This window comes from Reyranella humidisoli (genome assembly GCF_019039055.1).
Classification (GTDB): domain Bacteria; phylum Pseudomonadota; class Alphaproteobacteria; order Reyranellales; family Reyranellaceae; genus Reyranella; species Reyranella humidisoli.
Window position 1 is genome coordinate 1,063,071 of record NZ_JAHOPB010000001.1, and the last position, 112,198, is coordinate 1,175,268.

Below are 112,198 nucleotides of genomic sequence, written 5' to 3' on the forward strand. Positions count from 1 at the left end.
AGGCCGCGTCGGACCGCACCAGCGCGAAAGTCGAGGTGCGGGCGAAACCGTGCTGGCCCATGTCGTAGGACCGCCCCGCGACCGTGATGCGGTCGCCGCGAGCGCGGCCGACCATGGGAAACAGCAACGGCGAGCGGCCGGTCCAGAAGGCGGGATCGCCGTCCCACAGGAGATCGGCGCCAGTGCGATCCCGCAGACGCACCAGTTCGGCACCGGTCGCGGAAATTTCAGCGCCGAGCGCAGAGGTGCAGATCGAGACGGTGGCGGCCATGCGCCATTCTACAGCAGATGCGCCTCGCGGACGGCATCGTCGATCGACGGCAGGTAGCGGACCTGCGGCCGTCCGGCACCGGCCCGCAGCAGCGCGTGGCGGACCGACGGCGTGGCGCCCGTGACGTAGACCCTGACGCCATGCCGCGCCGCCTTGCGGCCTGCGCCCGCGATGACGTTGGCCGCGGTCGAATCGACGAAGGGCACGGCACTGAAGTCGATGACGAAGGCCTTGTGCTGGTCGGCGATGTTGTCGAGCACGGCGCCCACGGTCGAGGCCGTGCCGAAGAAGAAGGCGCCGGACAGGCGGTAGACGATCACCCGCGGATCGGTGACGAGATCGGCGGCAAAGGGCGCGCGGGCCGGTTGCGCCACGATGCCGGCCGTGGCGGTCAGGCGCTGGATGAGCAGGATGACGCCCAGGGCGGTGCCGACCACGATGCCTTCCATCAGGTCGCGGAACACGGTGAGAAGGAAGGTCGACAGCAGCACGACCGCATCGCCGCGCGAGGAGCGCAGCAGGGTCATGAATTCATGCTTCTCGGCCATGTTCCAGGCGACCACCGCCAGCACGCCGGCGAGGGCCGCCAGCGGGATGTAGGCGGCGAGCGGCGCGGCCAGCAGCATGAACCCCAGCAGGAACACCGAGTGGAGCATGCCGGCGACCGGTCCGCGCGCCCCGGCGCGCACGTTGGTGGCGGTGCGGGCGATCGTGCCGGTGGCGCAGATGCCGCCGAACAGCGCCGAAGCGATATTCGCCACGCCCTGGGCCACCAGCTCGCAGTTAGAGCGATGGCGGCGCCCCGTCATGCCGTCGGCCACCACCGCGGACAGCAGCGACTCGATGGCGCCCAGCAGCGCGAAGGAGAGCGCATCCGGCAGCACGGCCAGCATCTTCGCCAACGACATGTCGGGCAGGCTGGGCGCGGGCAGCATGGACGGGATCCCGCCGAAACGGCTGCCGATCGTCTCGATCGGCAGGCCCAGCGCAAAGGTCGCGACCGAGGTGGCCACCACGGCCACCAGCATGCCCGGCCAGTGCGGCCGCAGCTTCCGGAGGCCGAGAATAATGCCGATGGTCACGACGGCCAGGGCGACGGCGGCCGCGTTCACCGTGCCGGCCGCGCCCGCCAGCACTTCCAGCTTGGCGGCGAACTCTCCCGGCTCCCTGCCCTGCAGGGTGAGGCCGAACAGGTCCTTGATCTGGCTGGCGAAGATGATGACGGCAATGCCGGTCGTGAACCCGACCGTGACCGGATAGGGGATGAACTTGACGAAGGTGCCGAGCCGGAGCGCGCCGGCCGCCACCAGGAATACGCCAGCCATCAGCGTGGCCAGCAGCATCCCCTCGATCCCGTGGCGCGCGACAGTCGCGGCGACCAGCACGATGAAGGCGCCCGCCGGACCACCGACCTGGAAGCGGCTGCCGCCCAGCGCCGAGATCAGGAAGCCGCCGACGATCGCCGTGAAGAGCCCGCGCTCGGGTGTCGTCCCCGAGGCGATGGCGATCGCCATGGAGAGCGGCAAGGCCACGATCGCCACGGTGAGCCCGGCGACCGCATCGGCCCGCAGGGATGCCAACCCGTAGCCCTCGCGCAGCACCGAAACGAGCTTCGGGACAAAGGGTCCATCGAAACTCGCGGAAAGGCGCGGGGAAGGAATACCGGTCGACATTTTACTAAATATTTGTGTTATTATAGTAACGAATAACCGCGGCGAACACAACCCGCCGCAAGTTCCGGGCCGGAATCCGTCACCGGCATGTTGTCTGACAACTCTGTCGCCTCTCGCGCGATTTCCCTTCATAGTCCGCGCAGGGCCGCGGTTGCAGAACCACAACAGGCCTCCGGAGGATACGATATGAGACGCAGACTGCTGATCGGCGGCATGGCCGCCTCGACTCTCGCGGCGCCGTTCGTCCTGAACGCGCAGGCGCCGCTGACGCTGAACGGCGCCGTCCAGTTCAACGACGACCACGCCTTCAACAAGACGCTGCTGAAGTTCGAAGAGCTGGTGAAGCAGTATTACGGCAAGCCGATCAACTTCGTGCTCCACCGCAATTCGTCGCTGGGGCTCGAGAAGCAGTATTTCGAGTACATGGCGCAGGGCAAGGCGGTGGACTACGCCATCGTCTCGCCGGCCCACATGTCGACCTTCTCGAAGGCCGCGCCATTCATCGACGCACCGTTCCTGTTCCGCGACCTCGCGCAATGGAACAAGGTGCTAGAACTGGATCTTCTGAAGCCTGTGGCGGCCGAGATCGCGCAGAAGGCCGACGTGATGCTGGTCGGATATGCCGGCGGCGGCGTGCGCAACATCTTCGTGAACAAGCCGGTGAGCAACCTCGCCGAGATCAAGGGCCTCAAGGTCCGCGTGCAAGGTGCGCCGATCTGGTCCAAGACCTTCGCGGCGGCCGGCATGTCGCCGACCGTGATCGCCTACAACGAGGTCTACAACGCCATCCAGAACAACGTCATCTCGGCCGGCGAGAACGAGGCCGCCGGCGTCGAATCGATGAAGTTCTACGAAGTGGCGCCCAACCTCGCGATGACCGAGCACGCCATCACCATCCGGCCGGTCTGCTTCTCGGGCAAGACCTTCAAGTCGCTGCCGAAGGACCTGCAGGACGCGGTCGTCAAGGCGGGCAAGGAAGCCGGCGCCTATGGCCGCAAGGTCGAGAGTTCGGAGGACGAGCAGAAGCTCGTCGCGCTGGAAAAGGCCGGCAAGCTGAAGCGCATCCCGTTCAAGGATCGCGCCGAGATGAAGAAGCTGGTCGATCCGGTCATGGCGGCCTACGCCAAGGAGATCGGCGCCGACGGCATCTTCACGCAGATCGTCGCCACCAACTGACCCGTGCGCGCAGCGGGGCCCGGGCTCCGCTGCGCTTTTTTCCGGCCGCCCAGCCGGATGCGTTCCCAGACAACGGTTCCCCAATGCCCTCCCCTGCCTCGACGCCCGGCCCCTGGCGCCGGTTCACGGCTGCCTATGCCCGGTTCCTGACCGGCCTCCTCGCCTTCTCCGTCGCCATCATCGTCATCCCGGTCACGCTGCAGATGATCTCGCGCTACACCGCGCTGATCCCGGCCTACATCTGGACGGAGGAAATGGCGCGCTTCCTGTTCATCTGGATGATCATGATTGGCGCCATGATCGGCGTGCGCGAGGCCTCGCACTTCGAGGTCGACGTGTGGCCCGCCCTCCCGCGACGCGGCGAGGCCGCGGTCCGCATCGCCTCCCGGCTCGGCATCCTCGCTTTCGCCCTGGTCTTCGTGGTGGGCGGCATCGAGTTCACGCGATTTGCCTGGTATCGCACTTCCGAGCTGGCCGACCTGCCGCTCTGGATGATCCACATCGCCTGGCCCGTCGCGGCCGTCACCTGGATCATCTTCCTGGGCGAGCAGTTCTACGACGAATTCCGCATCCTCTTCGGCTGGAGCCCGACATGACCGGCGCGCTCTTCTCCGCCGGCGAGGCAGCCTCGATCCTGTTCGGCTGCTTCTTCGTGCTGCTGGTACTGCGCGTGCCGGTGGCCTTCGCGCTCGGACTGGCCTGCCTGCCACTGTTCTATCTCGAGCCGCGACTGGGCACGATGATGCTCGCGCAGGAAACCTTCAATGCCTACAACTCCTTCATCCTGCTCGCCGTGCCGTTCTTCCTGCTGACGGCGAACCTGATGAGCGTGGGCGGTATCACCGATCGGCTGGTGGCGCTGTCGCGTGCCATCGTCGGCAGCTTCCCAGGCTCGCTGGCCCAGATCAACGTCGTGCTGTCGGTCTTCTTCGCCGGTATCTCGGGCTCCTCGACCGCCGACGCCGCCAGCCAGAGCAAGATCTTCATCGATGCCCAGACGCGGGAGGGTTACGATCTCTCCTTCTCCGTCGCCATCACCGCGGTCTCCGCCGTACTCGCGGTCGTCATCCCGCCCTCGATCCTGATGATCGTGTGGGGAGGCCTGATCTCGACCTCGATCGGCGCGCTCTATCTCGCCGGAGTGGTCCCGGGCCTGCTGATCGCGGGCGCCCAGATGGCCACGGTGCATGTCTATGCCGTGAAGCGCGGCTATCCGACCTATCCGCGGGGAACCTTCCGCCAGCTCCTCTGCTCGATCTGGGTCGCCATCCCCGCGCTGATGACGCCCGTGATCATCGTCGGCGGCATCCTGGCGGGCTGGTTCACCGCAACCGAATCGGCCTGCGTGGCCGTGCTCTATTCGGCCGTCCTGTCGATCGTGGTCTATCGCGAGATGGGGGCGAAGGAGCTCTACAAGGCGCTGGTCGATACCGGCAAGCTCGCCTCGGTGGCGCTGTTCTGCATCGGCACCGCCTCGGCCTTCGGCTGGCTGCTGGCCTACTACAAGATCCCGCAGGAACTTCTGGCCAATGTCGCGACCTGGGGCATGGGTCCGATCGGTGTCGGCTTCTTCATCGCCTTCGTGTTCCTGGTCGTAGGCTGCTTCCTCGACGCCATCCCGGCGATCATCATCGTCGGCACGGTGCTGGAGCCGCTCGCCAAGTCGGTGAGCATGGACCCGGTCCACTTCGCGATCGTGTCGATCGTGTCGCTGGCCTTCGGCCTGGTGACCCCGCCCTACGGGCTCTGCCTCATGATCTCCTGCGCCGTCGCGGGCGTGCCGCTGCGCTATGCGCTGAAGGACACGCTCATCATGCTGGTGCCGATGATCGTGGTGCTGGCGGCGATGATCGTATGGCCTGACATCGCCCTCTTCCTGCCCCGGCTCATCGCGCCGGAACTGCTGAAGTAGGACGGACTCAGAAACCGCCGGCCAGGGACCTTTCGCCCTGCTGGCGGCGGATGGCGTGGAAGCCCTCCACGGTGGTCCGGATGATCTCGGCCACCGGAAGAACCTCGTGGATCAGGCCGACCGTTTGGCCGGCCAGCGCCAGCGAGGCCTCCATGTCGCCACCGAAATAGACGTCCTTCACCGAACCGAAGACCGAGCGGTCGAACGATCCCTCGCGTTCGATCTCCGCGGTCCGTTCCGTCTTGAGCGCCCGCACGCAGGGCGTTGACTTGCGGTTCAGCATCACCGTGCCGGTATCGTCGGCGTCCACGATCGCCTGCTTGTAATTGTGGTGCACCGGACTCTCGGCCGAACTCACGAAGCGCGTGCCCATCTGGATGGCCTCGGCGCCGAGTGCGAACGCCGCCGCCATGCCGCGCCCGTCGCAGATGCCCCCGGCTGCGATCAGAGGCACGTCCGTCCTCTCCCGCACCGCCTGCAGCAGCACCAGGGTCGAGACGTCGTCCGGGTTCTTGAAGCCGCCGCCCTCGCCGCCCTCCACGACCAGCCCGTCCACGCCCGCCTCGACCGCCTTCAGCGCCGAGGAGAGATTGGGCACCACGTGATAGACGATGAGCCCCGCCGCCTTGAGCGTCGGCAGCAGCTTGGCCGGCGAGCCCGCCGAGGTGGTGACGAACTTCACGCCGGACTTCGCCACCAGGTCGACGACCCGCGGCTCGCGGATGAAAAGCAGCGGCAGGTTCACGCCGAACGGCTTGTCGGTCAGCGTCTTCATCTTCGCGATCTCGGCCAGGCAGGCATCGACTTCGCCGCTCGACGTCTCGATGATGCCGAGGCCGCCGGCATTGGACACTGCCGAAGCGAGCTGGCTGCGCGCGATGTAGCCCATCGGCGCCTGCACGATCGGATATTGGACGCCCGTATGGGCCAGTACGCGGTTCATTGAGTCATCTCCCTTTGGACCACTTCAAGGATCCCTCACTGCGTTCGGGATGACACCGTTTTCCGCATCGGCACGCTGCGTCCATCGAAACAGCAGTGTCATCCCGAACGCAGTGAGGGATCCTTCGCTTCACTCGGATCACGGCATGTTGCGCGCGCGTTCCCAGGCGGCGGTGAAGTTCGGCGCCGTGTCGGGACGGCAGGGCAGCGCGCGCTTGGGATTGGGGTCCTCGATGAAGACGTCGCGCAGGCGGGCGGCACAGGCATCCTGCACGACGACGCCATGGCCTTGGGCGCGGAAGACGACGTTACGCGAGGCGGATAGTGTCCTGGCGGCTTCCCGCGCCCACGCGGGCGGGGTCAGCCAGTCGTAGCCGCCGCTCAGCAGCAGGGTCGGCACCTCGGACTTCACCGGCTGGCGTTCCGCCGCCGGCGCGGCCGCGACCCGCCACACCGGACAGAAGGTCGGCGACTTGCTCGCTTTAGCATTGAGCCCATAGATGCCGTTGTTCTCGATCGCCCTGCGCCGCGCGGCGCGGTCGACCATCGGCCAGGTCTCGCGGCATTCGATGCTGTTGTAGAGCCCGTCGAACTGCTGGGCGTTCTGCTCCATCAGGCCGCCGTCGTTGGTCTCGAGATCCTCGGCGTAGAGCTTGAGCAGCCGCATGTCGCCCTTGCGGGCCGCCGTCACCATCTCCGGGATCGACGCCACCTCGCCCTCGCGCATCATGTTGAGCATGACCATCAGCACCTGCGTGCCGTCGAGCCGCACCGCGTGCGGCCCATCCTCCAGGGTGATGGAGAGATCGAGCGGCGTGCGCTCCGCGCCGGTGATCAGGCCCTCGACCTCGCCGCGCAGGTTGGGCTGGCGCTCGCGGCACACGGCATCGGCATTGCAGTCCTTGTAGAGTTGCTCGAAGGCGCGGCGCACGATCTCGGGCTCGTTCTGCTCGCCGTTGACCTGGGGTGGGTAGACGCCATCCAGCACCGCCGACCGCACCAGGTCGGGATGGCGGCGCATCACTTCGAGCGCCCAGCGCGTGCCGTAGGACACGCCGTAGAGGTTGATCTTGCTCTGGCCCAGCGCCGCGGCGAGATCGGCCACGTCATCGGCCAGGGCCGGGGTCGTGTACATGGCGAGGTCGATCTTCCGCCGGTCCAGTCCCGCCCGGCAGCGCACCAGGATGTCGCGCTCCTGCTGCTCGGTGACGGACCGGCGCCGGGCCTTGGCGGGATCGGAGGTTCGGGTGTCGAAGCAGTCGAGGTTGGGCGACGAGCCGCCCGCGCCGCGCTGGCTCAGGATGACGACGTCGCGGCGGCGGCGAATGGCGGCCGTCTCGTTCCACCAGTCGCCCTCGCTCAGCGCGTCGGCTCCCGGCGCCGAGGCCACCAGAGGCGCATCGCCGGGGCCGCCGGACAGATAGACGAGCGGCTCGACCCCGGCCGTGCGCTTGGCCTTGAGGATGGCGACCTTCAGCTTGATCTCGCGGCCCTGCGGCTGCTCGCGGTTCTCGGGCACGATCAGGACGAAGCATTCGACCCGGTCGCCCTTGGGCGGCTTGAAGGCGCAACGCTCGCGCTCCAGCCGCGGCGCGGCCGCCGCGCTTCCTGCCAGAACCAGCAGGAAAGCTGCCAAGCCGCACAGGAACCGCAGTCGCACCATGGATATGTTCTGCCACATCGCAGCTTGTGACGGCATGAAGTAATTCTATGGAAACACTGTGGCCCAACATCTTGCCAGTGGAGACCGGTCGCCTCAGGTTGCGGCCATGACCCAACGTTCCTACTGGACCGCCGTCTGGTGCGGCTTCCTCGTTCTCACCATCGGCCTCGGCGTCCGCCAGAGCTTCGGCATCTTCCTGAAGCCGATCTCCGCCGAACTCAACGTCGGCCGCGAACTCTTCTCGTTCGGCACGGCGCTGTCGATGCTGCTGATGGGCGTCATCGCGCCCTTCTCGGGACGCCTCGCCGACCGCTTCGGCTCCGCGCCGACCATCGCCGGCGGCGGTGCCGTCTACGTCCTGGGCATGATCGTGACGGCCACGATGCACGACGGCTTCATGCTGATCCTGGGCAACCTGCTGGTCGGCATCGGCCTGTCGGCGGCGACTTTCGGGCCGGTGCTCGGCGTCATCCTGCGCGTGGCCCCACCGGCCAAGCAGGCACTGGCCGTGGGCATCTGCTCCGCCGGCGGCTCGTTCGGCCAGTTCTTCATCGTGCCGCTGGCGGCCGTGCTGCAGAACTATTTCGGCGACTGGCGCCCGACCATGTGGGCGCTGACCATCCTCGCCCTGATCATGATCGTCCTGCCGCTCGGCCTCAACGACCGCAAGGAGATCGCGGCCTCCAAGCGCGGCAGCGGCGGCAGCCAGACGACCGGCGCGGCGCTGTCCGAGGCCTTCGCGCAGCGCAGCTTCGTGCTGCTGGTGATCGGCTACTTCGTCTGCGGCTTCCACGTCGCCTTCGTCGGCGGCCACCTGCCGGCCTACATCTCCGACAAGGGGATCGGCCTGTCGCTGTTCGGCGTCAACCTCTCGCCGGCCGAACTCGGCGGCTGGGCGATCGGCATGGTCGGTCTCTTCAATATCGCCGGCGCCATCCTGTGGAGCTCGATGGGCAACCGCTTCAAGCGCAAGAACCTGCTGTCGACGCTCTACCTGCTGCGCTCGCTGGTCTTCCTGGGCTTCGTGATCGCGCCCCTGTCGGCCGCCTCGGTGCTGATCTTCGCGGCCGCGCTCGGCTTCCTGTGGCTGGGCACCGTGCCGCTCACGACCTCGCTGGTCGGCTACATCTTCGGGCCGGTCCACGTCACCATGCTGAACGGCATCGTCTTCATGGGCCACCAGATCGGCAGCTTCTTCGGCGGCTGGGGTGGCGGACGCCTGTTCGACCTGCAGGGCAACTACGACATGATGTGGTGGATCTCGATCGCGCTCGGCCTGGTCTCCGCCGCGCTGCACTACCCCATCGTCGAGGAGCGGCTGTCGCGCCCGGCGGCGATGCCGCAACCGGCATGACCCCCGGCACGACCATCGGCTGGCGCCCCGTGCTGCTGTGGGGACTGGCCAGCCTGGTCGTGGCCGCGACGGTCGTGTCCTTCATCCTGTGGGGCCTGAACGGCCCGGCCTATCTCGTGGACCTGATCGCGGCGTACTGCCTTTAGCTACGCCGAAGAGGTGACCCCGCCGGCCCTGCGGGCCACCTCCCCATCTGAATGGGGAGGCAGGTCTGACAGGCGATAGCTTTCCTCCCCCTTCAAAGGGGGAGGTGTCGTCGTTTTACGACGACGGAGGGGTCATCGCTCAGGTTCTACAGAACGAACTTCGACAGGTCGGCGTTCTTCGCGAGTTCGCTCACATGCGCGCGGACGTAGGCGGCGTCGATCTCGATCTTCGTGTTGGGCTTGTCCGAGGCGGTGAAGCTGACTTCCTCCAGCAGCTTCTCCATCACGGTGTGCAGCCGGCGCGCGCCGATATTCTCAACCGTCTCATTGATGTCGGCAGACAGGCGCGCCAGCTCGTCGATCGCATCCGACGTGAAGTCGAGCTCGACCTTCTCGGTAGCCATCAGCGCCTTGTACTGCTTGACCAGGCTGGCTTCCGGCTCGGTCAGGATGCGGCGGAAATCCTCCTGGCTGAGCGAGGCCAGGCTGACGCGGATGGGCAGGCGGCCCTGCAGCTCCGGCAGCATGTCCGACGGCTTGGCGAGGTGGAAGGCACCGGAGCAGATGAACAGCACATGGTCGGTCTTCACCGGCCCGTGCTTGGTGTTCACGGTCGTGCCCTCGATCAGCGGCAGCAGATCGCGCTGCACGCCCTCGCGGCTCACGTCGCCACCGCCGCGGTACTCGCTGCGCGCGGTGATCTTGTCGATCTCGTCGATGAAGACGATGCCGTTCTGCTCGACCATGTCGCGCGCCTCGCGCACGACCCGCTCCTGGTCGAGCAGCTTGTCGCTCTCCTCGCGCATCAAGGTCTTGTGGCTCTCGGCCACCGTCATCTTGCGCTTTTTCGTCCGTCCGCCGAACGCCTTGCCCAGCATGTCGCCGATGTTGATCATGCCGACCGACGCGCCGGGCTGGCCCGGCACCTCGAACTGCATGGGCGAGCCGGAATCGGCGACCTCGATCTCGATCTCGCGGTCGTCCAGCTCGCCGGCGCGCAGCTTGTGGCGGAAACGCAGCTTCGTCTCCTCGCTGGCATTGGCGCCGCACAGCGCGTCGATCACGCGGTCCTCGGCAGCCAGCTCGGCCTTGGCCTTCACGTCCTTGCGCAGGCTCTCGCGCGCCATCTCGATGGCGGCTTCCATCAGGTCGCGCGCAATCTGCTCGACGTCGCGGCCGACATAGCCGACCTCGGTGAACTTGGTCGCCTCGACCTTGAGGAACGGCGCGTTGGTGAGCTTCGCCAGACGGCGCGCGATCTCGGTCTTGCCGACGCCGGTCGGCCCGATCATCAGGATGTTCTTGGGCAGCACCTCGTCGCGCAGCGAATCGGAAAGCTGCAGGCGGCGCCAGCGGTTGCGCAACGCGATGGCCACGGCGCGCTTGGCCTCCTGCTGGCCGATGATGTGCTTGTCGAGCTCGGAGACGATCTCGCGCGGGGAAAAGTCGTTACTCATGGGACTGTCAGAGCTTCTCGAGGACGAGGTTGTGATTGGTGTAGACGCAGATGTCGCCGGCGATCTTCATCGCCTTGCGCGCGATCGCTTCGGCATCGAGCCCGTCCACGTCGATCAGCGCGCGCGCCGCGGAAAGCGCATAGTTGCCGCCCGAGCCGATGGCGATGATGCCGCCCTCGGGCTCCAGCACGTCGCCGGTTCCCGACAGCAGCAGCGACACGTCCTTGTCGGCCACCGCCATCATCGCCTCGAGCCGACGCAGGTAGCGGTCGGTGCGCCAGTCCTTGGCGAGTTCGATCGCGGCGCGCAGGAGCTGGCCGGGATGGCGCTCCAGCTTGGCTTCGAGGCGCTCGAACAGGGTGAAGGCGTCGGCCGTGGCGCCGGCGAAGCCCGCGATGATCTGGCCGTTGCCGATCCGGCGGACCTTCCGGGCGTTGCCCTTGACGATGGTCTGGCCCATCGAGACCTGGCCGTCGCCCGCCATGACGACCTGGCCGTCCTTGCGAACCGAGAGGATGGTCGTGGCATGCCAGCCGGGACCGGGGGAGCTGTCTGATTGTGCGGAAGACATGCGCCCTAAATAGGGATTCACAGCCACAAATCAATCGCCGCCTCGGGCTCCCGCAGCCGCCGTGCTAACCTCGGACCATGAGCGAATCAGTCACCAGCGACCCCGTCATCGTCATCGGCGCCGGAATCGTCGGCGCGGCCACCGCCCGCGCCCTGCAGCGCAACGGCCACAAGGTCATCCTGCTCGACAGCGCCGAGCCCGGCAATGCCACCTCCTTCGGCAATGCGGGCTTCCTGTCGGTCGACAGCCTGATCCCCCTCGCCCGGCCGGCGACCCTGAAGAAGGTGCCGCAGATGCTGATGGACCGGGACGGTCCGCTTACCGTCCATCCGCCCAGCCTGCCGTGGCTGCTGCCGTGGATGGCGCGCTTTGCCCTCGCGGCCATGAGCCAGAAAGAGGTCCAGAAGGGCAAGGAGATGTTCAAGCCGCTGATGCTCGAGGCGGACATCGCGTGGAAGGCCGAGATCCAGGCGTCGGGCCTCGGCGAACTGTTCCGCACGCGCGGCGCGCTCTACGTGTATGAGAGCGAAGCCTCGTTCCAGGGCACCGACGAGATGCGCGGCCTGCAGTCAGGCAAGGGCACCGAGTTCGAGATCGTCGACGGCAACCGCGCGCGAGAGCTGGCGCCGGGCCTCAGCCCGACCATCGTGCGCGGCATCCACTATCCCAACGGCACGCACACGATCAATCCGCACAAGGTGGTGGCGACACTGGTCGAGCGCTTCACCGCCGAGGGCGGCACCGTGATGCGCGGCCGCGTGCGCGGCTTCCGACGCGACGGCAGTCGCGTGACGGCGGTGCAGCTCACCGACTCCGAGATTCCCGCCAGCGCCGTGATGATCGCAGCGGGCCGCGCCTCGGGCGAGCTGACGCGCCTGCTGGGCTTCAACGCGCCCCTGGTCGCGGAGCGCGGCTATCACGTGATGGTCGCGCCGGACAACGTACGGTTCGACCTGCCGGTGAGCCCACCCGATCGTGGCCTGTTCTTCACGCCGATGGCCGAAGGATTGCGCATCGCGGGCACGGTCGAACTGGCGGCGCCGCACCAGCCGCCCTCCTGGCATCGCGCCGACCTGCTGAAGAAGCACCTCAAGGACATCTTCCCCGGCGTCGGCGGCGCCGAGCAGAGCCGCTGGATCGGCGAGCGCCCGACCCTCCCCGACTACCGCCCCGCCATCGGCCGCGCGCCGCGCCTCGCCAACGTCTATTGCGGCTACGGCCACCAGCATCTCGGCCTGACGCTCGCCACGGCCACCGGCCGCATGATCGCGCGCCTGATGGAAGGTGAGGAACTGCCGAGCGCCCTGCAGGCCTGCGACCCCGGCCGATTCGGGTAACGGCGACGGCGGCATTGTGCCGTACGAATTGAAGGATCCTTCGCTACGCTCAGGATGACACGTGTTTTTGAATGAGCCCACCGCGCGAGTTTTCAACACCGGTGTCATCCTGAGCGTAGCGAAGGATCCTTGATTCTGCCTCTCAGAAAGTCTTGCCCAATACGGTGACAGGCTTCGCCGACTTCAGCCGCTCCTCGACGAAAGGCCAGTCGCGGACGAAGAACTCGTTGGAGCGGGTCCACTTGCCGTCCGAGAAAGCGAGCGTGTTGGGCTCGCGCTGCAGGATGCGCGTGAAGGGATCGTAGAAGGCGCGCTCGAAGCCGAGATCGGCAAAGAGCTTGAGCGACCAGTCGGACGTGGCTTCGAGGGCTACCACCTTGAGGCTGGGCTTCTTCAGGACCTCGATCGATCCCTGCAGCACCTGGTCTTCGTATTTCTCGACGTCGAGCTTCAGCAGCGCCGGCTGGGCATCGCCCACCACGTGGTCGAGGGTCTTCTGCGGAACGATGCGTATGCCCGCGCGGTGCTCCGTCACGACCTGGTTCATGGCGCCGAGGCCGGTGGTGAACATCACCTTGCCATCGCTCGGGCCCAGCGCCAGTTCCCGGATCGTCACCAGCGCCTGCAGACCGTTGATCTCGACGTTGCGCGCGAGGTCGCGGGCGGTCTCGGGATCGGCCTCGATCGCGACGGTCCTCGCGCGGCAAACGCCGGAGGCCAGCACCGTGTAGGTGCCGACATTGGCGCCGGCATCGAGGAACAGGTCACTCTCGCGCAGGAAATGCAGCACGAGCCCCATGCTCATGAACTCGTGCAGGCCGAAATAGAGATTGCCGGTCGCACCGGTCATGCCGCGGCGGACGACCAGCCGCTGGCCGCCGATCCAGGGTGCCACGACCTCGGAGCTGAGACGGCTCTTGAGATGCCAGCCGGCGAACCGCGTCCAGGCAGCGAGCTGGTTGTCGCGCGTCATCGGATGGGCGGCGAACGTGCGGCCAACCGTGAGTAGAGATCTCAGCACTTTTGAACCGTCGACCTTCCCTGCCCTGCCCTGCGGGCCGAGTGTACCGCCCCGCACCGGGCCGGGCCACCGGTCAGGATCCGTACTGCAGCAAGGTCTCGCCGTTCCTCTTGAGCCAGGCCTGCGGCCCTTCGATCGGCCCGTCGCAGAGCGCGCGAGCCAATGCCCAGAAGCGCGGCCCGTGATTGAGATGGACGAGATGGGCGGCCTCGTGCGCCGCCAGATAGTCGAGCACTTCGGGCGGCGCGAAGACCAGCCGCCACGAGAAGGACATCGCGGCATCGGGCCCGCAGCTTCCCCAGCGCGAGCGGGTGTCGCGCACCGTGATGCGCTTCACCGGCCGTTCCGCGCGCGCGGCCTTGGCGTGGACCAGAGGCACCAGCTGCTCGCGCAGCTCGGCCGTCAGCCAGTCCTTCAGACGGCGCGGCAGATGCTCGGCCCGGCCTGCCACGTGGATCTCGCCGTTCTCGCGCCAGACCGTGCCGCGGGCGCCGGGATGATGGCGCACGCGATGCGGCACGCCGAACAGCGGGATCTCGGCGCCGTCGACGAAGGGCCGCCGCTCGGGCAGGCGGCCGAGCCGCGCGGCGATCCACCCGGCCTGCGCCTCGGCGAAGTTGACGGCCGTGCCGCGCGCCATGCGCAGCGGCGCGGTCAGCACGATGCGCCGGTTGGCCGGATCGACGCGCAGCGAGGCGCGGCGGGCGCGGGCGTTGCGGACGAAGGTGACGGGCAGCGTATCGCCTGCATGAGCAATGGTCAGTTGCTCGGGCTCCGGCGTCGCTTTAGGCAGGAAACGACTGAACCAGGAGGAAGGCGACATGTCCGAAGAACAGGCTCACAAGACGCTCAGCGATGCAGGACGGAAGGTCCTGTCCGAGGTTCTGGGCGAATCCTATCTCGCCCGGCGTGACGCGACCAACAACGATTTCTGGGGTCCGGTCCGCGCCTTCTCCGAGGAATTCGCCTATGCCTCGCTGTGGACCCGCGACGGGCTCGACCGCAAGCAGCGCAGCATGATCACCATCGCCATGCTCTGCGCCCTGAACCGCCCGCACGAGCTCAAGATCCACCTGGTCGGCGCGCTGAACAACGGCTGCACCAAGGTCGAGCTGCGCGAGATCTTCACCCACGCCATCGCCTATTGCGGCTTCCCCGCCGCCATCGACGCGCTACGCGTCGCCGAGGAAGTGCTGAAGGAACAGGGGAAGTTCTGACATGGCCCTCGATTTCGACCGCATCCGCGCCGAGACGCCCGGCTGCGCGCACGTGCTGCATCTCAACGCGGCCGGCTCCTCGCTGCCCAGCCGCCGCACTCTCGACGCCACGCTCGATCACCTCAAGCTGGAAGCCGAGATCGGCGGCTACGAGGCGGCGGACCGGGCGCGGCCCGTGCTCGACGGCCTCTACCCATCGATCGCCACACTGATCGGCGCGGAAGCGGACGAGATCGCCTATGTCGAGAACGCGACGCGCGCCTGGGACCTCGCCTTCTACTCGCTCGACTTCAAGCCGGGCGACCGCATCCTGACCTGCGTCAGCGAATATTCGTCGAACTACATCTCCTACCTGCAGGTGGCGAAGAAGACCGGCGCGGAGATCGTCGTCATCCCCGACGACAGGCACGGCCAGATCGACCTCGGAGCCCTCGAACAAGCCATCGACAAGCGCACGAAGCTGGTCTCGATCTCACACATCCCGACCCAGGGCGGGCTCGTCCAGCCGGCCGAAGCGGTCGGCAAGATCGTCAACGATGCCGGCATCCTCTACCTGCTCGATGCCTGCCAGTCGGTCGGCATGATGCCGGTCGACGTGAAGAAGATCGGCTGCGATTTCCTGTCGGCCACGGGGCGCAAATACATGCGCGGGCCGCGCGGCACGGGCTTCCTCTACGCCCGCACGCGCAGCACCTCCCACATCGAGCCGATCTTCCTCGACAACCACGCCGCCCGCTGGTCCGGCGACAACGACTACACGGTGATGCCGGACGCCAAGCGCTTCGAGAACTGGGAGCGCTACTTCGCCGGCGTGATCGGCCTCAAGGTCGCCGCCGACCAGGCGAACGAACTCGGCATGCCGGCCATCTGGGCGCGCCTGCGCCACCTGGCCGATGGCCTGCGCGAGCGGCTGGCGACGGTGAAGGGCGTGACCCTGACCGACCTCGGCGTCACCAAGGGAGCCATCGTCACCTTCGCCGTCGCCGGCAAGGAGCACGTGGCGCTGAAGCAGCTGCTCCGCGACCAGGGGATCAACGTCTCGGTCTCGACGCAGTTCTCGTCCCGTCTCGATCTCAAGGGACGCGGCCTGAAGGACGTGATGCGCGCCTCGGTGCACGTCTACAACACCGAGGCCGAGCTTGACCGGTTCGTCGGAGCGCTCGACGCTGCCATCCGCCGCTGACGTGGCATGGCGCTTGCTGCCCGGGCCACGCTGACTGGCCCGGGAGTCCGGAGGGGAGAGAGATGATGATCCGTCGTTCATGGAAACTGGCCGCGGTGGCTGCCGCCGCTTTGCTCGGGCCGGTGTCGGTACAGGCGCAATCGACCCTCAAGGTGGCGCCGGAGACGCTGAGCCGCGTCCTCGATCCGCACTTCACCACCTCCTTCACCACGCGCGACCTGGGATACCTGATCTACGACACGCTGTTCGCGGTCGACGACAAGTTCGAGCCGAAGCCGCAGATGGTCGAAAGCTATGCGATCAGCGGCGACAAGCTCACCTACTCGTTCGTGCTACGGCCTGGCCTGAAATGGCATGACGGCCAGCCGGTCACGGCGGCGGACTGCGTCGCCTCGATCCAGCGCTGGGCCTCGCGCGACAGCATGGGCCAGACCCTGACCAGGTTCACCGCCTCGCTGGAGGCGACCGACGCCAACACGATCAAGCTGGTGCTGAAGGAGCCCTACGGCCTGGTGCTCGACAGCCTCGCCAAGATCGGTGCGCCCGTGCCGTTCATGATGCCGGAGCGGATCGCGAAGACGCCGGGCAGCGAGCAGGTAAAGGAGATCGTGGGCTCCGGCCCCTACAGGTTCCGCGCCGACCTGCATGAGCCGGGCGTAAAGATCGTCCTCGACAAGTTCGCCGACTACAAGCCGCGCAGCGAGCCGCCCAACTGGGCCTCCGGCGGCAAGATCGCGAAGATGGACAGGGTCGAGATGCTGGGCATGCCCGACGCGCAGACGCAGGTGAGCGCGCTGATCCGTGGCGAGGTCGACTATCTCGAACGCGTGCCGGCCGACCTGCTGCCGCTGTTCGACGCGAAGTCCGGCGCCAAGGCCGAGGTCGTGAGCAAGTTCGGCTTCCAGGCGATCATGCGCATGAACCACCTGCAGCCGCCGTTCGACAATCTGAAGGTGCGGCAGGCGATCGCCCGCGCGGTCGACCGCTCGATGTACGCCGCCGTCGTCGCCGGCGACCCGAAGTTCGCCACCGACTGCGCCGCCATGTTCGGCTGCGGCATGCCTTACGAGAGCAAGGACGGCATCCCCTCTTTCGACATGGCGGCCGCCAAGGCCATGCTGAAGGAAGCCAATGTCGACATGTCCAAGCCGCTGGTGATGCTGCACGTCGCCAACGCGCCGGGTATCGCCGCGCTGGGCAACGTCACGCGGCAGGTGCTGGTCGATCTCGGCTTCAAGGTCGACATGGTGTCGATGGACTTCCAGACCTTCGCCACGCGTCGGCTCAACACCGGCGCCGTCGACAAGGGCGGCTGGAACCTCGCCCATACGACGAACTCCGTGCCCGACCAGGGCAACCCCCTCAGCAACCCCTTCCTGGTCGCGTCGGGACCGCCCGCTTCCGCCTGGGGCTGGCCGACCGATCCGAAGACCGACGAGCTGCGCCTCAAGTTCGCCACCGCCCCCGGCGAAGCCACCCGCAAGACCATCGCCAACGAGATCCAGGCCCGCGCCTACGAGCAGGTCCTCTACCTGCCGCTGGCGCAGTTCACGACGCCGTCGGCCTGGCGCAACAATCTCGAAGGCGTGCTGAAGTCGCCGGTGATGCTGCTCTACAACATCGAGAAGAAGTGAGGAGCGCCACCATGGCGAAGGCCGTTGCCGAAGATTACCTGCGGCGCATCCCCAAGGCCGAGTTGCACTGCCACATCGCCGGCACGTTGCGCGCGACCACGGTCGCCGAGCTGGCGAAGAAGTACGGCCTGCCGCTGCCGCGGCCGGCGGAGCAGCTCTACCAGTGGCCCAACTTCGACGGCTTCCTCGAGATCCTGCGGCTCTCGGCACTGGTGCTGCGCACGCAGGAGGATTTCAGCCGCGCCGTCTATGAATACTGCGAGGACGCGCAGCGTGACGGCAACCTGCGGCACGTCGAGTTCTTCTTCAATCCCGACTACTTCTATCCCAACGGCATCGACTATCCGTCGATGGTGGCCGGCATGGCCGACGGCGTGGAGCGGGTGGGACGCGCCTTCGGCATCTCGGCCCGGCTGATCTGCTGCATCGACCGCTCGATCAACTCGCCAGCCCAGGCCGTCGAGATCGTCGAGACCGCGCTCGCAAATCCGCACGAACTGGTCATCGGCATCGGGCTCGACGGCAACGAGAGCGTCGGCCCGCCGGCCCTCTTCGCCGAGGCCTATGCGCGCGCCCGCAAGGGTGGCCTGCGCTGCACCGCGCATTGCTGCGAGGATTACCTCACGCCGCTGGAAGCGCCGCCGACCAACTACCTGATCTGCCGCGACGTGCTGCGCTGCGACCGCATCGATCATGGCTACAACATGCTGGCCTCGGACTATGTGATGGCCGAGGCGCGCAAGGACGGGCTCTACTTCACGCCCTGCGCCTGGACCAGCCTGCTGCACAATCGCCCGCACCGGCCGCAGCGCATCCGGCGCATGGTCGAGGCCGGATTGAACGTCACGATCAACACCGACGACCCGGCGATGTTCGGCACCAATCTCGGCCACGGCTTCATCACGTTGTTCGAGACGATCGGCTGGGGCCCCGACAAGGCCCGGATGTTCAGCCTGAATTCGGTCGAGGGCTCGTGGCTCGACGAGAGCGACAAGGCGAGGCTGCGGATCGACTTCCGCCGCCAGATCGCCGCGCTGGACAAGGAGTTCGGCTACGAGAACAAGCCGATGCCGGTCTGAGTCTCAAGTCGCCTCCCCATTCAGATGGGGAGGTGGCGCGCTCATAGCGCGACGGAGGGGTCATACTGTGCGGCGGCCGGGGAATTTGACCCCTCCGCCGCTGTAAGACAGCGGCACCTCCTCATCTGAATGGGGAGGCAAATCTCACTCCTATTCCGCCGCGACGCCCAGCCCGATGGGGCACGACACGCCGGTGCCGCCGAGGCCGCAATAGCCGCCGGGGTTCTTGGCGAGATACTGCTGGTGATAGTCCTCGGCGTAGAAGAACGGCGGAGCATCGACGATCTCGGTCGTGATCTTGCCGTAGCCCTTGCGGGCGAGCTCCCGCTGGAAGACGGCGCGCGAAGCGACCGCCTGCTGCTTCTGCGTCTCCGAGAAGGTGTAGATGCCCGAGCGATACTGGGTGCCGACATCGTTGCCCTGGCGCATGCCCTGGGTCGGATCGTGACTCTCCCAGAACAGGCGCAGCAGCGCCTCGTAGGAGGTCTTCGCCGGGTCGAACCAGACCGTCACCACCTCGTTATGTCCGGTGTAGCCCGAGCAGACTTCCTCGTAGGTCGGGTTGGGCGTCAGGCCCGCGGCGTAGCCCACCGCGGTCGCATAAACGCCCGGCGCTTCCCAGAACACGCGCTCGGCGCCCCAGAAGCAGCCCAGGCCGAACATCGCCTGCTCAAGCCCGGCGGGAAACGGCGGCTGGATGCGGGTGCCGGTGACGTAGTGCATCACGGGAATCTCGAAGTCCGGCGACGGGCGGCCCGGCAGCGCCCGGTCGGCGGTCGGCAACTCGGTCTTCTTGCGCAGAATTCGCCACATGGCGCGGCTCCTGGTGCTTTCGACGGCTGGTGCCCGGCCAATATGGCCATACAATGCCGCCGAATCGAGAGGCCATCCGGGGGAAGCCGCCAATGCCCGTATTCTTCGTCTGTGCCGGGTTGCTCGGCCTCCTGGCCGCAGCACTCACGGTGAATGTCGGCCTGATGCGCGGCCGCAAGCGGATCAACCTGGGCGACAATGGCGATGCCGAGATGCAGGCGGCGGTGCGCGCGCACGGCAACCTGATGGAGTTCGCACCGCTCTGCCTGCTGATGATCTACATGGCGAGCGACTTCTACAGCTTCCGCATGGTGGCGGGACTTTCGGTGGTCCTTCTGGTCGCCCGCATCCTGCACGCGGGCGGCATGCTGGGTTTCATCCCGAAGGGCCGCCTGCTGGGCACCCTGGCGACCGTCCTGGTCCTCGGCGTATCCGCCATTCTGCTCGCCATCGCCGGCCTGGGCCTCAAGCAGTACTGACGCGGGAACGGCGGGGAAGCCGGACATGGGCGAGCCCGTCACCATTCCGCTCTGGCTGTTCGTCGCGATCATGGCGTTCGCGCTCTGGTCGCTGCTCGACCGGCTGCTGATCCCGAGCGGCCGCTGGTTCCTGAGGCGCCGGCTCAACCGGCTGATCGACCGCGTGAACCGCCGGCTCGCCGTCGAGATCAAGCCGTTCCAGCTCACCAAGCGCCAGGTGCTGATCGACCGGCTGATCTACGATCCGCAGGTGGTGGCCGCGGCCAACGAGCACGCGCGCACCCACAACGTGCCGCGCGAAGTCGCGATGACGGAAGTCCATCGCTACGCGCGCGAGATCGTGCCGACCTTCAACGCCTACGTCTATTTCCGCGTCGGCTACTCGATCGCCCGCGCCGTCGCGCGCTTCCTCTATCGCGTGCGCCTGGGTTACGCCGACGAACGCACGCTGGCCGGCGTGTCGCCCGACACGACCGTGGTCTTCGTGATGAACCACCGCAGCAACATGGACTACGTGCTGGTGGCCTTCCTGGCCGCCGAGCGCACCGCGCTCTCCTATGCCGTCGGCGAATGGGCGCGCATCTGGCCGCTGCAGCAGCTCATCCGTTCGATGGGCGCCTATTTCGTGCGCCGCAACTCCGACAGCCCGATCTACCGGCGCGTGCTCGAACGCTACGTCCACATGGCGACCGAGGCCGGTGTCGCGCAGGCAATGTATCCCGAAGGCGGCCTGTCGCGCGACGGCCGCCTGCGCGAGCCCAAGCTCGGCCTGTTCGACTACATGCTGAAGTCGTTCGATCCCACGGGCACGCACGACATCGTCTTCGTGCCGGTGGCGCTGAACTACGACCGCGTTCTGGAGGACCGCACCTTGCTGCGCTCGCTCGACCGGGAAGCGCCCCGGCGCGGGGTCTGGTACGCGACGCGCACGGCGATGGGTTTCTGGGCAAGCCAGGTCTGGCTGATGCTGCGGGGAGATTGGTTCCGCTTCGGCTATGCCTGCGTGAATTTCGGCGCACCGATCTCGGCGCGCGACTGGCTCGCGACAAATGGTGGCGACCTGCGCGCCCTCGACAAGGACCAGCGCTTCGAGGCGATCGGTCGGCTGGCGAACGATGTGATGGGGGAGATCGCCCGTCTCGTGCCGGTCCTGCCCGTATCGCTGATCGCGACGGTGCTGCTCGAAGCCGAGCGGCCGCTCGACGAACTCGAACTCAAGGTCAGGGCCTCGGAGCTGGTCGCGCATTTCGAAGGCCGCGGGGCCAAGCTCTATCTGCCGCGCGGCGATCGCGACTACGCCTTCCATGTCGGGCTGCGCATGCTGTCGCTGCGTCATCTCGTCGAGGAGAGCGGCGAGGGGCTTTTTTCGGTGGTGGCAACCGAACGGCCTGTTCTTGCTTATTATGCCAACGCCATTGCTCACCTGCGTTGAACATGATCACCACGCTCTGGCGTATCGCCTACGAGGCCGGCTACGGCTATTTCACGAACCGGCTGTCGACCTCGGCCGCGGCGATGGCGTTCTATACGATGTTCGCGCTGGGCCCGATCATGATCTTCACCATCGCCATCGCCGAGCCGTTCGTCGGCCGGATGATGGCGCAGGAGGCGATCTTCGACGCGCTGGGCACGCTGGTGGCGCAGGACCAGCTGCGCACCATCCGGCGCTTCGCCTCGGAGGACCTGTTCCGCGGCGGCGGCATCGCGGCCCTCGCCGGCGCGGCCGTGCTGCTCTACACGGGCACGCGCGTCTTCGTCGAACTGGACGACGGCATCGATGCGATCTGGCGCGACCACAAGAGCCCGGTCGTGCACCCGGTGCTGGCCAGCCTGAAGTCGCGGATGCTCGCCATCCTGCTGATGATCGTGCTGGGCGTCCTGCTGATCGTCGTGATCCTGGCGAGTGTCCTCGTCTCGGCCTATGCCGGCGTGCTCGAAAGGTTTCCGGTGCTCGGCGTCTGGATCGGCCCCGCGATCTCGACCTCGGTGCACTACGGCCTGCTCTCCGGCTTCTTCACGCTCATCTACAGGTGGCTGCCGACCGGGGGCGTACCCTGGCGCTACGCGTTGATCGGCGGCGCGGTGAACGCGCTGCTGTTCGCCGCCGGCAACCGCGCACTGGTCTTCTACTTCGAGGTGACGCAGCTCACCTCGGCATTCGGCGCCACGGCGGGCTTCGCCGCCATCATGGTCTGGATGTACTGGACCTCGCTCACCATACTGATCGGCGCCCAGGTCGGCCGCGCGACGCGCGACGTGCTGATCGACAATCGCGCGAGAGAGATGGTGGAGGGGGATCTTTAGTGTGTTCCAGTCGCAATGCCGCTGGCGGCATTGCGACTGGAACACGCTGGCGGGCGGCAGGCGCTGCAGCGTAGCGAAGCGCCGAGAGCCCGCGCGGTCCCGCTTGCGCACCATTGTCTTTTCTGCCCGGTGCGGGCTCCCGCGCCTGTGAAGGCGCTGCCGCCCGCCAGCGCTTCATGGCAATGCCGCCTGCGGCATTGCCATGAAGCGCTAGAACATAGTAGCCAGCACGCGGTCCGGCGGCTTGTGGCCGTCGGCGAAGGTCTTGATGTTGATCAGGACCTTCTCGCCCATCTCGATGCGGCCTTCGAGCGTGGCCGAGCCCATGTGCGGCAGCAGCACGACGCGATCGAGTTCGAGCAGCTTCGGATTCACCTGCGGCTCGTTCTCGTAGACGTCGAGGCCGGCGCCGGCCATCTCGCCGACCTTCAGCATGCGGACCATCGCGTTCTCGTCGATCACCTCGCCGCGCGCGGTGTTCACGAGAATGGCCGACGGCTTCATCAGCTTGAGGCGGCGCGCCGACAGGAGATGGAATGTGGCGGGCGTGTGCGGGCAGTTGACCGACACGATGTCCATGCGCGCCAGCATCTGGTCGAGGCTCTCCCAGTAGGTCGCCTCGAGCTCGCGCTCGATGTCGCCGTGGACGCGCTTGCGATTGTGATAGTGGATGGCGAGGCCGAAGCCGCGCGCGCGACGCGCCAGCGCCTGGCCGATGCGGCCCATGCCGACGATGCCCATGCGCTTGCCCTGCAACCGCGCGCCCAGCATCGAGGTCGGGCTCCAGCCGGACCACTTGCCGCTGCGCACCAGCCGCTCGCCCTCGCCCATGCGCCGGGCCGTCGCCAGCACCAGCGCCATCGACATGTCGGCGGTGTCTTCGGTGAGCACACCCGGTGTGTTGGTGACGATGATTCCGCGCTGGCGGGCCGTATCCAGGTCGATGTGGTCGACGCCCGTCCCGAACGAGGCGATCAGCTTCAGCTTGGACCCGGCCTGCGACAGCAAGCGGCTGTCGATCCGGTCGGTGACGGTCGGCACCAGCACGTCGGCGGCTTTCACCGCCTCGACGAGCTGCGGGCCGGTCATCGGCTTGTCGTCGGCGTTGAGGCGGGTGTCGAACAGCTCCATGAGACGCGTCTCGATCGCGTCGGGAAGCTTTCGGGTGACGATCACCAGCGGCTTTTTCTTCGGGGTGGACGGCATGTGAAAATGGGACCGGCGCTGGCTCGAGACAGTGACAAAGCCCGATTACCAAGTCCGCGCGCGTTTTGTCCAGCAACCGGGTCCATGGAAGCGCGCGCCGGAAAGTCGCGCCATTTCAAAGACTTGTCGCTGAATATGAAGATTTCAGGTATATAACGGCCGATGGGAATTCGATCGTCGGCCCTGGTTTGCGGCTTCTCCGTTGCTCTGGCGGCGTTTTTATTGCCCCAGGCAGGCGGAAAACCTGCCCTCGCCGCGCCCGACAAGCCGACCGCCCAGCGCAAAGGCTCCGGCCTGCCGATCCCCCGCTTCGCGTCGCTCCGCTCGGACGAGGTCAATGTCAGGACCGGGCCGGGCTCCCGTTACCCCATCGACTGGATGTTCAAGCGCAAGGCAATGCCCGTGGAAATCGTCGCCGAGTACGAGAACTGGCGCAAAATTCGCGACTGGCAGGGCGCCAGTGGCTGGGTCCACCAGAGCCTGCTGAGCGGCAAGCGCTCATTCATCATCTCCGCCAAGACCACCAGCCTCTACAAGACTCCGGCCTCGTCCGCCGAAGTCGTTGCCAAGCTCGAACCGGAGGTCCTGGGCGAGATCCGCTCCTGCGCCGGCGACTGGTGCCGTGTGAAGGTCTCCGGCGTCAGCGGCTGGATCGAGCGCAGCGGCATGTGGGGCGTCTATAAGTCCGAGCCGATCAACTAGCGGCCGACCGGATCGCCTCGTAAAACGGGGTCACCGTGGCTCACGACGTCAGTCTCACCTACGCGCGCTTCGATCATATGCCGCCGGCAGCCCTGGCGCTGACGGCATTGCTACATGTCGCGGTGGGCCTGGCGCTGTACTGGATCTCGCCGCTGCGGCCCGTCGAATCGTTCGAGAATGCCATCGAAGTCTCGATGGAGGCTCCGGCGCCGCTGCCGCCGATCCCGGAAGCCAAGCCCGAGGCGCCACCCACCCCACCGCCGGCCGCCAGCGCTCCGCCCAGCCCGCCGCCGAGCCCACCACCGCCCCAGGCTGCGCCCCCGACTCCCACGCCGGCGCCCACCCGCCCGGCGCCACCGATGCGCCTCGGCCTGCCGCCGCCCGCAGCCGAACCCAGCAAGGATTCGCGCGACGTCGCCGGCGCCGAAAAACCGGCCACGCAGGCAACAGACATCCCGACGCCCGACAAGACGGCCCAGGAAGGCTCCCGTGAGGAGGCCGGCAAGGAAGAACCTCGCCCGGAGGCCAAGGAGGAGCCGAAGCCAGAACCGAAGCCGGAACCACCGGCCGAAGCCAGGCGCCCCGAGCCTGAGCCGCCGCCGCAGCAGCAGCAGGCGCTGGCCCAGCCCGAGCCCACACCACCCCCGCCTCCGCCGCCCCCGTCCCTGGAACAGGCCCTGCCACCGCTCGAGGCGCCGCCGCCGCCCGTGACCGAGCGCGACGTGCCCAAGCCGTTGCCGGTCCCACGTCCGGCCCCGCCGCAGCAGGCGGTCCGGCCGCCGCCGCCTCCCCCACCGCCGGCCCCGCGCCCGGCGCCGCAGCCGCCTGCCCACACCCAGCCGGCGCCGCGGCCCTCGCCCCTCGGTGCGCCGCCGGCTCGCGGAGCCGAATCCCAGTCGGCCGCCCGGCCATCCTCCCCGACGTTCCAGAATCCCGCCGACAGGTACGGCCAGAAGCAGGCGCAGGAACAGTATCTCTGGCAGGTGATGCGCCGAATCTCGCAGTTTCCCTACGTTCCGAAGGACACGGGCCCGGTTCGAACGACCGGCACGGTATTGACGCGGGTGACGATCGCGCGCGACGGGCGGTTGCTGGACGTGGCCATCGAGCGCTCGAGTGGCCTTCCCTCGCTCGACAGCGGCGTGATCGAGACGATCCGGCGCGCCAGCCCTTATCCGCCGCTGCCGGCCGACATCACCGGCGACCGCCATACGTTCCAGCTTCCCGTCAGCTTCAACTTCCACCAGCAGCGCTGACGGCGTTCGGGGCTGCGGCGATGCGGCTGGCCGAGACGGCGGCCCGGACGTAAAACTCGGGGGCCGTGACCCACGACAGTTTCATCCGGTCGCAATCCGGGCGCATGTCGCCGGCAGCTCTTGCCCTGGCGATCGGCCTGCATGCGCTCGTCGCCGCGGGACTGTGGTGGGCCCAGCCATTGCGTCGCCTGGACCATTTCGAGACACCGATCATGATCTCGATGGAGCCGGCGCCGTTGTCGATCGGCGCCACCGAGACGCTGGCGAGCGCGTCCTCCTCGGTCGAACCTGCCCAAAATCAACCAGCAGCCGCGGAGGGAGCGCCGCCTGAAGCGCCACCCGAGCCCCGCCAGCAGGCTGCCCTCGCGCCCGCCGAACCGACACCGGCTCCACCACCCGAACCGGCCCCCGAGGCAACACCGCCGCCTCCACCGCTCGCGGCTTCCAGTGTGCCTCCTGCCCCGCCAGAGCCGGCACCGGCACGGACCGAGATGGCGACGCCGCTTCCCGCGCCGGCCGAGACGCAGACGGCGACGACAACGGTAACGGCGGCACCCGAGAGGCCGAGCGAGGCCGAAACGGCAGCCACCTGGCAGACCGACGCCTCGTCGTGGAAACCGCAGGTCACGCTGGAGCCCCAGGCGGAGATGCCGCCGCGACGGACACAGGTCCGCCCGGCCTCACCCCCGCCGACGGCGCCGCGCCTGGCCCAGACACCGGGCAAACGGCTGGAGGATTACCCGCCGCAAACCTCCAGCCTCGGCCCGCCGTCGAGCGGCTCGATGGAGGGTGCAATGGCCGACGGCGGCGCACGCAACGATTATCTGTCGCGCGTCTATCGCCACATCGAGCCCTATCGCCGCTATCCGGCGGCCGCGCGCGCGAGCGGACAGCATGGCCGCGTCGTCACGCGCGTGACCATCGGTCGCGACGGCGCACTCATCGACTTGCGGATCGACAATTCGAGCGGCTGGCCGCTGATCGACGAGGCCGAGATGGCGGCGATCCGGCGTGCCATGCCGCTGCCACCTGTTCCCGCCGGCATGCGCGGCGATCCGGTCGTGCTCGTCCTGCCGATGAATTACTGAAGAGGGGTATCGCTCTTCAGGCGAAGTCGCCTGAGAGCGACTGGCGCACGGCAGGCGACATCACGGCCATGTGGCCGTAGTTGGCGTGGTCGAAACCCACGACGACGTCGCCGCTGCCGCTCTTGAACGCCTGGACCTGCCCGGCGGTGAAGGGAAAGCGGATGAACTGCACCGAAGAGGCCTTGCCGTCGTCGCGCGACCGTTCCTGGTCGTCTTCCGGCACGCCGCGGACGGTCTCGCCGCCAACCCGGATGAAGGCCTTGTGCTCGACACCCCCCAGCATGCCCAGCACGCGCGCGCGCCGCAGCGGATCGTCGATCTCGAACATCACGGTCGCCACCAGCTCGCTGCCCGTGGGGATCAGCGGATTGTAAGCCGCGAGCTCGTCGGGGAGCTGTTCGGCGCCGCCCTTCTCGATGAAGAGCATCTCGTGGACCTGGTGCAGCATCGTGTCGAACGATTCGAAATAGAACGTCGCGAACGGCCCGACCTCCAGCCGGCGGTTCTTCTTGATCTCCGAGATCTGGCGACGCCGATCGGCCCTGAGCTTCGCGTAATCCGCCATCGCGATGATGTCGGAGGCCTCGATCTTGCGGACGCTCATCGGTCGGCCTTTCCCAGCCCGTAGGCCTGCGCGAGGAGTTCGATGGGATGGCTGCCGCGCGACGGCTTCGGCGCGGTGTCGCCCGCGGTCATCTCCATGACCTGCATCAGATGATCGGCCGCCAGCGGGCATTCCGACGCGACGAAGCTGGTGTCGTTCTTGAGCGCAGCCTGCGCGGCCGGCTTGCCGACTTTCACCGCCGTCTCGAAATTCTCGGTGCGGGCGCCCCAGATGCCGCCATGGCCGCTGCAGCGCTCGATCACCGAGACCTTCGTCTGCGGCACCAGGCGCAGCATCTCGGCAGCCTTCGCCCCCATGTTCTGCGCCCGCGCATGGCAGGCGAGATGGATGCTGACGCCGCCTTCCAGCGGCTCCAGGCCCGGCGCCAGACCGTGCTTCTTGGCGATGTCGACGACATACTCGGAGAGGTCGAACGTGGCGTTGGACAGGCGCTCGATCGCCGGATCCTGCGGGCAGATCAGCTTCCATTCGAACTTCAGCATCAGGGCGCAGGACGGGGTCAGCGCGATGATGTCGTAGCCCTTGTCGACCCACGGCAGCAGGGCGGCCGAGACTTCCTTCGCCGCGTTGGCGACGGATTCGATGTCGCCCAGCTCCAGTTTCGGCATGCCGCAGCACGCCGGATGCACGACCTCTGTCTCAACGCCGTTCCTGGCCAGCACCGCCCGAGCGGCGGCGCCGATGTCGGTGTTGTTGAAGTTCACGAAGCAGGTGGCATAGAGCACCGCCTTGCGCTTGCCGAAGGCCGGCGCGGCTTCGTTCAGGACAGTGCCTTCGCGGCGCGCACGGATTTCGAAGGTTTCGGCGGCATAGCGCGGCAGGCGGGCGCCGTGATGGATCCCGGCCAGGCGTTCCATGCTCTGGCGGGCCGTCGTGTTGTGCTCGTCGGTCGCCCAGTTGACGGCAGCCGAGAGGAAATTGCCGAGACGGCCGCTGCGGTCGGTGTCGGCGAGCTGCTTGTCGACGAAGTTGATGCCCTTCTTGCGCGCCTGCACCGCGCGATGGCGCAGCATCAGGTGCGGGAAATCCAGCGCCCATTCGTGCGGCGGCACATAGGGGCACTTGGTCATGAAGCACATGTCGCAGAGCGTGCAGGCTTCCTCGACGGCCGCGTAATCTTCCTTCTTCACGCCGTCGAGCTCGCCGGTCGGACCGTTGTCGATCAGGTCGAACAGGCGGGGGAACGAGTCGCAGAGATTGAAGCAGCGGCGACAGCCGTGACAGATGTCGAAGACGCGCTCCATTTCCTTCTCGAGGGCAGCCTCGTCCCAGAACCAGGGATTCTGCCAGTCGAGGGCGTGACGGATCGGAGCTTCGAGGCTGCCTTCGCGCATGGTCGTTCTGCTTTGCTGCCGGCGGGTGGCGTTAGCGGGTGGACAGAAGAAAAAGGGGACCCGCGCGGGGTCCCCTTCGATAAGCCCGGAAGGCTTACGCCATCGTGTCGAGGGCCTTCTGGAAGCGGCCGGCGTGGCTCTTCTCAGCCTTGGCCAGCGTCTCGAACCAGTCGGCGATCTCGGCAAAGCCTTCCTCGCGCGCGGTGCGCGCCATGCCCGGGTACATGTCGGTGTACTCGTGCGTCTCGCCGGCGATCGCGGCCTTGAGGTTGCTGTCCGTCGGGCCGATCGGCAGGCCGGTGGCCGGGTCGCCGCTCACCTCGAGGAACTCGAGATGGCCGTGCGCATGGCCGGTCTCGCCTTCGGCGGTCGAACGGAAAACGACGGCGACGTCGTTGTAGCCTTCGACGTCGGCCTTCTGAGCGAAATACAGGTAGCGGCGATTGGCCTGGCTCTCGCCGGCGAATGCAGCCTTCAGATTGTCTTCGGTCTTGGATCCCTTAAGGTTCGCCATGGTCCTTCTCCCTTTACGATCGGCCCATCCGCCAATCTCGCCCGGGGATTTAGGAGACACCATGCGACAACGTCAAGAATCTTAGAAACGTTCTAAACGTTGCAAACGATTCTCAAGCGGCGCCGATTCAGCGGCGGACGCGCACGATGACGTCGATGCGGGACAGGTGGGTGCCCTCGGGCGGCGCGGGCAGGCCCGCGATCGTCACCTCGTCCGAGGGGAAGTCGAGCAATTCACCGTCCGTTTCGACGAAGAAATGGTGATGATGGCCGGTATTGGTGTCGAAATACGACCGGCCCGGCGCCACGACCACTTCCCGCAGGAGACCGGCATCGCGGAACTGGTTCAGCGTGTTGTAGACCGTGGCGAGCGATACCGGCATGCGGTTCGCCTTCGCTTCGGCATGCAGGCTCTCTGCCGTGACATGGCGGTGTTCGCCTTCGAACAGCACGCGCGCGAGCGCGACCCGCTGCCGCGTGGGGCGAAGGCCGGCCTGTCGGAGGCTGGCGGTAAAATCGGGCCTGTTGCCTGGCATGATTGCAGTCTTATGTAAGCGGGAGGAAAAGACAAGAAAAGGCCCTCCCCGACAGGCTGGGCTGGTTTGCGCCGGGCGTCCGGCATCCTTATTCTGGCCGCGAAGCCCTTTCCGGGCGGCCTGCGGGACGGTGAATGTGAGCGAGCAGAAGCACAGTTATACTTTTGAAGACCTGATCGAATGCGCCAAGGGGAACCTGTTCGGTCCCGGGAACGCCCAGCTGCCGCTGCCGCCGATGCTGATGTTCGACCGAATCGTCAAGATCGACTCCACCGGGGGCAAGTACGGCAAGGGCGAGATCATCGCCGAGCTGGATGTGAAACCCGACCTCTGGTTCTTCGCCTGCCATTTCCAGGGCGATCCCGTGATGCCGGGCTGCCTGGGCCTCGACGCGCTGTGGCAGATGCTGGGCTTCTTCCTCGGCTGGATGAAGGCGCCGGGCCGCGGCCGGGCGATCGGCGTGGGCGAGGTCAAGCTGACCGGCATGATCGTGCCGACGGTCAAGAAACTGACCTATCACGTCCATCCCAAGCGGGTGATCCTGCGCCGCCTCGTCATGGGCGTGGGCGACGGGTTCGTGACGGCGGACGGCAATCCGGTTTACGAGGCGATCGACATGAAGGTCGGCCTGATCAAGGACGGCGCCACTCCCGCCGCGGCGGCAGTCTGATGAAGCGCGTCGTCGTCACGGGTCTCGGGATCGTTTCCCCGATCGGCAACAACGCCGCCGAGGTCACGCAGTCGCTGAAGGAAGGCAAGTCCGGCATCGAGTTCGTGCAGGAGTATCGCGACCTCGGCTTCCGCAGCCAGGTCGCCGGCACGCTGAAGCTCAATGTCGAGGAGCTGATCGATCGCCGTCTCATGCGCTTCATGGGCAACGGTTCGGCCTACGCCTACCTTTCCATGAAGGAAGCGATCGCGGACGCCGGCCTCGGCGAGGCCGAGATCTCCAACGAGCGCACAGGCCTGGTGGCTGGCTCGGGCGGCCCGACAACCGGCGCCATCGTGCAGGCGGCCCTCACCGCCAAGGAAAAGGGGCCCAAGCGCGTCGGCCCGTTCCAGGTGCCGCGCGCCATGTCGAGCACCGTCTCGGCCAACCTCGCGACTGCCTACAAGATCAAGGGCCCGAGCTATTCGATCAGTTCGGCCTGCTCGACCTCGGCGCACTGCATCGGCAACGCCGTCGAGACCATCCAGCTCGGCAAGGCCGACCGCATGTTCGCGGGCGGCGGCGAGGAGCTCGAATGGACGCTGTCGGTGCTGTTCGACGCCATGGGCGCGATGTCGTCCAAGTTTAACGACACGCCGCAGCGCGCGAGCCGCGCCTACGACAAGGACCGCGACGGCTTCGTCATCGCCGGCGGCGGCGGCATCGTGGTGCTCGAGGAACTCGAAACTGCCCTGGCACGCGGCGCGAAGATCTACGCCGAAGTGATAGGCTACGGCGCCACATCGGACGGCGCCGACATGGTGGCACCCTCCGGCGAAGGCGCGCTTCGCTGCATGAAGCTTGCCCTCGCGGGCTTTCCGGGCGCCCCGCCCCGCAACACGCCGGTCGACTACATCAACACCCACGGCACCGCGACGCCGGTGGGCGACATCACCGAACTCGACGCCATCCGCGCCGTGTTCGGCGAGAAGCAGCCGGACAAGCTGCCGACCGTCAGTTCGACCAAGTCGCTGACCGGTCACAGCCAGGGCGCGACCGGCGCGCACGAGGCGATCTACTCGCTGCTGATGATGAAGGAAGACTTCATCGCGGCCTCGGCCAACATCGAGAACCTCGATCCCGGCGCCGAGGGCTATCCCATCGCCCGCCAGCGCATCGACAAGGCCGGCCTTCAGACCGTGATGTCGAACAGCTTCGGCTTCGGCGGCACCAACGCCTGCCTGCTCTTCTCCCGCTACGATCACTGAGGGGATCGATGCCAGACGATCGCAACGACGGCTCGGGCTTTCCCAAAGTCTCCGGGCTGATGGCTGGCAAGCGCGGCCTGATCATGGGCGTCGCCAACGACCGCTCGATCGCCTGGGGCATCACCCAGGCGCTGCATGCGGCCGGCGCCGAGATGGCCTTCACCTACCAGGGCTCGGCCTTCGGGAAGCGCGTGCTGCCGATGGTGGAGAAGCTCGGCTCCAAGGTGGTCGTCGAGGCGGACGTCGAGGACGAGGCGAGCCTCGACCGGCTGTTCGAGACCCTGAAGAAGGAATGGGGCCGGCTCGATTTCGTGGTCCACGCCATCGCCTTCTCCGACAAGGAGGAGCTGAAGGGTCGCTACGTCGACACCAGCAAGGCCAACTTCCAGCGCAGCCTGACGATCTCCTGTTACTCCTTCACCGAGATCGCGCGGCGCGCTCTGCCTTTGATGACCGAGGGCGGCAGCCTGATCACGCTGACCTACGAAGGCTCGACGCGCGTGATGCCGTCCTACAACGTCATGGGCGTCGCCAAGGCGGCGCTCGAGGCGAGCGTGCGCTATCTCGCGGCCGATCTCGGCCCGCAGGGCGTGCGCGTGAACGCCATCTCGCCCGGCCCGATGCGTACCCTCGCCGGCGCCGTGATCGGCGGCGCCCGCTACGTCTATCGCGTCTCGCGCGAAGCGGCGCCGCTGCGCCGCAACGTCGAGCTGTCCGATGTCGGCGGCGCGGCGCTCTACTACCTGTCGGACCTCAGCGCCGGTGTGACCGGCACGGTGCACTTCGTCGACTCGGGCTATCACGCCATCGGCCTGCCGCATGACGGCAGCGCCGTGCCGAGCGCCAGCGGCGAGCAGTAGGCCGCCGCTTCAGCCGATCACGATATCCATCGTGGTTGCCATCGCGCCAGGCTCCAGGCCCGACGCCGGTTCCAGCCTCATCTCGATGCGCTCGCGCTGTCCGGGCGTGCGGATCGCGCTCCTGAAAATGCCGTCGCGTTCGTTCTGCGGGTCGCCCGCGACATAGAACTGGCTGGTCAGCATCCGCCCGTCGGCGGTCGCCACCTTGAGATGAATGTGCGGCGTGCGGCCGGGATAGGCGACCGGCTTCAGGGTGCGGAAGCTGTAGCGGCCGCCGGCATCGACCAGCATGCGGCCGTAGCCCTGGAACGCCGCGTCGCGCTTGTCGCGACCGGACTGGCGCGGATGGTCGTAAATGCCCTGCGCGTCGCATTGCCAGATCTCGACCATCGCGCCCCCGCGCGCGGCGCCGGCCAGGTCGATCACGCGGCCCTGCAGATGCAGCACCTGCCCCATCGCCTGGGCCGCCTGCCCGCGCACCTGCACGAGATCGCCGTCCATGTCGGCGGGAAAACCCGCCGGATAGAACGGCCCTTCGGTCTGGGCGGGCGTCGCGACGAGGCCGGCGGCAAACGACGGTGCCAGCGGCAACAGGGCCAGTCCCGCACCGGCGAGGACGGTGCGGCGGGCGAGGAGCGGAAAGCGGGTCATGCCGACAGGTACGCAAACATAAAGGCGGCCCGAAGGCCGCCGCTAACCATAGCTCCTCATCCTGAGGAGGCTGCGCAGCAGCCGTCTCGAAGGATGGGCAACAGACTTGGTGCTCGTGCCCACCCTTCGAGACGCTCACCAGGTTCGCTCCTCAGGGTGAGGTCTTTGTTGGAAAGGCTCGATGCCTACTGATCCAGCTGGAGATTGTTTTCCTTGATGAGCTGCGCCCAGCGTGCGGTTTCATCGACGATACGCGCCTGGAACTGCGCCATCGTGTTGGGCAGGTAGATCAGGCCGTTATCCGTCAGCATCTTCTGAACGTCGGGCGTGCCGGCGGCGGCGGTGTATTCCTTGTACAGCCGGTCGATGATCGGCTGCGGCGTGCCGGCGGGCGCGATCACGGCGTACCATGTCACCACCTCGTCTTCGACGAGCCCCAGCTCCTTCAGCGTCGGCACGTCGGGAAGCTGCGGCACGCGCTGCAAGGTCGTCACCGCGAGCGCGCGCAGCTTGCCCGCCTTTATGTGCGGCAAAGCCAGCGGCAGCGTGTCGAACATCGCGTGGATGTCGCCCGCGAACATCGCCGGCAGAGATTCGTTGGTCCCCTTGAAGGGAACATGCAGGAGGTCGATGGCGGTTCGCTTCTTCAGGATCTCGAAGGAGAGGTGTGCCGGGCTGCCCGGCCCGACCGAGGCGTAATTGAGAACGCCGGGCCTGGCCTTCGCCGCATCGATCAGGTCCTTCACCGTCTTGATGGCCGAGTCTCCCGAGACGACCAGCACCAGCGGCGAGGCCGCGAACATGGTGATCGGGATCAGGTCGTCCTTCACGCTGTACGGCATCTGCTTGTACAGCGACGGGAAGATCGTGAGGGGCCCGAGATTGCCCATCCCGATCGTGTAGCCGTCGGGCTTGGCCTTGGCGATCTCGGTGACGCCGATGCGGCCGGCCGCCCCCGCCTTGAAGTCGGTGATCACCGTCTTGCCCAGCGCCGCCGACACCTTGTCGTTGAACGACCGGGCGATCACGTCGTTCAGGCCGCCCGCCGGCCAGGGTACGAGGAACCGCACCGGCCTGGACGGCCAGTCGCCTGGTGACTGGGCATGCGCTCGAAACCCAGCCGTCAGGGGTGCCGCGCAGAGAAGGTTGGTCAACAGACGTCGCGAGATCTTCATGGCCCCACCAAAAGCAATAGTCGGGCCGCACGCTAGACGAGGCGCCCTGACGAAGTCGACTCCCGTGGGGGACGCGGTGCCTGTCGTTCGAACGCGCCCGCGCGCCTCCTCACGGCTGCAGGACGATGTCGTCCGGTCGCCACTCCTGCTTGAACCAGGGCTCCAGCGGGCCATACAGGCGCAGGATGGTGAACCACGACTTGCCGGGAACCGTCTGGATCCAGTTGCTCTCGCGGCCCTGTGGCGCCTTGGGGCCGAAATACACATCCACGGAGCCGTCGGGGTTGGATTGCACCGCCTTGTTCTGGCTGCTCACGCTCGGGAACTGCGCATCGGTCTGCAGCATCGAGCGGGTCTGGGCGTCGTATACGATCACCGACCAGAATGTCTTGACCGGCACGCGTGGCGGAAGGCGCAGCCTGTAGCTCTTGCCGCCGTCGAGCGGGTTGTTGTCCGAGTCGGTCGCCGTCCACGGATAGGTCGAGCCCTCGCCCACGACCTGCGTGTCCATCGCCGGCGTGACGCCGGTGGCCGCGAAGAAATACATCGCGCTGCCGGTGAGGTTGGCCACGCCGGGTTGCCACTCGAACTTGTAGCCGCCGATGAACGGGCGCTTCCATTTCCGGTTGTCGAAGAACAACGCCTCCTTCTCGCGGTTCCGGTAGAAGATCGTCCGGCCCGTCGCATCGCCCACGGCGGCCGCTTCGGCGAGGATCTTCTTCATCCGCTCGTCGGGCGCGAAGGGCTTGCCCTTCTGGATGCCGATCGACGCCCAGAATCCGAGCGTCGTGAGATCGAGCGATTCGGTCGGTTCGTTCTGCACGGCCGCGTTCAGCAGCTCCCAGAAGCGGAAGTCCCCGGGGCCCACCATGTTGAAGGGCTTGCCCGACATGTCGACGAAGTTCATCGCCGGCGGCGTGGCGGACTGTCCGAGCGGATAGACCTTCGTCACCTTCTTCACGAGTTCCACGCCCGGCGCCGGACTGCCGTCGACGACGAAGCTGCGCCAGACGATCCAGACGCTGAGGCTGCCCGGACGGATCACGTGATATCCCGGCGGCACGTCGCCCGTGTAGCCGGGCGGCAGGACGATGTACTTGCCACCCTCGCCACGGTCCGGCCCGGTGAAGCCGATATCGCCGGCCCAGCGGTACCAGATGTCGTTGACCGTGCCGAGAACCTTGGGCGGCGCCTCGACCACCAGCGGACCCTTGCGCAGGTCGATCCAGAACCACGTGTAGGGCGTGTTGTCGTTGGCCGTCAGTTCGACGGTGCGGGAGTCGACCAGCTGCTCCCAGATCGGCACGGTGGTATTCGCCGGGCCCATCGCGAGGATGGCTGCGCGGTTGGCCATCTGGTTGACCACCGGAAGGGCGAGCAGATAGGCCTGCACCGCGCGCTGGAAGTCGAGATTGTCGTAGATCCTGTCGGTGCTGGCCTGGTCCGGCACGCCGCCCTGAAAGCGCAACGTCCCGAGGCGCGTATCGACGCTGTCGGGCACGACCACGCCGGGCGGCATCGGCGTAGTGAACTTGAAGGCCGGGGGCGCCGGCGTCCCGGTCAGGGGCTGGGCCTGACTTTGAAACGCGCTCGACAGGAAAATCACGCACAGGAGGTTCGTCAGCAAACGTCGCGAGATCTTCATGGCCCCATCCAAGAAATAGTCGGGCCGCACACCAGACGAAGCAAGCTGCCGCCATCGAGATTGACGGGTGATCTACCGCTTCGCGCCATCCAGGAAAAGCATGAAGCGTGCGAGAGGCCACTTGAACAGCAGCAGATAGGCAACGTGTAGGGAAACGAGACCTGCCAGGAGGTTCGCGAGGAACTCGTGCACCTCCGACAGGGGGCCTTCCGACTCTTCGTGCTTCCTGTTGTCCTTCGGCGAGGTCGCGGCTTCGACCTGCTTTTCCGTCGGCCCTTTGGCGCCAGGCACCGCAACGGCGCTTTCAGCGCCCAAGCCCACCGACCGGCCACGATCTAGGGCGATGCCTGTTGCGGACACCCCGATCAGGGACATGCCGATGCCGAGAAGAAGCGTCCGACTGATGGCTGGATGGGTCATGGCGCTGCCGAGTTTCAGACCGGCGAACTGAGGATAGAACCGCATCAATCCCAGTTGAGGCGCGCCCGTCAGGGACCACAGCACCCGCCCGATCAGCACCGCGGAAACCACATAGCCCAGCCACGCATGAACAAGGCCCGTTTCGCCCGTGGCATAAGCGGCGACGGCAAGAACGACCAATAGAGCGTGGTAAGCGCGAAGGCGATGCATGACCGACACAGGACGCACTCCGTGGCATTGCGAGACAAGCCTTGGGTGCTTCGCGCCGCCGGAGGCGTAGAGCTTGGATGGGCTTCGCCGGTCGACGAATGCCAATCGCCTATGACGTCCGACAACGAACGGACACGGATCAGGTTCCACCCTCAGGCAGTTTGGGCCAGACCCCGAGCCCGTTGGATGACGCTTGAGACCGCGACAAACAAAAACGGCGGCCCGTGGGCCGCCGTTTCCGTTATCGATCGAGTGACGACTACGCGCCGGCAGCGGGAGCTTCGTCGACCGGCTTGTTCGAGATGTCCTCGCCCGTCTCCTGGTCGACCGCCTTCATCGAGAGGCGGACCTTGCCGCGGTCGTCGACGCCCAGGACCTTGACCTTCACCTGGTCGCCTTCCTTCACCACGTCGTTCACCTTGGCGACGCGGCGCGGCGCCAGTTCCGAGATGTGCACGAGGCCGTCGCGCGCACCGAGGAAGTTCACGAAGGCGCCGAACTCGACGGTCTTCACGACCTTGCCGGTGTAGATCACGCCGACTTCCGGCTCGGCCACGATGCCCTTGATCCAGTCGATGGCGCGCTGGCCGGCCGTGGCATCCACCGCCGCGACCTTGATCGTGCCGTCGTCCTCGATGTCGATCTTGGTGCCGGTCTGCTCGGTGATCTCGCGGATCACCTTGCCGCCCGTGCCGATCACTTCGCGGATCTTGTCCTTGGGGATCGTGAACTGCGTGATGCGCGGCGCGGTCGCCGCGACGCCGTCACGCGCACCGCCCAGACCCTTGGCCATTTCGCCGAGGATGTGGATGCGGCCGTCCTTCGCCTGGCCCAGAGCGACCTTCATGATCTCCTCGGTGATCGAGGTGATCTTGATGTCCATCTGCAGCGAGGTGATGCCCTTCTCGGTACCGGCCACCTTGAAGTCCATGTCGCCGAGGTGATCCTCGTCGCCCAGGATGTCCGACAGGACGGCGAAGCGCTCGCCTTCCTTGATCAGGCCCATGGCGATACCGGCCACCGGACGTTCCATCGGCACGCCGGCGTCCATCAGCGACAGCGAGCCGCCGCAGACCGAGGCCATCGACGAGGAACCGTTCGACTCGGTGATCTCCGACACGATGCGGATCGTGTACGGGAACTTCTCCTTGGACGGCAGCATCGGACGCAGCGCGCGGAAGGCGAGCTTGCCGTGGCCGATCTCGCGGCGGCCGGGCGAGCCCATGCGCCGGACTTCACCCACCGAGTACGGAGGGAAGTTGTAGTGCAGCATGAAGTGCTCGCGGTACTCGCCCTCGAGCGCGTCGATGATCTGCTCGTCCTGGCCGGTGCCGAGCGTGGCCACGACCAGCGCCTGCGTTTCGCCGCGGGTGAACAGCGACGAGCCGTGGGCGCGCGGCAGGATGCCGACCTCGGCCACGATCGGACGGACGGTCTTGGTGTCGCGGCCGTCGATGCGCTTGCCGGTGTCGAGGATGGCTGTACGCACCACGTCGGCCTCGAGGTTGCCGAACTGCTCGCCGAACGCGGCCAGTGCGGCCTCGTCGCCCTCGAACAGCTTCTTGGCCTCGGCCTTCACCGCGCCGATCTTGGCCTGGCGGGCCTGCTTCTGGGTCTCGGCGAACGCCTCGACCAGCTTAGCCCGCATTTCCGCCGTGAGCTTGGCAGCCACCGTCTTCGACGCTTCCGACGGATCGGTGAGCGGCAGCGGCTCCTTGGCGCAATGCTCGGCGAGCTGGATGATCGCGTCGATCACCGGCTGGAACGAGCGATGGGCCTCCATGACGGCACCCAGCATCACGTCCTCGGAAAGCTCCTTGGCTTCCGACTCGACCATCAGCACGCCTTCCTTGGTGCCGGCGACGACGAGGTCGAGCGTGCTCTTCTCGAGCTGCACCTTGGTCGGGTTGACGACGTACTGGCCGTCGACATAGCCGACGCGCGCCGCGCCGATCGGGCCCATGAAGGGCACGCCGGAGATCGTGAGCGCGGCCGACGTGGCCACCATCGCCAGGATGTCGGGATCGTTCTCGAGATCGTGGGCGAGCGTCGTGACGACGACCAGCGTCTCGTTGCGATAGCTCTCGTGGAACAGCGGGCGGATCGGGCGGTCGATCAGGCGCGAGGTGAGGATTTCCTTCTCGCTGGGACGGCCCTCACGCTTGAAGAAGCCGCCGGGGATCTTGCCCGCTGCGAAAGCCTTCTCCTGGTAGTTCACGGTCAGCGGGAAGAAATCGAGGCCGGGCTTCGGCTTCTTCTCGAACACGACGGCAGCCAGCACCGTGGTGCCGCCGTAGCTCGCCATGACGGCGCCGTCGGCCTGGCGCGCGATCTTGCCGGTCTCCAGCACGAGCTTGCGCCCGGCCCAGTCGATTTCCTTGCGAAAAACTTCAAACATCTCATTCATCCTTTCCATCACGGTCGACTGCCCCCGTTTGGCGGCGACCGCCCACCGGCGCCCTTGCGCCGGCAGGACCGGGACAGGCGTTTGCTCTCGCCCCTGCCTTCCCGGTTACTGCGATGTCGCGTCAGGCGGCCGAACTCACGGGGACCGCACGACGCGACGCGAAAAGGCCCCATCGCAAGGATGGGGCCGAAGGGTCAGCGACGCAGACCCAGACGCTCGATCAACGTGGCGTAGCGCTTGGTGTCTCGCGACTTGAGGTAGTCGAGCAGGCGGCGGCGCTGGCCAACCATCTTCAGCAGACCGCGGCGCGAATGGTGGTCCTTCGCGTGGCCCTTGAAGTGCTCGGTGAGGTTGGAAATACGCTCGCTGAGGATCGCGACCTGGACTTCCGGCGAACCCGTGTCGCCTTCGATCTGGGCATACGCCTTGATCAGCTCCGCCTTGCGGTCGGCTGTAATCGACATCGGTCATCTCCTGAAACTAAAGGTTGAACACGCGCACCGGCTGGAGAGCGACGCCGTCCGAACGGACCAGCGCCACGAGCCTGCTGCCGACCTCGGCGCGAACAAGTGCGCCGGACGGAGGTGCGTCCCGGGTCAAGAGAACAGGCTGGCCTTGGCGCAACCGGTCCGCTTGTGCCTCCGTCATGGCCAGCGCCGGGATGTCGTCCAGCGCGGTCGCAACGGGAGCCAAGGCCCCGAAGAGCGCGGGAATATGCCCGAGGGCCTCCAGTTTGGAAAGCGAAATGGCCCCCTCCTCGCGGAAGGGTCCCACGACCGTCCGGCGCAGCGCCGACAGGTGTCCGACGGTCCCCACCGCCTTTGCCAGATCGCGGCCGAGAGACCGGATATAGGTGCCCTTGCCGCAGCCGACCACAAAATCTGCGTGGTCCCTGTCAGGCCGGCCGACCATCTCCAGCCGCTCGATCAGGACCTGGCGCGGCTTCAGTTGGACTGTCTCACCGGCTCGGGCGAGGTCGTAGGCACGCTTTCCATCGATTTTCAGCGCCGAGAAGGCCGGCGGCATCTGCTCGATCTCGCCCACGAAGGCCGGGAGTGCCGCGCGAAGTGCATCGTCGGTCGGCCGGGCGTCGCTGGTCGCCGTTACCTCGCCCTCGGCATCTTCGGTCGAGCGGGCTTCACCGAACCGCAGGGTGAAGCGGTATTCCTTCCGCCCGTCCATGATGAACGGCACCGTCTTGGTCGCCTCGCCGAGCGCGATCGGCAGGATGCCGCTGGCCAGTGGATCCAGCGTGCCGCCATGCCCGGCCTTCTGGGCGCCGAACAGCCGCCGCACGCGGCTCACCGCCGGTGTCGAACCGAGACCGACAGGCTTGTCGAGCACGATCCACCCGTCGACCTTCTCGCCCTTTTTTCTTCGCGCCATGGCGGAGGGGTTTAAGCCCGCAAGTTGTTGCGCGCCAGCCATTGGTTCAGGCAGGCTGCAAGCATGAATTTGAGGCGGCAGTCGGATCACATCCGGCAAACGATACTTTTCGGATTGTTCTTTCTGTCGGGCGCTGCAGCCCTCATCTACCAGACGGCCTGGCACAGGCTGCTCGGCCTGTTCGCCGGCGCCGACACGATCGCCGCCGCCCTGGTCGTCGGGGCCTTCCTGCTGGGTCTCGGCATCGGCAGCCTCGCCGCCGGTCTCTACGCCGACCGCCTGTCGCGCCGCGCGGCGCTGATCGCCTTCGCGATCTGCGAGGTCGGCATCGCAGTCTTCGCGGTGCTGAGCCCATGGCTCTACTATGACGTGATCTATCGCGGCCTGCTGCCACTTGCTGAGTCGCGCGGCGTGATCTTCGCCATCGTGTTCGCAGGCCTGCTATGGCCGACCTTCCTGATGGGCTGCTCGCTGCCGTTCCTGTCCAAGGCGGTCGTGAGCCAGATCGCGGGCTCCGCGCAACTCATCGGATGGCTCTACGGCCTCAACACGCTGGGGGCGGGCGTCGGCGCCTTCTTCGGCGGCTGGTACCTGATCGGCACGGTCGGCTTCGACAAGGCCGTCTATCTCGGGGCGTTGATCAATCTCATCGTCGCGGGTGGCGGCCTGCTGCTGGCGCGCGGCCTCGACATGGAAGCGGCCCGCCCCGCGCAGAAGACGATGGCCTCCGAAACGGCGGACGGCGTGGTCTGGCGCTGGGCGCTGCTGGTGTTCGTCAGCGGCTTCCTGATCGTGGCGCTGCAGATCGTCTGGTACCGGCTGATCGGCGTTCTGCTGCAATCGAACGGCTACAGCTTCTCGCTGGTGCTGACCGTGTTCCTGCTGGGCGACGCGGCCGGTCTCCTCGTGGGCGCGCGCGTCATCGACCGCATCGCCGATCCGCGCCGCTTCTTCTTCCTGATGCAGGGCATCGCAACGGCGCTGGCACTGGCCGGCGCCTGGTTCGTCTATTTCGGTATCGGCGCCGGGATCCTGCCCGCGACGTTCGTCGATCACGACATCATGGGGCCGAACACCGCCAACCCGGCGTTGATCCTGCTGCTGCTCGCGATCGTCGTACTGCCGGCCTCGTTCATCATGGGCTTCTCGTTCCCGGTGGTGCAGAAGGCCGTGCAGCGCGACCTCGACCGGCTGGGCAGCCGCGTCGGCCTGGTGCAGCTCGCCAACATCGTCGGCAACAGCATGGGAAGCCTGGTGGCCGGCCTGCTGCTGCTCGACCTCGCGGGGACGGCTGGCACGCTGAAGCTGCTGGTCGCGATCGGCCTCGCCTTTTCCCTCCTGCAGTTTGCGGGACCACGCGCCACGCGCTGGGCCTATGTCCCCGCCGCCGTGCTTGTCGCGGGACTGGCGCTGTTTCCCGGCGGCGAGGCCTTCTGGCGGCGCCTGCACGGTCTCACCGACGAGAAGGCCATCGTCGCCGAAGACAAGACCGGCCTCAGCCTGCTCAAGATGTCGGGCAAGGACGATGGCCGCCTGTACATCCAGGGCCATTCGCAGAGCCGCCTGCCCTTCGACACGGTCCACGCCTATCTGGGCGCCATCGGCCCGCTGACCCACGACGCGCCCAAGCGCGTGCTGGTGATCGGCTCCGGCACCGGCGGCACGCCCTACGCAGCGGGACTCAATCCCGCGACCGAAAAAGTGAAGGTGATCGAGATCGTGGCGCCGGTGATCGAGACGCTGAAGACCTACACCGCTTCTGACGGCAAGTCGGGCGTCGACGAGCTGCTGTCGGGCAAGCGCTTCGACGTGACGGTCGCCGACGGCCGCCATTCGCTGGCGCTCGATCCGGTGCGCTACGACGTGATCGAGGCGGATGCCATCCTGCCCAAGACCGCCCTGTCGGGGCTGCTGAACAGCCGCGAGTTCTTCGAGCAGGTGAGGACGAAGCTGGCGCCCGGCGGCATCTACGTGCAATGGGCGCCGACGGAACGCTCCGTCGAGACGTTCCGCTCGGTCTTTCCCTACGTCACCATGGTCCACCCGGCGCTGCTGGGCAGCGACCGGCCCATCCCCTACAGGCGGGAGAAGATCGCGGCGCTACTGGCGCAGCCCGACGTCTCGGCCCATTTCGCGAAGGCACGCATCGACAAGGCCGAACTGGCGAAGTGGTTCGCGGACAAGAAGATCGAGGTCCTGAACGACGGCAGGACCGTTCCGGCGCCGTCGCCCAATACGGATTTCTTTCCGCGCGACGAGTACTACCTCAATCGTCGTCCTTGATGTCGCGCGCGACGTCGGGCCGGCGCAGGAGCGCGCCGATCTTGTCGGCCTCGTCGAAGGTGCGATCGATCGCGAAACGGATGTCGGGAGCGCTGCGCAGGCCCGCTTTCTCGCTGACCCGGCCGCGGAACCACGGCGCCGCCCGGCGCAGCGCACCGAGCAGCCGTTCCTGGTCGCCGCCGCCCAGCGGCATCACGTAGGCCGTGGCGTTGCGCAGGTCGGGGCTGACGTCGACCGACGTCACGGTGATCGTGGCGTCGCGCAGATCGGGATCGCGCATGTTGCCGCGCTCGAGGAGATCGGCCAGCAGATGGCGGATCTCTTCGCCGACGCGCAGCTGGCGCTGGCCGGGGGCGCGATGTTCCTTGTCGGACGAGCGACGCCGCGACATGTGTTCCTCTTAATCTTTGCCTCCCCATTCAAATGGGGAGGTGCCTGCGGAGCGGGCGGAGGGGTCCTGACCCCTCCGTCGCCTCGCGGCTTGGTTACAAGCCGCCAGGCGCCGCCTCCCCCGCGGACGGGGGAGGAAATTTACTACAGGGTCGCCTGAACCTGCTCGACGTCGAAGCATTCGACGACGTCGCCGACCTTCATGTCCTCGTAGTTCTCGAAGGCCATGCCGCATTCGAAACCATGCTGCACTTCCTTCACTTCGTCCTTGAAGCGGCGCAGGCTCTTCAGCGTGCCCTCGTGGATCACGATGTTGTCGCGCAACAGGCGAACCTTGTTGCCACGCGTGACCTTGCCGTCGGTGACCATACAGCCGGCGACGTTGCCGGACTTGGTGACCTTGAAGACCTCGCGGATCTGCGCGTTGCCGACCAGCGTTTCCTTGTAGGTCGGGTCGAGAAGGCCGACCATCAGGGCCTGCATGTCCTCGGTCACCTTGTAGATGATCGAGTAGTAGCGGATGTCGACCTTGTCGCGCTTGGCGATCTCGCGCGCCTGCGGGTTCGCACGCACGTTGAAGCCGATGATCAGCGCGCCCGACGCCTTGGCCAGCGTCATGTCGGCTTCGCTGATGCCACCGACGCCGCTGTAGACGACGCGCGTGATGACCTTCTCGGTGCCGAGCCGCGACAGCGCGCCGGCCAGCGCTTCCGCCGAGCCCTGCACGTCCGCCTTGATGAGCACCGGCAGTTCCTTGGCGGTGCCCTCGCGGATGCCCTTGATCATCTCCTCGAGCGTGCCGCGACCGCCCGCGGCGCGGGCCAGTTCGAGCTGGCGATCGCGACGGGCGCGGAAGTCGGAGATCTCGCGCGCACGCGCCTCGCTCTCGACCACATGGAACTCGTCGCCCGCCTGCGGCGTGCCGGAAAGACCCAGGACCTCGACCGGGAAGGCCGGGCCCGCATCTTCTACCGCCTGTCCGCGATCGTCGACGAGGCGACGCACGCGGCCCCACACCGAGCCGGCGACGAGGATGTCGCCGACCATCAGCGTGCCACGCTGGACCAGCACCGTCGCGACCGAGCCACGGCCCGGATCGAGCTTGGCTTCGATCACGACGCCATCGGCGTCACGGTCGGGATTGGCCTTGAGTTCGAGAACCTCGGCCTGCAGCAGGATGGCTTCCTCGAGCTTGTCGAGGTTCATCCGCTTGGTGGCCGAGACCTCGATCGACTGGACGTCGCCGCCCAGCGCCTCGACCTGGATCTCCTCGCGCAGCAGTTCGTTCTGCACCCGGCTCGCATCCGAGCCCGGCTTGTCCATCTTGTTGATGGCCACGATCAGCGGCACGCCGGCCGCCTTGGCATGGGCGATCGCTTCCTTGGTCTGCGGCATGACGCCGTCGTCGCCGGCGACCACCAGCACGACGATGTCCGTCACCTTGGCGCCGCGGGCGCGCATGGCGGTGAACGCCTCGTGGCCCGGCGTGTCGAGGAAGGTGATCTTCTGCTTGGACGGCAGGGTCACCTGGTAGGCGCCGATATGCTGGGTGATGCCGCCGGCCTCGTGCGCCGCCACGTCGGTGGCGCGCAAGGCGTCGAGCAGCGAGGTCTTGCCGTGGTCGACGTGACCCATGATCGTGACGACGGGCGGACGCGGAAACAGCTCATCGTCGGTATCGGGAATATCGGCCAGGCCGGTCTCGACGTCGCCTTCGGCGACGCGCTTGTAGCGGTGACCCATTTCCGTCACGACGAGCTCGGCCGTGTCGGCGTCGATCGCCTGGTTGATGGTCGCCATCACGCCCATGCGCATCAGCGTCTTGATGACGTCGGCGCCGCGCTCGGACATGCGCACCGCGAGATCCTGGACGGTGATCGACTCAGGGATTGTGACTTCGCGATAGACCTTCTGCTGCGGCTCGCTGCCGAACTGCTGGCGGCGCTCGCGCTCCAGGCGGCGGCGCTGCTGCGCCACCGACCGGCTGCGGAAATCGTTCTCGCCCTCGACCGCACGGCCGACGTCGACCTTGTCGTTGCGGCGCTTGGGCGCCTCGCGCCGCGCACCCGTCGGCTGCGGCAGGCGCTTGGCAATCGTCGACCGCATCGGCGGCAGCGGACGGCGCACCGCGTCGCTGGTGGAGGGAGCGGCCGGGCGGCGGATCGGCGCGCCCGGGGCCGTTGCGCCAGGAGCCGGAGCGGCGGGCGCCGGCGCCGGACGTGGCACGATCTCACTGGCCTGCCGCGCGATCGTGGTCTGCGGCGCGGCCGTGGAGGCCTGATCGAGGCGCTTCTGCACCAACGCGTCGGCCTTGCGCTTGACCTCTTCCTCGATCTTCTTGCGCGCATCTTCCTCGGCGAGGCGCTTGCGATGCTCCTCGTCGGCCTTCTGGCGCGCCTCGTCCTCGATGGCGCGACGGGCAGCTTCCTCGGCGGCGCGCTTGCGCGCGACTTCGGCATCGCGGTTGGCGTCGACCAGAGCGCGCGCGCGCGCTTCCTTCTCTTCCTCGGTGAGGGTGCGCAGCACGATGCCCCGACCGCCCTGCGATCCGGCCGGCCGGATCGGTCCGGCGCCACGATTGCCGGAAGGAGCCGGCGCGCTGCTGCCACCAAGCTTCATCGTCCGCCCGGCAGGCGCCGCGGCAGGCTTGGGAGGCTCGGGAGCCGGTGCCGGCGCCACAGGAGCAGGCGCAGCCGTTGGAGCCGCCGCCACTCCGGCGCGCTTCACCGGCTTCTTGACCTCGACCGTGACCGCGCGCGTACGCCCGTGCGAGAATTTCTGCCGCACCTGCGTCGCGTCAGCCTTCGACGCCGCGCCCGTGCGCGTCGTCGAGAGGGTCAGCGGCTTGGTCGTCTTGTTCTGTTCGTTCTGTTCCGTCATGTCGGCTGTTGTCCTTGGTCCGCCCCGGCCCGTCAACCGGCGCCGTTCAGCCGGAAGCCGCGCCATCGCGACGCTCCGACAGAAATTCGTTCAATGAAGGCGCCGCCCGCATCATCGCGGGCGATCGCCACGTAAACCGCCTGTTCGCGGCCGAAAATTCCGCCGAGCGCGACCGCGTCGCCCAGCTTCTCCAGCGGCAGGCCCGTCGCCTGCAGCTTGTGCAATCCGTCTCCATCGGCCTCGTCGGCGACGACGAGGAGCCCCGCCTGCCCGCGACCGATCATCTGCTCGACCTTGACGAAGCCCGCCACCGCGCGGCCCGCGCGGCGCGCCCGTCCCAGATCGGCCAGGACCCTTTCGAGCAACAATCGCTCGACCCGCTCCACCAGCTCGGCGGATGCCTTCACCGGCGCCCGCGCGGCCTTCGAGAACAGCTTCTTCTCGACCGCCCGCTCGAGCGCCGCACGCTCGGCCCGCACCCACATCCCGCGTCCCGGAAGCTGTCGCGCCAGGTCGGGCACGACATCGCCCTCGGGACCCACGACGAACCGGATCATCTTCTCCGGCGCGCCTTCCTCGCCAGTCACGATGCAGGTGCGCATCGGGCCGGCGGGGAGCACCGTGAGATGGGGTTCCGTCATGGCAAGGGCAAGAGTCAAAGGCGCCGTTCCTCCGCTCAGACCTTCGCTTCGTCGGCCGGAGCGGCCTCGTCGGCGAACCAGTGCTCGCGCGCCTTCATGATGATGGCGTTGGCGGCGTCGTTGTCGATCGTGCTTTCCCCGACGATCTCGCGCAGCTCGTCCGAAGCGAGGTCAGCCAGGTCGTCGAGCGTCTTCACGCCCGCCTCGCCCAGCGCCACCACCATCGCCAGGGTCAGACCCTCGGCATTGACCACGTCCTCGGCGACGCCCAGCGACGCCAGGCGCTCGGCCAGCTCGGCATCGCGCTTCTCGAGATACTCGCGGCCGCGCCGCTGCAGCTCGGTGGCGATCTCCTCGTCGAAGCCCTCGACGCCGGCCAGATCCTCGACCGCCGAGTCGGAGATGTCCTCGACCGTGGCATAACCCTCGGCGACCAGCAGATGGGCGATGACATCGTCGACGTCGAGCGTGGCCTTGAACAGCTCGGTGCGCTCGCGCGTGTCCTTCTGGCGGCGCTCGCTCTCCTCGGTCTCGGTCATGATGTCGATTTCCCAGCCGGTGAGCTGGGAGGCCAGCTTCACGTTCTGGCCGCGACGGCCGATCGCGAGGCTGAGCTGGTCGTCGGGAACCACGACCTCGGTCTTGTTCTTCTCCTCGTCCATCAGCACCTTGCTGACCTCGGCCGGCGCCAGCGCGTTGACGATGAAGTTCGCGGTGTCGTTCGACCACGGGATGATGTCGACCTTCTCACCCTGCAGCTCCTGCACGACGGCCTGGACGCGGCTGCCGCGCATGCCGACGCAGGCGCCGATCGGATCGATCGAGCTGTCGTGGCTCAGCACCGCGATCTTGGCGCGGCTGCCCGGGTCGCGGGCGACCGCCTTGATCTCGATGATGTTGTCGTAGATCTCGGGCACTTCCTGCGTGAACAGCTTGGCCATGAACTGCGGATGGCTGCGCGAGAGGAAGATCTGCGGGCCGCGCGGCTCCTCGCGCACGTCGAAGATGTAGGCGCGCACGCGGTCGTTTACGCGCAGCGATTCGCGCGGGATCGTCTCGTCGCGACGGATCACGCCCTCGGCGCGCTGCAGGTCGACGGTGATGTTGCCGTAGTCGACGCGCTTGACCACGCCCGACACGATCTCGCCGATACGATCCTTGAATTCCTCGTACTGGCGCTTGCGCTCGCTCTCGCGCATGCGCTGCGTGATTACCTGCTTGGCGGTCTGCGCGGCGACGCGACCGAAGTCGATCGGCGGCAGCTCGTCGGTCAGGAAGTCGCCGACCTGGGCCTCGGGATTGCGGCGCTGGGCCTCGACCACCGAGACCTGGATGTTCTCGTTCTCGATCGGATCGGCGACCTGCATGTAGCGCAGCAGCTTGATCTCGCCGGTCTTGCGGTCGATCTCGGCGCGGATGTCGTGCTCCAGCCCGTACTTGGCGCGACCGGACTTCTGGATGGCCTGCTCCATCGCCTCGAGCACTTCCTCGCGTTCGATGCCCTTCTCGCGGGCGACCATGTCGGCCACCTGAAGCATCTCAAGGCGCGGGATATCGGCTGTCGTCGCCATGTTTCTTCCCTCTTCTCTAGCCAGTCCGTTCAGTGGGTCTGCCCGGCCGCGCCCTCGGCGGCCAGACGGTGTTCTTCGATCAGACGGTCCGTCAGTTCGAGCTTGGCGCGCGTCACCGCCTCGAGCGGCACCGCGGCTTCCTTGCCGTCGTCGAGCTTCAGGCGCACCAGGTCGCCGTCGAGCCCGAGCAGCGTTCCCTTGAAGCGCCGCCGTCCCTCGACCGGTAGCGCGGTCTCGATGCGGGCGAGATGTCCCGCCCAGCGTGCATAATCCTTCGGCCGGGTGAGCGGCCGGTCGATCCCGGGCGAACTCACCTCCAGCGTGTAGGCCCCCGCGATGGGGTCCTCGACGTCCAGCACCGCCGACACCGCACGCGACACGGTCGCGCAATCCTCGACGTCGAGCGTTCGGCCATCGGCAGGTTCGATCATGATCTGCAGGGTCCCGCCCTTGCTCAAGGCAACGCGAACGACCTCGAACCCCATGCCGACGATGGTCGGGGCGATGATGTCTTCGATGCGACGCAGCAGATCGGTCACGCGGGCTTTGCTTCTCGACGTCTTGGGCCGTTGGGGTGTAGCCAAATGAAAAGAGCGGGTTTGCGGCCCACTCTTTTTCTTTGGTTCATCCCGTGAACCCGATGAGGATGGCGCGGATATAGGCTTCCGCCCCTCAACTGGCAAGGGATTCCGCACCCCCTATGGCGGGACCTGACCTACCCTCTATATATAGTGTAGGATGAAGCGCTACTGCTCCTCCCCATTCAAATGGGGAGGTGCCCCGCAGGGGCGGAGGGGTCAAAACTCCGATCAAGCGCCGCATATATCGTATCGAGCACCCCTTCGATGCTCCCCAACACGTCGTTGTTCCAGAAACGCAGCACCTCGAATCCCGCCGATCTCAAAAGCCGGTCACGACGCTGGTCGTACTCCAGATTCTCCGCATGCTGGCTGCCATCGAGCTCCACCACGAGCATCCGATCGAGACAGGCGAAGTCGCAGATGTAGAGTCCCACCTGATGCTGCCGCCGGAACTTGAAGCCTGCGATCTGGCGGCGGCGTAGGCGGCTCCAGAGGACGCGTTCGGCGTCAGTTGCGTTTACTCGCAGGCTTCGGGCGTATCGGCGCATGCCGAAATATTGGCGCTCTATTTGGGATAAAATATGTCCGACAATACTACTTTGGAGAGTACTCTCTGACCCCTCCGCCCCAGCGGGGCACCTCCCCATTTGAATGGGGAGGAAGCATGAGGAGAAGCCCAGCTAGCGCCGCCTCAGCCGCAGGAAGACCGGCTTGTGGCCGGCGAGCATCTTCTTTTCGTAGCGGGTCTCGGGCCAGTCTTCGGGGCGCCCGCGCCAGTCGGCGGGGGTTTCGGCCAGCCATTCGAACGCGGGATGGCGGCAGGCGTGCTCGACCATCCAGGGGAGGTAGCTGGGATCGTCGGTCGCCACCCGCAGTTCCGCGCCCGGCTTCATGAGGCGGGCCAGGATGTCGAGGTTGGAGCGTTGCACGAAGCGGCGCTTGTGGTGGCGTGTCTTGGGCCACGGATCGGGAAACAGCACGAAGGCGCGCGACAGCGACTGCGGCGGCAGCGCCTGCATCACGAACCGGGCGTCGTCGGTGAACAGCCGCACGTTCGGCACGCCGGTCCGTTCGATGTGCGCCAGGCACTTGGCGACGCCGTTGATGTAGGGCTCGCAGCCGATCAGCCCGACACTGGGGTGCTGCTCGGCCTGCCAGACGAGATGCTCGCCCGCACCGAAGCCCACTTCCAGCCACACGCCATCGGCCGGCAACGTCCCGCCGAACAGGCGCGCGAGATCGATTTTCGCGGCGCTCTCGGCCACCTCGTTGTCGGGCGTGACGATCGGTTCGGCCGGCAGGGCGACTTCGAGGCGAGGCAGCAGCGTGTCGAGCAGCGACTGCTGCCCGGCCCGCAGTTTCTTGCCCCGTCGACGGCCATGCAGCGTGCGTCGGCGGGCTTCTTCCATGATGCTTTCCGTGTGAACCCCGAAGGAGGCCCTACATGATCACGTCGATGAGGTACGGACCCTTGTGCGACATGGCGTAGGTGAGCTGCTTGGTCAGCTCCTCCAGATTGGTCGCCTTGCCGGCGGCCACGCCCATGCCCTTGGCCAGATCCGTGAACTGCAGCGTCGGCCGGTCCAGGGTCAGCATGTCGATGGCGCGCGGGCCGGGATTGGCCGCGCCGACATCGGCGAGCTGGCTGTAGAGGATGTTGTAGGAGCGGTTCGAGAAGATCATCACGCAGACGTCGAGATTCTCGCGCGCCATCGTCCAGAGCGACTGGATCGTGTACATCGACGAGCCGTCGCCGATCATGCAGATGACCTTGCGATCCGGGCAGGCGACGGCGGCGCCGACCGCGACGGGCGCACCGAAGCCGATCGAGCCACCCATGTTGTTCAGCCAGTCGTGCGGCGGGGCGCCGGCGCTGAACGGGAAGAAGCCACGGCCCGTCGTCACCGATTCGTCGACCACGATGGCGCCTTCCGGCATCGTCGCGCCGAGCGCCTGGCCGAGGCCGTCGAGCGTGAACTTGCCGGTCGGACGCTCCGGACGGCTCGGCTGGGCAACGCCCGCGGCCTTCTCGTTCATCGCGTCCAGTTCCATCGCCAGCGCTTCGAGCGAGCCCAGGATATCGCCTTCGACGGGGCACAGGACGGTCGTCTCGCAGCCATCCGGCGTCAGCACCGACGGCTTGCCCGGATAGGCGAAGAAGGCGAACGGCGCCTTGGCGCCGCACAGCACCATCTGCTGCGTGCCCTTGAGCTGGGCCTGCGCCTGCTCGATCACGAAATGCAGGCGCAGCACCGGAATGCGGCCGGCGCCGCGCTCGATGCGCGCCGTGCCGCCGGCGCCCTGCACCTTGCAGCCGGTCTTGGCGGCGATCTTGCCAGCGAGTTCGAGGCCGCGCGCGCGCAGCGCCCGGCCGCCGATGAACAGCATGGAGTTCGGCTTCTTCAGCGCCTTGGCGGCGGCAACGACCGCCTCCTTGCTGGGCTTCTCCGCCGCCGGCGCCGCCGGTGTGTCGGCCACGCCCTCGGCTTCGCCCCATGCGGTGTCGGCCGGCAGGATCAGCGTCGCGATCTGGCCCGGCGCCACGTTGGCGGCCTGGATCGCCAGCGCGCCGTCGCCCGCCACCGTCTTGGAGGTCGGCGAGGTCTTCACCCAATGAGAGAAGGGACGCGCGATGCCTTCGATGTCGGCGGTGAGCGGCGTGTCGTACTTGATGTGATAGAGCGCGTGCTCGCCCACGATGTTGACGACACCCGAGCCCGCCTTCTTGGCGTTGTGCAGGTTGGCCGCCGCATTGGCGAGACCGGGACCCAGATGCAGCAGGGTCGAGGCCGGCTTGTCGGTCATGCGGTAGTAGCCATCGGCCGCACCGGAGCAGACGCCCTCGAACAGGCCGAGCACGCAGCGCATGCCCTCGACGCGATCCAGCGCGCCGACGAAGTGCATCTCCGACGTGCCGGGGTTGGCGAAACAGACCTCGACGCCGCCCTTCACCAAGGTGCGGACCAGACTTTCAGCTCCGTTCATCGACTCCCCCAAAACCCGAAATAATGAATCGGCCGGCACCCTAGGCCAGTCGCACCGTTTACCCAAGCCTTCGCGAACGAAGGAGAATTCCGTCAATCGAACGTTCTTGCTTTATTCTCAGCGTTCTATCGGCTACATTTGAAGCATTATTTGAATTCTTTGGTACGAAAGACTTTCCCATGAGCCATTCGGAGCCTTCCGACAGCTCGGCCGACGCAATTTTCGTCGTCGGCACCGACCTCGTCGAATTCGACCGCAGCGACCTGCCGATCTATGCGACGCCCGCCTCGCGCTGGGCGGAAGCCGGTGCCGAACCGGTTTCCTACGGCGCGCCGCTCGACCGCCTTTTCGGCGAGCCAGGCGCGGTCTTCGTCGATGGGGTGCCGGGCGCCGCTGCGGAAACCCTGCCACCGATCGGTGAAGACGCCCTGGTCGTGCTCAGCGACCTGTCGGACGGTGTGATGCTACCCGCGACGGACGAGTCCGTCGCGATACGGGAGAGTGCCGCCGTTTATGATTTCGGCACCGATAGCCATGTCGTCCTGCACGTCCAGGACGGACTGACCTGGGATCAGACCGATGCCGGGTGGTCGTTCGACCACCACGGCTGATCCGGTCTTTAGGCCGCGTCGCCCAGTTCGAGCTGGACGAGGTTCATCCAGTAGGCCGCGCCGGTCGTCAGGATCCGGTCGTTGAAGTCGTAGAGCGGTGAATGCACGTTCTGGCAGCCGCCCTCGCCCGTGCCGCCGTTGCCGATCATGATGTAGGCGCCCGGCTTCTTCTCCAGCATGAAGGCGAAGTCCTCCGCGCCGGCCAGCGGCGAGGTGTTGGCCTCGACATTCTCGCGACCGACCGTCAGCGCCGCCGCCTCGACGGCGACCGACGTCTGCTCGGCGGCATTGACCAGCGCCGGGTAGCGGCGATGGTACTTCGAGACGGCCTCGCAGCCGCCGGCCTGCGCGATACCGGCCGCGACCTCGGCCAGGCGCCTCTCAAGGAGATTGCGCACGTCGGCCGAGAAGCTGCGGGCGGTGCCGCGGATCAGCACTTCCGACGGGATCACGTTGGGCGAGCCCGGCGTGCCGGCGGCGATATGGCCGACGCTCAACACGGCCGCCTGGCTGGACGGCACGTTGCGGCCGACGATGCCCTGCACCGCCACGATGAACTGTGCGGCCACGAAGGTCGGGTCGGTGCCGCGGTCGGGCATGGCGCCGTGGCCGCCCGTACCCTTGAAGACGACTTCCCAGCTGTCGGACGAGGCGAGCATCGGGCCGGTGCGGATGGCGAAGTGACCGACCGGGAAGCCCGGCATGTTGTGCATGCCGTAAACCACATCGCACGGGAACTTCTCGAACAGGCCTTCCTCGATCATCACGCGCGCGCCACCGAGGCCTTCCTCGGCGGGCTGGAAGATGAAGTGGACGGTGCCGCCGAAGTCGGGCGCCGCCGCGAGCTGCCGGGCCGCGCCCAGCAGCATCGTGGTGTGCCCGTCGTGGCCGCAGGCATGCATCTTGTTGGGAACCTGCGAAGCGTAGTCGAAGTCGTTCTTCTCCTGCAGATGCAGAGCGTCCATGTCGGCGCGCAGGCCGATCGTCTTCTGCCCGGGGCGATTGCCCTTCAGCGTGCCGACGACGCCGGTGGTGGCCAGGCCGCGATGCACCTCGATGCCCCAGGAGGTGAGCTTGTCCGCCACGATCTGGGCGGTCCGCACTTCCTCGAAGGCAGTCTCGGGATGGCGGTGGATGTCGCGACGGATGGCGGTGAGATCGGCCAGGTCGGCGGCGAGCAGATCGGGGGTGTAACGGGTCATGCCGCGAGATTAGCGTCGGCCAGCTCAAAAGGACAACGGCTCGCCGCGCGGTTGTGCACGCAGCAGGCCTCCTGCACATTCGGCGCTCCCCCTCATTCCGGAGAACGGTCATGACCCAGACTGCCAGGCTCTCCGGAGCAAAGCCCCGCCTCTACCAGACGCCGTCATCCTACTATTCGATGATCGCGCGCCTCGCGCTCGCCGAAGGCGGCATCGACCACGAGCGCGTGTTCGTCGACATCCATTTCCGCCTGAGCCAGCAGCGGCCGGACTATGTGCGGCTCAATCCGGGCATGACCGTGCCGACTCTCGTGCTGGCGGATCGCATTCTCGTCGAGAGCCGCGACATCGCCGAGTATGCGCTCGGCTCGGCGCCCAACCCCGAGACGAAGAGCTGGGTCGACCTCCACTACGGCTATCCGATCGAGGAGCTGACCTTCGGGGGGATTCTCGCGCGCAATCCCCTGGCGCGGATCATGATCCCGAAGCGGCTCGAGGCGGCCCGACGCCAACTCCTGGCGCACGCCGCGGCAAATCCCGATCTCGCGTCCGTCTATCAGGCGCGCGCCGAAGTCTTCGCCCGGCGCATCGCCACCTTCGAGCCGGACGCCGTCGTGAAGCTATCGGAGCGACGCCGCGCCGAAGCCATCGGCTTCATGGACCGGCTCGAGCAGACGCTGGGCGACGGCCGCGGGGTCCTGGTACCGCCCGCCTACGGCGTCGCCGATGTCGTCTGGACCGTGTTTCTGGGACGGATGGAATTCGCCGGTCTCGGGCAGGAGATCCCGAAGCGGCCGGCGCTCGCGCGCTATTGGGCAGCCATGCAGGCGCGTCCCAGCTTTTCCGCTGCGGACATCTGGACGAAGTTTCACCTCGGCCGCCTGATCGGGGGGATCATCGGCATAAGCCGAAGCTGACGGCGACCGATCGGGGTGGCGCCCCGGGCCCCCCCGCGCTAAACCCCCGCCGCCATGATCCTTTTCCCCGCGATCGACCTCAAGGACGGCAAGTGCGTGCGCCTTCTCCGCGGCGACATGCAGCGTGCCACCGTGTTCAACGACAGCCCGGCCGCCCAGGCCAAGGCCTTTGCCAATGCCGGCTGCGAGTGGCTGCATCTGGTCGACCTGAACGGTGCGGTCGAGGGCCATCCGGTCAACCGCGCGGCGGTCGAGAGCATCCTGAAGGACGTCGAGGTGCCGACCCAGCTCGGCGGCGGCATCCGCACCATCGAGAGCATCGCGCAGTGGTTCGAGGCGGGCGTGAAGCGGGTGATCCTGGGCACCATCGCAGTCAAGGAGCCGGGCCTCGTGAAAGCCGCCTGCAAGCAGTGGCCCGGCCAGATCGCGGTCGGCATCGACGCCCGCGAGGGCATCGTCGCAGTCGACGGCTGGACCAAGCAGAGCACGGTGCGGGCGCTCGATCTCGCCCTGCGCTTCGAGGATGCCGGAGTCTCGGCCATCATCTACACCGACATCGACCGCGACGGCGCGATGGGCGGCGTCAACGTCGATGCCACGGTCACGCTGGCGCAACATCTCACCACGCCGGTCATCGCCTCGGGCGGCGTCAGCTCGCTCGACGATCTGCGCGAACTGAAGCCCACCGAGGAGTTCGGCATCGTCGGCGCCATCGTCGGCCGCGCGCTCTATGACGGTCGCGTGACGGTGCCCGACGCGATCCGCGTGCTGAAGGGCGAGTAGCGGCGCCATGCTCAAGGTCCGCATCATCCCCTGCCTCGACGTGAAGGATGGCCGCGTCGTGAAGGGCGTGCAGTTCGTGGGCCTGCGCGATGCCGGCGATCCCGTGGAGCAGGCGCGCATCTACGACGCCGCCGGCGCCGACGAGCTCACCTTCCTCGACATCACGGCCAGCCACGAGAACCGCGACACCATCCTCGACGTCGTCGGTCGCACGGCGGAGCAGTGCTTCATGCCGCTGACCGTGGGCGGTGGCGTGCGCCAGGTCGAAGACATCCGCCGGCTGCTGCTGGCCGGCGCCGACAAGGTCTCGATCAACTCCGCGGCGGTGGCGCGGCCGGAATTCGTGCGCGAAGCCGCCCGGAAGTACGGCGACCAGTGCATCGTCGTGGCGATCGACGCGCGCAGCACCGCGCCCGGCAAGTGGGAAGTCTTCACCCATGGCGGCCGCAAGGGCACCGGCCTCGATGCGATCGAGTGGGCGTGCCGCATGGCGGAGTCGGGCGCGGGCGAGATCCTGCTCACCTCGATGGATCGGGACGGCACCAAGTCGGGTTTCGATCTCGAACTGACCCGGGCCGTGTCGGATGCGGTGCCGGTGCCGGTCGTCGCATCTGGCGGAGTCGGCACGCTCGATCATCTGGTCGACGGCGTGACGAAGGGCGGTGCCTCGGCCGTTCTCGCCGCATCGATCTTCCACTTCGGCGAATTCACCATCTCGCAGGCGAAGGAACATCTCGCGCAAGCCGGCGTGCCGGTGCGACAAATCTCGCGCGCGACATGATTTTGGCGTAGAATCAGCACGGCGCCCGTCGAAGAGGCGTAGTGAAGTTTCTATCGCCCGTCCCCCTGGGCGCCGGAGTTCCCCGCGGATGGCGAAGAAGAAAAAAGCCAGGAAGGCTCGAAGCAAGCCCGGCATCGTCACGATCGACGAACATACGCTCGATCGCCTGTATCTCGTGATCGACAGCCGCAAGGGCGCCGATCCCGAAACGTCCTACACCGCGCGCCTGTTCAGCCGAGGCCGCCAGCAGATCGCCAAGAAACTGGGCGAGGAAGCCGTCGAGGCGCTGATCGAGGGCATCCGTGGCGACAAGCCCAAGCTCGTCGCCGAAAGCGCCGACATGCTCTACCACCTGCTCACGCTATGGGCCGCCGTCGGCGTGAAGCCGAAGGCGGTCTGGGACGAACTGGCCCGCCGCGAAGGCCTGTCCGGCATCGCCGAGAAGGCCAGCCGGAAGCGTTCATAATTGTCGTCCTGAGTGAAGCGAAGGACCTGGCAGAACGACCGGCGGACTCCTTGGCGGACGCCCGCTCAGTGCGGCGGCATCGGGATGAAGAGCGGCGGCGTGCGGGTCGACTTGCTGCGCGCCTTGATGTCCTCGTCGTTGGCGCCGTGCGGCTTCAGGTAGACATAATAGGGCGTGCGGCGCTCCACGACGTCGTTGCCGGGCTGCGCCTTCTCGCTCACCAGCAGGTCCGACTGGATGCGGACATGCATGTAGCCCGGAATCAGTTCGGCCCAGTTGGCGACGTCGGGCGTGAACACGACGTCATAAGTGTAGCCGTCCACCACCTTCACGACGCCCCAGCTCACGCCGGGCGCCGGACGTGACGGGACCTGCTGCCAGACCATGCCCGACTGAACAAAGACGGAGACCGCGTTCAGCATGACGTAGAGCGGACCGTTCGGGCTGACGTTCTGCAACGACAGCGTCATGCGGTACGACTTGCCGTCGGGTTCGTAGGCGATGCCTTTCAGCTCGACATAGAGCGAGCGCATCGCGGCGTTCTCGAGCAGCAGCCGCGCCTGGCGGGCTTCGCGCAGCGACCGCGCCTGGTAGAGGCCGACGGCGGCATCGATCGCGAAGGCCGTCAGCACCACCATGACGACGCCGATCGCGACCGGCGAGCGCCACAGATCGAAGCGGCGGCCGAGCTTCACGGCGACGGTGGCAGGCGCATCGACCTTGCGCGGCGCCGCCTCGCGCAGCTCATTCAGCAGGCCCGGCGCGGACGGCGCCCCGCCCGGCATCACCGTCGCACCCAGCCGCCGCCGCAGCACGCGCACCTCGGACTGGGCGGCGCTCAGCTCGCGCCGCAGCCCGGCGATCACCGCGTCTTTGTCGGGCTCGGCCGGTGGCTCGCTCATGCGACGATCGTCCCGTGGGCGATGTGCACGATCTGCTCGGCCTGCCGGGCCAGCGCCAGATTGTGGGTGACGAGGATCAGCGTCGTGCCGCGCTCGCGGTTGACGGCCAGAAGCTCGTCCATGATCTCGATCTCGGTCTGCTCGTCGAGATCGGAGGTCGGCTCGTCGGCCAGGATCAGCGCCGGCTCGTTGATCAGCGCGCGGGCGATCACCGCGCGCCGCTGCTCGCCGGCCGAGACCTCGCCCGGATAGGCGTCGAGATGATCGCCCAGTCCCATCTGGCCCAGCAGCGCGGCCGCGCGGGCATAGGTGGCGGACTGAGTGCCACGTCGACCCAACATCGCCGGCAAGGCGACATTGTCGACGAGGCGCAGGGTCGGCAGCAGGCTGGCGAACTGGAAGACGTAGCCGATGCGCCTGTTCCGGAAGGCCGCCAGCTCGTTCTCCGACAGGCCCCAGATGTCGGTGCCGTCGACCAGTACCTGGCCTTTCGAGGGCCGGCTGAGGCCGCCGATCATCGCCATCAGGGACGACTTCCCCGAGCCCGAGCGACCGATGATCGCCGCGTAGCGACCGGCCGCCACGTCGAGGTCGATGCCGTCCACGGCCGCGACCTCGCCGCGTTCGGTGACATAGTCCTTCCGCAAGGCCCGGCACGACAGCATCGGCTAGCCCTCACCTCGCACGAGATCGTAGGGATCGCGCCGGCTGGCGCGCCAGGCGGGATAGAGCGAGCCAAGCGCGCCGATGATCGAGGCCATAACGATGGCCAGAACCGCAACGATCACGATGCGCGGCCCGTCGAGCCACACGAAGGGCACGCCAATATTTTCCAGGTAATAGACCAGCGAGCGTTCGTAGAGACGCATCACCAGCACGCCGAGCACGACGCCCAGCGCGCCCCCGGCGCCGGTGGCGATGACCGCCTCGATTACCATCATGCCGACGATCTGGCTGCGCCGCGCCCCGATCGCCTTCAACAGACCGAGTTCGCCGCGCCGCTCCGTGACGATGGCCGAGAAGAGCACGCTGACCATGAGGGCCGTGCTGGCAAACATCAGCACCATCAGCGCGAGGATGCCGTTCAGCAGCGCCGCCAGCCCCTGGCGGATACCGCTCATGGTCGAGTCGCCGGTCACGACCTTCACGTCCTTCAGCGTCGAGAGGATCGCGAAGCGCGCCTGCAGCGGCGTCGCGCCCGGCGCCAGCTCGACGAGGAAGCCGCTCACCTTGCCCTTCTGCAGCACGGCCGGCGGACCGTTGGGGCCGTGAACCGATCCCGCCAGCGCTTCGAGCGTGGCGAAGGTCATGAACACGCCGCGCTCGTGCGTGCCGACGCCGGTCTTGCCCAGCCGGCCATAGACGGTATGCGCCTTGCCGAAGATCAGCAGTTCCGAGCCCAGCGGCGCGGCGCGACCGGCGCCCAGGATCACGTCGCCCGGCCGCAGGTCGCGATTCAGCTTCTCGACCAGCCAGGGCTGCACCGTGAAGTCGAGCGCCGGTTCGAAGCCGATGAGATCGACCGAATCGTGATGGCTACCGATGCCGGAATGCTCGACGCGCGCGATCTTCTGCGGCGCGGCACGGTTCACACTGGTGATCCCGGTTTTGGCGAAGAGATCCTGGTCGAGCACCAGATCGGTCGGCTCGACCGTCAGCAGCGCCGCCGTGATGTTGGTGAGCGCACCTTCGGGCACCGCCATCATGTCGGCGCCCAGCCGCGTGAAGCCCACCGCCATGCTGCTGTCGATGCTGCGCATCAGCGTGGCGCCGGTGAAGACCACGCCGCTCGCGACCGCGACGGCCGCGATCAGCAGGAGGCTGCGGGCCTTGCGGCGACCGAGATTCTGCAGCGCCAGGCTGGCGAGCAGCCTCAAAGCGTACAGGAGCGCGTGTGCTTCATGTGCTCCAGCTTGGTCGGGATGATCACGCAGTCATGATGTCCGCCGTTGCTCGGCAGGATGCCGACCAAGGTGTCGGTGGAGGTATCGATGACCGAGATGCCGCTCGACTGGCGCTGGAAGCCGCTGAACGGCGTCAGCACGTACTTGCCATCATAGGTGATGGCCGGCGTCTGCAGGTCGGGCCCGATGCCCTGGATCTCCTTCTTGATGGTCCAGGTCTTGGTGTCGATCACCATGATGCCGCTATAGGCCGGCGAGGGATGCAGAATGGACAGATAGAGCTTCGAGCTGTCCATCGAGAAGACCATGTGGAACGGATTGGGATACTTGCCACGCCACAGCGGGTCCTCGACATGGGCGATCTTGCGCCACTTGGTCGGGTCGGGATCGCTGCAGGAAAAGATCGAGCAGTTGTTTTCCCGCAGGTTGTTCATCATCACCAGGAACTTGCCGTCGGGCGAGAAGCCGATCTCGTGGCCCGGCGAGTGGATCTTGTCGAAGACGACCTTCCACGTGTCCTTGTCCACCTGCTCGACCTTGTACTGGTCCTGCGAATCCTTGTTGAACTGCAGGAAGGCGGCCGGCTCGAAGTTCTTCTCGGGATCGAGGATGCAGATGCCGCCGCACAGGCGCACGACCGTCGCGGCCCAGCGGCCTTCCGGATGCCAGATCGTGCCGTCTGCGCCGGTCAGCGTGAGCGGCGCTTCGCCGGGCAGCGAGCCTTCCTCGACGAACAGCTCGCCCATCGGCACCATTTCCCAGTCGATCTTGTTGCCCTTGGTGCCGCGCAGATTGTAGAGGCCGGTCTTCTCGTCGGGATAGATCTTCCTGATGGTGAGCGTGCCGCCCTTGATCCAGGCGTTGCGCAGCTCGGGCACGTTGGGTTCCCAGTCGAAGCGCAGCGCGGCCTTCACGCGCGAGGTGGTGCGGTCGAAGCAGGCGGCGATGTCCTTCTGGCCGTCGGTCACGAAATACGACTGCGCGTCCTTCGGATTGACGGTGACGTGCACGCCAAGGCCGAGGCCGGTCGTCTCCGACACGTTCTCGATCATCTGCATCTGGGTGCCGTCGTAGCGCACGCGGTAGATGTTGGTGCCGCCCGGCACGTTCTCCGCCGTCACGTTGGTTGGAATGCCGTAGATCAGCGAGTTCTGGCCGCCCTGCGTCGAGTTCACGAATTCGAAGCCGTGCGTGGGATCGGAGCTGGGGAAGGCACAGAGGTGATGGCTGATCGGATTGTAGTCGCCGTAGTTCCAGTACCAGATCGAGCCCAGCACGCGGTTGGAGTTGAGATCGATCGCGTAGGTGCCGCCGCCCATCTTGGTCGGTAGCAGCGCCACCCAGTTGCCGAGGCTGCGGCCCTTGATGTCGGCCCGCGAATCCACGACTTCGCGCACGATCGGCGACTGCTGCGCGCCCGTGCCGGCTGCCTGCAGGACGCCGCTGTCCGTGGACGAGCCGCCACCCATTGCGTGATAACCGAGCACGGCCACCTCGGCGGTCGCAGCCGTGCCGACGGCGACGTTCAGCATCGTGCGCCGGCTCATCTTCGTCTTGACCCTGGGCTTGGCCGCTTCGGTCCTAGCCTTCTGCGTCGCCTGCTCATGCTTCGCGACGAGATAGGCCTGGAACTCCTCGCGGTCCTTGGCCAGCACCTCCTCGTTGCGCCGCAGGAATTCGTCGATCGATCCCTTGCGCGCCGGAAGGTTCGATTCCGAACCGGACTCGAGTGGAGAAACGAGGGGCGGGACTTCTTGAGAAACTTTCGTGGCCGGTGTTTCTCGCGTGGGCTCAGTCATCGGCTGCACTCCCCCTATTCACCATATGTGCGAAGTCTAAACACGACCCGCCGCGAAACACAGGCAGAAAATTGCAGTGCCGGCCGCTGATTTCGCCCTGAGACGCGGTTAGGCTCTCCGCGAAGGAGCGCGTCGATGGATTACGCCGTCATCATCTCCGCCATCGTGCTCGGCCTTTCCGTTTTGGCCACGGGCGCGAAATTCATCGACTGGTTCCTCCATTCCGATCCCAGGACGATGGTGCGCACCATCCGCTGGATGCTGCTGCTGCTGGTGATTGCAGCCATTCCGCTGCTGGTGATGATGATCCTGCGCGAACAGTATGCGGGGGCGATGCTGCTCGGTGCCGCGATGATCGTCGTGCCGACGTTCCTCAAGTGGCGTGCGATCCTCGTGCCGCTGCGCGCCGCCTTTGGCCTCTTCCGGACTAAACCGCCGCCCTTCGAGATGCCGCCGGTCTGGCAGGACCCCGCGCCTCCCGATCCGCGCGCGCTGCAACATGCGGCCGCTTTGCTCGAAGCCTATCTCAAGCAGGTGGCGCCGGCTGCGTCATCGCCACGGCAGATATCCGGCCCGGCGGACGACGACGATGACGGCGCCATGACGGTGAAGGAGGCTCTCGACGTGCTGGGTCTGCCAGAGGGCGCCGATGTCGCGAGCGTCCATGTCGCCCACCGCCGCCTCATGCGCGGCGCGGATCCGGATGCTGGCGGTTCGCCCTACCTTGCCGCCAGGATCGACGAAGCCCGCGACGTTCTGGTTGGCGCCCTGCGACGGCGAAGCAAGCCCGCCGCCTTGGAAGCGCCGGGACGGCCGCGCCTGTTGAAAGGCTGACGGACGCCCTTCCGTGTTTGGCTAGTCGCGGAACACGGCCAGGTGAAAGGGCCGCTTCGCCGGCTTGCCGGCGACATCGTAGGTATGGACGTTCATCTTCATCGGATCGGCCATCAGTCCGACCGTGCAGAAGCCGGGCTCGACCGCTTCCTGCGCTGTGCTGCCGATCACGCAGGAGAAGTTGGTCTTCGCTTCGTTCTGAAGCGGCACCTTCCAGGTGATGACATACTGGTTGGCGCCGACCAGCTCGCACTTGTCGATCATGTAGCCGCGCGCAATCGAACCATCGGCGGCGATCACGCAGGCCAGCCGCTTTTCGAATTCCGTCATGTGTCGAACGCTCCCTATAATGAAGAGCATCGCATTGGGCGCGATGTGCCATGCGATTAACACGCTCGCCGCGTAGCGTCCTCCAGCAAGCTTCCGGAGTTCCATCATGTCCGACTCGATGATCGCCGCTTACGACCGCAGCAACGTCTTCGCCCGCATCCTGCGCGGCGAGCTGCCGTGCAAGAAGGTGTACGAGGACGACTTCGTGCTGGCGTTCCACGACATCGCGCCGCTGGCGCCCGTCCATGTGCTGGTGATTCCGAAGGGCGAGTATGTCAGCCAGGCCGACTTCGGCGCCAAGGCGCCGCCGGAAATGATCGTGGGCTTCTGGCGCGCGGTGTCAAAGATCGCGCACGATCTCGGCCTGGATCCCGAAGGCTATCGAATCGTGGCCAACCACGGCCCCAATGGCGGGCAGCTCGTGTTCCATTTCCATGTCCACATCTTCGGCGGCGGGATCATGGGGCATTCGACGGGCATGCCGAAGCCGGACAAGCAGGCTTGATCCGACGGCGCGCCCTGCTGGCGGCGGGCGCGCTCGCGCCGGGTGCCGCCTGGGCGCAGGCACGGCCGCAGAAGTCCCTGACGGAGAGCGGCTGGTATGCGAGGGGCAAGACCAAGGAACGGACGGTTCGCTTCGCCGGAACGGGCGGCGTAACCCTGGTCGGCACCCTGCTGATGCCGCTGTTCAGCGAGATCCAGTACGTGCCGGGGATCGTGCTGGTCGCGGGCAGCGGGCCGACCGATCGCGACGGCAACAATCCGCTGGCGCCCGAACGCATCGACCTCCTGAAGAACATCGCGCTTCTGCTGGCGCGCAACGGCATCGCCTCGCTGCGCTACGACAAGCGCGGCATCGGCCAGTCGACGCCGCGACCGCGCGGCTCCCTCGAGGAACAGGAGGCGTTCTTCGCCTGGGGGAATTTCGTGGGCGACGTCGAAGCGGCGCATACCGAGTTGTTGCGACACGATGAGATCAAGCCTTACGCGACGGCGCTGCTGGGCCACAGCGAAGGCGGACTGCTGGCCCTCGCCGCCAGCAAGGCGCTGGTCTCGAAGAAGCTGCATGCGCTGGTCCTGGCCGCCACGCCGGGCCGCAAGCTCGAGGATATCCTGCGCGCCCAGATCGCGCGCGACGCACCGCCGTCGCTGCGCCTGCCCACCGATCGCGCCATCGCCGCCATTCTCGAGACCGGCCGCGTGCCCAACAACCTGCCGCCCGAACTGCAGCTCCTGTTCCCGCTCTATGCCGGACCTTTCCTGAAAAGCCTGCTGTCGTTCGATCCCTCTTCCATGCTGGCGGAGAGCCGCACGCCGTGCCTGCTCGTTCAGGGAGCCGCCGACCGCCAGGTCGTGCCGATGGAGGACGTGCAGCCCCTGATCGATGCGCTGCGCGCCCGCAACGTGTCGGGCGAGGCCGTGGTGATCCCGCAGGTCAGCCACAATCTGAAGACGGTGAGAGGCCCGACCGATCCGGGGTTCGGCGGTCCGCTCTCGCCGGTGGTCGCGGAGACCCTGCTCAAGTGGCTGGTGCCGGCGCTCGGCGCTTGATCGACCCGCGCGGCCGGCCGATCATCGCCGCAAAGCCGGAGAAGAAGACATGGCCGTAACAGTGCGTCCCGTGACCGATGCCGTCGGAGCGGAAATCCTCGGGGTCGATCTGCGCAACTTCAGCGACGAGGAATTCGCCGCCATCGAACGTGCCTGGTACGCCCATTCGATGATCCTGCTGCGCGGACAGCGGTTGAGCGACGACCATCTGCTGGCCTTCAGCCGCCGCTTCGGCGAACTCGACCCGCCCCCGAACCAGGAACGCGGCCGCATCAGCCCGCCCGGCTATCCCGACATCTACGTCGTGTCGAACGTGCTCGACACCAAGGGCGACCCGATCGGCGCGCTGGGCGACGGCGAGGCCGTCTGGCACACCGACATGAGTTATCTCGACGTGCCGCCCGACGCCTCGATGCTCTACTCGCTGGAGATCCCGCCGGCCGGCGGCAACACCTGGTTCACCAGCATGCAGGCGGCTTGCGACGCGCTGCCCGCGGACTTGCGCGCAAAGATCGAGGGCCGCCGCGTGAAGCACGACGGCACCTACAATTCGGGCGGCTTCCTGCGCAAGGGCGTGACGCCGACCGACGATCCCATGGTCGCGCCGGGCGCCTGGCATCCGGCGATCCTGCGCCATCCGGTGAACGGCCGCGCGACGCTCTATCTCGGCCGCCGCCGCAATTCCCATGTCGAGGGCTACACGAAGGCCGAATCCGACGCGGTGCTCGAAGAACTGTGGGCGCACGTCACCCAGCCGCGCTTCATCTACCAGCACGTCTGGAAGGTGGGCGACCTGGTGATGTGGGACAATCGGTCGACCATGCATCGCCGCGATCCGTTCGACAAAACGGCGCGGCGCGTCATGCACCGTACGCAGATCAAGGGGACGACGAAGCCGATCGCCTTCGCCGCCTGAACGATGAAGAAGACTTCGGAGGAAACATGCGGCGGCAGAAGAAGTTCTATGCCTGGGGTTACGCCGACGAGGACCTGACCCCGGAGGAGATTCGGCCGTGGGAAGCGGAGATCGCCCAGCGCTACGGGCTCTCCGGCTTCGACGTGAAGGCGCCGCCCAGGGCGGACGAGATCGTCCTGCGCAAAAGTCGCGTCGACGTACCGTCGGCGCTGCAGGCGATGGTGCGCACCGATCACCTGACGCGGCTGGAGCACAGCTACGGCAAGGCGGGCTTCGACACGCTGCGCATGTTCATGCGCTCCGTTCCCAACCCGCCCGACGCCGTGGCTTTTCCCGAAAGCGAGGAGGACATCGTCAAGGTCCTCGACTGGTGCGACCGCATCGGCGCCAAGGCGATTCCCTATGGCGGCGGCTCCTCCGTCGTGAAGGGCATCGAGCCCTCGGCCGCCTTCGACAAGGTCGTGACCATTTCGACGCGCCACATGGACAAGGTGCTGGAGGTCGATCCTGTGAGCCACGCGGCGCGCATCCAGGGCGGCATCTACGGGCCGGCGATCGAGGATGCGCTACGCAACACGCCGTTCACCATGCGCCACTATATGCAGGCTTATCGCTGCTCGACCCTGGGCGGCTGGATCGCCACGCGCTCGGGCGGCCACTACGCCACGCTCTATACGCACATCGACGATTTCGTGGAGAGCACGCGGGTCGTGACGCCCGAAGGCACGCTGGAGACGCGCCGCCTGCCGGGCTCCGGCGCCGGTCCCAGCCCCGACCGGATGTTCATCGGCTCCGAAGGCATTTTAGGCATCATCACCGAGGCCTGGGTGCGCCTGCGCAAGAAGCCGACCTTCCGTGCGTCGGCCAGCGTGCGCTTCCGCGACTTCCATGCCGGCGCCGACGCGGTGCGCGACATCACGCAGGCGGGCCTCTATCCCGCCAACTGCCGCCTGCTCGAAGCGCGCGAGGCGCTGCCCGGCATCCCGTGGGACAACGAGGAGGCCGTGCTGGTGCTGGCCTTCGAATCGCCCGACCATCCGCTCGACGCGTGGATGAAGCGCGCGCTGGAAATCTGCGCCGCGCACGGTGGCGTGGCCGACGAGAGCGACGACGACGAGAACGCGCATCGCTCCGGCGCCGCCGGCGCCTGGCGCAACAAGTTCATCCGCGCGCCGCACTACGGCGAGCATGCGGTGGCACGCGGTATCCTCTCCTCGACCTTCGAGACCTCGATGACCTGGGAGCGCACCCGCGACTTCCAAACGAAGATCACGAAGATCGCCAGGGATACGATCAAGGCGGTCACGGGCCGCGAGGGCACGGTCACCTGCCGTTTCACCCACGTCTATCCCGACGGGCCCTGTCTCTACTTCACCTTTGGGGGCGTGTTCGACCCGAAGAAGGACGCGCTGGCCCAGTTCATGGAGGTCCTGTCGACCTGCACCGCCGCGACGGTCGAGCATGGCGGCACCACCACGCACCATCACGCGGTCGGCCGCTTCCACCGGCCATTCTACGACCGGCAGCGGCCCGAACTGTTCGCCCGTGCCCTGCGCGGCGCCAAGCGCGAGCTGGATCCGAAGGGGATGATGAACCCGGGTGTGCTGATCGATCCCTGACCGGAGCGCGTCAGTGCACCGCCGCGACCGACCGCGGCAGGAAGAAGAACATGACCAGCACGTGGCGCACGAGCAGCAGCGCGCCCACGCCCACGCAGAAAAGACCGGCGGCGACGAGATAGTCGTCGACCTCGCCGGTGTAGATGATGGTGTTGGGGATCTTGATCAGCTCGATGCAGATCTCGGCCATCAGGCCGATGGAGAGCTGGCCGACGCCATAATTGTGACAGGCATGGTCGATCGTCGCCTGCCATACCTCGTCCGGGCCATCCAGCAAGCCGAAAATCTCGCGCAGGGTCCGGCGCTCCTCCAGAAGGACTCCCCAGCCGATCATGATGATGCCGATGCCGGTGACGATCTCCATCTCCTCCTTCAGGTCGGGCTTGACCCACAGCGCTCTGGAGACCTCGAACAGGGTGATGGTCATGGGCACGCAGATCAGGAGCGAGAGGAGGCCGATCGTGAAACGCGACGTGAGAACGACCATGAGCGAGCGAATCATCGAGAGCCTTCTCCGCGACGTCGCCGGCCATCCCCCGGCCGCGACAACCCGACCCTAATCGAGCGGTCTCTTCGGGAGCAATCTCGCATATTGCGCCCCTGCTGAAGCCGACGCCGTCAACGGCGACACCGGATCACAACCGACTGGTCCCTTCACTTCCCCTACTGTCATTCCGGTAGTGGCGAGCGGTCGCCTCAGGCGGCAAGCATCGACCGGGACTGCGGCCGCCGGTAGCTGAGCGCCTCGGCGATGTGCAGGCGGCGCACGGCGTCGGAGCCGTCAAGGTCGGCGAGGGTGCGCGCAACGCGGAGCGTGCGGTGCCAGGCGCGCGCCGACAGGCCGAGGCGTTCGGCGGCGCGGGCCAGCAGCGCGCGGCCCTCGGCGTCGGGTTCGGCAATGGCGGCCAGCAGGGCGCCGTCAGTGTCGGCGTTGCAGCGTGGCTTGGCCCAGTTGCGGGCGCGGTCGGCCAGAAGGCCGGCGGCGGGATCGGGCTCGACCGCCGTCAGCTTGCCCTTTGCGTCCAGTCTGGCCAGCCGCTCACGCTGAACGGTGCGGGCGGCAGCGACCCGGGCGGCGATGTCGGCAGAACTTTCCGCCGGCGGCGGCAGCGCGAGATCGGCGGCGGCGACGGCCGGCACGTCGATGGTGAGGTCGATGCGGTCGAGCAGCGGGCCCGAGAGCTTGGTCTGGTAGTCGGCGCCGCAGCGCGGGCCGCGGGCGCAGGCGCGGCCGGGATCCATCAGGTGGCCGCAGCGGCAGGGATTCATCGCGGCGATGAGCTGGAAGCGCGCCGGATAGGTGACGTGGGCATTGGCGCGCGCCACCGTCACGCGGCCGCTTTCCAGCGGCTGGCGCAGCGCTTCGAGCGTGGCGCGGTTGAACTCCGGCAATTCGTCGAGGAACAGGACGCCGTGATGGGCCAGCGAAACCTCGCCCGGCTTGACGCGCGACCCGCCGCCGATCAGGGCCGGCAACGTCGCCGAATGATGAGGGTCGCGAAAGGTCCGGCGGCGGCTGAGACGCCCCTCGCCCAGGTCGCCGGCCAGCGAGCGCACCATCGAGGCTTCCAGCGCCTCCTCCGGTTCGAGCGGCGGCAGGAGGCCCGGCAGGCGGGCGGCCAGCATCGACTTGCCCGATCCCGGCGGCCCGATCATCAGGAGGTTATGACCGCCGGCCGCGGCGATCTCGAGCACCCTCTTGGCGCTCTCCTGGCCCTTGATCTCGCTGAGGTCGGGATAGTGGGCGCGGTCGTCGGCCATCAGCGCCTCGGGCGCCGGCAGAATCTGTTGGCCGCGCAGGTGATTGATCAGCGACAGCAGCGAAGGCGCGGCGATGATCGGCGGCCGGTCGGTGCCGTGGACGGGATCGAAGCCACCCCACGCGGCCTCGCCGCCACAGACCGCCGGACAGATCACGCCGCGCCCCGCCGCCTGGGCGGCAATCGCCGCCGGCAGGACGCCCGGCACGCGACAGAGCGAACCGTCCAGCGCCAGTTCGCCCAGGGCCACGAACCCCTCGACGCTCTCGCGCGGCAGCACGCCCATTGCGGCGAGAAGGCCCAAGGCGATGGGGAGGTCGTAGTGGCTGCCTTCCTTGGCGAGGTCGGCCGGCGACAGGTTGACGGTGATGCGCTGCGGCGGCAGCGCCAGGCCCAGTGCGCGAAAGCAGGCGCGCACCCGCTCGCGGCTCTCGCCCACCGCCTTGTCGGGCAGGCCGACCACGGTGAACGCTATGGTGCCGGGCGCCACCAGCACCTGCACGTCGACGGGCAACACGTCGATGCCCTGGAACGCCACCGTCCGAACCTTCGCCTGCATGAACTGCTCCCGATCCGTCAGGGAACAATTAAAGAACGTATGCGACTATAGTAAAGCACGCGACGGTTGTAAAGCACCATAGGTAGCGAAGTCGCGAACGTCGCCGCCGGGCGTCAGGCGCCGGCGGTCAAGGCACCGATGCGATGGCCTTGATCCGCGCCACCAGGGCCTTCACGGCCGGGTCCGCCCTGTAGTGTGCGGAGACCGGCTCCGTGGCGTCGGCCAAAGCCTTGCGATCGACTTCCGTGACGATTTCGACCCCCAGGGACGCCGCCGTCGCGCGCGCCGCATACTCTCGCTCAAGGCGCAGCTGGCGCTGCAGCGTGGCGGATTCCCGGGCAGCGGTACGGAGCAGCTGCTGGTCGTCCGGCGACAGACGCAGCCACGCCGCCTTCGAGACCACCAGGATCTCGGGCGGCCGCGAATGCCGGGTCAGGCTGTAGACGCCCGTCGCCGTCTGCTGGCGCGATGCCAGAAAGGCGGAGAGGTACGCGGAGGCGTTGTCCTCGGCCGCATCGACGAGCCGGGCCTTGAGGGCTTCGTAGACAAGGCTGCCCGGCAGAGGCACCGGCTGGCCGCCCATCGCCTGCACGGTCGCCCGCGCCATCTCGGAGAGCGGCACGGCGATCTTCAGGTTCTTCATGTCTGCTCCGTTGCGGACGGGCCGGCGCGCCATGATCGAGCGGTAGCCCGGATCGTAGAAGCAGAGGCCAACGAGGCCGATCTCGTCGAGGGACGCGAGAATCTCCTCGCCGATCGGCCCGTCAAGCGTCCGACGCACATGGTCGTCGGACTCGAAGAGGTAGGGGAGCGAGAGCACGGTCGTCGCGGGCACCAGGTCGTGGAAGTTCGCAACGCCCACGGTCGCCATGGCGAGCCTGCCGGTGCGCACCTGCTGGAGGGTGAACGACTCGGTGTCACCACTCTTAGGCTGGAGCGCCAGCTTGATGCGACCACCGGTGCGTTCGGCGACCAGCCTCGACATCTCGGCCATGGCCAGCACCGACGGATAGTCCGGGCGATGAACGGTCGAGACCCCGAATGTCTCGGCTCGCGCCGCGACCGGCCCCAGAAGCAACGCCGCCATCACCGACAACCACAACCCACGCATCAGGACCACACTTTCCGGGTTTGCACTTCCACGGAAGGAAAGTGGGGCGCGGGCGAAGGGATGCTATTTCATAGTCTTCAGACGAACATGAACGCCATTCACAGCGCGGCCGCGAGCGGCGGCACCTCGTCGAGCCGGCTGGGCGGATGACCGACCCGACGCTTCCGCAAGGCCGGCGGCGCATAGAGCACGTCGAATTCCTCGACGATCAGCCGGCGCAGCCAGCGGTGGGCCCCATTTGTCTCGTCGCTGGCGTGCCAGATCATGTCGACGGCATATTCGATGCCTTGAAGCGGTATCGGCAGCGGCATCGTGGCGAGCTCGCTTGGCGCGCTGTAGAGCGCCACCCAGCGCTGCGGCAGCACGGCACAGAGGTCGGTGTGGGCGAGAACGGCAACAACCCCCGCGAGAGTCGGGATGGTGACCGCGGTGCGCCGCGTCACACCCTTGCTTCGCAATACCTCGTCAAGGCTGCGCCGATCGACAATGGCGCTGGAGACGTCGAGAAAGGGCAATTCGAGAAATCGGTCTAGGGTGAGCTTGTCCATCCTGGCGGGATGATCCGACCGCAGGGCGACGACGAAAGGATCCCGCCAGATACGCTTGCGGCGATACTCGGGCCCGCGGGCCCGGGCGGCTACACGCATCTGGATGTCGCCGGGAGCGTAAGGATTCTCCTCGTCGTCCGGAAGCTGACCGACGATCAGGGTGACGCCGGGAGCCTCCGCGCGCACGCGCGCGCACAGCCGAGGCAACAGGCAGTCGCTCATGAAATCGGACTGGCGCAGGTTGAAGGTACGCTGCGACGTCTCGGGATCGAACTCGCGCTGCAGAGCGATGCCCTGCTGCAGGCTGTGCAAGGCGGCGCGCACGAAGGGGACCAGCTCAAGTGCACGCCGCGTCGGCGACATGCCGGTCGGCGTGCGAGTAAACAACGGGTCGCCGAAGGTCTGGCGCAGGCGGTTCAGCGCGTGGCTGACGGCCGAGGGCGTCATGCCGATCGCCTTGGCCGCGCGGGTAATGCCCTTCTCGGCCATCAGCGCATCGAAGATTACCAGAAGGTTGAGATCGATGCTGCGGAGGTTCATCGGAACCCTCCTGTTCGAGGCGGTAAGCTCTCAACGCGGTGGGGCTATCTTGCTCGTTTGCCGGATCGATTGATACCCCGGGCCGGGGAGATATCAGTCTTCAAGAGGCTGCGCGGGTCTGCAGTCCCGGAATCCAGGCGTCGTACCAGTTGATCGGATCGCTCTGCGACCGGCTGGTCCCCGATCAGCCGCGACCCGTGCTAGGTTCCGGCCGCAAACGCGGGAGAGTTTCGTGACGGCCAAGCAGAAGATCGACGACCTCAATTTCACGCCGCCGGCGGCGATCACCGACCTCGCCGCCCGGGTGAAGGAATTCATCAAGGACAAGATCATCCCCTACGAGACCGACCCGCGCTGGACCTCGCACGGGCCGACCGACGAACTGCGCATCGAGATGAACGAGCTGGCGAAGGCCGCCGGCGTGTTCGCGCCGCAGGTCCCGAAGGAATATGGCGGCCAGGCGCTGAGCCAGGTCGGCCGCGCCCATGTCTTCGAGGCGGCCGGCTATTCGATCCTGGGACCGACGGCCATCCACTGCGCCTCGCCCGACGAGGGCAACATCCACCTGCTCGACGTCGTGGCCCGCCCCGACCAGCGCGAGCATTTCCTGAAGCGGATGGCGACGGGCCAGATCCGCTCGATCTTCTGCATGACCGAGCCGGGCGGCGCTGGCTCCGACCCCAGCCTGATGACGACGACCGCGCGCCTCGAGGGCAACGAGTGGGTGATCAACGGCCGCAAGTGGCTGATCACGGGAGCCGAGGGCGCGGGCTGCGCCATCATCATGGCGAAGAACGAGGGCGGGCCGATGAACGGCCACGCCACCATGTTCATGGCCGACCTGCCCGATCCCGCCATCCGCCTCGAGCGCACGCTCGACACGATGGATTCGAGCTTCACCGGCGGCCACGGCGTGATCGAGATCAAGAACCTGCGCCTGCCGGCCGACGCGGTGCTGGGCGAGATCGGCAAGGGCTTCCGCTACGCCCAGGTCCGCCTCGCCCCGGCGCGTCTGAGCCACTGCATGCGCTGGCTGGGCGCGGCCATGCGCGCGCAGGATATCGCGACGGAGTATGCCCGCACGCGCGTCGCCTTCGGCAAGACGCTGGGCGAGCACCAGGGCGTGTCGTTCATGCTGGCCGACAATCTGATGGACATGAACCAGGCGCGGCTGTCGATCTGGCACACCGCCTGGCTGCTCGACCAGGGCGAGCGCGCCTCGAACGAGAGCTCGATGTCGAAGGTGATCTGCTCGGAAGCCTATTTCCGCGTCGCCGACCGCTGCATGCAGATCCTGGGCGGGCTCGGCATCACGCGCGACACGGTGGTCGAGCGCTTCTTCCGCGATTCCCGCGCCTTCCGCATCTACGACGGTCCGTCCGAGGTCCATCGCTGGGCACTGGGCGCGCGCATCGTCTCCGGGAAGATGTAGGAACGGCGCACGGCGGGCGCTATCGTCGCGGTCGACGCCAACGATAGGCCGACCGATGAGCTCGACGACATTAGCTGCCCGCCGCGACCGCGCCTTCGGCGCCGGCGCGCCCCTCTTCTACAACACGCCCCTGCACATCGTGCGGGGCGAGGGCGTCGAGCTGTTCGATCCCGAAGGCCGGCGCTACGTCGACATGTACAACAACGTGCCGTGCGTCGGTCATGCCAACAGCCACGTCGCCGAGGCGATGGCCCGCCAGCAGTCGACGCTCAACGTCCACAGCCGCTACCTGCACGAAGGCATCGTGGCCTTCGCCGAGCGGCTGACGGCGCTGCACGGGCCGGCGATCGAGAGCGTGATCTTCTCCTGCTCCGGCACGGAGGCCAACGAAGTGGCGCTGCGCATGGCGCGCATGGCCACCGGAAAATCCGGCATCGTCTGCACCAACGCCACCTATCACGGCAACAGCGAGGCCGTCGGCAAGATGACCCGCATCGGCACCGGCCAGAACGCCGCTGGCGACGTGCGCGCGATCCCCTTCCCCGAGATGCTGCGCCCGCTGGTGCCCGGCGCCGGCGAGGACGAACTCCGCGAGGCCTATCTCGACCGGTTGCGCCAGGCGATCCGCGGCCTGGAGGAGGACGGCACGGGCTTCGCCGGCCTGATCGTCTGCTCGATCTTCGCCAACGAGGGCCTGCCCGACGTGCCCTCGGGCTTCATGGCGCGCGCCGCCGAGATCGTGCGCGAAGCGGGCGGGCTGGTGATCGCCGACGAGGTGCAGGCCGGCTATTGCCGCAGCGGGCAGTGGTGGGGCTACGACGTGCTTGGCTTCAAGCCCGACATCGTCGTCACCGGCAAGCCGATGGGCAACGGCCTGCCGCTGGCCGCCACCGCTGCGAGCCGCACGCTGGTCGAAGGCTTCCGGGCGGCGACGCGCTACTTCAACACCTTCGCCTCGAGCCCGCTGCAGGCGGCGGTCGGCATGGCCGTGATCGACGTGATCGAGCGCGATGGCCTTGCCGCTAACGTCGCCACTGTGGGGGCGTTCCTGAAATCGGCACTGGCCGAACGCAAGGGCCGCTTCGCGTCGATCGCCGACGTGCGCGGCCACGGGCTGTTCATCGGCGTCGAAATCGCCCGGACGGACGCAGCGCGCGAACCCGACATGGACAAGGCGGTCGACATCATCAACCGCCTGAAGGACCGCGGCTTCCTGACCAGCAATGCCGGGGCCTACAGGAACGTCGTGAAGATCCGGCCGCCGCTGGTCTTCAAGCAGAGTCACGCCGAGGAATTCCTCGTCGCCTTCGACGCGACGATGGCGGACGTCGACGGCTAGGCTCTCGATGGACAGCGAGACCGTCGATCGGACTTTCACGCCGGCCGCCCACGAAGCGCTGAAGGCCTTTCCGATCGACGCCGAGGATCTGACCCTGGTGTCGCTCTCCGAGAACGTCACGTTCAAGGTGGCCGACCGGCGAGATGGTCGGGCTTACGTTCTGCGCCTGCATCGGCCGGGCTATCACACGCTCCAGGAGCTGATCTCCGAGCGGGCCTGGATCCGGGCGCTGGCCGAAGCCGGGATCGATGTTCCCTCGGCTGTGCTCGCGCGCGACGGCCAGGACTATGTCCCGGTCACGATTCCCGCCACGGGCGAGCAACGCTTCGCCGGCATGGCCAGCTGGACCGAAGGCCGCCTGCTCTCCGATGTCCTGGCGGAAACCGACAATCAGAAGCGTGTCGAAGAGTCCTTCACACAGCTCGGTGCCATCACGGCGGCGATGCACAATCAGGCCAGTGCCTGGCAGCCGCCGCCGGGTTTCAAGCGGCACGCGCTCGACAGCGACGGGCTGATGGGGATGGCGCCGCATTGGGGAGAGTTCTGGGAACACCGCTCGCTGTCGGCGGGCGAGCGCAGGCTTCTGCTCGAAATGCGGCAGCGCCTGCACGACATGCTGGGCCGACTGAGCCGCGAGCCGCACGCCTACAGCCTGATCCACGCCGACATGCATCCGGGCAACATCGTGGTCGACGGCGACCGGCTGACCGTGATCGACTTCGACGATGCGGGCTATGGCTGGCACCAATACGACCTCGCCACCGCGCTCACGCACTGGCAGACCAAGTCCAATGCCGCCGAGATCGAGCGCGCCTTCCTCGCCGGCTATCGCGCCGGGCGTCCGGTCGCCGACGAGGCCCTGAGCCTGCTCCCTCAGTTCCGGCTGATCCGCTGGATGGCGACCATCGGCTGGTTCCACCAGCGCCCCGAGGTCAATCGCCCGTCGTCGGTGTTCGAGGAACGCAAGGCCTGGGTCCTCGAACAGTGCGAGGCTCTGCAGCGCTCCCGGCTATGAATGCAGATGGCAGGCGACGGCTCTTCCGTCGGCCATCTCGATCAACGGCGGGTCGACGGCCTTGCAGACGTCCATCGCCCGGGGGCAGCGCGTGTGGAACCGGCAGCCGGGCGGCGGGCGCATGGCGCTGGGGATTTCGCCCGCGATGATGTCGGCGCCGCGCGCGGCCTCCAGCTCGGGATCGGCGATCGGCACGGCGGCCAGCAGCGCCTGCGTGTAGGGATGCAGCGGATCCTTGTAGAGCTGGACCCGTGTCGCGATCTCGGCGATGCGGCCGAGATACATCACGGCGATGCGGTCGCTGATGTGACGCACGACGCTGAGATCGTGGGCGATGAAGATGTAGGTGAGGCCGAGCCGCTCCTGCAGCTCCATGAACAGGTTCACGACCTGCGCCTGGATCGACACGTCGAGCGCCGACACCGGCTCGTCGCAGATCAGGAGCGTCGGCTCCAGCGCGAGCGCACGGGCAATGCCGATGCGCTGGCGCTGGCCGCCCGAGAATTCGTGTGGATAGCGCTCGGCCATGTCCGGCAGCAATCCGACCATGCGCAGCAGATCGGCGACGCGGGCGCGATACTTGTCCTGGTCGGACGCCATCCCGTGGACGACCAGCGGCTCGCCCACGATGTCGGCCACCTTCATGCGCGGATTCAGCGAGCCGTAGGGATCCTGGTAGACCATCTGCATACGCCGCCGGATCGGCCGCATGCGCTTGCGGTCGTGACGCGTGATGTCCTCGCCCTCGAACTCGATCCTGCCTTCCGTCACGTCGAGCATGCGCAGGATGGCGAGGCCCGTCGTGGACTTGCCGCAGCCCGATTCGCCCACCAGCCCCAGCGTCTCGCCGCGCGCCACGCTGAAGCTCACGCCGTCGACGGCCTTCACCGTGCCGACCTGCTTGCGCAGGATCGCGCCCGCCGTGATCGGGAAGTGAATCTTGAGGTCTTCGACCTTCAGGACGGTGTCAGGCTGCGAGGCGGTCATGGAAGAAGCACGCGGAAAAATGGTTGGGAGCGCTCTCGACCAGCGGCGGCCGCTCGGCCCGGCAGCGGTCGGTCGCCTCCTTGCAGCGCGGAGCGAAGGCGCAGCCCGGCGGCAAGGTCGCGAGATCGGGCGGCTGGCCGTCGATCGGAACCAGCGGCCGGTCGGTGTCGCCGTCGAGCCGCGGCACCGAGGCCATGAGGCCGCGCGTATAGGGATGGCGCGGTGTCTTGTAGAGCTGGCGCGCCGGTGCGGTCTCGACGATGCGGCCGCCATACATCACCACGACGCGGTCGGCGTAGCGCGCCACGACGCCCAGATCGTGGGTGATCAGGATCATCGCGGAGTTGGCCTCGCGCGTCAGTTCCTTGAGCAGCGCCAGGATCTGCGCCTGCACGGTGACGTCGAGCGCCGTCGTCGGTTCGTCGGCGATGATGAGCTGCGGCTGGCACGCCAGCGCCATGGCGATCATCACGCGCTGGCGCATGCCGCCGGAATACTGGTGCGGATAGGAGGAGAGCCGGCTGCGGCCGTCGGGAATGCGCACCTTGCCGAGAAGCTCGGCGGCCTTGTCGAGCGCCTTGGCCCACACCGTCCTGCGGTGCAGGTTGATCGGCTCGCCGACCTGCATGCCGACGGTGAGCGCCGGGTTGAGCGAGCTCATCGGCTCCTGGAAGATCATGGCGATGCGGTCACCGCGGATGGCGCGGATGCCGGCATCGTCGAGCTTCAGCAGGTCCTTGCCCTCAAAGAGGATCTCGCCTTCCTCGATCTTGCCGGGTGGATCGGGGATCAGGCGCAGGATCGAGAGCGCGGTCACGCTCTTGCCCGACCCCGATTCGCCGACGATCGCCAGCGTCTCGCCGGCGGCCACGTCGAACGACACACCATCGACCGCCCGCACCGTACCGCGTTCGGTGCGGAAGCGTGTCGACAGGTTACGGACGCTGAGAAGCGGAGCGGTCATGGGCTGGGGGCGCGCCACTCCCGTGGCGCGTCACAGTTTGGACCGACGATGATCGCGCCACGGAAGTGGCGCGCCCCCGGCAAAGGCATCACTTGCCCATCTTCTTCTTCAGCTCCTGATCGACCCACATGCGGGCGTAGATCGGGCCCGGGCGGACTGCGCCGGCGCGCAGTTCGCCGTTGTAGCCCTTCACCCACGGCCACCACGCCGTATAGATGTAGGGCGTCGGCAACCAGATGTAGGGGGCCTTGTCGAGGATCTCCCGGGTCAGCTCCTTGATCATGGCCTGGCGCTTGCCCTCGTCGGGCTCGCGATACATGGCATCGATCTTGGCGTCGTAGGCCGGATCCGCCCATTGCGACGGATTCCAGACCTCCTTGGTATAGAAGCTCTTGTGCAGGCTTCGCGTCGGATTGGTGTGGCCGTTATTCATGAAGTAGCCAGGCGCATTCGTCTTGGTGGTCATCGCCGAGAGGAAGGCCGCATATTCCATCGGCTGAATCTCGAGCTTGACGCCGACCTGTTCCAGATAGGCCGCAACAAGCGGCAACAGGTCCATGTGATCGGGGCTGCAGGAGCAGACCTGGACCTTGAAGCTGAAGCCCTTCGGATAGCCCGCTTCGGCCAGCAGCTTCTTCGCCTTGTCCGGATTGTAGATGAAAAGTTCCTTGACCGAATCCGGCATCGAATCGAGCGGTTCGAAGTAGCCGACGTAATCAGGGTGCTGCGGATATGCGAAGAGTTCGGCGTTACCGCCGTAGTAGGCCTTGACGATCTCCTGCTTGTTGACCGCGTAGTTCAGCGCGCGGCGCACGCGGATGTCGTCGAACGGCTTGGTGTCGACACGCATCGCGAGGAACGTGCCCGACATGTTGAGCCAGCGCGACCACTTGAGCTGCGGCGTCGTCTTCTTCAGATCGTCCGCCGCGCTCCACCGGATCGCCTCCAGGAGGTCGAGCTTGGCGGTCCTGAGCGCCGTCAGGAACGTCGCCTCGTCCTTGATCGTGCGATAGACGACCTTGTCGAGGAACGGCAGCTTGTATTCCTCGCCACCGATCTTCTCCTTGTCCCAATAGTTGGGGTTCCTGCTGTAGGTATTGGAACTGCCCTGCACGAAATCGGTCAGCATGAATGGCCCGGTACCATTGCCGTTCTTCCAGTTGGAGGCGCCAGCGTCGGCCATCTCCTTCGGGTAGATGGGCGAGTAGTAGCCCCAGCCGAACCGGTAGTCCCACTCGGCGTGGAATTCCTTGAAAAGGAAGTCTACCGTGTACTTGTCCTTGGCCTCGACCTTGTCGACATAGTCGAAGTAGCCCTTCTGGGCCTTGGCACTCTTGGCAAGACGATAAAAGCTGAAGACGACGTCATCTGCCGTCAGTTCACGCGCCGCCATGACACCGGGCTTCTCCGGGAACATCACGCCCTTGCGCAGCTTCACCTCGACGCGCAACGGATTCTGCTTCCACTCCCAGCTCTCGGCCAACTCGCCGCGGATGGCGTCGGTCGGAAGCCAGGCGTCTGCGTAGAACGGATGCTTTCCGCCGTTTCGCACGCTCTTGGAGAGGTCAGCGGCGAAAAGCTGCTCGAGATAGTTGCCGGTGTCGTGGTTCAGCTTCCAGTTCCAGTCGGCTGGATCGAACGACAGCGCAGTCAACGTCACGTAAACGGTGCCGACTTCCAGCGTGCCGCCGTACTTCGGCTTCTCCTGCGCCAGCGCCGGCGCCGCCAGCAAACCCAGTCCGATCGCGCCGCACAGCAGCGCCTTTCCCAGTCTCTTCATGATCGTTTCCCCTCCGTTTCGTCTTCTTCGTTTCAGCGCGATCCGCGCATGCGCGGATCGAGCAGATCGCGCAGCGCGTCGCCGAACATGTTGGTGGCGTAGACCACGACGGTGAGGCAGAGGCCCGGGGCGAGCGCGAGCCACGGGCCCTGCAGCATGTAAGTCCTGCCACTGCCCGACAGGAGGCCGCCCCAGGTCGGCGCCGGCGGCGGCACGCCGAGGCCGAGGAACGACAGGCCCGATTCGGCCAGGATCACCGTGCCGACGCGCGTCGTGAACAGCACGATCACCGGCGCCATGACGTTGGGCAGGATGTGCCGCCAGAGGATGCGGAAGGTCGACGCGCCGGTCGATTGCGCCGCGTGGACGTACATGTTCTCGCGCACAGAGACGACGGCGCCGCGGATGATGCGCGAGCCGGCGATGCCCAGCAGCAGGCCGAGCGTCACGATGATCTGCGGCATGCCCGGTCCGACCACCGATACGACCACGATCAGGATGATGAGATCGGGAAAGCTCATCCAGGCGTCGACGAAGCGCTGCAGCACCAGGTCGAACTTGCCGCCGAGATAGCCCGAGACGATGCCGAGGAAGACCGAGATGATCGTCGCGATGCCGGCGGCGCAGAAGCCGATGATGACCGAGAGCTGGGCGCCATAGAGGCAGCGCGAGAGCATGTCGCGCCCGAGATTGTCGGTGCCGAATGGGAACGCCCAGGAGGGGGGCTTCAGCCGGTTCAGCGGCGCGATCTGGTTCATGCCGTAGGGCGCCAGCGCGTCGGCGAAGATCCCGCAGAACAGGAACAGCACGAACACGACCGCGCCGGCCGCGCCCAGCGGCTTCTCGCGGAACAGGCGGCCGATGAAGTGCAGCACCGGCCCGCGCTTGCGCCGCGGCGGGACGGCCAGGGTGGTCTCCGCGACGGACGCCATCAGCGATACCTCACCTTCGGATCGAGCAGGCCGTAGCTCAGGTCGACGATCAGGTTGATGCACATCACCGCGACACCGACGATCAGGAAGACGCCGGTGATGATCGGGTAGTCGCGCTGGCTCACCGCATCGAGCAGCAGCAGGCCCATGCCGGGGATGACGAAGATCTGCTCCATGATCACCGCGCCGCCGATCAGCAGCGGCGCCTGCAGCCCGATCAGGGTCACCACGGGGATCAGCGCGTTGCGCAACGCATGGCGCGCCACCACGAGTTTCTCGCCCAGACCCTTGGCCCAGGCGGTGCGGATGTAATCCTGGCGCAGCACTTCGAGCATCATGGTGCGCGTGAGCCGCATGGTGATGGCCGAGAGTGCGCAGCCCAGGATGATCGAGGGAATGATCATCTGGCTGAGATTGGCGATCGGATCCTTGGAGAAGGGAACGAAGGAGATCGTCGGCGACCAGCCCCACCAGATCGAGGGAAACACCATGACCATCGTGCCCAGCCAGAAGCTCGGCACCGCGAGCATCAGGATCGAGAAGGAGCGCGCCACGTAGTCGCCCGGCGTATCCTGGCGGACCGCCGAATAGACGCCGATCGGGACGGCGACGGAGAGACCCACGATCAGCGCCATCAGCCCGAGTTCGAAGGTGACCGGGAGTCGCTGCAGGAGCTGCTCGCTGACCGGCGTGCTCTGCCAGAGCGAGCGTCCGAAATCGCCGTGAAAGAGGATCGCGCCGACCCAGCGGCCGTACTGGATCCACATCGGCTGGTCGAGGCCCAGCGCCTTCTCGAGCTGCTCGCGGCCCATCTTGGACGCCGCGATGTCGTTCTGGCTCAGCATCAGGTCGATGACGTCGCCGGGGATCATGCGCACCGTCACGAAGACGATGAGGCTGGCGAAGAAAAGCGTCGGAATGAGCGCCAGTACGCGCCGCACGATGTAGGCCTGCATCAACCCTTCCCTTCGGCGGCAATCACCGCCGGATCGACCGGTTCGGCATAAAGGCGGGCGACGTCGGCCCCGCGCTGTTCGAGGACCCGCCGCGCGTTGATCGAGCGCTTGTCCGTCACCTCGCCCGCTTCGGGCGAGGGCGGCACATCGAGCGGCAGCAGCCGCATCACGCGCGTGCTCGATCCGCCGGGACGAGCGTTGAAGGCGGCCAGCAGCCTCGCGAGCGCCGGCCGATACGCCTCGGCACCACCGGCGTCCCGACAGGCTGTCGCATCGAGCCATACGAGCGCCCCGAGATACGGTCGATCGGGCGCCGCGATCACGAGGTCGCGGACATAGGGCTGCAGCGCGTCGATGAGCTGCGTGCGCAGGGTGGTGGCGCGGATCCAGGTGCCCGACGCCAGCTTGAATTCCTCCGAGAGGCGTCCGGCGAACTGGATGCCGGCCTCGGGCCGGTCCTCGTCGACCCAGCGCGCGGCATCGCCCGTCCTGAAGAAGCCTTCCTCGTCGAAGGCTTCCCGGTTAGCCGCCTCGTTGCGGTAGTAGCCCGGCATGACGTTCGCGCCCGTCACGCGCAGTTCGTAGCGATCGCCCGCCGGCACCAGCTTGGCCAGCATGCCGGGCTGCGGCAGGCCGAGTAGCCCGGCACGATCGACGTTCCAGTACACCATGAGTCCGGTGCTGGTCGTCTCGGTCATGCCCCAGCCGCAGCCGAACGGCAGGCGCTCGCCGAGCTGTTCGGTTGCCGCGCTTTGCAGCCGGTCGAAGCTCTCCTGAGGCAGCAGCGCGCCGCCATAGCCCAGGCCGCGCATGTTCTTGAAGAATTTGGCCCGCAGGTCGGCATCGCGCTCCAGCGCCTCGAGCAGCATCGGGTAGGCGGCCGGCACGGTGCCGAAGCCCGACGGCGACAGCTCGCGCAGGTTCTCCAGCGTTTCCTGGAAGCGACCGGCGACCGGCCGGCCGCCATCGATGTAGAGCGAGCCCGCGACGCGGATGATGCTGTTCAGGTTGGCGTTGCCGCCCCAGGTGTGATGCCAGGGCAGCCAGTCGAGCGACACGGCGATGCGGCTGTCATCGAGCGGTTCGCCCACCGCGCGGATCATCTCGGCACCGGCGGTGAGATTGCCATGGGTGTTGAGCACGCCCTTGGCCATGCCCGTGGAGCCGGAGGTGAACAGGATCTTGGCCGGCGTGTCGGCCGTGATGTGCTGGCGCCGTTCGGCGACGGCGGCATCCACCGAACAGGCAGCGAGCGCGCCGAAAGCGAGGCCACGCCTGCCGTCCACCGTGACCACGCGGGCGCCGGTCCGCTCGGCACGATCGAGCGCCGCGGCATAGGCTTTCGAATCCTGCGCGAAGACGAGTCCCGGCTCGACGATGCCCAGCGCATGATCGAAGCGGGCAAAGTCGCCGGCCAGCGAGAAATTCGGCGAGATCGGCGCCACCAGCACGCCTGCGCGCAGGGCGCCGAACAGGAGGAGCGCGTTCTCGAGACTGTTGTCCGACAGGATCGCGACCGGCTTCGCGCCGGGCCCGAAGCCCTGCGCGATCAGCCACGAAGCGACTGCGCCCGTCTTCGCCCAGGCCTCGGCATAGGTCAGGCGCTGCCAGGCCCGCTCCGGACCACGCCGCTCGGCAAGGAAAGTGACGTCGGGCCGGCGCATCGCCGCCCGCTCCAACCAGTCGATGACGAGCGGCAGATCGGCCGGCAGCGACCGGCCGGCAGACAGGATCAGTGTGCCGTTAGCGCGTCGCTCGACGGATACCGTCGGCGTCGGCCGGTTGAGCGCGCGCATGGGCGCCACATGGCTCACCCTGTCCATCCTCCCGCAAAGACGCTTCCTCGGTCATCCGTTCGTGCGGACGATCCTGTTGCTGACAAGCTGAAGGGTTTGCGGGCGAACTGTCAAATGAAACACAACGGCCCCGCAACGATGCGGGAGATCAGCGTGCGTCGAGCAACTTCTTCAATGCGATGGCGATTCGCCCGATGCTGAACGCCGAGGGGTGCCCATCATGAGGGATCATCAGCCGCGCAGCCGTCTCACCCTGGGTTGCATCGGCGACACTCAGCATCGGCGCGCCGAGCTGGCGCAGCTTCACGAGCGTGGCGACCAGCAACGGCTGCTCGACCTTGGAATCGCCGTAGCGGTTCTGCGTGCTCTCGTCGGGCCAGGAATAGATGATGATGAGAGGCGCGTTGAACTTTGCGCGGGCCTCGGCCTGCAGCTTCGCCATCATCGCCAGGAACAGCTCGATCTGTTGCTCCTGACGCTGCTTCTGGCCGATCGCCTCGATGAAGGCGAAGTGCTCGCCCAGGAGGTAGTGCAGCCCGGCCAGCGGATCGCGCCATCGATGCTCGTTGAATGTGCCGGTGAAGCGCAGCTTGCCGTCGTCGAGTACGTAACGCGGCGAGGAGCCGAGCCAGGAACCGTCACCGGTCACGCGCTGCAGATGGGCCGGGATGATCCAGGTCACGACGGCCTTCACCTTCTGGTCGATGTAGCGGTCGTAGAGACCCGCTTCGAAGGCGCGGACGAGATGATTGGGGCCGTAGCCGGGAACGCCGAAATTGACGGTGCGCGCGGCCGGCGTGTTCAGCCTGGTGAACTGGGACGCCACCGTCTGGTCGTCGGCCACGCCCTGCCCGAAGATGAAAGAATCGCCGATGAAGAGATAGGTATCGGAGGGAGCGGGAACCGGCGGCGTCACCCGTGCCGCGACGGAATCGAAATGGTAGGTCTGGCGATAGACCAGCTCGTCGCCCCAGGTGGCGGTGGCGATTACTTCGCTATCAGGCTTCGGCCGGAAGCCGAGGATCGGGTCGGGCGGCGGCCACCATTGCGGAATGGTACGGGTCACCACCCCCATGTTCACCGCCTTGGGCGACAGGAAACCGGCGAACAGGTCCAGCGCCACGAGGCTCAGCGCCAGCGCCGTCGCGAGCAGCGCGCCGCTGCGCCAGCGGTTGCCACGGAACAGCACGACGCCCGCCACACCCAGCACGGCGGCGGCCACGCAGGCCCACAGGGCGGAGCGCAACGCGAGTCCGATCGCGAGGATCACGAGCAGAAAAGCGACTAGAAGCCAGAAATTGCGAAACCTGCCGGCCATTGACCTGATGCCGTTCTCCCCGGATAGGCTGGGGTGTAGGCGTTCGAAAGGGAAAACTCAATGAGCGGACAATTGCCGCTGCAGGGCCTCCGGGTCCTCGACCTCGCGAGCTTCATCGCCGGTCCGGTCGCCACGACGGTGATGGGCGACTACGGCGCCGAGGTCATCAAGATCGAGCCACCCGGCGAGGGCGACCCGCAGCGCAAGCTGGGACAGGCCCATTCGATCCCGCAGCATCCGGTCAACTTCTGCTGGCACATGACCAACCGCAACAAGCGCTCGGTCGTGCTCGACCTCAAGAACCCCGAGGGCCGCGCCGCGTTCGACCGGCTGGTGAAGACCGCTGACGTGATGGTGGTGAACTTCCCGCTGAAGGTCCGCGCGCGGCTCAGGATGAGCTATTCGGACGTGGCGCCGCTCAATCCGCGACTGATCTACGCGTCGATGACCGGCTACGGCGAGTCCGGCCCCGATGCCGAGCAGCCCGGCTTCGACTCCACCGCCTTCTTCGCCCGATCCGGTCTGCTCGACGGCCTCACCTACGAGGGCGGCCCACCCGCCTTCTCCCTGCCGGCGCAGGGCGACCAGATGGCCGGCATGAACCTGTTCGCCGCCATCTCGATGGCCCTGCTCCACCGCGAGCGCACCGGCGAGGGCAGCGAGGTCGGCACGTCGCTGCACGCCAGCGGCCTGTGGTCCAACGCCATCCTGGCGCAGGGCGCCCTGCTTGGTTCCTTCGTGGCCTCTCGTCCGCCACGCACCAAGCCGCGCAGCGCGCTCGCCAACCAGTACCGCACCTCCGACAGCCGCTGGATCCAGCTCACCATCGTGCGCGAGGACAAGCTCTGGCCCGAACTCTGCCAGGCGATCGAGCGCACCGACCTGATGGACGATCCGCGCTTCGAGACCACGGAGAAGCGGCGCGCCCATGCCACCGACCTCGCCGCGATCCTCGATCCGGTTTTTGCCGGACGGCCATGGCCCGAATGGAAGGAACGCCTGCGCCGGCACGAGATCACCTTCGGCCTGCTCGGCATCCTGCGTGACGTTCCCGACGACGAGCAGGCCGTCGCCAACGGCGCGGTCGTGGGTACAAGCCAGCAGGACATGCCGCGCACGATCTCCGCGCCCATCCGCATGTCGTTCGCGCCCGAGCCGGTGACACCCGGTCCCGGACCGGGACACGGCGCGCACACGGACGAGATCCTGGGCGAACTGGGCTACAGCGCCGCTGAGATCGGCAGGCTGCGGGAAGCCGGCGCCATCGGTTGAGGCCGGCTCACGATTCGGGAATCGCGCGGTCGACCTGCCAGGTCGCGGCAGAGACGTTGGGCTCGAGGCTGAGGCGGCCCACGACCTGCTCGAGCGCGGTGTCGTTGCGCTTTGCCGCAACCGCCTGCGCCGTGACCGTCACCTTCGACGTGTCGGGAATGTCCTCGCTGTCGAGGCGGCGCAGGCCGAGGCCCGCCTGCGAAAGCGCGTGCAGCAGGAGCGAGCGCATGTGCGCCTCCTCGGCGCCCTTGCAGACCACCTCGACCGTGTAATGGCTCTCGGCGTCCGTCGAGGTCAGCAGCCGCGTGTTCATGCGCCGGACCAGCGGCCGCAGCAGCAGGTTGGTGGCCACCACCATTGCCGCGGCCAGCAGGGCAGGACCCGCATGGCCCGCGCCCGACATCGTGCCGACCATGGCCGAGCACCACAGCGTCGCTGCCGTGTTCAGCCCGTGCACGTTCACCCCTTCGCGCAGGATCACGCCCGCGCCGAGGAAGCCGATGCCGGTGACGACCTGCGCGGCGACCCGCGTCGGATCGCCGGCGCCAACAAGCCCAGAGAAGGCCACGAAGCCCGCGGCGCCCAGGGCAACCAGCGCATTGGTGCGCAGGCCCGCCATCTTCTGGTTCCACTGGCGCTCTATGCCGATGGCGGAACCCAGCAGCAGGGCGAGGCCGAGCCGCAGCCCCGTCTCGGCAAGGGAAGAAACGTCGAACAGCATCGCCCCCAAGTGACGGGCGATCGTTACAGTCGAATGACGGCCGGTGCCGCCGGGCGATCAGTACTTGTAGGCCTGGCGCGCCAGCAGCTTCCAGCTGCCCGCCTGCTTCTGCCACACCAGCAGGATGCCGATCCGGATCGGATGAACCTTGCCGCTATGCTCGGTCTCGCCGACCATGAGATGGCGCACCAGCGCGACGTCGCCGGCGAGGGAAATGGTCTGGTCGTTGAACTCGAGCGACTTCCAGGTCGCAAAGCCGTTGGTGTTGGCCTCGACGAACTCGGCCCGTGTCTCCAGCGTGCCGCCGGAATGGCCGTAGCTCAACTCCGGCGCGCAGAGCTGCTCCAGCGCGGTGCGGTCGGCCTTCAGCAGGCCCTGGCGCAATTGCTCGACGGAGCGGGCGACGATCGAGGCTTCATCATGTGCAGCAGTCATACTTCATTCCTTGTTGCAGCCAGTCTCCGGCAAACCCGCAGGCGCGGATACTGCCTACTCAATAGATCGACGGTTCCGCCACCGGCTTGCCGAATCCCGTTTCGAGGAAGTCGAAGTCGCAGCCCTCGTTGGCCTGCTTGATGTGCCTGGTGAACATCCAGCCATAGCCGCGCTCGTAGCGGGGCTCGGGCTGCTTCCACGCCGCCTTGCGCTTCGCCAGTTCCTCGTCCGACACGTTCATGTCGATCGTGCGCTTGTCGACGTCGAGCGAGATCATGTCGCCGGTCCTCACCAGCGCGAGCGGCCCGCCGATAAAGGATTCCGGCGAGACGTGCAGGATGCAGGCGCCGTAGCTGGTGCCGCTCATGCGGCTGTCGGAGATCCGCACCATGTCGCGCACCCCTTGCTTCACCAGCTTGGTCGGGATCGGCAGCATGCCCCATTCCGGCATGCCCGGCCCGCCCTGCGGCCCGGCGTTGCGCAGGATCAGCACCGCATCCTCGGTGACGTCGAGATCCTCGCGATCGATCACGGCCTTCATCGAGGGATAGTCGTCGAACACCAGCGCCGGTCCCGTGTGCTTCAGGAACTTGGGCGCGCAGGCGCTGGGCTTGATGACGCAGCCGTCGGGGGCGAGGTTGCCCTTGAGCACCGCGAGCGCGCCTTCCCTGTAGATCGGGTTGGCGACGGAGCGGATCACGTCGTCATTGTAGATCTCCGCACCCTTCACGTTCTCGCCCAGCGTCTTGCCGGTCACCGTGAGCGCGTCGAGATGCAGGTGATCGCGGATCTGCTCGATCAGGCCCGGCAGGCCGCCGGCATAGAAGAAGTCTTCCATCAGGTACTTGTCGCCACTGGGGCGGATGTTGGCGATTACCGGCACCTTGCGGCTGGCGCGCTCGAAATCGTCGAGCCCGATCTTCTGCCCCGCACGCCGTGCCATCGCGATCAGATGGATGATGGCGTTGGTCGAACAGCCGACCGCCATCGCCACGGTGATGGCGTTGAGGAACGCCTCGTGCGTCAGGATCTTACTCGGCGTCAGGTCTTCCCAGACCATGCCGACGATGCGCCGGCCGCATTCCGAGGCCATGCGGATGTGACCGGCATCGGCCGCCGGGATCGAGGAGGCGCCGGGCAGCGACATGCCGAGCGTCTCGGCCATCGCCATCATCGTGGCGGCCGTGCCCATGGTCATGCAGGTGCCGTAGCTGCGCGCGATGCCGCCTTCGACATCGACCCAGTCCGAATCGGAGATCTTGCCGGCGCGACGCTCGTCCCAGTATTTCCAGGCGTCCGAGCCCGAGCCCAGCACCTTGCCCTTCACGTTGCCGCGCAGCATCGGCCCCGCCGGCAGGTAGATCGTGGGCAGTCCCATGCTGATCGCGCCGAGCAGCAGCGCCGGCGTGGTCTTGTCGCAACCGCCCATCAGCACGACACCATCCACGGGGTGCCCGCGTAAGAGTTCCTCGGCATCCATGGCGAGAAGATTGCGGTAGAGCATGGTCGTGGGCTTCAGGAAGCTTTCCGACAGCGACAGCGCCGGCAGCTCCATCGGAAAGCCGCCGGCCTGCAGGATGCCGCGCTTCACGTCGTCGACGCGGGTCTTGAAGTGCATGTGGCAGGGCTGGGCGTCGGACCAGGTGTTGAGGATGGCGATCACCGGCTTGCCGGCCCATTCCTCCGGCGCGTAGCCCATCTGCATCGCGCGCGAACGATGGCCGAAGGCGCGCAGATCGTCGGGCGCGAACCAGCGCGCGCTGCGCAGCTGGTCGGGAGTCCTGGTCTTTGGCTTGTTGTCCGGCATGTCTTTTTCCTCCGCGCCGGACGCGACCACATTCACGCCGTCGCGGTCAAGCTGCGGCGCCGGCACGTTGCAGGGGCTTGCTCATATAGACCGTGACGCCGAGCGACGACGTCTCCTCGCGGTCGATGCGGTAGCCGAAGGCGAGATAGAGCCGCACGTTCGCCTCGAACATCTTGTTCGTGTAGAGCCGGACTTCGCTGTAGCCGAGGTCCCGCGCGACCTGTTCGGCGTGCGTCAGCAGGTGCCGGCCGAGGCCGCGACCCTGGAAGGCGGGCGCGACGGCCACGTTCTCGATCACCAGATGGTCGCCCTTGTCGATCGTCTCGATGAGAGCCGCGAGGCCACCATCGAGGAAGGCCATGTCGATGCGATGCTGGCGCACCGCCTCGTCATAGTCGGCCCGCATCGGCAGCGGTTCGCGGCCGATGATGGGCACCCATTTGCCATAGGCTTCGCGCGTGAGGGTCCGCACGGCGGCGGCATCGTCCGCCACCGCGCGCCGCAGCGCCGGTGTCTCGTCCATGGTGAAGGTCTCAGCCGACGGCGAGGCCCGTCGTCTCGGCGACGCCGGTCTTGAGGTTGATGCACTGCACCGCCGCGCCCGACGCGCCCTTGCCGAGATTGTCCAGCGACGCCACGGCCAGCACGTTGCCGTCGGCATCGTTGCCGTAGACCGCCAGCTCCATCGTGTTGGTGTCGATCAGCCGGTCGGCGCGCAGGAAGCGGTCGCGCTCCAGCCAGGCGCGGTCGGCAAGCGGCCGCACCGGCACGAAGGTCTCGCCGGCATAATAGTCGCTCAGCACCTGGTGCACGTCCTTGGCCGTCACCTGCTTCGTCGTGATGTCGCGCGTGATCGGCACGGTGATCAGCATGCCTTGGGCGTAGTGGCCGACCGACGGCACGAAGAGGGGCGCGTGCTTCAGGCCGGAATACTTCTTCATCTCCGGCACGTGCTTGTGCGTGAGCTCGAGCCCGTAGAGACCGAACGGCTCGACGCCCGGCTGCTCATGAACCGCGATCAGCTCCTTGCCGCCGCCGGTGTAGCCCGAGACGCCAAACACGGCCGGCGTCGAATCGGCGCGCACGAGGCCGGCGTCGATCAGCGGCCGCAGCAGCGCGATCGCGCCGGTCGGGTAGCAGCCCGGATTGCTGATCCGGTTGGAGGCGAGCAGCTTCTGGCGCTGATCCTTGGCCAGCTCGGGGAAGCCATAGGTCCAGCCGTCGGCCACGCGATGCGCCGTCGAGGCGTCGATCACGACCGTGTCGCTGTCACCCATCGCGGCAACCAGCTCCTTGGCCGCCGCGTCGGGCAGGCAGAGCACGGTGATGTCGGACGTCTTGGCGATCTCGGCGCGCTTGCCCAGGTCCTTGCGGTCGGCCATCGGCAGCTCCAGCAGCTCGATGTCCGCCCGGTCCTTGAGCCGGTCGAGGATCTGCAGCCCGGTGGTGCCGTGCTGGCCGTCGATGAAAATCTTGGTCTTGTTGCTGGTCATGGTCTTCTCTCTCGATGCTGGGCCTTGAAGGGATGGCCGACTGGAGAAGGAAGGATGGAAGCCGCTTCGTCTCTCCAGCGGCCTCACGATACGGCGCGTTTGTTACGCCCGCGCGTTCTCTTGCCGCTTTTGTGAGCGGCGACGTCGCGACCGGAGGAGGGCGAGCGAAATCATGGTGGGGCCGATATTTCATCGGGGGGTCCCCCTGTCAAGATGCCGGACGGCGCCAGACGTCAATTTCGCAGGACGCGAGGCGGCCGCTCAAAGCCTGCCTGTCCAGATCCAGAGCGTGACGGCCGTGCTCGGTTTGGCGGACCCTCGAAAGATCGGCGCGAAGCCGGGCCAGACGGGGCACGGTATCGACAATACCTCGGCAGGCAACGCATCTGGTACCGCAGCCCGCTTACTCGTCAGCATCTGCCTTTCTCTCGAGCTTCTTGCGCAATGTCAGCATCACCCGGTGAACGACCTCGAGATCTCTGATCGCAATCCCGTCCGCGAGGTCGTCCACCCAGGGCGCTTGAAGGTCCATCGCCGACTTGAAGGCACGTTTGCCCTTGTCGGTCAGCACAACGAGCTGAGCGCGCTTGTGATGCGGGTTTGCGGTGAAGGTCACCAGCCCGTCGCGCTCCAGATCATTGATGATGCGCTGCACGTTCTGGCGATTGGCACCGAGATCGCGGGCAAGCCATGCCACAGGCTGGGAGCGCTCGGCCGCGACGATGGCGCCGAGCACTTGCCATCGCGCACTCGTCAATCCGAGCCGGGCGACGAGACGGTCGCCAGCAGTCAGCGCAAGGCTGTTGAGCCTGAACAGATCGAGCATCAGCTTCGTCAAGGCTTCACCGGAGGGAGTCCGCTTCATCTCACATTGGTTCCATAGGTGGTTATTGACACTGTGATGTCCATTAGGATATCCATATTGTCATCATAGCACCGAATAGGGAACAGTCCGTCATGCCCATGCTTCGCCCCCTGGATCCCGCCTTCCCGATCGAGCGGCAGCTCAGCACGGAGGCTAGTCCGATCGTGCTCATCAACCTGTTCACCGTCGACAAGATCGACGAGCCAGCGCTCCTCACTGCGTGGGCACACGATGCCGAGTTCATGAAGCTGCAGCCCGGCTTCATCTCGACCCAGCTTCACCAGGCGATCGGCGACAGCTGCGCCTATCTGAACTACGCCATCTGGGAAACGACGGCTGCATTCCGCGCCGCCTTCAGCCACCCGGAATTCCAGTCACGCCTTTCGGCTTATCCGTCGTCGGCAGTCGCCGCGCCGCATCTGTTCCAGAAGATCGCGGTGCCGGGTATTTGCGTCGCGTGAGGCGCAAGTGACGCGGAAGCCTTCATGATCGGGATCATTCATCCGCTTGCCGGTGCCGTGGCCATTCTCACGATCGCCACCTTCTGGCTCTCAACGGCACTCAGCGAACTGTTCTGCTCTCAGACGACAATCATTGCGGTGAAGACGGCCATCCCGTGGGGGTTCCTGCTGCTGGTGCCGGCGATCGCCCTGGCGGGCGGGTCAGGCCTGACTCTGGCCAAGGGACGTCGCGGCGGCGTCATCGGCAGCAAGATCAGACGCATGCCGCTGGTGGCCGTGAACGGCGTGCTCATTCTCATTCCTTTAGCACTCTATCTCTCGTTCAAGGCTAACGCAGACTCCTTCGACACCGCGTTTTATGCAGTCCAGATACTGGAGCTTGTAGCGGGGGCGGCGAACCTGACGCTGCTCGGGCTCAACATGCGAGATGGCCTGCAGATGAAGGGCCGGTTGCGTCGCAAGAAAGCGTGAACAGGGCACTGATCTCTTTTGAAAAGCAGACCCGGCACTACGGCGTGTGCACCTAAGTGACCCTATCGATATGCACCGCGCCGATCTCGCGCAGACACCGGGCTCGACGACCGGCGCGGCACTATGGCCTGCTTCGCGGCCCATCGACCAAGAGCATTGTTGAAATTCAACCTGACGGCTCACGCCGGAACAGGCTAGATTCGCGCAGTCATCCTGGAGACAGCTCATGAGCCAGTCCGCCCATCCCGAAGGCCTCTCCATGCTCGACAAGCGCCGGATCGAGGCCGAGATCCTGAAGGAGGTCTACGAGACCCTCAAGGCGAGCCACGGCGTCGACGTCGCGAAGAAGACGATCGAGGAGTCGGTGCGCCGCTCGGCCATCGAGCAGGCCCGCCAGTTCGCCGCCTCGGTGCCTGGAGGCACGTCGCTCAAGTCGTTCCAGGACATCCAGCATCTCTGGACCGCGGGCGGGTCGCTGGAGATCGATGTCAAGGAACAGACCGCCGATACCTTCACCTTCAACGTCGTGCGCTGCCGGTACGCCGAGACCTACAAGGCGATGGGCCTGGGCGAGATCGGCGCCCTCCTCTCCTGCAACCGCGACGGCGCCTTCTGCGAGGGCTATGACCCCAAGCTCAAGCTCGAGCGCACGCAGACGATCATGCAGGGCGCCAGCCACTGCAATTTCAAATACACGTACGAGGGTTAATCGTCGTCTTCCTCCTCTCCCCCGCGAGGGGGAGAGGAACATGAAAGCTCAGTTCAAAAACTCCGCCACCACGATGTGGCCGTCCTTGGCGGGCCAGGTGCGGGTCGGGATGGTCTCGTTGTTGAACACGGCCATCACCGTGCGCGGCGTTGCGTCGAAGGTGAGGCGTCCCGTGGAGGCCCCGGGGACGCCGTCGTTGATGCCGGGCGGCACCTTGCCGTCGAGCGTGAACTTGTCGCGACCGACGCCGAAATAGCCGCGCGGGCGGCTCATGATCGTGACCGCGCCGGCGCCTTCGTCGGCCTTGGCGAAGGGCTGTGGCCGCAGATGCACCACGTCGCTCGAGCGCAGGAACGGCGAGCGATAGGTGTGCGTCGTCGGCAGGCCCGGCATGTGCAGCACGAATTCATAGTAGGCGTCGGCGCGACCGACGAACGGCCCCCACACGCCGTCTTCGCCCGTGGTCTTGCGATGCAGCGCCACCGCGCTCTTGCGTTCGCCGGTCTTCGAATCGACCTCGAAAATCTCGACCTCGGCGCCGGCCGCCGCGATGTTGGTGTAGGTGCCTTCGGTCATGCCGGTCACCCGGCCGTTCAGGATGGGCAGCGGCTCCTGGGCGATGAACATGGTGGCGGGCGGCTTGCCGGCGATGTGCTCGAACATCGCGGCGAAGGCCAGCTTGTTGAACGCGACCTCGCGATGGTCGAGCCCGTCGAGCACGACGTTGCGCGCACCGCGCAGCTCGGACGCGTCGTAGCTCACCCCGGTCGGCTTGCCCGCCGCCCCTATGAAGCGGCCGTCGGGCTGGGAGTACTTGTCGTTCCTGTCGGACCGGATCGCCATCATCCCGACGCCGGGAACGAGATCGTCGGCGCCGGCATTGAGGCCCTTGAGGAACGGAAAGGCGCCGTTGAACTCGCTGCCGGGCAGCAGCGTTTCGGAGATCACGATCCCCTTGTTGGGTGTGCCGCACAGGACCGCGTGGCTTACCAGGTCTGCGCCGCCGTTCTTCAGCATGGAGCGGATGGCATTGCCGCCGCGCGACGAGCCGACCAGCGCCACCTTGCGGCGGCGCGTCGCCTTCAACACCTGGATGACGAAGGAAGTCAGCTCCTTCATCTGATCCTCGGCGGAGGAGCGGTAGGGCTGCGGCTTCGAATCGTCGCTGCGCGCGTTGGGATAGACGAAGTCGATCGCGAACAGCTGGTTGCGCTTGTAGCCGTTGGCCTCGAAGCGCCAGAGGTTGTTGATCCAGAGCGCGCTGGAATCGCCGTTGCCGTGCACGAACACGACCGGGGGCGGGCCGGCCTCGGCCGCCGGCTGCGGTCGCCGGGGAACCGGCTGAGCCAGGGCGAGCGTCGGCCACAGCACGGCCACACCGCCGATCAACGCGCGGCGGGTCGGACCGTTCCTGGAGGGCCTCACGCCCTTGCTCATCACTCCCCCAGACATTCTTCCCTATGTTGGCAAAAGCCGGGCGCGGGCGCTACGCTTGCCATATGTCCCTTTGTTACGTCGACAGCCCCGTCGGCCGGTTGGCCCTCGAAGCGGATCACGACGCCGTGACCTCGGTGCGCTGGGCCGGCGACGGTGAACGCGCACGCGACACCTCGTCGACTCCGGTACTAAAGGAAGCGGTGAAACAACTCGACCGGTACTTCGCGCGCAAGCTCAAGCGCTTCGACCTGCCGCTGGCCGCGCGCGGCACCGACTTCCAGAAGAGCGTCTGGAAGATGATGTGCGAAATTCCCTTCGGCGGCACGGCGACCTATGGCGGCATGGCGATGGCCCTGGGCTCCGGCCCGCGCGCCGTCGGCATGGCCTGCGGGCGAAATCCCATCCCGATCATCGTGCCCTGTCACCGGGTCCTGGGCAGCGGCGGCAAGGAAGGCGGCTTTTCGGGCGGCAAGGGCCTGCCGACCAAGCGCCAGTTGCTGGCGATCGAGGGCGTCGTTCTTCTTTAATTTCTCTGTCGTTGCGTCCGCGGGACGCCCCGGCTACGGAGGCGTGATGCGCGTGCTGATCACCCGGCCGGAACGCGAGGCGACGACGCTGGCGACGGCGCTCGCCGAGCGCGGTCATGTGCCCGTCATCGCGCCGCTGTTCCATCTCGAGATTTTGCGGCCGCCCGCGGAATTCGCGACGGATCTCGCCCAGTGCCAGGCCGTCCTGCTCAGCAGTGCCAACGGCGCACGGGCGTTCGCGGAAGCCACCGAGCAGCGCGGCAAGCCGATCCTTGCCGTCGGCGACACCACGGCCACGACGGCCGAGGGTCTGGGCTTCGCGTCCGTGACGTCGGCCGCCGGCGACGGCGGCGCGCTTGCGGAGCTGGTCCGCAATCGCCTCGATGCCAAGGCCGGCCCCCTCCTCCACGTTTCCGGCGTCGACATCGCCCAGGATTTTGCCGAAAGCCTCGCCAAGGACGGTTTCGAGGTGCGTCGCATCCCTCTCTACGAGGCGCGCGAGGCGGCGGAGCTGCCGGATTCGGCTCGGGCCGCGCTGCAGGCGCGGGCGCTCGATGCCGCGATGTTCTTCTCGCCGCGCGCATCGGCCCTGTTCGCCCGGCTGGTGCAGGAAGCGGGACTCGCCGATTCGCTGTCGAACGTCACCGCCCTGGCGATCAGCCCTGCGGCGCTCGAACCCTTGAGCGCGCTGCCATTCAAGGCGACGGTGGCGGCACGGCGCCCGACCCGCCAGTCCGTGCTGGACGAAATCGACCGGCTTCCAAAGGCCGTCGTAGAAGGACCTAGCATCATGAGCGACACACCTTCTTCCTCTCAGGTTCCGCCGGCGGAGATGTCGCCGGAAAGCCCGCGAGTCACGCCGCCGCCCGTACAGGTCCGTCGCGGGCTCGGTGTGGCTGGCGCCTTCATCACCGGTGTGGTCGCCTCCTGTCTGGTGTTGGCCGGCGCCCTGATCACCCTGCCTTATTGGCCCGCCGAGATCCGCGCGCTTTGGCAGGGCAAGGGAGCGGCGGCCGCTGCGCCCGTCCCGGCTATCGACCTGCAACAGGTCCGCCAGGATGCCGCCGCGGTGGCAAACGCCTCGGTCGAGACGGCCCGCAAGGAGATTTCGGCCCGGCTCGACGATCTCGAAAAGCGCCTGCGCGCCACATCGGCCGCTGTTGCCGAGCGGCCGGCCGCGACCGGCGGACCCGATCCGGCGATCGCGGACCTGCGCGCCAAGGTCGAAGCGCTGGAAGGCCGCGCCACGACGCCAGCACCAACACCTGCCCCGCAACAGACACCCGCCCCGGCTCAACCGCCGGCGGTAACGGCGGAGCAGGAGAAGGAACTCGCGACCCTGCGGCTGGAAATGGCGACGCTGCGCAACACGCTGCAGACAATCGACCAGTCGGTCGCCGTCCAGCGCGACCAGACCCGGATGCTGACCGAGGCCGTCGACAAGGCGCGCGGCGAGGCGACCGTCCGCTCCGCCGGCGAACAGAAGGCGATGAGCACCGCGCGCGCGTCGGCGATCATCGGCATCGCCGCGCGGCTGAGCGCCGCCGTCGGCTCCGGCCTGCCCTTCGCCACCGATCTCGCGCTGCTGACGCCGCTCGCCCAGGGCGATGCGAAGCTCAGCGAGAGCACCAACGTGCTGCAGGCCTATGCGCAGACCGGCGTCGCCTCCCGGCCGGCGCTGGTGACGGAGTTCCCCGCTGTCGCCAAGGCAGCACTCGCCGACGATCTCGCCGACGATTCCTTCGGCGAGCGGCTGCTCGGCAAGGTGCGCGGCCTGATCTCGCTGCGCCGCGTCGGCAACGACGTCGAGGGCGACGGCACCGAAGCCAAGCTCGCCCGCGCCGAGGCCGCGCTGGAGGCCGGCGACCTCGCCAAGGCCGTCGCGTTGGTGAAGTCGCTGCCGCCGCAGACGGCAAAGGCCACCGCCGGCTGGCTGTCGCGTGCCGAGGCGCATCTCGCGGCCAAGCAGGCGGCCGACCAGATCTCCGCCCAGGCCGTCACCCTGCTCGGCTCGGCGAAGTAGGCCATTCCCATGACCATGCTGCGCACGATCATCTGGTTCGTCGTCGCCATCGCCGCGATGCTGGGCGCGGTGTGGCTGGCCGAGCGGCCGGGCATCGTCACCGCGGAATTCCGCGGTTGGCGCCTCGACACCAGCTTCGGCGTGCTCCTGATCTCCGTCGTCGTACTGATCCTGGTCGGCATCGCCGGCTGGCTGCTCTACCGCTGGATCGTCGGCGCACCCGGCGCGCTGCTCGACGGCTGGGGCGAGAGCCGCCGCCGTCGCGGCTATCGCGAGCTGACGCAAGGCCTCGCCGCCGTTGCCGCCGGCGATGGCGTGGAAGCGCAGAAGCATGCGCGCAAGGCCGAGCAGCTCCTGTCAGAACCGGCGCTCACGCTGCTTCTCTCGGCACAGGCCGCCCAGCTCAACGGCGACCGCGACGGCGCCCGGCGCGCCTTCAGCGCCATGCTCGACGACGACCAGATGGCTTTCCTCGGCCTGCGCGGCCTGATCGGCCAGTCGCTGCGCGACGGCGACCAGGCGCAGGCGCTCGCCTACGCCGAACGCGCCTTCAGGCTCCGGCCGCAGACACCGTGGGTCGTGCACTCGCTGTTCGACATGCAGGCGCAAGTCGGCCAGTGGAAAGCCGCCCAGGAGACGCTGGAATCGGGCATCCGCCGCAAGGTCGTCACCGCCGACAAGGGCCGCACGCTGAAGGCGCTGCTGGAAGTCGAACGCAGCCGCGAGGCCGAGCGTGAAGGCCGTGCCAGCGACGCGCTGGCACTGGCCCGCGAGGCCTTCGGTCTTGCGCCGGAACGCATCGCGGTGACGCAACGCCTGGCCGAGCTGCAGCTCAAGGCGGGCGATGCGAAGAAGGCGATGAAGACGGTCGAGCGCGGCTGGTCGGTGGCGCCGCATCCCGATCTCGTCGGTCTCTATCTCGAAGCCTCTGGCGAGACCGAGGCGCTGAAGCGCGTCGGCATCGTGCGCCGGCTGGCGCAGCAGAATCCGGGCGACATCGAAAGCCATCTGGCGCTCGCCCAGGCCTCGCTCGATGCCGGCCTGTGGGGCGAGGCGCGTCGCCATCTCGACACCGCCGCCGGCACCAATCCCCCGACCCGCGTCTGCCGCCTCATGGCCGAGGTCGAGGAGCGCGAGCAGACGGGCCCGGAAAAGGTGCGCGCGTGGCTCAGCCGCGCCGCGGACGCGCCGGCCGATCGCGCCTGGCGCTGCACCTCCTGCGGCGCCCATCACGAAGCCTGGCGCCCGGTCTGCGAGAGCTGCGGCGCCTTCGGCACGCTGCAATGGCGCGCGCCGGGCACCTTTGGACAGATCCTGCCGCCCGAGGCGACGCCCGGAGAGGCGTTGCCGACCTCTCCGGCGGGGACCAACCTGCCGGTGCCGGCCACCAACAACTCGACACGCTAGAGAACGGGGAAACACCATGTTCGAGACGACACTCGCGGGCAGCCTGCCCAAACCGGCCTGGCTCGCCACGCCCAACGTGCTGTGGGCTCCGTGGACGCTCTCGGGCCAGCCGCTGTTCGAGGCCAAGGACGATGCGACCTTCCTCGCGATCCGTCGCCAGGAGGAAGCCGGCCTCGACATCGTGAGCGACGGCGAGCAGGCGCGGCAGCATTTCGTGCACGGCTTCCTGGCCGAGGTCGACGGCGTCGACTTCGACAAGAAGGTGCGCATGGGCATCCGCAACAACCGCTACGATGCCGATTGCCCGACCGTCACCTCGGCGCTGAAGCGCCGCAAGTTCGTGCACGAGCGCGAGGCGCGCATCGCCCGCGCCGCGACTTCGCGCAAGCTCAAGTTCACCCTGCCCGGCCCGATGACGCTGATCGACACGCTGGCCGACGGCTACTACGGCGACCGCGTGAAGATGGCTTTCGCCTTCGCCGAGCTGCTGAATCAAGAAGCCAAGGATCTCGAAGCGCTCGGCGTCGATATCGTGCAGTTCGACGAGCCCGCCTTCAACGTCTACCTGAACGAGACGGTCGAGTGGGGCGTGCCGGCGCTGGAGAAAGCGGCCGAGGGGCTGAAGTGCACGACCGCCGTTCACATCTGCTACGGCTACGGCATCGAGGCCAACAACAAGTGGAAGGAGACGCTGGGCGAAAGCTGGCGTCAGTACGAGCAGACCTTCCCGGCGCTCGACCGCAGCTCGATCCAGCAGGTCTCGCTGGAATGCCGCGACAGCCACGTGCCGCCGGAACTGATGAAGCTGCTGAAGACCAAGACCGTACTGGTGGGCGCCATCAACGTCGCCTCCGACAAGATCGAGACGCCGGAAGAAGTAGCCGCCACCCTCAAGCTCGCGACCGAGTTCGTCGATCCCGAGCGCATCCAGGCCTGTACCAACTGCGGCATGGCCCCGATGACCCTCGGCGTCGCCTACGGCAAACTGCGCGCGCTCGCCGAAGGCGCTGCGCTGGCGCGCAAGGCGTTCGCTTAAGCGGCTCTTGCGACGCACCAACAGTGCGGCCCCTCTACCGTGTCATCCCGAGCGTAGCGAGGGATCCTTAGCAGTCGCCGATCAAGGATCCCTCGCTACGCTCGGGATGACACCGGAGTCTTTCATTGGAGTGCGCCACTGGAGTGGTGCTCTCCATCGACGAACTATTCCGGCAAGCGCTGACGCAGTGCGTAGAGCACTTCCAACGCCTCGCGCGGCGAGAGTTCGTCGGGGTTGATCTCGGCCAGGGCCTTCTCGACTTCCGATTCCTTCGCCTTCGCCGTGCCGCTCGCGGGACGGGCCGGTGCGGCGGCGAAGAGGGGGAGGTCGTCGGCGAGGCGCGTGACGGCACCGGACTGTTCGCCCTTCTCCAGCACGGCCAGCACTTCCTCGGCGCGCGACACGACGGCGGCGGGAAGGCCGGCGAGTTGCGCCACATGGATGCCGTAGGAGCGGTCGGCGGCGCCCGGCGCGACCTCGTGCAGGAACACGACTTCGTCATGCCATTCCTTGACGCGCATCGTGTAGGGGGCGAGCGCGCTCAGCCGCTCCTTCAGCGCACCCAGCTCGTGATAGTGCGTGGCGAACAGCGCGCGGCATTTGTTGACGTCGTGCAGATGCTCGAGCGTCGCCCAGGCGATCGACAGGCCGTCGAAGGTCGCGGTGCCGCGGCCGATCTCGTCGAGGATGACGAGGCTCCTGGCCGTTGCCTGGTTCAGGATCGCCGCGGTCTCGACCATCTCGACCATGAAGGTCGAGCGGCCGCGTGCCAGGTCGTCGGCAGCGCCGACGCGGCTGAACAGGCGGTCGACGATGCCGATGGTGGCGGCCTTGGCCGGCACGAAGGCGCCGGCCTGGGCCATCACGGCGATCAAGGCGTTCTGGCGCAGGAAGGTTGATTTGCCGGCCATGTTCGGGCCGGTCAGCAGCCACAGGCGGCGGTCCGTCCCCAGTTCGCAATCGTTGGGCACGAAGCCTGTGCCGCTCTGGCGGGCCAGCGCCGCCTCGACCACGGGATGGCGTCCACCCTCGATCGAGAACGAAGAATCCTCAGCGAGCTGCGGCCGCACATGGTTGCTGCTGGCCGCCAGCTCGGCCAGTGCCGAGGCGACGTCGAGCGCCGCCAGCGAACGGCCGGCCGCGGCGATCGCCGGCGAGACCGCCGTCACCTGGGCAACCAGCTCCTCGAACACGGCGAGTTCCAGCGCCAGCGCCTGATCGGCGGCGCGGCCGATGCGGGTTTCGAGGTCGGCCAGTTCGGCGGTGCTGAAGCGCGTGGCGTTCGACATCGACTGCCGCCGCGTAAAGCCCAGCGCCGCCAGGTCGAGCTTGTCGGCATGCACCGCCGTCACCTCGATATGGTAGCCGATCATGTTGTTGTGCCGGATCTTCAGCGACGGCACGCCCGAGGAAGCCCGGTACTTCGCTTCGAGTCCCGCCACCGTCTTGCGGCTGTCGTCGCGCAGGGTGCGCTGCTCGTCGAGCTCGGGCCGGTAGCCCTGGCGCACGAAACCGCCGTCGCGCACCAGCAGCGGCGGCTCGTCGGCCAGCGCCTCGGCCAGCGCCGCCACGGTGTCGCGATGGCCGGTGCAGCACAGGACGATGTCGGCGAGCGGCGCCGGCGGCGGCAACAAGGCTTCCGGCTCGGCCCGCAGCGAATCCGCCAGCGTCTCCCCCGATTCCAGCCCGTCGCGCAGGGCAGCGAGGTCTCGCGGGCCGCCGCGGCCGACCGACAGGCGTTGCAGCGCGCGTTCGATGTCGGGCGTACGCCGCAGCGCCTCGCGCACCCGTTCGCGCACGGCTGGCCGCTCCACGAAGAGCTGTACCAGGTCGAGTCGGCGCTCGATCTCGGCGCGGTCGGTCAGCGGCGCGGCGATGCGCTCGGCCAGCAGGCGCGCGCCGGGGCCCGTAAGCGTGCGGTCGATGGTGGCCAACAGGCTGCCGTCGCGGCGGCCGTCGAGGCTCTTCACCAGCTCGAGATTGCGCCGCGTCGCCGGGTCGATCTCCATCGTGCCGTCGGCGCGCTCGCGGCGCGGCGGCACCAGCGCCGGGCGCTTGCCGGCCTGGGTCAGCTCGACATAGTCGAGCAACGCCCCGCAGGCCGCGACCTCGGCGCGCGAGAAGGCGCCGAAACTGTCGAGCACGGCCACGTTGAAGGCCGCCTGCAGGCGCTTGCGGGCATTGTCGCTGTCGAACCGGGCCGACGGCAGCGGCGTCAGGACGGCGTTCCATTCCTCCAGCACGGTCTTGAGCGGCTCGCGCGCCAGCAGCCGGTCCGGCACCAGCAATTCGCCGGGCGCCAGCCGGGCCAGCGCGGCCGCGACCTGGCCGGGCAGCAGCGGCTGAGTCGCGAAATCCGCTGTCGAGAGGTCGAGCCAGGCCAGCGCCAGATCGCCCTGCGCCTCGGAAAGGGCTGCGAGGTAATTATGGCTGCGCGCATCGAGCAGCGAGTCTTCGGTCAGGGTGCCCGACGTGATGACGCGCACGACGGCGCGCTCGACCACCGACTTAGGCCCGCGCTTCTTGGCCTCGGCGGGATCTTCGACCTGCTCGCAGACCGCGACCTTGAAGCTCTGGCGGATCAGGCGCGACAGGTAGGCCTCGTGACTGTGCACCGGCACGCCACACATCTTGATGTCTTCGCCCAGATGCTGGCCGCGCTTGGTCAGCGCGATGTCGAGTGCCGCCGAGGCCTTCACCGCGTCGTCGAAGAAAAGCTCGTAGAAATCGCCCATCCGGTAGAAGACCAGATGGTCCGGATGCGCCGCCTTGATCGCCAGGTACTGGCGCATCATCGGCGTGGCGTCGGCGGGAATGGCGGAACTGTCCGGCACTGAAGCTCCTCAGGAAGCGTTCGGTCTAGCACACGCCGCACAGCGATCCATGTGGACGATGGGTGGACGATATTTGGGCAGATCGGCTGCGCTGCAGCGCGGGATGGCTGGCTGGCACGATCGGACGAATATCGCCAATATGCATGCTCAACCGGGAGAGAATAAGCATATGGCGGGCAAAAGCTCGGAAGAAATGGTCAGCAACCAGATGGGCGATCTCGACGGCGACTCGCTGATCATGCATCGGACGGGGCGGCCCGGAAAAATCGAGATCATCGCCAGCAAGCCGCTGGTCACGCAGCGCGACCTGGCCCTGGCCTATTCGCCGGGCGTCGCAGCTCCCTGCCTGGCGATCGAGAAGGACCCGTCGACCGCCTACGACTACACGATCAAGGGCAACCTGGTGGCCGTGATCTCCAACGGTACGGCGGTGCTCGGCCTCGGCGACATCGGGGCGCTGGCCGGCAAGCCGGTGATGGAGGGCAAGGCCGTCCTCTTCAAGCGGTTCGCCGACGTCGACTGCATCGACCTGGAGGTCGACACCAAGGATGTCGACCAGTTCGTGAACTGCGTGCGCTATCTCGGGCCGACCTTCGGCGGCATCAACCTCGAGGACATCAAGGCGCCGGAATGCTTCATCATCGAGCAGCGCCTGCGCGAGCTGATGGACATCCCGATCTTCCATGACGACCAGCATGGCACCGCGATCGTCTCCGCCGCCGGTCTCATCAATGCGCTGCACCTCACCGGCCGCAACATCAAGGACATCAAGATGGTGGTGAACGGTGCGGGCGCCGCGTCGATCGCCTGCATCGAGCTCGTGAAGGCGATGGGCATGCCGCACGAGAACGCGATCCTCTGCGACACCAAGGGCGTGATCTACCAGGGCCGCACCGAGGGCATGAACCAGTGGAAGAGCGCCCACGCCGTCCGCACCAAGGCGCGCACGCTGGAAGAAGCCATGAAAGGCGCCGACGTGTTCTTCGGCCTCTCGGTCAAGGGCGCGGTCACCCAGGACATGGTGAAGTCGATGGCCGCCAAGCCGATCATCTTCGCCATGGCCAATCCCGACCCCGAGATCACACCGCAAGACGTGCGCGCCGCGCGCGGCGATGCCATCGTCGCCACGGGGCGCTCGGACTATGCCAACCAGATCAACAACGTGCTGGGATTCCCCTATATCTTCCGCGGCGCTCTCGACGTGCGCGCCACGACGATCAACGAGGAGATGAAGGTCGCCGCCGCCGAGGCGCTGGCCAAGCTCGCGCGCGAGGACGTGCCCGACGAGGTCGATCGCGCCTATTCCGGCCGCCGCCTGCGCTACGGACCCGACTACATCGTGCCGGTGCCGTTCGATCCGCGCCTGATCGTCGAGGTCTCGGCCGCCGTCGCGAAGGCGGCGATGGATTCCGGCGTCGCCAAGAAACACATCGCCGACATGGCGGAGTACAAGCGCAGCCTGTCCGGCCGCCTCGATCCGACCAGCCATTTCCTGCAGAGCCTGTTCGAGCAGGTGAAGGCCAATCCGCAGCGCATCGTCTTCGCCGAGGGCGAGGAGGAGCGCACGATCCGCGCCGCCGTGATGTTCCGCGACAACGGCTACGGCACGCCGATCCTGATCGGCCGCGAGGAGCAGGTGCGCGAGACCATGAAGACGCTCGGCATCAAGGACGAGTCGGGCATGGAGATCCACAATGCCCGGCTGTCGACCAAGAACGCGCCCTACACCGACCTCGTCTACAAGCGGCTGCAGCGCGATGGTTATCTCCATCGCGACGTGCAACGCATGGTCAACCAGGGCCGCAACGTGTTCGGTGCCTGCATGGTGGCGGCGGGCGATGCCGCCGGCATGGTGACTGGCATCACGCGCCGTTTCCCCGAGTGCTTTGCCGACGTCAAGCGCGTGATCAACATCGAAGTCGGCAAGGTACCGATGGGCTACTCCATCGTCGTCTCGCGCCAGGGCACGGTGTTCCTCGCCGACACCTCGATCAACGAGACGCCGACGCCCGACCAGCTCGCCACCATCGCCAAGCAGATGGTGAAGAACGCGCGCATGATGGGCCACGAGCCGCGGGTCGCCTTCCTGTCGTTCTCGAACTTCGGCAGCCGCGAGATCGAGCGCATCGACCGTATCCGCAAGGCGATCCGCCTGCTCGATGCCGAGGAGGTCGACTTCGAGTATGACGGCGAGATGCAGGCCGACATGGCGCTCGACTTCGAGCTCTTGAAGTCGACCTATCCGTTCACCCGCCTCACCGGCCCGGCCAATATCCTGATCATGCCGGGCCTGCACTCGGCCCACATCTCCTCGCGGCTGATGCAGTCGCTGGGCGGCGTGACGGTGATCGGACCGGTGATCGACGGCCTGTCGAAGCCCGTGCAGATCGTCCAGATGGGGGCGACCGTCAGCGATCTCGTCAACCATGCGGCACTGGCCGCCTACGGAGCGCTCTCCGCGCAGAGGTAGGGATCGGATCGGCCTCTTCCCCTTTGCGGAGGCCGCAAAGGGGAAGTGCCCTCGTCATACGAGGGCGATGGGGTCATGACCCCTCCGCCCCTACGGGGCACCTCCCCATCTGAACGGGGAGGAAAACGTGAACGCTCCACGGAGACCAGTCCATGAGCCTCGAAACCTGGTGGCTCTATCTCGGCGCCGTCGTGCTGATCGCCTGCACGCCGGGGCCGAACGTGCTCTATGTGACGACGCGGAGCATCCGTTACGGTCTCGGCGCCGCGTTCGTCGGCGTCGCGGGATGCCTCACCGCGCTCGTCCTGATGCTGACGGGATCGGTCGCTGGCCTCAGCGCGGTGCTGCTGGCGCTGCCCGGCGCCTTCGACCTGCTCAAGATCCTGGGCGCGGCCTACCTGGTCTATCTCGGCGTCCAGACGTGGCGCGAGCCGGTGGCGAACGAAGCGCCGCCGCCCTCGACCGGTGCGTCGGCGGTCGCCCTGTTTCGCGGAGGTTTTCTGGTCGGCATCAGTAACCCGAAGCTGCTGATCTTCGCCGCCGCCTTCTTCCCGCAGTTCATCGACCCGGCGCGCGCCTGGGGGCCGCAATTCGCGTTGATGGTCGCGACCTTCGTGGGCGTCGAGCTGTTCTTCTACTCGATCTATGCGCTGACGGGCCGCAAGCTCGCGGACCGGCTGATGCACGGCATCTGGCGCCGCTGGCTCAATCGGGTCAGCGGCGTCGTCTTCATGGGCTTCGGCGTGGCCCTGCTGCGCTTCAAGCCCTGAGGATCAGGCGACCTTCACCACCGTGAGCCGGTGCTTGCGGCCATCGCGCGCCGTCCAGGAGATCGACTGGCCCACGGCCAGGCCGATCAGGGCCGCGCCGACCGGGGTCATCACCGAGAGCTTGTGGGCGTCGCTGTCCTCGTCGACGGGATAGACCAGCGTCTCGGTGAGTTCGTGCTGCTCGCCATCGGCACCGGCGTCCGAGCGGAAGGTGACGGTCGAGCCCATGCGCACGACATCGGCCGGCACGCTGTCTTCGCTCACGACCTTGGCGCGCTCCATCTCGGAGAGCAGCTCCTCGGCAACTTCCGGCAGCCGCTCCAGCGACGCGGTGGCGAGGTCGGTGAGCCGGTCGCAGTCGGCTTCGCTGACGACGATGTTGGGGACGGAACGATTACGGGCAACGGCGGGCATCTCTGATGCTCCCTGCAGAAAAATTAGGACAAATTGGAGTTGAACGGCGATCGCGGACTCAGGCGATCGAAGTGCCCCGATGCCGGGACACAAGGCCGGCTCGGGGACTACGCTTCCGCGATCGGATGGTTCCGTCGCGGCACGAGGCAAAGAAGTCCCGAGAAGTTCATGTCCAAGAAGTAGGCCCGGCAGATGGGCCTTTCAAGGCCTTCCGCGCGATCGCTACGGAGCGAGCTTGCGCGCGCGCTTGGCGAGATAGACCTGCAGATGCGCGTAGGCCATGCGCAGGTTCGGCGTGGCGATGCCGGCCTTTTTCGCGCGGGCGATCATGTCGCCGACGATGTGGTCGGCCTCGACCATGTTGCCCTTCTCGAGGTCGTGCAGCATCGAGGCGGTGAACTTCGAGCCCTTCACGGTCAGGAACGAGCGGATCGTCTTGAGGCCCTTTTCGCCGGGATCGTGCCCGGCGGCGGCGCCGACCTGGCGACCTTCCTCGACCGTCTCCAGCACGATCGCGAGACCCTCGTCGGCTTCGAGCACGTCGCCGGAAGAACCGCGCATCAGGCAGCAGGTCGCTGCCAGGGTGCACAGCATGATCCACTTGTCCCAGAGGTCCTGGACGATGTTGGCGTTCAGCCCGCCGTCGATGCCCGATGCCTTGATGGCGACATCGAGATCCGTCAGGGCCTTGCGCGCGGGCTTGCCGTCGCGCTCGCCGAACGAGATCACGGCGAAGGGACTGGTGTGCAGGATGTGTCCCTGCCCATCCATGGCGACGCCGACCCTCGCCAGGCCGCCCACCACCTTGTCCGCGCCGAAGCGGGCATCGAGCGCCTCGAGATGGCGCATGCCGTTCAGCAGCGGCACGATCGTCGTGTTCGCGCCGACCGCCGGGACGATCGCGTCCATCGCCGAGTCGAGGTCGTAGGCCTTGCAGGTCAGCAGCACGACGTCGTACGGGCCGCCCTCGCTGCCACTGGTGACCGTCTTCACCTTCTGGGTGACGTCGCCCTTGGTGCTCCTGATCACCAGCCCGTCGCGCTGCAGCGACTCGTTGCGACCCGCACGCACGAGGAATGTCACATCGGCGCCGCTCTGGTGCAGGCGTCCGCCGACATAGCCGCCGATCGCGCCGGCGCCGAGGATCAGGATCTTCATGTTGGCTTCTACCTCTGGCCTCTATTTCAGTCCGCCGCGCGCCCGGCGCGCTTCGTAGGTCTGCAGATGGACATAGGCGTAACGCAGGTTGGGCGCAGCGATGCCGTGCTTGCGGGCGCGCCCCAGCATGTCGCCGACGATCTGCTTGCCCTCGGCCGCGCCGCCCTTCTCCATGTCGCCCAGGATCGAGGCCACGGCCTTCGAGCCCTTGGCGGTCAGCATGCCCTGCAGGTTGGCGACGACCTTGTCGCTCGGCGGCTGGCCCTCGGCCACGGCGACCTTGCGGCTCTCTTCGAGCGTCTCGCGCACGATATCGGCGCCGTCCTCGCTCTCCATGATGTCGCCGATCGTGCCGCGCATCGAGGCGCACATGCCGGCGATCGTCGCCAGCATGATCCATTTGTCCCAGAGATCCTGGTTGATGTTGGTGTTGAGCCCGCCGTCGATGCCGGCCTTCTTGCAGGCGGCATCGAGCGCGACCAGCGACGCGCGCGCCGGCTTGCCATCACGCTCGCCGAACGACACGCCCGAGGCGCCGCTGTGCAGGATCTCGCCGTTGGGACCCAGCATGCCGGAGATGCGGGCAAGGCCGCCGGCCACGCGCGCCGCGCCGAACTTGCCGTCGAGCGTGGCGAAATGGGCGTGGCCGTTCAGCATCGGCACGATGACCGTGTCGGGCCCGACCGCGGGCGCGATCGAGTCCATCGCCGAGTCGAGGTCGTAGGCCTTGCAGGCCAGCACGATGACGTCATAGGGCCCGCCCTCGCTGCCCTTGGTCACGACCTTGACCGGCACCACGGCGTCGCCCTTCGGGCTCTTCACGACGAGGCCGGCGCTTCGCACCGTCTCGGCGCGCTTCTCGCGCAGCAGGAAGGTGGTGTCGATGCCGGCCTGGGTGAGGCGCGCGCCCCAATAGCCGCCGACCGCGCCGGCGCCGAGAATCAGGATCTTCACGTCTTGAGGTTCCTTTCGGTCAGCCAGTCGTCGAGCCATGTGGCGAGGTCGTCGGTCTGGTGATGGATGTGGCTGAGATCGCTGTCGGTCGCGCGCTTCACGCTCTCGTCGGTGCGGATCCACACCGTGCGCATGCCGATGTCGGCGGCGGGCTTCAGGTTGACGGAAATGTCGTCGGCGAAGGCGGCGCGGGTCGGATCGACGCCGTGCTTCTTCACCAGCGCGTCGTAGATCTGCGGATGCGGCTTGGGCCAGTATTCGCCCGCGGCGATGTCGAAGATCGCCTCGAAGTGATGCGACACGCCCAGCCGCTCCATCACGCGCTCGGCGTGCGGCACGTCGCCGGCGGTGAAGATGAGCTTGCGGCCCGGCAGCGCGCGCAGCGAGGCTTCGAGCGCGGGATTGGCCTCGACCGGCGAGTAGTCGATGTCGTGGACGTAATCGAGATAGTGCGTGGGATCGACGCCGTGCAGGCTCATCATCCCGCGCATCGAGGTGCCGTGGTCGCGCCAGTACTGCTTCTGCACGACCCGCGCCTCTTCGGGCGTGACCTTCAGCCAGTCGGCGATGTAGCGCCCGATGCGCACGTCGATCTGCGAGAACAGATTGCAGCGCGCCGGATAGAGCGTGTTGTCCAGATCGAACAGCCACACGTCCGGATCGTGCGCGGGGGGATCGTATTTGCGAGCCATGGGACGTTTGGATTACCGGCCAGCCGTGCGCTTGTCGAGCCGGCGGATTATAAGCGGAACAATGGATGTCCTGACCTTCGCCCTCCTCGCCGTCGTCGTCCTGCTGGCCCTCGTCCTGGTCGTGGTGCTGATGCGCCAGGGCAGCGGTAACCGCGAGGCCGAGCAGCGCATGCAGCAGCAGCTCGGCCTGGCCCTCAGCCAGCAGGCCGAAACCGTCCAGCGGGTCGAGAAGTCGCTGCGCGAACAGGAGCAGGCGCTGTCCAAGGTCGTCACCGAACGGCTGGACCGGACCGAGAAGGCGACGGGCCAGATCGTGACCGACCTGCGCGAGCGGCTGGTCCGCATCGACGAGGCGCAGAAGAAGATCGGCGAGCTGTCGACCCAGGTCGTCAGCCTGCAGGAAGTCCTGTCCAACAAGCAGGCCCGCGGCGCCTTCGGCGAGGTCCAGCTGAACGACCTGGTCCAGAGCGCCCTGCCGCCCTCGGCCTACGATTTCCAGGTGACGCTCTCGACCGGCGTGCGCGCCGACTGCCTGCTGAAGCTGCCCAACCCTCCGGGCTCGATCGCCATCGACGCGAAGTTCCCGCTGGAAAGCTATAGCCTGCTGCGCGCCGTGCCGGCCGGCGATGCGGCCGCGCTGTTGGCGGCGCAGCGCGCCTTCCAGCAGGCGATTCGCAAGCACATCGCCGACATCCGCAGCAAATACATCGTGCCCGGCGAGACCGCCGAATCGGCGCTGATGTTCCTGCCCTCGGAAGCAGTCTATGGCGAGCTGCACGCCAATTTCACCGGCCTGGTCGAGGAATCCTACCGGGCCCGGGTGTGGATCGTGTCGCCGACCACCATGATGGCCACCCTCAACACCGTGCGCGCCGTCCTGAAGGACGTGCGCATGCGCGAGCAGGCGGGCGAAATCCAGAAGATGGTCGGCTTGATCCTGGGCGACGTGAAGCGTCTCGACGACCGGGTCGACAATCTCAAGAAGCACTTCGCGCAGACCGAAAAGGACCTGCGCGAGATCGACACCTCGACGACGGCGATCACCCGCCGCGGCGAACGCATCCTCGCCGTCGATCTCGGCGAGGAGCCGACGGCACTGCCGCCGAAGGTTTAGTCATACAAAAAACCCGTCATCTCGACCGGAGCCTCGCGAAGCGCGGCGTAGCGGAGAAATCTACTCTCGACGATTAGCCGGCTCTAAGTGGAGAGAAGATCTCTCCACTCCGCACCTTCGGTGCTCCGGTCGAGATGACGGAATACTTAACCCCACGGGCCGCGGCGCGGCGCCTGCGGGGCTGTCGCCCACGGGCCGCTCGCCCGCGGTGGCGCGGCCGACCGGGACTGGGCGCGGCTCTGGCTGGCCATCGCCTGCAGGCGCGCGATGCGCTCCTCCATCGGCGGGTGGGTCGAGAACAGGCTCGACATGCCGCCGGCCGCCGCCAGCGGGTTGGCGATGTACATGTGCGCGGTCGCCGGATTGCGCTCGGCCGCCTCGTTGTGGATCTGCTGCGTGCCGGCATGCAGCTTGGCCAGCGCCGAGGCGAGCCAATGCGGCTCGCCGCAGATCTCCGCGCCCATCCGGTCAGCCTCGTATTCGCGGCCGCGGCTGATCGCCATCTGCACCAGCATGGCGGCCATCGGCGCCAGGATCATCGCGGCGATGGCGACGATCGGGTTGACCAGCGGCCGGCCCTCGGAATCGCGGCCGCCGCCCATCAGGCCGCCGAAGCTCGCCAGCATGCCGATGGCGCCCGACAGGGTCGCCGCCACGGTCATGATCAGCGTGTCGCGGTGGCGGACGTGGGCCAGCTCATGCGCCATCACGCCCGCGACTTCCTCGCGGCTCAGGTTGCGCAGCAGGCCGGTGGTGGCCGCCACGGCGGCATGCTCGGGGTCGCGGCCGGTCGCGAAGGCGTTCGGCTGGTCCTCGGCGATCAGGTAGACGCGCGGCATCGGCAGACCGGCGCGCTGCGTCAGTTCGTGGACGATGTTGAACAGCTCGGGCGCGTTCTCCGGCCCGACCTCCTGCGCGTTGGCCATGCGCAGGACCATCTGGTCGCTGTTCCAGTAGGCAAAAATGTTCATGCCCAGCGCCACGACAAAGGCAATGACGAGGCCGGTCTGGCCTCCCATGAGATACCCGGCCACGAGGAAAAAGCCCGTCAGCGCGGCGAGCAGAAGCGCGGTCTTGAAGTAATTCATGCCGGGTAAATTGGTGTGCAAAAGTGGCGAAACAAGGAATGCGCAGGCATCATGGCGCCATGACCGAACCCACCAAGCCCACGCCGCCGGAACCGCCGGCACCATCATCCAAGACGGACGCCGCCGCCACACCGCCCGTCCCGCCCGAGAAGCCGAAGAAGGTCGAGGAGATCGGCGGCCCGCCCGGCCCCGAGCCCACGCGCTATGGCGACTGGCAGTTCAACGGGAAAGTGACCGACTTCTGAAAGAAGTCGGTCATCTCGCGCGGAGGAGCCTCCGCGCTGGAGGCGCAGCCGAAGGATCTTGCGGCAGCAGGAAGGATCCCTCGCTACGCTCGGGATGACACGCGCGAGGTAATCAAGAGCCCATGAACAAAGCCGACATCTTCCATCCCGACTTCAAGGCGCAACCCTGGTGGTGGGAGGCGTGGACGCCCAACAACGCGCTGAGCGTCGATCCACCCGCGAAGACCGACGTGGTGATCGTGGGCGCCGGCTATGGCGGCCTGTCGACGGCGCTGGAACTGCGGCGCAACGGCATCGACTGCGTGGTACTGGAACGCGGCGTGTTCGGCATCGGCGCCTCGACGCGCAACGGCGGCATGCTCTCGGGCGGCACCAACATCGCCAAGGGCCTGGGCGGCAAGAACCCCAAGGTCGAGGCCGAGTTCGAGGCCAACAAGGCGGCGTTCCTGGGCAGCGGCGCCGATTCGCTGCAGACGCTGATCGACATCATCCATCGCGAGAAGATCGACTGCGGCCTGATCACCAACGGCCGCTTCACCGGCGCCTGGACGCCCAAGCACTACGACGACCAGGCGCGCAAGGTCGAGATGTTCAACAAGTACGCCAATGTCGGCGCCGAGATGATCCCGCGCGAGCGGGTGCGCGAGATGATGGCGTCCGACTATTACTACGGCGGCATGTACGTCAGGGCCGGCGGCAATCTCCACCCCGCGCGCTACTACAAGGGCCTGCTCGAGGCGGCACACACGCAGGGCGCGGTGCTGTGCGGCAACGTCGAGGCCGAGCGGATCGAAAAGACGACTGTCGGCTGGCGCGTGCTGACGGCCAAGGGCCCGATCGCCTGCAGGGAAGTCGTGATCGCGACCAACGGCTATACCGGCGACCTGACCCCGAAGCTGAAGATGCGCGTGGTGCCGGTGGCGAGCCACATCATCGCCACCGAAGAGCTGCCGATGCCGGCGACGGATCTCATTCCGCTGCAGCGCTCGATCGGCGACACCAAGCGCGTGCTGACCTATTACCGGCCCTCGCCCGACGGCAAGCAGATGATCTTCGGCGGCCGCGCCCGCTTCACCGCCGCGCCGCCGGAAGTGAGTGCGCCGATCCTGTACCAGTACATGATCGACCGCTTCCCTCAGCTGAAGGGCATCCGCATCACCCATGTGTGGACGGGCAACGTCGCCTTCGCGCTCGATTCGATGTCGCACATGGGCCAGGACGACGGCATGCACTACCTGCTGGCCTGCAACGGCAGCGGCGTCGCGATGATGACCTATCTCGGCACGCAGACGGCGAAGAAGATCGCCGGCGGCTCCAACGTGCCGGTCAATGCCTTCGACGGCCGGGAGTTTCCCGAGCACCCGCTCTACAACGGCGATCCCTCGCTCTATCTGCCGCTGATCGGCGCGCTCTACCGCACGCAGGACTGGCTCGACCGCAAGCTGGCGGGCTGAACAGGATTTTTGAGCAATGAAGGTTGGTATCGTCGGCGCGGGCGCGATCGCGTTTGGAATGGCGGCGCTTCTCGAACAGGCGGGACACGGCGCGACACTGTGGTCGCCGTCGGGCGAGCGCACCAGGGCCTTGGCCGCGGGCGAGCCTCTCGTCGCCGCTGGCGCCATCGAAGGCACGTTCAAGCCCGGTATCGCCACGAGCGCGGCAGCGGTCGTATCTGGCGCCGACGTGATCCTGATCGCCCTGCCGGCCTATGGGCACAAGCACGTCTTCGATGCGATCGCACCGCACATCGCGGCAACGCAGACCGTGATCGTGAGTTCGCACGCTTCGTTCGGCGCGCTCTACCTCTCGCGCCTGCTTGCCGCCCGAGGTGCCGCGATTTCGATCATCGCCTGGGGCACGACGCTGGTGAGCGGCCGCCAGACCGGGCCTGCAAAGGTGCAAGTGAACACGGTGCGCAAGACGGTCGATCTCGCCACGTTGCCCACCTCGCGCAGCGCCGAGGGTCTCGCCCTCTGCCAGTCCCTGTTCGGCGACCGCTTCGTCGACCGGGGAAGCCTGCTCGCCATCGCACTCAGCAATCTCAATCCGACGATCCACATGGGCATAGCGCTCGGCAACATGACGCGCATGGAAAAGGCCGAGGCGTGGGGCCAGGCCGAGAGCGTGACGCCCAATGTCGGCCGCCTGCTGGAGGAACTCGACCGCGAGCGGCTCGCCATCGCCGCGTCGCTCGGCCTGGATGTGCGCACGATCTTCCAGCACCTGCACCTCTCCTTCGGCGTGCCCTACGGCTCGGCCTCGGAGATGCATCAGGCGATGCACGTCATCGGCAAGGGCGGCGCTGGCCCGACGACCGCCGACAGCCGCTACGTCACCGAGGACGTGCCCTTCGGCCTGGTCCCGACCGCAAAGCTCGGCCGCCTCACCAGCCATCCCGCGCCGCTGCATGAAGCGGGCATTGCGCTATTCTCGGCGATGTACGGGAGAGATTTCACCGCCGAGAATGACCTCCTCGCCGCTCTCGATATCGACGCGCTCTCGCTCGGCCAACTCCAGACGCGCTGCCGCGATGGTTATTCGCACTGACAGTTGAATGGAGCGCGCCACTCCAGTGGCGCTCATGCGCCATCGATGAGAAGAATATGAGCGCAACTGGAGTTGCGCGCTCCAATGATAGTGATTTCGACA

Annotated in this window: 107 protein-coding genes (2 of these 107 only partly in view); 48 read left to right on the forward strand and 59 right to left on the reverse strand. The window is 67.1% G+C overall.

What is annotated here, in order from left to right:
- A protein-coding gene (locus KQ910_RS05185) for an aldose 1-epimerase family protein (protein ID WP_216957406.1) crosses the window boundary here: on the reverse strand, positions 1-271 show its 5' portion. It extends 590 nt beyond the left edge of the window; only the first 271 of its 861 coding nucleotides appear in the window; the start codon lies at positions 269-271; its stop codon lies off the left edge, out of view.
- A gap of 8 nt (positions 272-279) precedes the next feature.
- Positions 280-1,944: a SulP family inorganic anion transporter gene (locus tag KQ910_RS05190; RefSeq protein WP_216957407.1), complete on the reverse strand. Its 1,665-nt coding sequence runs from the start codon at positions 1,942-1,944 to the stop codon at positions 280-282.
- Positions 1,945-2,130: 186 nt separating this feature from the next.
- On the opposite strand from KQ910_RS05190, the gene KQ910_RS05195 reads away from it, so the two are divergent.
- From KQ910_RS05195 to KQ910_RS05205, 3 genes are all read left to right on the forward strand, one after another.
- Positions 2,131-3,120, forward strand: coding sequence for a TRAP transporter substrate-binding protein (locus tag KQ910_RS05195; RefSeq protein ID WP_216957408.1), 990 nt, complete (start codon positions 2,131-2,133; stop codon positions 3,118-3,120).
- An 83-nt stretch (positions 3,121-3,203) separates the two neighbouring features.
- A complete protein-coding gene (locus tag KQ910_RS05200) occupies positions 3,204-3,716 on the forward strand; it encodes a TRAP transporter small permease (protein WP_216957409.1) in 513 nt (170 codons plus the stop codon).
- Entirely contained in the window at positions 3,713-5,032 is a 1,320-nt protein-coding gene (locus KQ910_RS05205; protein WP_216957410.1) for a TRAP transporter large permease, read from the forward strand. Before KQ910_RS05200 ends, KQ910_RS05205 begins: the two co-directional genes overlap by 4 nt.
- Positions 5,033-5,039: 7 nt before the next feature.
- Here KQ910_RS05205 and KQ910_RS05210 read toward each other — a convergent pair whose 3' ends face one another.
- Positions 5,040-5,975: an NAD(P)H-dependent flavin oxidoreductase gene (locus KQ910_RS05210; RefSeq protein ID WP_216957411.1), complete on the reverse strand. Its 936-nt coding sequence runs from the start codon at positions 5,973-5,975 to the stop codon at positions 5,040-5,042.
- Between the two features lie 138 nt (positions 5,976-6,113).
- On the reverse strand, positions 6,114-7,673 hold the full coding sequence (locus tag KQ910_RS05215) for an alpha/beta fold hydrolase (RefSeq protein WP_216957412.1): 1,560 nt from the start codon (positions 7,671-7,673) through the stop codon (positions 6,114-6,116).
- A 70-nt stretch (positions 7,674-7,743) separates the two neighbouring features.
- Here KQ910_RS05215 and KQ910_RS05220 point away from each other — a divergent pair, with 70 nt between their 5' ends.
- Positions 7,744-8,991 (forward strand): MFS transporter, encoded by a 1,248-nt coding sequence (locus tag KQ910_RS05220; protein ID WP_216957413.1) that lies wholly within the window; start codon positions 7,744-7,746, stop codon positions 8,989-8,991.
- On the forward strand, positions 8,988-9,137 hold the full coding sequence (locus KQ910_RS05225) for a hypothetical protein (RefSeq protein WP_216957414.1): 150 nt from the start codon (positions 8,988-8,990) through the stop codon (positions 9,135-9,137). The genes KQ910_RS05220 and KQ910_RS05225 overlap by 4 nt, the downstream gene beginning before the upstream one ends.
- 146 nt (positions 9,138-9,283) lie before the next feature.
- Here KQ910_RS05225 and hslU read toward each other — a convergent pair whose 3' ends face one another.
- Both hslU and hslV read right to left on the reverse strand, forming a co-directional pair.
- Positions 9,284-10,594, reverse strand: coding sequence for an ATP-dependent protease ATPase subunit HslU (hslU, locus tag KQ910_RS05230; protein WP_216957415.1), 1,311 nt, complete (start codon positions 10,592-10,594; stop codon positions 9,284-9,286).
- A 7-nt stretch (positions 10,595-10,601) separates the two neighbouring features.
- The gene (gene hslV, locus KQ910_RS05235) at positions 10,602-11,165 is read right to left on the reverse strand and encodes an ATP-dependent protease subunit HslV (protein WP_216957416.1); all 564 of its coding nucleotides are present in this window, start codon (positions 11,163-11,165) and stop codon (positions 10,602-10,604) included.
- A 77-nt stretch (positions 11,166-11,242) separates the two neighbouring features.
- Here hslV and KQ910_RS05240 point away from each other — a divergent pair, with 77 nt between their 5' ends.
- Positions 11,243-12,502, forward strand: a complete 1,260-nt coding sequence (locus KQ910_RS05240) for an NAD(P)/FAD-dependent oxidoreductase (RefSeq protein WP_216957417.1) — start codon at positions 11,243-11,245, stop codon at positions 12,500-12,502.
- A 142-nt stretch (positions 12,503-12,644) separates the two neighbouring features.
- Here KQ910_RS05240 and KQ910_RS05245 read toward each other — a convergent pair whose 3' ends face one another.
- Positions 12,645-13,523 (reverse strand): FkbM family methyltransferase, encoded by an 879-nt coding sequence (locus KQ910_RS05245; protein WP_216957418.1) that lies wholly within the window; start codon positions 13,521-13,523, stop codon positions 12,645-12,647.
- Between the two features lie 73 nt (positions 13,524-13,596).
- The gene (locus KQ910_RS05250) at positions 13,597-14,346 is read right to left on the reverse strand and encodes a M48 family metallopeptidase (protein ID WP_216957419.1); all 750 of its coding nucleotides are present in this window, start codon (positions 14,344-14,346) and stop codon (positions 13,597-13,599) included.
- Here KQ910_RS05250 and KQ910_RS05255 point away from each other — a divergent pair.
- The 4 genes from KQ910_RS05255 (at position 14,345) to add (ending at position 18,636) form a co-directional block, all read left to right on the forward strand.
- Positions 14,345-14,740, forward strand: a complete 396-nt coding sequence (locus KQ910_RS05255) for a carboxymuconolactone decarboxylase family protein (protein ID WP_216957420.1) — start codon at positions 14,345-14,347, stop codon at positions 14,738-14,740. The genes KQ910_RS05250 and KQ910_RS05255 overlap by 2 nt on opposite strands.
- A 1-nt stretch (position 14,741) precedes the next feature.
- Positions 14,742-15,923, forward strand: coding sequence for an aminotransferase class V-fold PLP-dependent enzyme (locus KQ910_RS05260; protein ID WP_216957421.1), 1,182 nt, complete (start codon positions 14,742-14,744; stop codon positions 15,921-15,923).
- A gap of 65 nt (positions 15,924-15,988) precedes the next feature.
- Positions 15,989-17,557 (forward strand): ABC transporter substrate-binding protein, encoded by a 1,569-nt coding sequence (locus KQ910_RS05265; RefSeq protein ID WP_216957422.1) that lies wholly within the window; start codon positions 15,989-15,991, stop codon positions 17,555-17,557.
- 11 nt (positions 17,558-17,568) lie between these two features.
- Positions 17,569-18,636, forward strand: coding sequence for an adenosine deaminase (gene add / locus KQ910_RS05270; protein WP_216957423.1), 1,068 nt, complete (start codon positions 17,569-17,571; stop codon positions 18,634-18,636).
- Positions 18,637-18,786: 150 nt separating this feature from the next.
- Here add and msrA read toward each other — a convergent pair whose 3' ends face one another.
- Complete coding sequence (gene msrA / locus KQ910_RS05275) at positions 18,787-19,449, reverse strand: peptide-methionine (S)-S-oxide reductase MsrA (protein ID WP_216957424.1); 663 nt, start codon at positions 19,447-19,449, stop codon at positions 18,787-18,789.
- A 92-nt stretch (positions 19,450-19,541) separates the two neighbouring features.
- On the opposite strand from msrA, the gene KQ910_RS05280 reads away from it, so the two are divergent.
- From KQ910_RS05280 to KQ910_RS05290, 3 genes are read left to right on the forward strand one after another with little or no spacing between them, the layout of a single operon-like run.
- Positions 19,542-19,928, forward strand: coding sequence for an MAPEG family protein (locus KQ910_RS05280; RefSeq protein ID WP_216957425.1), 387 nt, complete (start codon positions 19,542-19,544; stop codon positions 19,926-19,928).
- Between the two features lie 25 nt (positions 19,929-19,953).
- Complete coding sequence (locus KQ910_RS05285; protein WP_216957426.1) at positions 19,954-21,360, forward strand: 1-acyl-sn-glycerol-3-phosphate acyltransferase; 1,407 nt, start codon at positions 19,954-19,956, stop codon at positions 21,358-21,360.
- A 2-nt stretch (positions 21,361-21,362) separates the two neighbouring features.
- A complete protein-coding gene (locus KQ910_RS05290; protein ID WP_216957427.1) occupies positions 21,363-22,232 on the forward strand; it encodes a YihY/virulence factor BrkB family protein in 870 nt (289 codons plus the stop codon).
- Between the two features lie 210 nt (positions 22,233-22,442).
- Here KQ910_RS05290 and KQ910_RS05295 read toward each other — a convergent pair whose 3' ends face one another.
- Positions 22,443-23,438 (reverse strand): 2-hydroxyacid dehydrogenase, encoded by a 996-nt coding sequence (locus KQ910_RS05295; protein WP_216957428.1) that lies wholly within the window; start codon positions 23,436-23,438, stop codon positions 22,443-22,445.
- A gap of 222 nt (positions 23,439-23,660) precedes the next feature.
- Here KQ910_RS05295 and KQ910_RS05300 point away from each other — a divergent pair, with 222 nt between their 5' ends.
- The 3 genes from KQ910_RS05300 to KQ910_RS27145 all read left to right on the forward strand — a co-directional run bounded on the left by KQ910_RS05300 (position 23,661) and on the right by KQ910_RS27145 (position 26,484).
- Entirely contained in the window at positions 23,661-24,140 is a 480-nt protein-coding gene (locus KQ910_RS05300) for an SH3 domain-containing protein (protein ID WP_229600329.1), read from the forward strand.
- Positions 24,141-24,175: 35 nt separating this feature from the next.
- Positions 24,176-25,396: an energy transducer TonB family protein gene (locus KQ910_RS26915; protein WP_216957430.1), complete on the forward strand. Its 1,221-nt coding sequence runs from the start codon at positions 24,176-24,178 to the stop codon at positions 25,394-25,396.
- Positions 25,397-25,461: 65 nt separating this feature from the next.
- Positions 25,462-26,484 (forward strand): energy transducer TonB, encoded by a 1,023-nt coding sequence (locus KQ910_RS27145; protein WP_216957431.1) that lies wholly within the window; start codon positions 25,462-25,464, stop codon positions 26,482-26,484.
- A gap of 16 nt (positions 26,485-26,500) precedes the next feature.
- Here KQ910_RS27145 and KQ910_RS05315 read toward each other — a convergent pair whose 3' ends face one another.
- From KQ910_RS05315 to irrA, 4 genes are all read right to left on the reverse strand, one after another.
- A complete protein-coding gene (locus KQ910_RS05315; protein ID WP_216957432.1) occupies positions 26,501-27,088 on the reverse strand; it encodes a DUF3501 family protein in 588 nt (195 codons plus the stop codon).
- Positions 27,085-28,443, reverse strand: a complete 1,359-nt coding sequence (locus tag KQ910_RS05320) for a heterodisulfide reductase-related iron-sulfur binding cluster (protein ID WP_216957433.1) — start codon at positions 28,441-28,443, stop codon at positions 27,085-27,087. The genes KQ910_RS05315 and KQ910_RS05320 overlap by 4 nt, the downstream gene beginning before the upstream one ends.
- A 94-nt stretch (positions 28,444-28,537) precedes the next feature.
- A complete protein-coding gene (locus KQ910_RS05325; RefSeq protein WP_216957434.1) occupies positions 28,538-28,957 on the reverse strand; it encodes a rubrerythrin family protein in 420 nt (139 codons plus the stop codon).
- A gap of 127 nt (positions 28,958-29,084) precedes the next feature.
- Positions 29,085-29,492, reverse strand: a complete 408-nt coding sequence (irrA, locus tag KQ910_RS05330; protein WP_216957435.1) for an iron response transcriptional regulator IrrA — start codon at positions 29,490-29,492, stop codon at positions 29,085-29,087.
- Between the two features lie 136 nt (positions 29,493-29,628).
- On the opposite strand from irrA, the gene fabA reads away from it, so the two are divergent.
- The 3 genes from fabA to KQ910_RS05345 are packed head-to-tail and all read left to right on the forward strand — an operon-like array spanning position 29,629 to position 32,269.
- A complete protein-coding gene (gene fabA / locus KQ910_RS05335) occupies positions 29,629-30,162 on the forward strand; it encodes a 3-hydroxyacyl-[acyl-carrier-protein] dehydratase FabA (protein ID WP_216957436.1) in 534 nt (177 codons plus the stop codon).
- Positions 30,162-31,409: a beta-ketoacyl-ACP synthase I gene (fabB, locus tag KQ910_RS05340; RefSeq protein WP_216957437.1), complete on the forward strand. Its 1,248-nt coding sequence runs from the start codon at positions 30,162-30,164 to the stop codon at positions 31,407-31,409. The genes fabA and fabB overlap by 1 nt, the downstream gene beginning before the upstream one ends.
- An 8-nt stretch (positions 31,410-31,417) precedes the next feature.
- Complete coding sequence (locus KQ910_RS05345) at positions 31,418-32,269, forward strand: enoyl-ACP reductase FabI (RefSeq protein ID WP_216957438.1); 852 nt, start codon at positions 31,418-31,420, stop codon at positions 32,267-32,269.
- 9 nt (positions 32,270-32,278) lie between these two features.
- Here the strand turns inward: KQ910_RS05345 and KQ910_RS05350 are convergent, their stop codons facing one another.
- From KQ910_RS05350 to truB, 7 genes are all read right to left on the reverse strand, one after another.
- Positions 32,279-32,920 carry a dioxygenase family protein gene (locus KQ910_RS05350; RefSeq protein WP_216957439.1) on the reverse strand — a complete coding sequence of 214 codons (642 nt, stop codon included), beginning with the start codon at positions 32,918-32,920 and terminating at the stop codon, positions 32,279-32,281.
- Between the two features lie 185 nt (positions 32,921-33,105).
- A complete protein-coding gene (locus KQ910_RS05355) occupies positions 33,106-33,990 on the reverse strand; it encodes a Bug family tripartite tricarboxylate transporter substrate binding protein (RefSeq protein ID WP_216957440.1) in 885 nt (294 codons plus the stop codon).
- Positions 33,991-34,204: 214 nt separating this feature from the next.
- A complete protein-coding gene (locus tag KQ910_RS05360) occupies positions 34,205-35,740 on the reverse strand; it encodes a DUF1254 domain-containing protein (protein WP_216957441.1) in 1,536 nt (511 codons plus the stop codon).
- Positions 35,741-35,812: 72 nt separating this feature from the next.
- Positions 35,813-36,370 (reverse strand): cytochrome b/b6 domain-containing protein, encoded by a 558-nt coding sequence (locus KQ910_RS05365; protein WP_229600599.1) that lies wholly within the window; start codon positions 36,368-36,370, stop codon positions 35,813-35,815.
- 259 nt (positions 36,371-36,629) lie between these two features.
- Positions 36,630-38,768: a polyribonucleotide nucleotidyltransferase gene (gene pnp / locus KQ910_RS05370; protein ID WP_216957443.1), complete on the reverse strand. Its 2,139-nt coding sequence runs from the start codon at positions 38,766-38,768 to the stop codon at positions 36,630-36,632.
- 203 nt (positions 38,769-38,971) lie between these two features.
- On the reverse strand, positions 38,972-39,241 hold the full coding sequence (gene rpsO, locus KQ910_RS05375; protein WP_216957444.1) for a 30S ribosomal protein S15: 270 nt from the start codon (positions 39,239-39,241) through the stop codon (positions 38,972-38,974).
- Between the two features lie 16 nt (positions 39,242-39,257).
- A complete protein-coding gene (truB, locus tag KQ910_RS05380) occupies positions 39,258-40,253 on the reverse strand; it encodes a tRNA pseudouridine(55) synthase TruB (RefSeq protein ID WP_439653327.1) in 996 nt (331 codons plus the stop codon).
- A gap of 24 nt (positions 40,254-40,277) precedes the next feature.
- On the opposite strand from truB, the gene KQ910_RS05385 reads away from it, so the two are divergent.
- The gene (locus KQ910_RS05385) at positions 40,278-42,446 is read left to right on the forward strand and encodes a spermine/spermidine synthase domain-containing protein (protein WP_216957445.1); all 2,169 of its coding nucleotides are present in this window, start codon (positions 40,278-40,280) and stop codon (positions 42,444-42,446) included.
- On the opposite strand, the gene rbfA is transcribed toward KQ910_RS05385, so the two are convergent.
- From rbfA to KQ910_RS05425, 8 genes are all read right to left on the reverse strand, one after another.
- A complete protein-coding gene (gene rbfA / locus KQ910_RS05390; RefSeq protein WP_216957446.1) occupies positions 42,430-42,837 on the reverse strand; it encodes a 30S ribosome-binding factor RbfA in 408 nt (135 codons plus the stop codon). The two genes, KQ910_RS05385 and rbfA, sit on opposite strands and share 17 nt — an antisense overlap.
- A gap of 143 nt (positions 42,838-42,980) precedes the next feature.
- Positions 42,981-45,716 (reverse strand): translation initiation factor IF-2, encoded by a 2,736-nt coding sequence (infB, locus tag KQ910_RS05395; RefSeq protein WP_216957447.1) that lies wholly within the window; start codon positions 45,714-45,716, stop codon positions 42,981-42,983.
- 32 nt (positions 45,717-45,748) lie between these two features.
- Positions 45,749-46,357, reverse strand: a complete 609-nt coding sequence (locus KQ910_RS05400; RefSeq protein WP_216957448.1) for an RNA-binding protein — start codon at positions 46,355-46,357, stop codon at positions 45,749-45,751.
- 35 nt (positions 46,358-46,392) lie between these two features.
- Positions 46,393-47,928 carry a transcription termination factor NusA gene (nusA, locus tag KQ910_RS05405; RefSeq protein WP_216957449.1) on the reverse strand — a complete coding sequence of 512 codons (1,536 nt, stop codon included), beginning with the start codon at positions 47,926-47,928 and terminating at the stop codon, positions 46,393-46,395.
- Positions 47,929-47,957: 29 nt separating this feature from the next.
- Complete coding sequence (rimP, locus tag KQ910_RS05410) at positions 47,958-48,467, reverse strand: ribosome maturation factor RimP (RefSeq protein ID WP_216957450.1); 510 nt, start codon at positions 48,465-48,467, stop codon at positions 47,958-47,960.
- Positions 48,468-48,691: 224 nt separating this feature from the next.
- On the reverse strand, positions 48,692-49,057 hold the full coding sequence (locus KQ910_RS05415) for an endonuclease domain-containing protein (RefSeq protein ID WP_216957451.1): 366 nt from the start codon (positions 49,055-49,057) through the stop codon (positions 48,692-48,694).
- A gap of 132 nt (positions 49,058-49,189) precedes the next feature.
- Positions 49,190-49,918, reverse strand: a complete 729-nt coding sequence (trmB, locus tag KQ910_RS05420; protein WP_216957452.1) for a tRNA (guanosine(46)-N7)-methyltransferase TrmB — start codon at positions 49,916-49,918, stop codon at positions 49,190-49,192.
- Between the two features lie 31 nt (positions 49,919-49,949).
- A complete protein-coding gene (locus KQ910_RS05425) occupies positions 49,950-51,494 on the reverse strand; it encodes an acetolactate synthase large subunit (protein WP_216957453.1) in 1,545 nt (514 codons plus the stop codon).
- 179 nt (positions 51,495-51,673) lie between these two features.
- Here KQ910_RS05425 and KQ910_RS05430 point away from each other — a divergent pair, with 179 nt between their 5' ends.
- Complete coding sequence (locus KQ910_RS05430) at positions 51,674-52,105, forward strand: hypothetical protein (RefSeq protein WP_216957454.1); 432 nt, start codon at positions 51,674-51,676, stop codon at positions 52,103-52,105.
- Between the two features lie 8 nt (positions 52,106-52,113).
- On the opposite strand, the gene KQ910_RS05435 is transcribed toward KQ910_RS05430, so the two are convergent.
- On the reverse strand, positions 52,114-53,307 hold the full coding sequence (locus tag KQ910_RS05435; RefSeq protein ID WP_216957455.1) for a M20 aminoacylase family protein: 1,194 nt from the start codon (positions 53,305-53,307) through the stop codon (positions 52,114-52,116).
- A 110-nt stretch (positions 53,308-53,417) separates the two neighbouring features.
- Here KQ910_RS05435 and KQ910_RS05440 point away from each other — a divergent pair, with 110 nt between their 5' ends.
- The 4 genes from KQ910_RS05440 (at position 53,418) to KQ910_RS05455 (ending at position 56,254) form a co-directional block, all read left to right on the forward strand.
- Positions 53,418-54,224, forward strand: a complete 807-nt coding sequence (locus KQ910_RS05440) for a glutathione S-transferase family protein (protein ID WP_216957456.1) — start codon at positions 53,418-53,420, stop codon at positions 54,222-54,224.
- 54 nt (positions 54,225-54,278) lie between these two features.
- A complete protein-coding gene (gene hisA, locus KQ910_RS05445; RefSeq protein ID WP_068197134.1) occupies positions 54,279-55,007 on the forward strand; it encodes a 1-(5-phosphoribosyl)-5-[(5-phosphoribosylamino)methylideneamino]imidazole-4-carboxamide isomerase in 729 nt (242 codons plus the stop codon).
- 7 nt (positions 55,008-55,014) lie between these two features.
- Entirely contained in the window at positions 55,015-55,788 is a 774-nt protein-coding gene (hisF, locus tag KQ910_RS05450) for an imidazole glycerol phosphate synthase subunit HisF (RefSeq protein WP_216957457.1), read from the forward strand.
- Positions 55,789-55,876: 88 nt separating this feature from the next.
- Positions 55,877-56,254 (forward strand): phosphoribosyl-ATP diphosphatase, encoded by a 378-nt coding sequence (locus KQ910_RS05455; RefSeq protein WP_216957458.1) that lies wholly within the window; start codon positions 55,877-55,879, stop codon positions 56,252-56,254.
- Positions 56,255-56,319: 65 nt separating this feature from the next.
- On the opposite strand, the gene KQ910_RS05460 is transcribed toward KQ910_RS05455, so the two are convergent.
- Genes KQ910_RS05460 through KQ910_RS05475 form a run of 4 tightly spaced genes read right to left on the reverse strand, consistent with a single transcriptional unit; the run spans position 56,320 to position 60,859 of the window.
- Complete coding sequence (locus KQ910_RS05460; RefSeq protein WP_216957459.1) at positions 56,320-57,156, reverse strand: hypothetical protein; 837 nt, start codon at positions 57,154-57,156, stop codon at positions 56,320-56,322.
- Positions 57,153-57,821, reverse strand: coding sequence for an ABC transporter ATP-binding protein (locus tag KQ910_RS05465; protein ID WP_216957460.1), 669 nt, complete (start codon positions 57,819-57,821; stop codon positions 57,153-57,155). Before KQ910_RS05465 ends, KQ910_RS05460 begins: the two co-directional genes overlap by 4 nt.
- Before the next feature lie 3 nt (positions 57,822-57,824).
- Positions 57,825-59,033: an ABC transporter permease gene (locus KQ910_RS05470; RefSeq protein ID WP_229600331.1), complete on the reverse strand. Its 1,209-nt coding sequence runs from the start codon at positions 59,031-59,033 to the stop codon at positions 57,825-57,827.
- Positions 59,030-60,859, reverse strand: coding sequence for a YncE family protein (locus KQ910_RS05475; protein WP_216957461.1), 1,830 nt, complete (start codon positions 60,857-60,859; stop codon positions 59,030-59,032). Before KQ910_RS05475 ends, KQ910_RS05470 begins: the two co-directional genes overlap by 4 nt.
- Before the next feature lie 135 nt (positions 60,860-60,994).
- On the opposite strand from KQ910_RS05475, the gene KQ910_RS05480 reads away from it, so the two are divergent.
- On the forward strand, positions 60,995-61,693 hold the full coding sequence (locus KQ910_RS05480) for a J domain-containing protein (protein WP_216957462.1): 699 nt from the start codon (positions 60,995-60,997) through the stop codon (positions 61,691-61,693).
- A 21-nt stretch (positions 61,694-61,714) separates the two neighbouring features.
- Here the strand turns inward: KQ910_RS05480 and KQ910_RS05485 are convergent, their stop codons facing one another.
- Complete coding sequence (locus KQ910_RS05485; protein ID WP_216957463.1) at positions 61,715-62,023, reverse strand: hypothetical protein; 309 nt, start codon at positions 62,021-62,023, stop codon at positions 61,715-61,717.
- Positions 62,024-62,129: 106 nt separating this feature from the next.
- On the opposite strand from KQ910_RS05485, the gene KQ910_RS05490 reads away from it, so the two are divergent.
- From KQ910_RS05490 to KQ910_RS05505, 4 genes are read left to right on the forward strand one after another with little or no spacing between them, the layout of a single operon-like run.
- A complete protein-coding gene (locus KQ910_RS05490) occupies positions 62,130-62,528 on the forward strand; it encodes a histidine triad nucleotide-binding protein (RefSeq protein WP_229600332.1) in 399 nt (132 codons plus the stop codon).
- Positions 62,525-63,574 carry an alpha/beta hydrolase family protein gene (locus KQ910_RS05495; RefSeq protein ID WP_216957464.1) on the forward strand — a complete coding sequence of 350 codons (1,050 nt, stop codon included), beginning with the start codon at positions 62,525-62,527 and terminating at the stop codon, positions 63,572-63,574. The genes KQ910_RS05490 and KQ910_RS05495 overlap by 4 nt, the downstream gene beginning before the upstream one ends.
- Before the next feature lie 49 nt (positions 63,575-63,623).
- Positions 63,624-64,490: a TauD/TfdA dioxygenase family protein gene (locus KQ910_RS05500; RefSeq protein WP_216957465.1), complete on the forward strand. Its 867-nt coding sequence runs from the start codon at positions 63,624-63,626 to the stop codon at positions 64,488-64,490.
- 26 nt (positions 64,491-64,516) lie between these two features.
- Entirely contained in the window at positions 64,517-66,109 is a 1,593-nt protein-coding gene (locus tag KQ910_RS05505; RefSeq protein ID WP_216957466.1) for an FAD-binding oxidoreductase, read from the forward strand.
- Between the two features lie 10 nt (positions 66,110-66,119).
- Here the strand turns inward: KQ910_RS05505 and KQ910_RS05510 are convergent, their stop codons facing one another.
- The 4 genes from KQ910_RS05510 to KQ910_RS05525 form a co-directional block, all read right to left on the reverse strand.
- The gene (locus KQ910_RS05510) at positions 66,120-66,611 is read right to left on the reverse strand and encodes a hypothetical protein (protein WP_216957467.1); all 492 of its coding nucleotides are present in this window, start codon (positions 66,609-66,611) and stop codon (positions 66,120-66,122) included.
- A 194-nt stretch (positions 66,612-66,805) separates the two neighbouring features.
- Entirely contained in the window at positions 66,806-68,428 is a 1,623-nt protein-coding gene (locus KQ910_RS05515; RefSeq protein ID WP_216957468.1) for a YifB family Mg chelatase-like AAA ATPase, read from the reverse strand.
- Between the two features lie 127 nt (positions 68,429-68,555).
- Positions 68,556-69,539, reverse strand: a complete 984-nt coding sequence (gene dctP / locus KQ910_RS05520; protein WP_216957469.1) for a TRAP transporter substrate-binding protein DctP — start codon at positions 69,537-69,539, stop codon at positions 68,556-68,558.
- 98 nt (positions 69,540-69,637) lie between these two features.
- Complete coding sequence (locus tag KQ910_RS05525) at positions 69,638-70,627, reverse strand: LysR family transcriptional regulator (RefSeq protein WP_216957470.1); 990 nt, start codon at positions 70,625-70,627, stop codon at positions 69,638-69,640.
- A gap of 232 nt (positions 70,628-70,859) precedes the next feature.
- Here KQ910_RS05525 and KQ910_RS05530 point away from each other — a divergent pair, with 232 nt between their 5' ends.
- Genes KQ910_RS05530 through KQ910_RS05540 form a run of 3 tightly spaced genes read left to right on the forward strand, consistent with a single transcriptional unit; the run spans position 70,860 to position 74,413 of the window.
- Positions 70,860-72,059, forward strand: a complete 1,200-nt coding sequence (locus KQ910_RS05530; protein ID WP_369408287.1) for an acyl-CoA dehydrogenase family protein — start codon at positions 70,860-70,862, stop codon at positions 72,057-72,059.
- Positions 72,060-72,114: 55 nt separating this feature from the next.
- Entirely contained in the window at positions 72,115-73,398 is a 1,284-nt protein-coding gene (locus tag KQ910_RS05535) for an aspartate aminotransferase family protein (RefSeq protein WP_216957471.1), read from the forward strand.
- 7 nt (positions 73,399-73,405) lie between these two features.
- Positions 73,406-74,413 carry a phosphotransferase enzyme family protein gene (locus tag KQ910_RS05540; protein ID WP_216957472.1) on the forward strand — a complete coding sequence of 336 codons (1,008 nt, stop codon included), beginning with the start codon at positions 73,406-73,408 and terminating at the stop codon, positions 74,411-74,413.
- Here KQ910_RS05540 and KQ910_RS05545 read toward each other — a convergent pair.
- From KQ910_RS05545 to KQ910_RS05575, 7 genes are all read right to left on the reverse strand, one after another.
- Entirely contained in the window at positions 74,408-75,400 is a 993-nt protein-coding gene (locus tag KQ910_RS05545; RefSeq protein WP_216957473.1) for an ABC transporter ATP-binding protein, read from the reverse strand. The genes KQ910_RS05540 and KQ910_RS05545 overlap by 6 nt on opposite strands.
- Positions 75,381-76,364 (reverse strand): ABC transporter ATP-binding protein, encoded by a 984-nt coding sequence (locus KQ910_RS05550; RefSeq protein ID WP_216957474.1) that lies wholly within the window; start codon positions 76,362-76,364, stop codon positions 75,381-75,383. The genes KQ910_RS05545 and KQ910_RS05550 overlap by 20 nt, the downstream gene beginning before the upstream one ends.
- An 88-nt stretch (positions 76,365-76,452) precedes the next feature.
- A complete protein-coding gene (locus tag KQ910_RS05555) occupies positions 76,453-78,144 on the reverse strand; it encodes an ABC transporter substrate-binding protein (protein WP_216957475.1) in 1,692 nt (563 codons plus the stop codon).
- A 32-nt stretch (positions 78,145-78,176) separates the two neighbouring features.
- Positions 78,177-79,076, reverse strand: a complete 900-nt coding sequence (locus KQ910_RS05560; RefSeq protein ID WP_216957476.1) for an ABC transporter permease — start codon at positions 79,074-79,076, stop codon at positions 78,177-78,179.
- Positions 79,076-80,032, reverse strand: a complete 957-nt coding sequence (locus KQ910_RS05565) for an ABC transporter permease (protein ID WP_216957477.1) — start codon at positions 80,030-80,032, stop codon at positions 79,076-79,078. Before KQ910_RS05565 ends, KQ910_RS05560 begins: the two co-directional genes overlap by 1 nt.
- Positions 80,032-81,846, reverse strand: a complete 1,815-nt coding sequence (locus KQ910_RS05570) for an AMP-binding protein (RefSeq protein WP_216957478.1) — start codon at positions 81,844-81,846, stop codon at positions 80,032-80,034. Before KQ910_RS05570 ends, KQ910_RS05565 begins: the two co-directional genes overlap by 1 nt.
- 130 nt (positions 81,847-81,976) lie before the next feature.
- Positions 81,977-83,146 (reverse strand): SGNH/GDSL hydrolase family protein, encoded by a 1,170-nt coding sequence (locus KQ910_RS05575; protein WP_216957479.1) that lies wholly within the window; start codon positions 83,144-83,146, stop codon positions 81,977-81,979.
- 60 nt (positions 83,147-83,206) lie between these two features.
- On the opposite strand from KQ910_RS05575, the gene KQ910_RS05580 reads away from it, so the two are divergent.
- Positions 83,207-84,418 carry a CaiB/BaiF CoA transferase family protein gene (locus KQ910_RS05580; RefSeq protein ID WP_216957480.1) on the forward strand — a complete coding sequence of 404 codons (1,212 nt, stop codon included), beginning with the start codon at positions 83,207-83,209 and terminating at the stop codon, positions 84,416-84,418.
- A gap of 7 nt (positions 84,419-84,425) precedes the next feature.
- Here KQ910_RS05580 and KQ910_RS05585 read toward each other — a convergent pair whose 3' ends face one another.
- The 6 genes from KQ910_RS05585 to KQ910_RS05610 form a co-directional block, all read right to left on the reverse strand.
- Positions 84,426-85,139, reverse strand: coding sequence for an MgtC/SapB family protein (locus KQ910_RS05585; protein WP_216957481.1), 714 nt, complete (start codon positions 85,137-85,139; stop codon positions 84,426-84,428).
- Between the two features lie 57 nt (positions 85,140-85,196).
- Positions 85,197-85,574 (reverse strand): nuclear transport factor 2 family protein, encoded by a 378-nt coding sequence (locus KQ910_RS05590; protein WP_216957482.1) that lies wholly within the window; start codon positions 85,572-85,574, stop codon positions 85,197-85,199.
- 58 nt (positions 85,575-85,632) lie between these two features.
- Entirely contained in the window at positions 85,633-87,381 is a 1,749-nt protein-coding gene (araD, locus tag KQ910_RS05595) for an L-arabinonate dehydratase (protein ID WP_216957483.1), read from the reverse strand.
- 46 nt (positions 87,382-87,427) lie between these two features.
- Positions 87,428-87,904, reverse strand: coding sequence for a GNAT family N-acetyltransferase (locus KQ910_RS05600; RefSeq protein WP_216957484.1), 477 nt, complete (start codon positions 87,902-87,904; stop codon positions 87,428-87,430).
- Between the two features lie 10 nt (positions 87,905-87,914).
- Positions 87,915-88,874, reverse strand: coding sequence for an N-acetyl-gamma-glutamyl-phosphate reductase (gene argC / locus KQ910_RS05605; protein WP_216957485.1), 960 nt, complete (start codon positions 88,872-88,874; stop codon positions 87,915-87,917).
- A gap of 403 nt (positions 88,875-89,277) precedes the next feature.
- A complete protein-coding gene (locus tag KQ910_RS05610; RefSeq protein WP_216957486.1) occupies positions 89,278-89,739 on the reverse strand; it encodes a MarR family winged helix-turn-helix transcriptional regulator in 462 nt (153 codons plus the stop codon).
- Between the two features lie 92 nt (positions 89,740-89,831).
- On the opposite strand from KQ910_RS05610, the gene KQ910_RS05615 reads away from it, so the two are divergent.
- The 3 genes from KQ910_RS05615 (at position 89,832) to KQ910_RS05625 (ending at position 91,380) form a co-directional block, all read left to right on the forward strand.
- Entirely contained in the window at positions 89,832-90,200 is a 369-nt protein-coding gene (locus tag KQ910_RS05615) for an antibiotic biosynthesis monooxygenase family protein (RefSeq protein ID WP_216957487.1), read from the forward strand.
- A 24-nt stretch (positions 90,201-90,224) separates the two neighbouring features.
- Positions 90,225-90,671: a hypothetical protein gene (locus KQ910_RS05620; protein ID WP_216957488.1), complete on the forward strand. Its 447-nt coding sequence runs from the start codon at positions 90,225-90,227 to the stop codon at positions 90,669-90,671.
- A gap of 226 nt (positions 90,672-90,897) precedes the next feature.
- Positions 90,898-91,380, forward strand: a complete 483-nt coding sequence (locus tag KQ910_RS05625) for an L-2-amino-thiazoline-4-carboxylic acid hydrolase (protein ID WP_216957489.1) — start codon at positions 90,898-90,900, stop codon at positions 91,378-91,380.
- A 48-nt stretch (positions 91,381-91,428) separates the two neighbouring features.
- Here the strand turns inward: KQ910_RS05625 and KQ910_RS05630 are convergent, their stop codons facing one another.
- Positions 91,429-92,805 (reverse strand): alpha/beta fold hydrolase, encoded by a 1,377-nt coding sequence (locus tag KQ910_RS05630; protein WP_216957490.1) that lies wholly within the window; start codon positions 92,803-92,805, stop codon positions 91,429-91,431.
- A gap of 74 nt (positions 92,806-92,879) precedes the next feature.
- Between KQ910_RS05630 and KQ910_RS05635 the strand changes: the two genes are divergently transcribed.
- From KQ910_RS05635 to KQ910_RS05650, 4 genes are read left to right on the forward strand one after another with little or no spacing between them, the layout of a single operon-like run.
- Positions 92,880-93,344 carry a methylated-DNA--[protein]-cysteine S-methyltransferase gene (locus tag KQ910_RS05635; protein WP_216957491.1) on the forward strand — a complete coding sequence of 155 codons (465 nt, stop codon included), beginning with the start codon at positions 92,880-92,882 and terminating at the stop codon, positions 93,342-93,344.
- Between the two features lie 46 nt (positions 93,345-93,390).
- On the forward strand, positions 93,391-95,367 hold the full coding sequence (locus KQ910_RS05640; RefSeq protein WP_216957492.1) for a uroporphyrinogen-III synthase: 1,977 nt from the start codon (positions 93,391-93,393) through the stop codon (positions 95,365-95,367).
- Between the two features lie 9 nt (positions 95,368-95,376).
- Positions 95,377-96,774, forward strand: a complete 1,398-nt coding sequence (locus KQ910_RS05645; RefSeq protein WP_216957493.1) for a heme biosynthesis protein HemY — start codon at positions 95,377-95,379, stop codon at positions 96,772-96,774.
- A gap of 16 nt (positions 96,775-96,790) precedes the next feature.
- Positions 96,791-97,810, forward strand: coding sequence for a methionine synthase (locus KQ910_RS05650; protein ID WP_216957494.1), 1,020 nt, complete (start codon positions 96,791-96,793; stop codon positions 97,808-97,810).
- A gap of 164 nt (positions 97,811-97,974) precedes the next feature.
- Here KQ910_RS05650 and mutS read toward each other — a convergent pair whose 3' ends face one another.
- Positions 97,975-100,605 (reverse strand): DNA mismatch repair protein MutS, encoded by a 2,631-nt coding sequence (mutS, locus tag KQ910_RS05655; RefSeq protein ID WP_216963620.1) that lies wholly within the window; start codon positions 100,603-100,605, stop codon positions 97,975-97,977.
- A gap of 208 nt (positions 100,606-100,813) precedes the next feature.
- On the opposite strand from mutS, the gene KQ910_RS05660 reads away from it, so the two are divergent.
- Positions 100,814-103,114 (forward strand): NADP-dependent malic enzyme, encoded by a 2,301-nt coding sequence (locus tag KQ910_RS05660; RefSeq protein WP_304627755.1) that lies wholly within the window; start codon positions 100,814-100,816, stop codon positions 103,112-103,114.
- Positions 103,115-103,266: 152 nt separating this feature from the next.
- On the forward strand, positions 103,267-103,884 hold the full coding sequence (locus tag KQ910_RS05665) for a LysE family translocator (RefSeq protein WP_216957495.1): 618 nt from the start codon (positions 103,267-103,269) through the stop codon (positions 103,882-103,884).
- A gap of 3 nt (positions 103,885-103,887) precedes the next feature.
- On the opposite strand, the gene rnk is transcribed toward KQ910_RS05665, so the two are convergent.
- From rnk to KQ910_RS05685, 4 genes are all read right to left on the reverse strand, one after another.
- Positions 103,888-104,298: a nucleoside diphosphate kinase regulator gene (gene rnk, locus KQ910_RS05670; protein ID WP_216957496.1), complete on the reverse strand. Its 411-nt coding sequence runs from the start codon at positions 104,296-104,298 to the stop codon at positions 103,888-103,890.
- 222 nt (positions 104,299-104,520) lie between these two features.
- On the reverse strand, positions 104,521-105,456 hold the full coding sequence (locus tag KQ910_RS05675; RefSeq protein ID WP_216957497.1) for a ketopantoate reductase family protein: 936 nt from the start codon (positions 105,454-105,456) through the stop codon (positions 104,521-104,523).
- 21 nt (positions 105,457-105,477) lie between these two features.
- Positions 105,478-106,410, reverse strand: coding sequence for a ketopantoate reductase family protein (locus KQ910_RS05680; protein WP_216957498.1), 933 nt, complete (start codon positions 106,408-106,410; stop codon positions 105,478-105,480).
- Positions 106,407-107,102 carry a pyrimidine 5'-nucleotidase gene (locus tag KQ910_RS05685; RefSeq protein ID WP_216957499.1) on the reverse strand — a complete coding sequence of 232 codons (696 nt, stop codon included), beginning with the start codon at positions 107,100-107,102 and terminating at the stop codon, positions 106,407-106,409. The genes KQ910_RS05680 and KQ910_RS05685 overlap by 4 nt, the downstream gene beginning before the upstream one ends.
- A 61-nt stretch (positions 107,103-107,163) precedes the next feature.
- On the opposite strand from KQ910_RS05685, the gene KQ910_RS05690 reads away from it, so the two are divergent.
- Positions 107,164-108,216: a DNA recombination protein RmuC gene (locus tag KQ910_RS05690; RefSeq protein WP_229600334.1), complete on the forward strand. Its 1,053-nt coding sequence runs from the start codon at positions 107,164-107,166 to the stop codon at positions 108,214-108,216.
- 146 nt (positions 108,217-108,362) lie between these two features.
- Here KQ910_RS05690 and htpX read toward each other — a convergent pair whose 3' ends face one another.
- Complete coding sequence (gene htpX, locus KQ910_RS05695) at positions 108,363-109,304, reverse strand: zinc metalloprotease HtpX (RefSeq protein ID WP_216957500.1); 942 nt, start codon at positions 109,302-109,304, stop codon at positions 108,363-108,365.
- A 59-nt stretch (positions 109,305-109,363) separates the two neighbouring features.
- On the opposite strand from htpX, the gene KQ910_RS05700 reads away from it, so the two are divergent.
- The 4 genes from KQ910_RS05700 to KQ910_RS05715 form a co-directional block, all read left to right on the forward strand.
- Positions 109,364-109,549 carry a DUF1674 domain-containing protein gene (locus KQ910_RS05700; protein ID WP_229600335.1) on the forward strand — a complete coding sequence of 62 codons (186 nt, stop codon included), beginning with the start codon at positions 109,364-109,366 and terminating at the stop codon, positions 109,547-109,549.
- A gap of 122 nt (positions 109,550-109,671) precedes the next feature.
- Positions 109,672-111,003 (forward strand): NAD(P)/FAD-dependent oxidoreductase, encoded by a 1,332-nt coding sequence (locus KQ910_RS05705; RefSeq protein ID WP_216957502.1) that lies wholly within the window; start codon positions 109,672-109,674, stop codon positions 111,001-111,003.
- Between the two features lie 16 nt (positions 111,004-111,019).
- A complete protein-coding gene (locus KQ910_RS05710; protein WP_216957503.1) occupies positions 111,020-112,096 on the forward strand; it encodes an NAD/NADP octopine/nopaline dehydrogenase family protein in 1,077 nt (358 codons plus the stop codon).
- Positions 112,097-112,197: 101 nt separating this feature from the next.
- On the forward strand, position 112,198 holds a 1-nt sliver of the coding sequence (locus tag KQ910_RS05715) for a threonine ammonia-lyase (RefSeq protein WP_216957504.1). The gene runs 1,226 nt beyond the window's last position; a 1-nt sliver of its 1,227-nt coding sequence is all that appears in the window; its start codon straddles the right edge of the window (only 1 of its three bases is visible, at position 112,198); the stop codon falls past the right edge of the window.

Bases quoted from the DNA above. Each gene is read 5' to 3' on its own strand.
- hslV (WP_216957416.1), bottom strand. From the start codon at position 11,165: ATGTCTTCCGCACAATCAGACAGCTCCCCCGGTCCCGGCTGGCATGCC.
- KQ910_RS05435 (WP_216957455.1), bottom strand. From the start codon at position 53,307: ATGACCCGTTACACCCCCGATCTGCTCGCCGCCGACCTGGCCGATCTC.
- KQ910_RS05320 (WP_216957433.1), bottom strand. From the start codon at position 28,443: ATGCGCGAAGGCAGCCTCGAAGCTCCGATCCGTCACGCCCTCGACTGG.
- KQ910_RS05660 (WP_304627755.1), top strand. From the start codon at position 100,814: ATGGCGGGCAAAAGCTCGGAAGAAATGGTCAGCAACCAGATGGGCGAT.
- KQ910_RS05360 (WP_216957441.1), bottom strand. From the start codon at position 35,740: ATGAAGATCTCGCGACGTTTGCTGACGAACCTCCTGTGCGTGATTTTC.
- KQ910_RS05295 (WP_216957428.1), bottom strand. From the start codon at position 23,438: ATGCCGTCCACCCCGAAGAAAAAGCCGCTGGTGATCGTCACCCGAAAG.
- KQ910_RS05365 (WP_229600599.1), bottom strand. From the start codon at position 36,370: ATGCATCGCCTTCGCGCTTACCACGCTCTATTGGTCGTTCTTGCCGTC.
- KQ910_RS05285 (WP_216957426.1), top strand. From the start codon at position 19,954: ATGGGCGAGCCCGTCACCATTCCGCTCTGGCTGTTCGTCGCGATCATG.
- KQ910_RS05500 (WP_216957465.1), top strand. From the start codon at position 63,624: ATGGCCGTAACAGTGCGTCCCGTGACCGATGCCGTCGGAGCGGAAATC.
- araD (WP_216957483.1), bottom strand. From the start codon at position 87,381: ATGCCGGACAACAAGCCAAAGACCAGGACTCCCGACCAGCTGCGCAGC.
- KQ910_RS05345 (WP_216957438.1), top strand. From the start codon at position 31,418: ATGCCAGACGATCGCAACGACGGCTCGGGCTTTCCCAAAGTCTCCGGG.
- KQ910_RS05675 (WP_216957497.1), bottom strand. From the start codon at position 105,456: ATGAAGATCCTGATCCTCGGCGCCGGCGCGATCGGCGGCTATGTCGGC.
- rpsO (WP_216957444.1), bottom strand. From the start codon at position 39,241: ATGTCGATTACAGCCGACCGCAAGGCGGAGCTGATCAAGGCGTATGCC.
- KQ910_RS05475 (WP_216957461.1), bottom strand. From the start codon at position 60,859: ATGACTGAGCCCACGCGAGAAACACCGGCCACGAAAGTTTCTCAAGAA.
- KQ910_RS05560 (WP_216957476.1), bottom strand. From the start codon at position 79,076: ATGGCGTCCGTCGCGGAGACCACCCTGGCCGTCCCGCCGCGGCGCAAG.
- KQ910_RS05215 (WP_216957412.1), bottom strand. From the start codon at position 7,673: ATGCCGTCACAAGCTGCGATGTGGCAGAACATATCCATGGTGCGACTG.
- KQ910_RS05540 (WP_216957472.1), top strand. From the start codon at position 73,406: ATGGACAGCGAGACCGTCGATCGGACTTTCACGCCGGCCGCCCACGAA.
- KQ910_RS05610 (WP_216957486.1), bottom strand. From the start codon at position 89,739: ATGAAGCGGACTCCCTCCGGTGAAGCCTTGACGAAGCTGATGCTCGAT.
- KQ910_RS05460 (WP_216957459.1), bottom strand. From the start codon at position 57,156: ATGAGCGAGCCACCGGCCGAGCCCGACAAAGACGCGGTGATCGCCGGG.
- KQ910_RS05430 (WP_216957454.1), top strand. From the start codon at position 51,674: ATGAGCCATTCGGAGCCTTCCGACAGCTCGGCCGACGCAATTTTCGTC.
- KQ910_RS05555 (WP_216957475.1), bottom strand. From the start codon at position 78,144: ATGAAGAGACTGGGAAAGGCGCTGCTGTGCGGCGCGATCGGACTGGGT.
- KQ910_RS05710 (WP_216957503.1), top strand. From the start codon at position 111,020: ATGAAGGTTGGTATCGTCGGCGCGGGCGCGATCGCGTTTGGAATGGCG.
- KQ910_RS05565 (WP_216957477.1), bottom strand. From the start codon at position 80,032: ATGCAGGCCTACATCGTGCGGCGCGTACTGGCGCTCATTCCGACGCTT.
- mutS (WP_216963620.1), bottom strand. From the start codon at position 100,605: ATGATGCGCCAGTACCTGGCGATCAAGGCGGCGCATCCGGACCATCTG.
- KQ910_RS05535 (WP_216957471.1), top strand. From the start codon at position 72,115: ATGAGCTCGACGACATTAGCTGCCCGCCGCGACCGCGCCTTCGGCGCC.
- KQ910_RS05575 (WP_216957479.1), bottom strand. From the start codon at position 83,146: ATGGCCGGCAGGTTTCGCAATTTCTGGCTTCTAGTCGCTTTTCTGCTC.
- nusA (WP_216957449.1), bottom strand. From the start codon at position 47,928: ATGGCGACGACAGCCGATATCCCGCGCCTTGAGATGCTTCAGGTGGCC.
- KQ910_RS05550 (WP_216957474.1), bottom strand. From the start codon at position 76,364: ATGACCGCTCCGCTTCTCAGCGTCCGTAACCTGTCGACACGCTTCCGC.
- KQ910_RS05645 (WP_216957493.1), top strand. From the start codon at position 95,377: ATGACCATGCTGCGCACGATCATCTGGTTCGTCGTCGCCATCGCCGCG.
- KQ910_RS05620 (WP_216957488.1), top strand. From the start codon at position 90,225: ATGATCGGGATCATTCATCCGCTTGCCGGTGCCGTGGCCATTCTCACG.
- KQ910_RS05210 (WP_216957411.1), bottom strand. From the start codon at position 5,975: ATGAACCGCGTACTGGCCCATACGGGCGTCCAATATCCGATCGTGCAG.
- KQ910_RS05465 (WP_216957460.1), bottom strand. From the start codon at position 57,821: ATGCTGTCGTGCCGGGCCTTGCGGAAGGACTATGTCACCGAACGCGGC.
- hslU (WP_216957415.1), bottom strand. From the start codon at position 10,594: ATGAGTAACGACTTTTCCCCGCGCGAGATCGTCTCCGAGCTCGACAAG.
- hisF (WP_216957457.1), top strand. From the start codon at position 55,015: ATGCTCAAGGTCCGCATCATCCCCTGCCTCGACGTGAAGGATGGCCGC.
- KQ910_RS05505 (WP_216957466.1), top strand. From the start codon at position 64,517: ATGCGGCGGCAGAAGAAGTTCTATGCCTGGGGTTACGCCGACGAGGAC.
- KQ910_RS05205 (WP_216957410.1), top strand. From the start codon at position 3,713: ATGACCGGCGCGCTCTTCTCCGCCGGCGAGGCAGCCTCGATCCTGTTC.
- KQ910_RS05280 (WP_216957425.1), top strand. From the start codon at position 19,542: ATGCCCGTATTCTTCGTCTGTGCCGGGTTGCTCGGCCTCCTGGCCGCA.
- KQ910_RS05455 (WP_216957458.1), top strand. From the start codon at position 55,877: ATGGCGAAGAAGAAAAAAGCCAGGAAGGCTCGAAGCAAGCCCGGCATC.
- KQ910_RS05640 (WP_216957492.1), top strand. From the start codon at position 93,391: ATGCGCGTGCTGATCACCCGGCCGGAACGCGAGGCGACGACGCTGGCG.
- KQ910_RS05290 (WP_216957427.1), top strand. From the start codon at position 21,363: ATGATCACCACGCTCTGGCGTATCGCCTACGAGGCCGGCTACGGCTAT.
- KQ910_RS05685 (WP_216957499.1), bottom strand. From the start codon at position 107,102: ATGGCTCGCAAATACGATCCCCCCGCGCACGATCCGGACGTGTGGCTG.
- KQ910_RS05480 (WP_216957462.1), top strand. From the start codon at position 60,995: ATGGATTACGCCGTCATCATCTCCGCCATCGTGCTCGGCCTTTCCGTT.
- KQ910_RS05525 (WP_216957470.1), bottom strand. From the start codon at position 70,627: ATGAACCTCCGCAGCATCGATCTCAACCTTCTGGTAATCTTCGATGCG.
- pnp (WP_216957443.1), bottom strand. From the start codon at position 38,768: ATGTTTGAAGTTTTTCGCAAGGAAATCGACTGGGCCGGGCGCAAGCTC.
- irrA (WP_216957435.1), bottom strand. From the start codon at position 29,492: ATGCCAGGCAACAGGCCCGATTTTACCGCCAGCCTCCGACAGGCCGGC.
- KQ910_RS05590 (WP_216957482.1), bottom strand. From the start codon at position 85,574: ATGACTGCTGCACATGATGAAGCCTCGATCGTCGCCCGCTCCGTCGAG.
- KQ910_RS05490 (WP_229600332.1), top strand. From the start codon at position 62,130: ATGTCCGACTCGATGATCGCCGCTTACGACCGCAGCAACGTCTTCGCC.
- KQ910_RS05250 (WP_216957419.1), bottom strand. From the start codon at position 14,346: ATGTCGCCTTCCTCCTGGTTCAGTCGTTTCCTGCCTAAAGCGACGCCG.
- KQ910_RS05615 (WP_216957487.1), top strand. From the start codon at position 89,832: ATGCCCATGCTTCGCCCCCTGGATCCCGCCTTCCCGATCGAGCGGCAG.
- KQ910_RS05225 (WP_216957414.1), top strand. From the start codon at position 8,988: ATGACCCCCGGCACGACCATCGGCTGGCGCCCCGTGCTGCTGTGGGGA.
- KQ910_RS05400 (WP_216957448.1), bottom strand. From the start codon at position 46,357: ATGACGGAACCCCATCTCACGGTGCTCCCCGCCGGCCCGATGCGCACC.
- hisA (WP_068197134.1), top strand. From the start codon at position 54,279: ATGATCCTTTTCCCCGCGATCGACCTCAAGGACGGCAAGTGCGTGCGC.
- KQ910_RS05545 (WP_216957473.1), bottom strand. From the start codon at position 75,400: ATGACCGCCTCGCAGCCTGACACCGTCCTGAAGGTCGAAGACCTCAAG.
- msrA (WP_216957424.1), bottom strand. From the start codon at position 19,449: ATGTGGCGAATTCTGCGCAAGAAGACCGAGTTGCCGACCGCCGACCGG.
- KQ910_RS05625 (WP_216957489.1), top strand. From the start codon at position 90,898: ATGAGCCAGTCCGCCCATCCCGAAGGCCTCTCCATGCTCGACAAGCGC.
- KQ910_RS05325 (WP_216957434.1), bottom strand. From the start codon at position 28,957: ATGGCGAACCTTAAGGGATCCAAGACCGAAGACAATCTGAAGGCTGCA.
- KQ910_RS05515 (WP_216957468.1), bottom strand. From the start codon at position 68,428: ATGCAGGCGAAGGTTCGGACGGTGGCGTTCCAGGGCATCGACGTGTTG.
- fabB (WP_216957437.1), top strand. From the start codon at position 30,162: ATGAAGCGCGTCGTCGTCACGGGTCTCGGGATCGTTTCCCCGATCGGC.
- KQ910_RS05690 (WP_229600334.1), top strand. From the start codon at position 107,164: ATGGATGTCCTGACCTTCGCCCTCCTCGCCGTCGTCGTCCTGCTGGCC.
- argC (WP_216957485.1), bottom strand. From the start codon at position 88,874: ATGACCAGCAACAAGACCAAGATTTTCATCGACGGCCAGCACGGCACC.
- KQ910_RS05585 (WP_216957481.1), bottom strand. From the start codon at position 85,139: ATGCTGTTCGACGTTTCTTCCCTTGCCGAGACGGGGCTGCGGCTCGGC.
- KQ910_RS05200 (WP_216957409.1), top strand. From the start codon at position 3,204: ATGCCCTCCCCTGCCTCGACGCCCGGCCCCTGGCGCCGGTTCACGGCT.
- KQ910_RS05190 (WP_216957407.1), bottom strand. From the start codon at position 1,944: ATGTCGACCGGTATTCCTTCCCCGCGCCTTTCCGCGAGTTTCGATGGA.
- rbfA (WP_216957446.1), bottom strand. From the start codon at position 42,837: ATGTCGCGGCGTCGCTCGTCCGACAAGGAACATCGCGCCCCCGGCCAG.
- KQ910_RS05415 (WP_216957451.1), bottom strand. From the start codon at position 49,057: ATGCGCCGATACGCCCGAAGCCTGCGAGTAAACGCAACTGACGCCGAA.
- KQ910_RS05635 (WP_216957491.1), top strand. From the start codon at position 92,880: ATGTCCCTTTGTTACGTCGACAGCCCCGTCGGCCGGTTGGCCCTCGAA.
- htpX (WP_216957500.1), bottom strand. From the start codon at position 109,304: ATGAATTACTTCAAGACCGCGCTTCTGCTCGCCGCGCTGACGGGCTTT.
- KQ910_RS05220 (WP_216957413.1), top strand. From the start codon at position 7,744: ATGACCCAACGTTCCTACTGGACCGCCGTCTGGTGCGGCTTCCTCGTT.
- KQ910_RS05425 (WP_216957453.1), bottom strand. From the start codon at position 51,494: ATGAACGGAGCTGAAAGTCTGGTCCGCACCTTGGTGAAGGGCGGCGTC.
- KQ910_RS05265 (WP_216957422.1), top strand. From the start codon at position 15,989: ATGATCCGTCGTTCATGGAAACTGGCCGCGGTGGCTGCCGCCGCTTTG.
- KQ910_RS05440 (WP_216957456.1), top strand. From the start codon at position 53,418: ATGACCCAGACTGCCAGGCTCTCCGGAGCAAAGCCCCGCCTCTACCAG.
- KQ910_RS05705 (WP_216957502.1), top strand. From the start codon at position 109,672: ATGAACAAAGCCGACATCTTCCATCCCGACTTCAAGGCGCAACCCTGG.
- KQ910_RS05485 (WP_216957463.1), bottom strand. From the start codon at position 62,023: ATGACGGAATTCGAAAAGCGGCTGGCCTGCGTGATCGCCGCCGATGGT.
- add (WP_216957423.1), top strand. From the start codon at position 17,569: ATGGCGAAGGCCGTTGCCGAAGATTACCTGCGGCGCATCCCCAAGGCC.
- KQ910_RS05260 (WP_216957421.1), top strand. From the start codon at position 14,742: ATGGCCCTCGATTTCGACCGCATCCGCGCCGAGACGCCCGGCTGCGCG.
- rnk (WP_216957496.1), bottom strand. From the start codon at position 104,298: ATGCCCGCCGTTGCCCGTAATCGTTCCGTCCCCAACATCGTCGTCAGC.
- KQ910_RS05315 (WP_216957432.1), bottom strand. From the start codon at position 27,088: ATGAGCGTCCGCAAGATCGAGGCCTCCGACATCATCGCGATGGCGGAT.
- KQ910_RS05580 (WP_216957480.1), top strand. From the start codon at position 83,207: ATGAGCGGACAATTGCCGCTGCAGGGCCTCCGGGTCCTCGACCTCGCG.
- KQ910_RS05650 (WP_216957494.1), top strand. From the start codon at position 96,791: ATGTTCGAGACGACACTCGCGGGCAGCCTGCCCAAACCGGCCTGGCTC.
- KQ910_RS05350 (WP_216957439.1), bottom strand. From the start codon at position 32,920: ATGACCCGCTTTCCGCTCCTCGCCCGCCGCACCGTCCTCGCCGGTGCG.
- KQ910_RS05600 (WP_216957484.1), bottom strand. From the start codon at position 87,904: ATGGACGAGACACCGGCGCTGCGGCGCGCGGTGGCGGACGATGCCGCC.
- KQ910_RS05665 (WP_216957495.1), top strand. From the start codon at position 103,267: ATGAGCCTCGAAACCTGGTGGCTCTATCTCGGCGCCGTCGTGCTGATC.
- trmB (WP_216957452.1), bottom strand. From the start codon at position 49,918: ATGGAAGAAGCCCGCCGACGCACGCTGCATGGCCGTCGACGGGGCAAG.
- KQ910_RS05700 (WP_229600335.1), top strand. From the start codon at position 109,364: ATGACCGAACCCACCAAGCCCACGCCGCCGGAACCGCCGGCACCATCA.
- infB (WP_216957447.1), bottom strand. From the start codon at position 45,716: ATGACGGAACAGAACGAACAGAACAAGACGACCAAGCCGCTGACCCTC.
- KQ910_RS05510 (WP_216957467.1), bottom strand. From the start codon at position 66,611: ATGATTCGCTCGCTCATGGTCGTTCTCACGTCGCGTTTCACGATCGGC.
- KQ910_RS05255 (WP_216957420.1), top strand. From the start codon at position 14,345: ATGTCCGAAGAACAGGCTCACAAGACGCTCAGCGATGCAGGACGGAAG.
- KQ910_RS05240 (WP_216957417.1), top strand. From the start codon at position 11,243: ATGAGCGAATCAGTCACCAGCGACCCCGTCATCGTCATCGGCGCCGGA.
- dctP (WP_216957469.1), bottom strand. From the start codon at position 69,539: ATGCGTGGGTTGTGGTTGTCGGTGATGGCGGCGTTGCTTCTGGGGCCG.
- KQ910_RS05195 (WP_216957408.1), top strand. From the start codon at position 2,131: ATGAGACGCAGACTGCTGATCGGCGGCATGGCCGCCTCGACTCTCGCG.